Source organism: Micromonospora halotolerans (assembly GCF_032108445.1).
GTDB classification, from domain to species: Bacteria; Actinomycetota; Actinomycetes; order Mycobacteriales; family Micromonosporaceae; genus Micromonospora; species Micromonospora halotolerans.
Window position 1 is genome coordinate 5,149,580 of record NZ_CP134876.1, and the last position, 111,141, is coordinate 5,260,720.

108 protein-coding genes and 1 riboswitch (2 of these 109 only partly in view) are annotated in these 111,141 nt (G+C 75.3%); of the genes, 68 read left to right on the plus strand and 40 right to left on the minus strand.

From position 1 onward, the window contains the following. The 3 genes in view from paaK to RMN56_RS24290 are tightly spaced (at most 47 nt apart) and all read left to right on the plus strand, a layout consistent with a single transcriptional unit that may run on beyond the window. Positions 1-1,113, plus strand: the 3' portion of a protein-coding gene (gene paaK / locus RMN56_RS24280) for a phenylacetate--CoA ligase PaaK (RefSeq protein WP_313719849.1). 195 nt of this gene lie to the left of the window's left edge; only the last 1,113 of its 1,308 coding nucleotides appear in the window; its start codon lies off the left edge, out of view; it ends in the stop codon at positions 1,111-1,113. A 37-nt stretch (positions 1,114-1,150) separates the two neighbouring features. Beyond that, positions 1,151-1,522: a hydroxyphenylacetyl-CoA thioesterase PaaI gene (paaI, locus tag RMN56_RS24285; protein ID WP_313724849.1), complete on the plus strand. Its 372-nt coding sequence runs from the start codon at positions 1,151-1,153 to the stop codon at positions 1,520-1,522. Positions 1,523-1,569: 47 nt separating this feature from the next. After that, positions 1,570-2,136: a dienelactone hydrolase family protein gene (locus tag RMN56_RS24290; protein ID WP_313719850.1), complete on the plus strand. Its 567-nt coding sequence runs from the start codon at positions 1,570-1,572 to the stop codon at positions 2,134-2,136. An 84-nt stretch (positions 2,137-2,220) separates the two neighbouring features. Here RMN56_RS24290 and RMN56_RS24295 read toward each other — a convergent pair whose 3' ends face one another. Then, positions 2,221-4,656 (minus strand): adenylate/guanylate cyclase domain-containing protein, encoded by a 2,436-nt coding sequence (locus tag RMN56_RS24295; protein ID WP_313719851.1) that lies wholly within the window; start codon positions 4,654-4,656, stop codon positions 2,221-2,223. 189 nt (positions 4,657-4,845) lie between these two features. On the opposite strand from RMN56_RS24295, the gene RMN56_RS24300 reads away from it, so the two are divergent. The 3 genes from RMN56_RS24300 to RMN56_RS24310 all read left to right on the plus strand — a co-directional run bounded on the left by RMN56_RS24300 (position 4,846) and on the right by RMN56_RS24310 (position 9,491). Next, positions 4,846-7,788, plus strand: a complete 2,943-nt coding sequence (locus tag RMN56_RS24300) for an ATP-binding protein (RefSeq protein WP_313719852.1) — start codon at positions 4,846-4,848, stop codon at positions 7,786-7,788. 111 nt (positions 7,789-7,899) lie between these two features. Beyond that, on the plus strand, positions 7,900-8,670 hold the full coding sequence (locus tag RMN56_RS24305; protein WP_313719853.1) for a DUF5995 family protein: 771 nt from the start codon (positions 7,900-7,902) through the stop codon (positions 8,668-8,670). An 80-nt stretch (positions 8,671-8,750) separates the two neighbouring features. Next, positions 8,751-9,491 (plus strand): phosphotransferase enzyme family protein, encoded by a 741-nt coding sequence (locus RMN56_RS24310; protein WP_313719855.1) that lies wholly within the window; start codon positions 8,751-8,753, stop codon positions 9,489-9,491. Between the two features lie 4 nt (positions 9,492-9,495). Here the strand turns inward: RMN56_RS24310 and RMN56_RS24315 are convergent, their stop codons facing one another. Further along, complete coding sequence (locus RMN56_RS24315; RefSeq protein WP_313719856.1) at positions 9,496-10,044, minus strand: CGNR zinc finger domain-containing protein; 549 nt, start codon at positions 10,042-10,044, stop codon at positions 9,496-9,498. Positions 10,045-10,167: 123 nt separating this feature from the next. Here RMN56_RS24315 and RMN56_RS24320 point away from each other — a divergent pair, with 123 nt between their 5' ends. From RMN56_RS24320 to RMN56_RS24330, 3 genes are all read left to right on the plus strand, one after another. Beyond that, on the plus strand, positions 10,168-11,028 hold the full coding sequence (locus RMN56_RS24320) for an alpha/beta hydrolase family protein (RefSeq protein ID WP_313719857.1): 861 nt from the start codon (positions 10,168-10,170) through the stop codon (positions 11,026-11,028). Between the two features lie 134 nt (positions 11,029-11,162). Next, the gene (locus RMN56_RS24325; protein ID WP_313719859.1) at positions 11,163-11,564 is read left to right on the plus strand and encodes a hypothetical protein; all 402 of its coding nucleotides are present in this window, start codon (positions 11,163-11,165) and stop codon (positions 11,562-11,564) included. An 83-nt stretch (positions 11,565-11,647) separates the two neighbouring features. Beyond that, positions 11,648-13,753 carry an APC family permease gene (locus tag RMN56_RS24330; RefSeq protein ID WP_313719861.1) on the plus strand — a complete coding sequence of 702 codons (2,106 nt, stop codon included), beginning with the start codon at positions 11,648-11,650 and terminating at the stop codon, positions 13,751-13,753. Positions 13,754-13,865: 112 nt separating this feature from the next. Here the strand turns inward: RMN56_RS24330 and RMN56_RS24335 are convergent, their stop codons facing one another. From RMN56_RS24335 to RMN56_RS24360, 6 genes are all read right to left on the minus strand, one after another. Beyond that, positions 13,866-14,825 (minus strand): TIGR03557 family F420-dependent LLM class oxidoreductase, encoded by a 960-nt coding sequence (locus RMN56_RS24335; protein WP_313719862.1) that lies wholly within the window; start codon positions 14,823-14,825, stop codon positions 13,866-13,868. A 188-nt stretch (positions 14,826-15,013) separates the two neighbouring features. Further along, positions 15,014-15,220: a hypothetical protein gene (locus RMN56_RS24340; RefSeq protein WP_013286658.1), complete on the minus strand. Its 207-nt coding sequence runs from the start codon at positions 15,218-15,220 to the stop codon at positions 15,014-15,016. Between the two features lie 119 nt (positions 15,221-15,339). Next, entirely contained in the window at positions 15,340-16,542 is a 1,203-nt protein-coding gene (locus RMN56_RS24345) for a low temperature requirement protein A (RefSeq protein WP_313719863.1), read from the minus strand. Between the two features lie 162 nt (positions 16,543-16,704). Then, positions 16,705-17,616 (minus strand): helix-hairpin-helix domain-containing protein, encoded by a 912-nt coding sequence (locus RMN56_RS24350; protein WP_313719864.1) that lies wholly within the window; start codon positions 17,614-17,616, stop codon positions 16,705-16,707. Between the two features lie 225 nt (positions 17,617-17,841). Continuing rightward, complete coding sequence (locus tag RMN56_RS24355; RefSeq protein ID WP_313719866.1) at positions 17,842-18,189, minus strand: TcmI family type II polyketide cyclase; 348 nt, start codon at positions 18,187-18,189, stop codon at positions 17,842-17,844. A gap of 139 nt (positions 18,190-18,328) precedes the next feature. Beyond that, a complete protein-coding gene (locus RMN56_RS24360) occupies positions 18,329-19,156 on the minus strand; it encodes an AfsR/SARP family transcriptional regulator (protein WP_376787225.1) in 828 nt (275 codons plus the stop codon). A 433-nt stretch (positions 19,157-19,589) separates the two neighbouring features. On the opposite strand from RMN56_RS24360, the gene RMN56_RS24365 reads away from it, so the two are divergent. The 8 genes from RMN56_RS24365 to RMN56_RS24400 are packed head-to-tail and all read left to right on the plus strand — an operon-like array spanning position 19,590 to position 27,277. Next, entirely contained in the window at positions 19,590-19,952 is a 363-nt protein-coding gene (locus RMN56_RS24365) for a TcmI family type II polyketide cyclase (protein ID WP_313719868.1), read from the plus strand. Next, on the plus strand, positions 19,949-21,676 hold the full coding sequence (locus RMN56_RS24370; RefSeq protein WP_313719869.1) for an acetyl-CoA carboxylase carboxyltransferase subunit alpha: 1,728 nt from the start codon (positions 19,949-19,951) through the stop codon (positions 21,674-21,676). Before RMN56_RS24365 ends, RMN56_RS24370 begins: the two co-directional genes overlap by 4 nt. Continuing rightward, the gene (gene accB, locus RMN56_RS24375) at positions 21,673-22,149 is read left to right on the plus strand and encodes an acetyl-CoA carboxylase biotin carboxyl carrier protein (protein WP_313719870.1); all 477 of its coding nucleotides are present in this window, start codon (positions 21,673-21,675) and stop codon (positions 22,147-22,149) included. Before RMN56_RS24370 ends, accB begins: the two co-directional genes overlap by 4 nt. Continuing rightward, positions 22,149-23,654 carry an acetyl-CoA carboxylase biotin carboxylase subunit gene (locus tag RMN56_RS24380; protein WP_313719871.1) on the plus strand — a complete coding sequence of 502 codons (1,506 nt, stop codon included), beginning with the start codon at positions 22,149-22,151 and terminating at the stop codon, positions 23,652-23,654. Before accB ends, RMN56_RS24380 begins: the two co-directional genes overlap by 1 nt. Beyond that, on the plus strand, positions 23,651-24,358 hold the full coding sequence (locus RMN56_RS24385) for an SRPBCC family protein (RefSeq protein ID WP_313719872.1): 708 nt from the start codon (positions 23,651-23,653) through the stop codon (positions 24,356-24,358). The genes RMN56_RS24380 and RMN56_RS24385 overlap by 4 nt, the downstream gene beginning before the upstream one ends. Further along, positions 24,355-24,765, plus strand: coding sequence for a cupin domain-containing protein (locus tag RMN56_RS24390; RefSeq protein ID WP_313719873.1), 411 nt, complete (start codon positions 24,355-24,357; stop codon positions 24,763-24,765). Before RMN56_RS24385 ends, RMN56_RS24390 begins: the two co-directional genes overlap by 4 nt. Continuing rightward, positions 24,762-26,030: a beta-ketoacyl-[acyl-carrier-protein] synthase family protein gene (locus RMN56_RS24395; protein ID WP_313719874.1), complete on the plus strand. Its 1,269-nt coding sequence runs from the start codon at positions 24,762-24,764 to the stop codon at positions 26,028-26,030. The genes RMN56_RS24390 and RMN56_RS24395 overlap by 4 nt, the downstream gene beginning before the upstream one ends. After that, positions 26,027-27,277 carry a beta-ketoacyl synthase N-terminal-like domain-containing protein gene (locus tag RMN56_RS24400; protein WP_313719875.1) on the plus strand — a complete coding sequence of 417 codons (1,251 nt, stop codon included), beginning with the start codon at positions 26,027-26,029 and terminating at the stop codon, positions 27,275-27,277. The genes RMN56_RS24395 and RMN56_RS24400 overlap by 4 nt, the downstream gene beginning before the upstream one ends. Positions 27,278-27,289: 12 nt before the next feature. On the opposite strand, the gene RMN56_RS24405 is transcribed toward RMN56_RS24400, so the two are convergent. Next, positions 27,290-27,727: a GNAT family N-acetyltransferase gene (locus tag RMN56_RS24405; RefSeq protein ID WP_313719876.1), complete on the minus strand. Its 438-nt coding sequence runs from the start codon at positions 27,725-27,727 to the stop codon at positions 27,290-27,292. A 274-nt stretch (positions 27,728-28,001) separates the two neighbouring features. Here RMN56_RS24405 and RMN56_RS24410 point away from each other — a divergent pair, with 274 nt between their 5' ends. Further along, entirely contained in the window at positions 28,002-29,384 is a 1,383-nt protein-coding gene (locus RMN56_RS24410) for a class I adenylate-forming enzyme family protein (RefSeq protein ID WP_313719877.1), read from the plus strand. A gap of 8 nt (positions 29,385-29,392) precedes the next feature. Here the strand turns inward: RMN56_RS24410 and RMN56_RS24415 are convergent, their stop codons facing one another. Further along, a complete protein-coding gene (locus RMN56_RS24415; protein WP_313719878.1) occupies positions 29,393-30,001 on the minus strand; it encodes a 4'-phosphopantetheinyl transferase family protein in 609 nt (202 codons plus the stop codon). Positions 30,002-30,018: 17 nt separating this feature from the next. Between RMN56_RS24415 and RMN56_RS24420 the strand changes: the two genes are divergently transcribed. The 11 genes from RMN56_RS24420 (at position 30,019) to RMN56_RS24470 (ending at position 40,391) form a co-directional block, all read left to right on the plus strand. After that, positions 30,019-30,282, plus strand: a complete 264-nt coding sequence (locus RMN56_RS24420) for an acyl carrier protein (RefSeq protein ID WP_313719879.1) — start codon at positions 30,019-30,021, stop codon at positions 30,280-30,282. Continuing rightward, positions 30,282-30,527 (plus strand): acyl carrier protein, encoded by a 246-nt coding sequence (locus RMN56_RS24425; protein ID WP_313719880.1) that lies wholly within the window; start codon positions 30,282-30,284, stop codon positions 30,525-30,527. The genes RMN56_RS24420 and RMN56_RS24425 overlap by 1 nt, the downstream gene beginning before the upstream one ends. Beyond that, the gene (locus RMN56_RS24430; protein WP_313719881.1) at positions 30,520-31,653 is read left to right on the plus strand and encodes a beta-ketoacyl-[acyl-carrier-protein] synthase family protein; all 1,134 of its coding nucleotides are present in this window, start codon (positions 30,520-30,522) and stop codon (positions 31,651-31,653) included. The genes RMN56_RS24425 and RMN56_RS24430 overlap by 8 nt, the downstream gene beginning before the upstream one ends. Then, entirely contained in the window at positions 31,650-32,153 is a 504-nt protein-coding gene (locus RMN56_RS24435) for a beta-ketoacyl synthase chain length factor (RefSeq protein ID WP_313719882.1), read from the plus strand. Before RMN56_RS24430 ends, RMN56_RS24435 begins: the two co-directional genes overlap by 4 nt. Further along, a complete protein-coding gene (locus RMN56_RS24440) occupies positions 32,150-33,766 on the plus strand; it encodes a class I adenylate-forming enzyme family protein (protein ID WP_313719883.1) in 1,617 nt (538 codons plus the stop codon). Before RMN56_RS24435 ends, RMN56_RS24440 begins: the two co-directional genes overlap by 4 nt. Beyond that, positions 33,763-34,986: a beta-ketoacyl-[acyl-carrier-protein] synthase family protein gene (locus tag RMN56_RS24445; protein WP_313719884.1), complete on the plus strand. Its 1,224-nt coding sequence runs from the start codon at positions 33,763-33,765 to the stop codon at positions 34,984-34,986. Before RMN56_RS24440 ends, RMN56_RS24445 begins: the two co-directional genes overlap by 4 nt. 65 nt (positions 34,987-35,051) lie before the next feature. Continuing rightward, the gene (gene hppD, locus RMN56_RS24450) at positions 35,052-36,158 is read left to right on the plus strand and encodes a 4-hydroxyphenylpyruvate dioxygenase (protein WP_313719885.1); all 1,107 of its coding nucleotides are present in this window, start codon (positions 35,052-35,054) and stop codon (positions 36,156-36,158) included. Beyond that, the gene (locus RMN56_RS24455) at positions 36,155-37,099 is read left to right on the plus strand and encodes a phytanoyl-CoA dioxygenase family protein (RefSeq protein WP_313719887.1); all 945 of its coding nucleotides are present in this window, start codon (positions 36,155-36,157) and stop codon (positions 37,097-37,099) included. Before hppD ends, RMN56_RS24455 begins: the two co-directional genes overlap by 4 nt. After that, positions 37,096-38,067, plus strand: coding sequence for a thiamine pyrophosphate-dependent dehydrogenase E1 component subunit alpha (locus tag RMN56_RS24460; protein ID WP_313719889.1), 972 nt, complete (start codon positions 37,096-37,098; stop codon positions 38,065-38,067). The genes RMN56_RS24455 and RMN56_RS24460 overlap by 4 nt, the downstream gene beginning before the upstream one ends. Further along, positions 38,067-39,032 carry an alpha-ketoacid dehydrogenase subunit beta gene (locus tag RMN56_RS24465; RefSeq protein WP_313719890.1) on the plus strand — a complete coding sequence of 322 codons (966 nt, stop codon included), beginning with the start codon at positions 38,067-38,069 and terminating at the stop codon, positions 39,030-39,032. Before RMN56_RS24460 ends, RMN56_RS24465 begins: the two co-directional genes overlap by 1 nt. 3 nt (positions 39,033-39,035) lie before the next feature. Further along, complete coding sequence (locus RMN56_RS24470; RefSeq protein WP_313719891.1) at positions 39,036-40,391, plus strand: hypothetical protein; 1,356 nt, start codon at positions 39,036-39,038, stop codon at positions 40,389-40,391. Between the two features lie 88 nt (positions 40,392-40,479). Here RMN56_RS24470 and RMN56_RS24475 read toward each other — a convergent pair whose 3' ends face one another. Next, positions 40,480-41,313, minus strand: a complete 834-nt coding sequence (locus RMN56_RS24475) for an alpha/beta fold hydrolase (RefSeq protein WP_313719892.1) — start codon at positions 41,311-41,313, stop codon at positions 40,480-40,482. A gap of 58 nt (positions 41,314-41,371) precedes the next feature. On the opposite strand from RMN56_RS24475, the gene RMN56_RS24480 reads away from it, so the two are divergent. After that, a complete protein-coding gene (locus RMN56_RS24480) occupies positions 41,372-42,064 on the plus strand; it encodes a TetR/AcrR family transcriptional regulator C-terminal domain-containing protein (RefSeq protein ID WP_313719893.1) in 693 nt (230 codons plus the stop codon). Positions 42,065-42,176: 112 nt separating this feature from the next. On the opposite strand, the gene RMN56_RS24485 is transcribed toward RMN56_RS24480, so the two are convergent. Further along, complete coding sequence (locus RMN56_RS24485) at positions 42,177-42,860, minus strand: SGNH/GDSL hydrolase family protein (protein ID WP_313719894.1); 684 nt, start codon at positions 42,858-42,860, stop codon at positions 42,177-42,179. Between the two features lie 75 nt (positions 42,861-42,935). Here RMN56_RS24485 and RMN56_RS24490 point away from each other — a divergent pair, with 75 nt between their 5' ends. Then, positions 42,936-43,436 (plus strand): SLOG cluster 4 domain-containing protein, encoded by a 501-nt coding sequence (locus RMN56_RS24490; RefSeq protein ID WP_313719895.1) that lies wholly within the window; start codon positions 42,936-42,938, stop codon positions 43,434-43,436. Positions 43,437-44,463: 1,027 nt separating this feature from the next. Here RMN56_RS24490 and RMN56_RS24495 read toward each other — a convergent pair. The 4 genes from RMN56_RS24495 to RMN56_RS24510 all read right to left on the minus strand — a co-directional run bounded on the left by RMN56_RS24495 (position 44,464) and on the right by RMN56_RS24510 (position 48,427). Beyond that, positions 44,464-45,096, minus strand: coding sequence for an HAD family hydrolase (locus RMN56_RS24495; RefSeq protein WP_313719896.1), 633 nt, complete (start codon positions 45,094-45,096; stop codon positions 44,464-44,466). Further along, complete coding sequence (locus RMN56_RS24500; RefSeq protein WP_262285716.1) at positions 45,093-45,485, minus strand: MmcQ/YjbR family DNA-binding protein; 393 nt, start codon at positions 45,483-45,485, stop codon at positions 45,093-45,095. Before RMN56_RS24500 ends, RMN56_RS24495 begins: the two co-directional genes overlap by 4 nt. Before the next feature lie 153 nt (positions 45,486-45,638). Then, the gene (locus tag RMN56_RS24505) at positions 45,639-46,862 is read right to left on the minus strand and encodes an MFS transporter (protein ID WP_313719897.1); all 1,224 of its coding nucleotides are present in this window, start codon (positions 46,860-46,862) and stop codon (positions 45,639-45,641) included. Next, entirely contained in the window at positions 46,859-48,427 is a 1,569-nt protein-coding gene (locus RMN56_RS24510; RefSeq protein ID WP_313719898.1) for a class I adenylate-forming enzyme family protein, read from the minus strand. The genes RMN56_RS24505 and RMN56_RS24510 overlap by 4 nt, the downstream gene beginning before the upstream one ends. Before the next feature lie 357 nt (positions 48,428-48,784). On the opposite strand from RMN56_RS24510, the gene RMN56_RS24515 reads away from it, so the two are divergent. From RMN56_RS24515 to RMN56_RS24545, 7 genes are all read left to right on the plus strand, one after another. Next, a complete protein-coding gene (locus RMN56_RS24515) occupies positions 48,785-50,068 on the plus strand; it encodes an SGNH/GDSL hydrolase family protein (protein WP_313724850.1) in 1,284 nt (427 codons plus the stop codon). A 62-nt stretch (positions 50,069-50,130) separates the two neighbouring features. Next, entirely contained in the window at positions 50,131-51,354 is a 1,224-nt protein-coding gene (locus RMN56_RS24520; protein WP_313719899.1) for a cytochrome P450, read from the plus strand. Beyond that, complete coding sequence (gene lipP1, locus RMN56_RS24525) at positions 51,351-52,331, plus strand: LipP1 family hormone-sensitive lipase (protein WP_313719900.1); 981 nt, start codon at positions 51,351-51,353, stop codon at positions 52,329-52,331. Before RMN56_RS24520 ends, lipP1 begins: the two co-directional genes overlap by 4 nt. A gap of 112 nt (positions 52,332-52,443) precedes the next feature. Further along, the gene (locus RMN56_RS24530) at positions 52,444-53,568 is read left to right on the plus strand and encodes an alpha-hydroxy acid oxidase (protein ID WP_313724851.1); all 1,125 of its coding nucleotides are present in this window, start codon (positions 52,444-52,446) and stop codon (positions 53,566-53,568) included. Position 53,569: 1 nt separating this feature from the next. Then, positions 53,570-54,883 (plus strand): aminotransferase-like domain-containing protein, encoded by a 1,314-nt coding sequence (locus tag RMN56_RS24535; protein WP_313719901.1) that lies wholly within the window; start codon positions 53,570-53,572, stop codon positions 54,881-54,883. A 69-nt stretch (positions 54,884-54,952) separates the two neighbouring features. Next, positions 54,953-55,204 (plus strand): hypothetical protein, encoded by a 252-nt coding sequence (locus tag RMN56_RS24540; RefSeq protein WP_091258764.1) that lies wholly within the window; start codon positions 54,953-54,955, stop codon positions 55,202-55,204. Positions 55,205-55,245: 41 nt separating this feature from the next. Beyond that, positions 55,246-56,901: a ribulokinase gene (locus RMN56_RS24545; protein WP_313719903.1), complete on the plus strand. Its 1,656-nt coding sequence runs from the start codon at positions 55,246-55,248 to the stop codon at positions 56,899-56,901. 234 nt (positions 56,902-57,135) lie between these two features. On the opposite strand, the gene RMN56_RS24550 is transcribed toward RMN56_RS24545, so the two are convergent. Further along, on the minus strand, positions 57,136-58,572 hold the full coding sequence (locus tag RMN56_RS24550; RefSeq protein WP_313719905.1) for a glycine hydroxymethyltransferase: 1,437 nt from the start codon (positions 58,570-58,572) through the stop codon (positions 57,136-57,138). Positions 58,573-58,590: 18 nt separating this feature from the next. Continuing rightward, positions 58,591-58,680: riboswitch (ZMP/ZTP riboswitch) on the minus strand. A 135-nt stretch (positions 58,681-58,815) separates the two neighbouring features. Here RMN56_RS24550 and RMN56_RS24555 point away from each other — a divergent pair. Continuing rightward, complete coding sequence (locus tag RMN56_RS24555; protein ID WP_313719906.1) at positions 58,816-59,622, plus strand: SDR family NAD(P)-dependent oxidoreductase; 807 nt, start codon at positions 58,816-58,818, stop codon at positions 59,620-59,622. A 60-nt stretch (positions 59,623-59,682) separates the two neighbouring features. On the opposite strand, the gene RMN56_RS24560 is transcribed toward RMN56_RS24555, so the two are convergent. The 4 genes from RMN56_RS24560 to RMN56_RS24575 all read right to left on the minus strand — a co-directional run bounded on the left by RMN56_RS24560 (position 59,683) and on the right by RMN56_RS24575 (position 63,506). After that, entirely contained in the window at positions 59,683-60,183 is a 501-nt protein-coding gene (locus tag RMN56_RS24560) for a hemerythrin domain-containing protein (protein ID WP_313719907.1), read from the minus strand. 109 nt (positions 60,184-60,292) lie between these two features. Further along, positions 60,293-61,780: a S8 family peptidase gene (locus tag RMN56_RS24565; protein WP_313719908.1), complete on the minus strand. Its 1,488-nt coding sequence runs from the start codon at positions 61,778-61,780 to the stop codon at positions 60,293-60,295. Between the two features lie 147 nt (positions 61,781-61,927). Next, on the minus strand, positions 61,928-62,791 hold the full coding sequence (locus RMN56_RS24570) for an NAD(P)H-hydrate dehydratase (protein WP_313719909.1): 864 nt from the start codon (positions 62,789-62,791) through the stop codon (positions 61,928-61,930). Beyond that, complete coding sequence (locus RMN56_RS24575; protein WP_313719910.1) at positions 62,775-63,506, minus strand: histidine phosphatase family protein; 732 nt, start codon at positions 63,504-63,506, stop codon at positions 62,775-62,777. Before RMN56_RS24575 ends, RMN56_RS24570 begins: the two co-directional genes overlap by 17 nt. 152 nt (positions 63,507-63,658) lie before the next feature. Between RMN56_RS24575 and RMN56_RS24580 the strand changes: the two genes are divergently transcribed. The 3 genes from RMN56_RS24580 to RMN56_RS24590 all read left to right on the plus strand — a co-directional run bounded on the left by RMN56_RS24580 (position 63,659) and on the right by RMN56_RS24590 (position 65,387). Then, positions 63,659-63,889 carry a hypothetical protein gene (locus tag RMN56_RS24580; RefSeq protein WP_313724852.1) on the plus strand — a complete coding sequence of 77 codons (231 nt, stop codon included), beginning with the start codon at positions 63,659-63,661 and terminating at the stop codon, positions 63,887-63,889. Between the two features lie 149 nt (positions 63,890-64,038). Further along, a complete protein-coding gene (locus RMN56_RS24585) occupies positions 64,039-64,368 on the plus strand; it encodes a hypothetical protein (RefSeq protein ID WP_313719911.1) in 330 nt (109 codons plus the stop codon). A 44-nt stretch (positions 64,369-64,412) separates the two neighbouring features. Next, positions 64,413-65,387, plus strand: coding sequence for a DNA polymerase domain-containing protein (locus RMN56_RS24590; RefSeq protein ID WP_313719912.1), 975 nt, complete (start codon positions 64,413-64,415; stop codon positions 65,385-65,387). Between the two features lie 3 nt (positions 65,388-65,390). Here the strand turns inward: RMN56_RS24590 and RMN56_RS24595 are convergent, their stop codons facing one another. Continuing rightward, positions 65,391-65,897: an Lrp/AsnC family transcriptional regulator gene (locus RMN56_RS24595; RefSeq protein WP_262286519.1), complete on the minus strand. Its 507-nt coding sequence runs from the start codon at positions 65,895-65,897 to the stop codon at positions 65,391-65,393. A 72-nt stretch (positions 65,898-65,969) separates the two neighbouring features. Here RMN56_RS24595 and pdhA point away from each other — a divergent pair, with 72 nt between their 5' ends. From pdhA to RMN56_RS24620, 5 genes are all read left to right on the plus strand, one after another. Next, entirely contained in the window at positions 65,970-67,175 is a 1,206-nt protein-coding gene (gene pdhA / locus RMN56_RS24600) for a pyruvate dehydrogenase (acetyl-transferring) E1 component subunit alpha (RefSeq protein WP_313724853.1), read from the plus strand. Beyond that, entirely contained in the window at positions 67,175-68,179 is a 1,005-nt protein-coding gene (locus RMN56_RS24605; RefSeq protein ID WP_313719913.1) for an alpha-ketoacid dehydrogenase subunit beta, read from the plus strand. Before pdhA ends, RMN56_RS24605 begins: the two co-directional genes overlap by 1 nt. Before the next feature lie 110 nt (positions 68,180-68,289). Continuing rightward, positions 68,290-69,630: a dihydrolipoamide acetyltransferase family protein gene (locus RMN56_RS24610; protein ID WP_313724854.1), complete on the plus strand. Its 1,341-nt coding sequence runs from the start codon at positions 68,290-68,292 to the stop codon at positions 69,628-69,630. 95 nt (positions 69,631-69,725) lie between these two features. After that, complete coding sequence (locus RMN56_RS24615; RefSeq protein WP_313719914.1) at positions 69,726-71,405, plus strand: right-handed parallel beta-helix repeat-containing protein; 1,680 nt, start codon at positions 69,726-69,728, stop codon at positions 71,403-71,405. A gap of 196 nt (positions 71,406-71,601) precedes the next feature. After that, positions 71,602-72,879 carry a L,D-transpeptidase gene (locus RMN56_RS24620; protein ID WP_313719915.1) on the plus strand — a complete coding sequence of 426 codons (1,278 nt, stop codon included), beginning with the start codon at positions 71,602-71,604 and terminating at the stop codon, positions 72,877-72,879. 146 nt (positions 72,880-73,025) lie between these two features. Here the strand turns inward: RMN56_RS24620 and RMN56_RS24625 are convergent, their stop codons facing one another. After that, positions 73,026-74,045 (minus strand): SMP-30/gluconolactonase/LRE family protein, encoded by a 1,020-nt coding sequence (locus RMN56_RS24625; RefSeq protein ID WP_313719916.1) that lies wholly within the window; start codon positions 74,043-74,045, stop codon positions 73,026-73,028. A gap of 180 nt (positions 74,046-74,225) precedes the next feature. On the opposite strand from RMN56_RS24625, the gene RMN56_RS24630 reads away from it, so the two are divergent. Beyond that, on the plus strand, positions 74,226-74,591 hold the full coding sequence (locus RMN56_RS24630; protein ID WP_313719917.1) for an STAS domain-containing protein: 366 nt from the start codon (positions 74,226-74,228) through the stop codon (positions 74,589-74,591). A 61-nt stretch (positions 74,592-74,652) separates the two neighbouring features. Here RMN56_RS24630 and RMN56_RS24635 read toward each other — a convergent pair whose 3' ends face one another. Beyond that, a complete protein-coding gene (locus RMN56_RS24635) occupies positions 74,653-75,021 on the minus strand; it encodes an FKBP-type peptidyl-prolyl cis-trans isomerase (RefSeq protein WP_313719918.1) in 369 nt (122 codons plus the stop codon). A gap of 175 nt (positions 75,022-75,196) precedes the next feature. Then, positions 75,197-75,772, minus strand: coding sequence for a DoxX family membrane protein (locus RMN56_RS24640; protein WP_313719919.1), 576 nt, complete (start codon positions 75,770-75,772; stop codon positions 75,197-75,199). A 142-nt stretch (positions 75,773-75,914) separates the two neighbouring features. Between RMN56_RS24640 and RMN56_RS24645 the strand changes: the two genes are divergently transcribed. Beyond that, positions 75,915-76,055, plus strand: coding sequence for a hypothetical protein (locus RMN56_RS24645; protein ID WP_313719920.1), 141 nt, complete (start codon positions 75,915-75,917; stop codon positions 76,053-76,055). Positions 76,056-76,067: 12 nt separating this feature from the next. On the opposite strand, the gene RMN56_RS24650 is transcribed toward RMN56_RS24645, so the two are convergent. From RMN56_RS24650 to RMN56_RS24675, 6 genes are all read right to left on the minus strand, one after another. Then, positions 76,068-76,784, minus strand: a complete 717-nt coding sequence (locus RMN56_RS24650) for a helical backbone metal receptor (protein ID WP_313719921.1) — start codon at positions 76,782-76,784, stop codon at positions 76,068-76,070. A gap of 82 nt (positions 76,785-76,866) precedes the next feature. Next, positions 76,867-77,418 carry a hypothetical protein gene (locus RMN56_RS24655; RefSeq protein WP_313719922.1) on the minus strand — a complete coding sequence of 184 codons (552 nt, stop codon included), beginning with the start codon at positions 77,416-77,418 and terminating at the stop codon, positions 76,867-76,869. After that, positions 77,415-77,933, minus strand: a complete 519-nt coding sequence (locus RMN56_RS24660; RefSeq protein WP_313719923.1) for a hypothetical protein — start codon at positions 77,931-77,933, stop codon at positions 77,415-77,417. The genes RMN56_RS24655 and RMN56_RS24660 overlap by 4 nt, the downstream gene beginning before the upstream one ends. Positions 77,934-77,961: 28 nt before the next feature. After that, positions 77,962-78,354, minus strand: coding sequence for an Asp23/Gls24 family envelope stress response protein (locus RMN56_RS24665; RefSeq protein WP_313719924.1), 393 nt, complete (start codon positions 78,352-78,354; stop codon positions 77,962-77,964). 11 nt (positions 78,355-78,365) lie between these two features. Continuing rightward, positions 78,366-78,554, minus strand: coding sequence for a hypothetical protein (locus RMN56_RS24670; protein WP_313719925.1), 189 nt, complete (start codon positions 78,552-78,554; stop codon positions 78,366-78,368). 155 nt (positions 78,555-78,709) lie between these two features. After that, entirely contained in the window at positions 78,710-79,291 is a 582-nt protein-coding gene (locus RMN56_RS24675) for a GNAT family N-acetyltransferase (RefSeq protein WP_313719926.1), read from the minus strand. Positions 79,292-79,414: 123 nt separating this feature from the next. On the opposite strand from RMN56_RS24675, the gene RMN56_RS24680 reads away from it, so the two are divergent. Together RMN56_RS24680 and RMN56_RS24685 are read left to right on the plus strand one after the other, a co-directional pair. Next, positions 79,415-80,281 carry a hypothetical protein gene (locus RMN56_RS24680; RefSeq protein ID WP_313719927.1) on the plus strand — a complete coding sequence of 289 codons (867 nt, stop codon included), beginning with the start codon at positions 79,415-79,417 and terminating at the stop codon, positions 80,279-80,281. A 267-nt stretch (positions 80,282-80,548) separates the two neighbouring features. Continuing rightward, entirely contained in the window at positions 80,549-81,889 is a 1,341-nt protein-coding gene (locus RMN56_RS24685) for a hypothetical protein (RefSeq protein WP_313719928.1), read from the plus strand. A 57-nt stretch (positions 81,890-81,946) separates the two neighbouring features. On the opposite strand, the gene RMN56_RS24690 is transcribed toward RMN56_RS24685, so the two are convergent. Further along, on the minus strand, positions 81,947-82,777 hold the full coding sequence (locus RMN56_RS24690; protein ID WP_313719929.1) for a hypothetical protein: 831 nt from the start codon (positions 82,775-82,777) through the stop codon (positions 81,947-81,949). Positions 82,778-82,951: 174 nt separating this feature from the next. Then, positions 82,952-83,299: a histone-like nucleoid-structuring protein Lsr2 gene (locus RMN56_RS24695; RefSeq protein WP_262286501.1), complete on the minus strand. Its 348-nt coding sequence runs from the start codon at positions 83,297-83,299 to the stop codon at positions 82,952-82,954. Positions 83,300-83,544: 245 nt separating this feature from the next. Between RMN56_RS24695 and lon the strand changes: the two genes are divergently transcribed. Continuing rightward, on the plus strand, positions 83,545-85,881 hold the full coding sequence (lon, locus tag RMN56_RS24700) for an endopeptidase La (RefSeq protein WP_313719930.1): 2,337 nt from the start codon (positions 83,545-83,547) through the stop codon (positions 85,879-85,881). 91 nt (positions 85,882-85,972) lie between these two features. Here lon and RMN56_RS24705 read toward each other — a convergent pair whose 3' ends face one another. Beyond that, entirely contained in the window at positions 85,973-87,745 is a 1,773-nt protein-coding gene (locus RMN56_RS24705) for a DEAD/DEAH box helicase (RefSeq protein WP_313719931.1), read from the minus strand. Between the two features lie 106 nt (positions 87,746-87,851). Beyond that, positions 87,852-88,679 carry a hypothetical protein gene (locus RMN56_RS24710; protein WP_313719932.1) on the minus strand — a complete coding sequence of 276 codons (828 nt, stop codon included), beginning with the start codon at positions 88,677-88,679 and terminating at the stop codon, positions 87,852-87,854. A gap of 133 nt (positions 88,680-88,812) precedes the next feature. Between RMN56_RS24710 and RMN56_RS24715 the strand changes: the two genes are divergently transcribed. Together RMN56_RS24715 and RMN56_RS24720 are read left to right on the plus strand one after the other, a co-directional pair. Then, the gene (locus RMN56_RS24715) at positions 88,813-89,955 is read left to right on the plus strand and encodes a sensor histidine kinase (protein ID WP_313719933.1); all 1,143 of its coding nucleotides are present in this window, start codon (positions 88,813-88,815) and stop codon (positions 89,953-89,955) included. Continuing rightward, on the plus strand, positions 89,952-90,557 hold the full coding sequence (locus tag RMN56_RS24720; protein WP_313719934.1) for a response regulator: 606 nt from the start codon (positions 89,952-89,954) through the stop codon (positions 90,555-90,557). The genes RMN56_RS24715 and RMN56_RS24720 overlap by 4 nt, the downstream gene beginning before the upstream one ends. A 69-nt stretch (positions 90,558-90,626) precedes the next feature. Here RMN56_RS24720 and RMN56_RS24725 read toward each other — a convergent pair whose 3' ends face one another. After that, positions 90,627-91,367 (minus strand): ArsR/SmtB family transcription factor, encoded by a 741-nt coding sequence (locus RMN56_RS24725; RefSeq protein ID WP_313719935.1) that lies wholly within the window; start codon positions 91,365-91,367, stop codon positions 90,627-90,629. 133 nt (positions 91,368-91,500) lie between these two features. Here RMN56_RS24725 and RMN56_RS24730 point away from each other — a divergent pair, with 133 nt between their 5' ends. Continuing rightward, complete coding sequence (locus RMN56_RS24730) at positions 91,501-93,720, plus strand: family 43 glycosylhydrolase (protein WP_313719936.1); 2,220 nt, start codon at positions 91,501-91,503, stop codon at positions 93,718-93,720. A gap of 70 nt (positions 93,721-93,790) precedes the next feature. Here the strand turns inward: RMN56_RS24730 and RMN56_RS24735 are convergent, their stop codons facing one another. Beyond that, entirely contained in the window at positions 93,791-94,324 is a 534-nt protein-coding gene (locus RMN56_RS24735; RefSeq protein ID WP_313719937.1) for a 2'-5' RNA ligase family protein, read from the minus strand. 123 nt (positions 94,325-94,447) lie between these two features. Between RMN56_RS24735 and RMN56_RS24740 the strand changes: the two genes are divergently transcribed. From RMN56_RS24740 to RMN56_RS24755, 4 genes are all read left to right on the plus strand, one after another. Continuing rightward, on the plus strand, positions 94,448-95,470 hold the full coding sequence (locus RMN56_RS24740) for a cytochrome P450 (protein ID WP_313719938.1): 1,023 nt from the start codon (positions 94,448-94,450) through the stop codon (positions 95,468-95,470). Further along, the gene (locus RMN56_RS24745) at positions 95,467-96,258 is read left to right on the plus strand and encodes an isocitrate lyase/PEP mutase family protein (RefSeq protein WP_313719939.1); all 792 of its coding nucleotides are present in this window, start codon (positions 95,467-95,469) and stop codon (positions 96,256-96,258) included. The genes RMN56_RS24740 and RMN56_RS24745 overlap by 4 nt, the downstream gene beginning before the upstream one ends. Positions 96,259-96,365: 107 nt before the next feature. Beyond that, positions 96,366-97,334: a hypothetical protein gene (locus RMN56_RS24750; protein WP_313719940.1), complete on the plus strand. Its 969-nt coding sequence runs from the start codon at positions 96,366-96,368 to the stop codon at positions 97,332-97,334. Between the two features lie 4 nt (positions 97,335-97,338). Beyond that, positions 97,339-98,952: an asparagine synthetase B family protein gene (locus RMN56_RS24755; RefSeq protein WP_313719941.1), complete on the plus strand. Its 1,614-nt coding sequence runs from the start codon at positions 97,339-97,341 to the stop codon at positions 98,950-98,952. Here the strand turns inward: RMN56_RS24755 and RMN56_RS24760 are convergent. Beyond that, entirely contained in the window at positions 98,935-99,315 is a 381-nt protein-coding gene (locus RMN56_RS24760; protein ID WP_313719942.1) for a nuclear transport factor 2 family protein, read from the minus strand. The genes RMN56_RS24755 and RMN56_RS24760 overlap by 18 nt on opposite strands. Before the next feature lie 68 nt (positions 99,316-99,383). Then, entirely contained in the window at positions 99,384-100,352 is a 969-nt protein-coding gene (locus tag RMN56_RS24765) for an NADP-dependent oxidoreductase (RefSeq protein WP_313719943.1), read from the minus strand. A gap of 94 nt (positions 100,353-100,446) precedes the next feature. Between RMN56_RS24765 and RMN56_RS24770 the strand changes: the two genes are divergently transcribed. The 4 genes from RMN56_RS24770 (at position 100,447) to RMN56_RS24785 (ending at position 103,638) form a co-directional block, all read left to right on the plus strand. Continuing rightward, positions 100,447-101,046 (plus strand): TetR/AcrR family transcriptional regulator, encoded by a 600-nt coding sequence (locus RMN56_RS24770; protein ID WP_313719944.1) that lies wholly within the window; start codon positions 100,447-100,449, stop codon positions 101,044-101,046. Positions 101,047-101,151: 105 nt separating this feature from the next. Next, positions 101,152-101,625, plus strand: a complete 474-nt coding sequence (locus RMN56_RS24775) for a DUF1203 domain-containing protein (RefSeq protein ID WP_313719945.1) — start codon at positions 101,152-101,154, stop codon at positions 101,623-101,625. Positions 101,626-101,664: 39 nt separating this feature from the next. Next, positions 101,665-102,600 (plus strand): PfkB family carbohydrate kinase, encoded by a 936-nt coding sequence (locus tag RMN56_RS24780; protein ID WP_313719946.1) that lies wholly within the window; start codon positions 101,665-101,667, stop codon positions 102,598-102,600. 45 nt (positions 102,601-102,645) lie between these two features. Next, positions 102,646-103,638, plus strand: coding sequence for a linear amide C-N hydrolase (locus RMN56_RS24785; RefSeq protein WP_313719947.1), 993 nt, complete (start codon positions 102,646-102,648; stop codon positions 103,636-103,638). Positions 103,639-103,679: 41 nt separating this feature from the next. On the opposite strand, the gene RMN56_RS24790 is transcribed toward RMN56_RS24785, so the two are convergent. Beyond that, the gene (locus tag RMN56_RS24790) at positions 103,680-105,131 is read right to left on the minus strand and encodes an LVIVD repeat-containing protein (protein ID WP_313719948.1); all 1,452 of its coding nucleotides are present in this window, start codon (positions 105,129-105,131) and stop codon (positions 103,680-103,682) included. Between the two features lie 138 nt (positions 105,132-105,269). On the opposite strand from RMN56_RS24790, the gene RMN56_RS24795 reads away from it, so the two are divergent. From RMN56_RS24795 to RMN56_RS24815, 5 genes are all read left to right on the plus strand, one after another. Beyond that, positions 105,270-105,968: a DUF305 domain-containing protein gene (locus RMN56_RS24795; protein WP_313719949.1), complete on the plus strand. Its 699-nt coding sequence runs from the start codon at positions 105,270-105,272 to the stop codon at positions 105,966-105,968. Positions 105,969-106,377: 409 nt separating this feature from the next. Further along, positions 106,378-107,613, plus strand: a complete 1,236-nt coding sequence (locus RMN56_RS24800) for a sensor histidine kinase (protein ID WP_313719951.1) — start codon at positions 106,378-106,380, stop codon at positions 107,611-107,613. Then, positions 107,610-108,275: a response regulator gene (locus RMN56_RS24805; RefSeq protein WP_151460504.1), complete on the plus strand. Its 666-nt coding sequence runs from the start codon at positions 107,610-107,612 to the stop codon at positions 108,273-108,275. Before RMN56_RS24800 ends, RMN56_RS24805 begins: the two co-directional genes overlap by 4 nt. Positions 108,276-108,424: 149 nt before the next feature. Next, positions 108,425-109,189: an ABC transporter ATP-binding protein gene (locus RMN56_RS24810; protein ID WP_313719953.1), complete on the plus strand. Its 765-nt coding sequence runs from the start codon at positions 108,425-108,427 to the stop codon at positions 109,187-109,189. Positions 109,190-109,194: 5 nt separating this feature from the next. Further along, positions 109,195-111,141 carry the 5' portion of an ABC transporter permease gene (locus RMN56_RS24815; RefSeq protein WP_313719954.1) on the plus strand. It continues 534 nt past the right edge of the window, so the window shows 1,947 of its 2,481 coding nt (coding positions 1-1,947); the start codon lies at positions 109,195-109,197; its stop codon lies off the right edge, out of view.

Here is a 111,141-nt window from a genome sequence, read left to right on the forward strand (position 1 = left end):
CGCTTCCCGTTCACCGGCAAGGCCGAGCTGCGGGAGAACTACCCGTTCGGCATGTTCGCGGTGCCCCGGGAGCGGGTCGCCCGGCTGCACGCCTCCTCCGGCACCACCGGGCGGCCCACCGTCGTCGGCTACACCCGCGCCGACCTCGACACCTGGGCGAAGCTGATGGCCCGCTCGATCCGGGCCTCCGGCGGCCGCCCCGGCGACCGGGTGCACGTGGCGTACGGCTACGGGCTGTTCACCGGCGGGCTCGGCGCGCACTACGGCGCCGAGGAGCTGGGCTGCACCGTCATCCCGGTCTCCGGCGGCATGACCGAGCGGCAGGTCATGCTGATCCGCGACTTCGAGCCCGAGGTCATCATGGTCACGCCCAGCTACATGCTGGCCATCGTCGACGAGATGGAGCGCCAGGGCCTCGACCCGAGGTCCACCTCGCTCCAGGTCGGCATCTTCGGGGCCGAGCCGTGGACCGAGGACATGCGCCGGGAGATGGAGCAGCGCCTCGACATGCACGCCGTCGACATCTACGGCCTCTCCGAGGTGATGGGCCCCGGGGTGGCGGTCGAGTGCGTGGAGACCAAGGACGGCCTGCACCTGTGGGAGGACCACTTCTACCCGGAGATCATCGACCCGGTCACCGGCGAGGTGCTGCCCGACGGCGAGCGGGGCGAGCTGGTGCTCACCTCCCTCACCAAGGAGGCCATGCCGGTCGTTCGCTACCGCACCCGCGACCTCACCCGGCTGCTGCCCGGCACGGCGCGCAGCATGCGCCGGATCGAGAAGATCACCGGCCGGACCGACGACATGATGATCGTGCGCGGGGTCAACGTCTTCCCGACCCAGATCGAGGAGCTGATCCTGCGTACACCCGCGCTGTCGCCGCACTTCCAGTGCGTGCTGGACCGGCAGGGCCGGATGGACACCCTCACCGTGAAGGTGGAGCGGCGGGCCGGGGTGGCCGCCGACGAGGCCGAGCGGGCCGGCGCCGCCCTGGTCGAGCAGGTCAAGAACACCATCGGGGTGAGCGTGGCGGTCCAGGTCATCGAACCCGACGGGGTGGAGCGCTCGATGGGCAAGATGCGCCGGATCGTCGACCAGCGGCGGGGCAACTGACGTGGCGGGCGAGGACGGCCGCACCGCGGCCCACGACATGTTCGACGCCGACGTGGCGTCCAAGGGCCTCGGCATCGAGCTGGTGTCGGCCGGCGACGGCGCGGCCGTGGCCCGGATGCGGGTCACCCCGGCCATGCTGAACGGCCACGCCATCGGCCACGGCGGCTTTGTCTTCCTGCTCGCCGACACCGCGTTCGCGCTGGCCTGCAACAGCCACGGCCCGGCGACCGTGGCCGCCGGCGGCGAGATCAGCTTCCTCCGCCCGGTCCGCGAGGGCGACCTGCTGGAGGCCCGGGCCACCGAGCGGGTCCGCTACGGCCGCAGCGGCCTCTACGACGTCACGGTGTGGCGGGACGGCGAGGTCGTCGCCGAGTTCCGTGGCCGCAGCCGCACCATCGCCCGCGACTGACCGGCGTGCCGGCCCGTCCGCCCGCAGCGCTGCGGCAGGATGGGCCGATGGCACACATCCTGCTCCTGCACTCGGTCTACGGGCTGCGCCCCGCCGTGCTGGCCGCCGCCGACCGGCTCCGCGCCGCCGGGCACGAGGTGAGCACCCCCGACCTGTACGAGGTGCCGGCCGCCGACACCGTCGACGCCGGCTTCGCGCTGTTGGAGAAGATCGGCCGGGACGTGGTCCTCGACCGGGCCCGCGCGGCGGCGGCCGGACTGCCCGCCGACACGGTGCTGGCCGGCTTTTCCATGGGCGCGGGCGTCGCCGGGGCGCTGCTCGCCGAGCGGCCGGAGGCCGCCGCGCTGCTCCTGCTGCACGGCACCGGCGGCGATCCCGCCTCGGTACGCCCCGGCCTGCCGGTGCAGCTGCACCTCGCCGACCCCGACGACTACGAGACGCAGGACGAGGTGGACGACTGGCAGCGGGCGATGACCGCGGCCGGCGCCGAGCTGACCGTGTACCGCTACCCGGGCCCCGGGCACCTCTACACCGATCCCGGCACGCCCGATCACGACGCGCCGGCCGCCGCCCTCACCTGGGACCGCGTCCTGGCGTTCCTCGCCGACCGCTGACCTGCCGGAGCGGCTCCGTCCGGCCGCCCCGGGACGACGTCCGGGTCGGAGTGGCCCCGTGCCCGCTCCGGCCCGGACGTCGTCTCACGCGGCGAGCCCCCGCACGCCGCCGGCCAAGGTCAGCCCGGCCCGGGCGGACGCCCCCACCGGCCGCTCCCCGCCGGCCCGGCGCGGACGTGGCGGCCCGACGGCTGGCGGTCGCCCGCCCACCGCCCCTACCCGGCCCGCCGACTCGCGCGACGGGCCGCCGGGTAACGGGTCCCGGAGCCCCGGGAACACCCCGAGCCGCGCCCGCACCGCCCGGCCCGGCCGGTTGCCGCCGGCCCGGACCGCCGGGAGGGCGCCCCGGGCAGAGGACTCGGCGGTGGCGCCCCCCGACACCCCCGCCGGCCGGCCCGCCGCGGCGTCGGCCGGTCCGACGTGGACGGCGACCGTCCGCCGGCTGCCCGTCCGCCGGCTGCCCGTCCGCCGGCTGGCCGGCGCGCCGGTTCCCGCCGCCGCGCCGCCCCCCGACGCCGCGGCGGCCCTCGCCGCCGCACCCGGCGTCGGGCCGCCCACCGCGACCGTGCCGGGCGTCAGGCCGCCCCCCGCGGCCGTGCCGGGCGTCGGGCCGCCCCCCGCGGCCACACCCGGCGTCGGGCCGTCCGCCGTCACACCCGGCGTCCGGCCGCCCGCACCGGGGACCGGCGCCGGTCGGGCCCCTCCACCCGACCGGTGCCCCACCCCGGCGGGGCACGTGGCCCGGCCGGTGGTGACCCCGCCGGCGGCCGGGCGGGTCGCCCCGACCGGCTCGGCGTCCCGCAGCCGGCGGGCGAACTCCGCCCGCACGGCACGGGGCAGCCGGTGCGCGGCCACCCGGGCCACGGCCGGCTCGGCGACCGCGTACCCGCCGGTGGTGGCCCGGCGCAGCAGGCCCGCGTCGACCAGCGCGCGCAGCACCGGCTCGGCGCGCCCGGCCGGCCAGCCGAGCATCCGCGCCAGCGTGGCGGCCGGGACGTCCACATCCCGCGCGGCGACCGCCATCAACACGGCCCGCCGCTCCCCGTCCAGCCGGTCCAGCCGGGCGTCGACCAGCCGGCGGACCGGCTCGGGCACCCCGGCCGGCTCGGCGTCGGCGCCGAGCATGGCGGCGTACGCCGCCGCGGCGCCCGGGTTGCCGCCGATCAGCGGGAGCAGCTCCGCGGCCGGCGCCGTGGGCCGGCCGGCCCGGTCGAGCAGGTGCCGCAGCAGCCGTCCGGTGTCGACGGTGCCCAGCGCGGGCAGCGGCACCCGGCGCCGTCGGCCGGCCGCACCGGGCAGCAGGTCGGCCCAGCGCGGACCGTGCGTGGCCACCACGGCGAGCGGCAGGCTCCGCTCGGTGGCCGCGGCGAACACCCGGTGCAGGAACCGGTTCAGCGCCGGCGCGGCCCGGTCCAGGTCGTCCACCGCCACCACCACCGGCTGGCCGGTGGCCAGGTCCAGCAGGAGCTCCCGGCACACCTCGGCGCCGCCCGCGGCGGCTGCCGGGTCGGCCGGCGCGGCCAGGAACTCGGCCAGCGCGTGCGCCGCCGCGCCGCGCCGGGCCGCCGGCAGCCCGTCCAGGGTGGCGCCCAGCCGCCGGCGTACGGTCTCCGGCGACTGGCCGTCGCGCAGCCCGGTGAGGCCGCGGACCAGGTCCGCCAGCGGCGCCAGTTCGCCGTCCGGGAACGGCGGGCAGCGCGCGACGCACCACCGCACCGGAGTACCGTCCACCGTCGACACCGCGCGGACCAGCTCGTGCAGCAGTCGGCTGCGCCCGCTGCCGGCCGGGCCGACCAGCGAGATCCAGCGTGGACGGCGCTCCCGCACGGCCCGCGCGATCTCGTCGCCGGCCGTGGCCAGCTCGCGGCGGCGGCCGACCAGCGGGCCGTGGTGCCGGTCCGGCCGGCGCCGGGCCACCCCGGTCACCCGCCAGACGTCCAGCGGCGCCGCCCGGCCGGCCACCGCCAGGGCGGTGAGCGGGCGCTGCTCGACCAGGCCCGCGACGGCCCGCCGGGTGGCCGCGCAGAGCACCACCCCGCCGGGCGGGGCGTGCTCCTGCAGGCGGGCCGCCGTGGTGATCACCGCGCCGCTGGCCGCGCCGTGCCCGCCGTCCCGGGTGGCGGCCAGGTCGACCAGCACCTCGCCGGTGGCCACGCCGACCCGGACCCGCAGCCGGGTGCCGGCCGGCAGCCGCCGGTCCAGCGCGTCCTGGATCTCCAGCCCGGCGCGTACCGCCCGGTAGGCGTCGAAGCCGTCGGAGCCGTGGGCCCCGAACAGCGCCATCACCGCGTCGCCGACGTACTTCTCCACCACGCCGTGCCATCGGTGGAGCACCGCGGCCACCGTGCCGAAGTAGGCCTGCTGCAGCGCCCGCACGTCCTCCGGGTCGAGCCGCTCGACGAGGCCGGTCGACCCGACGATGTCGGCGAAGAGGACGGTGACCGTGCGCCGTTCCTCCGGCACGGGCCAGCGGGCCCCGGTGACCGCTTCCCGACTCCCCACGGGCGTGGTGATCAGCATCGCACCCACCCTTTCCCCGGTCCGGTGCCTGACGACCACCGGAGACTTTCACCACCGGGTCCTCGGGGGATCGGTAGGACGACGTATGTCGACCACCCGCAACCATTAGTCGTAATGTCGACGCGAGGAGTACCACAAGGGCGCTGAGCCCGTAGAACGGTGCGGGAACCTGTGACTAGGCTGCGGGGCATGGCCAGCGATGTGGACACTGCGCCGCTCGTCGGCCGTGCCGACACGGTGGGGGCGCTGCGGTCGGCCCTGCTCGACGACGTCGCCCCCGGTCAGACCGCGGCCGTGTTCCTCACCGGCGAGAGCGGGGTGGGCAAGACCCGGCTGCTCACCGAGGTCGGCGAGCGACTGCGGGACGCGGGCGCGCTGGTCCTCACGGGCGTCTGCCTCGACATCGGCGACGCCTCGCCGCTGCACCCGCTGCGCCAGGCGCTGCGCCGCCTCGACGCCGACCTGACCGAGGCCCGCACCTCGTCGGCGGTCCGCGGCCTGCTCCAGGTCTTCGACGAGGAGACCCCGGGCCCGGACGGCGCGGGCGCGCTGCTGGAGCGGGTGTCGCGCGGCCTGCACCTGGTCGCCGGCGGGCGGCCGCTGGTGCTCGTCCTCGACGACCTCCAGTGGGTCGACCGCAGCACCCGCCAGCTCCTGCTGTACCTGCTCGCCGGCCTCGGCGACCTCCAGCTGTCGGTGCTCGCCGCGATCCGGGCCGAGTCGTTGCAGGGCGCGCACCCGCTGCGCCGGGTGCTCACCGAGCTGCGCCGGCTGCGCTCGGTCCGGGTGGTCGACCTGGCGCCGCTGGACCGGGCCGACACCGACGAGCTGGCCGCCGCGATCGTGGGCACGCCGCTGGCCCCCGAGGCCGCCGACCAGATGTGGCAGCGCAGCGGCGGCAATCCGTTCGTGGTGGAGGAGCTGGCCCGGGACCTGCGTGACGGCCACGACGGCCTCTCCGACACGCTGCGCGAGGTCTTCCTGGCCCGCGTCGACGCGCTGCCGCAGCCCGCGCACGCCGTGGTGCACGCGGTCGCCGCCGGGGTCGAACCGGTCGAGCACTGGCTGCTGGCCCAGGTCGTCCGGCTGCCCGAGGACCAGCTGATCGAGGCGGTCCGGGAGGCCGTGGCGCACCGGCTGCTGGTCGGCGCCGACGACGGCTACCGGCTGCGGCACCGCCTGGTCGCCGAGGTGCTGGCGCACGAGCTGCTCCCCGCCGAGCGGGCCGCGCTGCACCGCCGCTACGCCGAGACGTTGACCTCGGCCACCGCCGAGCTGCACCAGGCCCGGCTGGCCCACCACTGGCGGCTGGCCGGCGAGCCGGCCCGGGCCCTGCCGGCCGCGATGGCCGCCGCCCGGGAGGCCGAGCGGCTGCACGGCTACGCCGAGGCGCACCGCCACTGGTCGGCCGCCCTGAGCCTGGCCACGACCCCGCCCGCCGTGCTGCCCGACGGCGGCCGGCCCGAGCCGGTCGAGGTCGACCGGGCCGAGCTGCTGACCCACGCCGCCGAGGCCGCCCACCACTGCGGTGAGCACGCCCGCGCGCTGGCCCTGCTGGAGGAGCTGGCCGCCGACCCGGCCGGCCCGCCCACCTGCGCCCTGCACATCCGGCGGGCCCGCTACCTGGCCGCCGCCGGCCGGTCCGCGCCGGCCGAGGCCGAGTACCGGCGGGTGCTCGCCGCGGACGACTGCACGCCCCGGGAGCGGGCCACGGCCGCCGCCCACCTGGCCGAGCTGCTGCTGCACCTGGGCCGCTACGCGGAGGCCGGCGACCAGGCCCGCGAGGCGCTGCGGCTCGCCGCCGACGTCGAGGGCACCGCCTCGGAGGTCGTGCTGGCCAGCGCCGCGCTCGGGTTCAGCGAGGCCTACCTGGAGGACCCGGACGCCGGGCTCGCCGTCATGCGGGAGGCGCTGGACACCGCCGAGCGCTCCGGCCGGCCGGAGGACGTGGCCTGCGCGTACCTGCACCTGGCCGAGCTGCTCACCGGGCCGCTGAACATCCTCGAGGAGGGCGTGGTGGTGGCCCGCCGGGGCGCCGAGCGGGTCGCCGAGCTGGGGCTCGGCCGCACCTGGGAGACCCGGCTGCTGGCCATCGCCACCAACGGGCTGTTCCGGGTGGGGCAGTGGGCCGAGGCCGAGAAGGTGGTGGCGGCCGCGCTGCGGCACCGCCCGTCCGGCGCCGACGCGGTCGAGCTGCTGCTGGCCCGGTGCCGGCTCTCCGTCGGCTACGGCGACGTCGAGGCCTCCGACCGTGACCTGGAGGCGGTCGCCACCGTGCTGGCCGGCGGCGGGGCCCGGCACGTGCTGCCGATGCTCATCCTGCGGGCCGGGCTGGCCATGTGGCAGGGCCGGCACGACCTGGCCCGGCAGGCGGTCCAGCGGGGCCTGACCGAGAGCCGGTCCGACGACGTCATCGTGCTGGCCACGCTGGCCTGGCACGGGCTGCGCGCGGAGGCGGAGGCGTCGGCCAGCCGGACCGTCGAGGTGGACCCGAACGCGGTCCGCCGGCTGCGCGGGGTGGTCGACCGGGTGGCCGCCAAGAGCGGGAAGGCGGGCGCCCCGGTGCGCTACGTCGCCGACGCGTTCCTGGCCCTCTGCGCCGCGGAGCTGAGCCGGCTGGACGACGGCCGGGGCGACCCCGAGCTGTGGGCGCGCGCGGCCACCGAGTGGGACCGGCGCAACCACCCCTACCCGGCGGCCTACTCGCGGCTGCGGCAGGCCGAGGCGCTGCTGGCCCGGCGCAGCCGGGTGGCCACCGCCGGCAAGCTGCTGCGGCAGGCCCACCGGACGGCCCAGTCGCTCGGCGCCGTGCCGCTGAGCGAGGAGATCCGCACGCTGGCCGGGCGGGCCCGGGTGGCCCTGGACGACGGCGCCCCCGCCGCGCGTCCGGCGCCCCGGCCCCGGGCCGCCGAACCGGCCGCGCCCACGGTGGACGAGCTGGTGGTGCTCACCGCCCGGGAACGGGAGGTGCTCGCGGCGGTCGCCGAGGGGCTGACCAACCGGGAGATCGGCCAGCGGCTGTTCATCAGCGAGCGGACCATCGGCGTGCACGTGTCGCACATCTTCGACAAGCTCCAGGTCCGCACCCGGGTGCAGGCCAGCGCGATCTTCCTGCGCAACCGGGCCGAGTAGCCGCGCGTCGGCAATACGTCGTTCTACTGATCCGGCCGGCGTACGCCGGCTGGAAGGCTGTCCAGCGTCACCGGGTGGCGTCGTGGGGGCGCCGACCACTGTGGAGGAGAGATGACCGAACCGGTCTGGGGTCCCGTGCACCAGGACATCGTCGGGCTGCTCGCCGACCACCCCGCCGATGTGCCGGCGGTCGTCGACCACCTCACCAAGCTCCAGGACCTGCTGGTCCGGCTGCCTCCGCTGGAGGAGAGCTGCCCGCTGGCCGATTTCAACAAGCTCTACCTGGTCATCACCTCCACGGTCCTCGACGGCCTGTACGACGACCGTTTCACCGACCCGGCCTTCCTGGCCCGGCTCGACGTGGAGTTCGCGGCCCGCTACTTCGACGCGCTGCGGTTCTGGACGGACTCCCACCCGAGCACGCCGAAGGCCTGGTCGTGCCTGTTCCGCCGGATGCGCGGCCCGGACGCGCGGCCGCTGCCGTCGGCCGCCGCCGGGGTGAACGCCCACATCAACTACGACCTGCCGTTCGCGCTGGTGACCACTTTCGACAGCCTGGAGTCCGAGCCGGTCGACGGCAGCGACCAGCACCACGACTACCTGGAGATCAACAAGATCTTCGCCGAGCGGATCCCGGAGCTGCGCCGCGGCTACCTGGACCACTGGCAGCTGATGATCGACATGGTGAACGGCGACATCGACGACTGGTACCAGGGCGAGCTGGTCGAGTACACCCGGAACGTGGCCTGGCGCAACGCGCAGAAGATCTGGCGCTGCCGGCACGACCCGGAGGCCCGCGAGTGTGAGCGGATGCGGCTGGACGACAACGCCGCACTGCTCGGCCGGCTGCTGCTGTCGCCCCTCGGGGCGTTCCTGCAGTAGCCGGGACGGGGGGTCCCCGCGTCCCGCCGCCGGTCGGGCGCGGGACGCGGGGACGCCGTCGGTGGTGCGAGGATGGGCCGGTGGAAGAGGCGCTCCCCGGCAACGTGACCGCGGGGGTGGTCCGGGTCGGCGACACCGTCCGGCGCCCGGCCGGCCCGTGGACCGCGAGCGTCGACGCCCTGCTCGGCCACCTGCACGCGGTGGGCTTCGGCGGCGCGCCCCGGCCGCTCGGCCGGGACGACCGGGGCCGGCAGGTGCTGGAGTACGTCCCGGGGGAGCCGGGCGACCCGGCCGGGACGTACTCCCTCGACGAGCTGGCCTCGATCGGCGCGTTCCTGGCCGATCTGCACGACGCGACGGCGTCCTTCACGCCCCCGCCCGGCGCGAGCTGGCAGACGGCGATCGCCCCCGACGGCGCGGAGCTGGTCTGCCACCACGACGTGGCGCCGTGGAACCTGGTCCGCTCGGCCCGGGGGTGGGTCCTCATCGACTGGGACGGTGCCGGCCCGGGCACCCGGCTCTGGGAGCTGGCGTACGCGGGGCAGAGCATGGCGGGGATGCGCCCGGACCGGGCGCCGGACGAGTCCGCGGCCCGGCTGCGCGCCCTGGTCGACGGCTACGGGTTGCCGGCGGCGGAGCGGCCGGCGCTGGCCGCGCTGCTCGGCCGCCGGGCCCGGGCCATGGTCGACCTGCTGGCGGCGGGCGCCCGTGACGGGGTGCAGCCCTGGGCGCGGATCCACGCCGAGGACGGGGCGTACTGGCGGGCCACGGCGGCGCTGCTGGACGCCGGGGTGGACCGCTGGACGGCCGCCCTGGCGTGACCGGTCAGCCGCGCCGGGTCCGCCCCCGGTACGCGGCCGCGGCGGCCCGGTTGTTGCACAGCTCGCAGCAGTAGCGCTGCCGGCCGGCGCGGGTCCGGTCCAGGTACGGCGCGTCGCATCCGTCGGCCGCGCAGACGCCGAACCGCTCCGCCCCGCCGGTCGCCGCGGCCCGGGCCAGCGCCCCGGTGACGAGGGCGGCGAACGGTCCGGCCGGGCCGGGCCGGGGCAGCGGGGTGAGCCGCAGCGTGCCGTCGGGCCCGGGCTCGACCACGGTGCCGGCGCTCACCTCGGCGAGCACCTCGTTGAGCGTGGCCACCCGGGCGGCCGGGTCGGGCGCGGCGAAGACCGCGTGGAGCCGGTCGCGCAGGTCGCGCAGCCGGGGCAGGTCGGCCTCGGTGAGCGGTGCGGTGACCTCGGCGAGGCCGACGTCCCGGGCGGCGGCGCGCAGCCGCGCCACCGAGAGCTGGTCGACCGGGTCCTGGAGCACCCAGTAGCTGTGCAGCAGCGTGATGGCCAGGCGCAGCGCGGGCTCCAGGGGTGGCACCGCGCTCATCCGCGTCCCCTCCCTCGTCGGGTTGCCGACACGTCCGCCGTCCTCCCGCACTTGACCGATCGCCGTCCGCCATCCTAGCGTCGTCAGCTGTAAAATGAGTTTAAAAACTTATGGAGGTGGCACATGCGACGTCTGCCCGCCCTCGTGTCCGTGGCCGCGCTGCTGGTCACCGGCGCGCTCGCCGGCGGCGGCAACGCCCAGGCGGAGGCGCCCGCCGAACCGGCGGCCGCGGGCCACGCGGCGCCCACGGTGATCCGCGACATCGAGATCCCGGTCGCCGGGCAGCCGGCCGTCCGGGCCTGGCTGGTCCGGCCGCAGCGCGCCGGGGGCGGGCTGGCCGGGGTGCTGGACCTGCACTGGTTCGAGCCCGGCCGGGCCAACCAGGACCGCAGCGAGTTCCTGGCCGAGGCGACCGCCCTGGCCGGACGCGGCGTGGTGTCGGTCCTGCCGCAGCTCACCTTCCCGTGGGCGGGCGACCCGGTCGGCGACGGCCGGGACCGGGGCGCCGTCACGGCTCAGCTCGACGGGGTGCGGGCGGCGTACCGGCGGCTGCTCGCCGAGCCGGGGGTGGACCGGACCCGCACCGCCGTGGTCGGCCACGACTACGGCGCCATGTACGCCGCCGACCTGGCCGCCCGCGAGCCGGGGCTGCGCACCGCCGTGCTGCTCGCGCCTGACGCGACCTGGGCCAACTGGTTCGACAGCTACTGGCTCCACCTGCCGGCGGGGGAGAAGGAGGCGTACCGGGCGGTCTTCGCCGGCCTGGACCCGGTGGACCTCGTGGTGCGGCTGGGCGCCGGGGCGTACCTCCAGTTCGCCGGCGCGGACCGGTTCGTCGGCGCGGAGACCCGCGCCGCCTTCGCCGCCGCGGCGCCGCGGGCCACGGTGTCGCTCTACCCGGAGGAGGAGCACGACCTGGGCGCCGCGCGCACCCGGGACGACCGGGTCGCCTGGCTGGCCGGCCGGCTCGGGCTGCCCGGCTGACCCGAGGGACCCACCGGACCGGGCGGCGTCGGGGGGGCGTCGCCCGGTCCCGGCCGGGTGGGGGAGCGGCCGGGCCGACCCGGGCCGAGGGCGGGAGCGGGTGTCGGTCCGGCCCGACCGGGTACCCGGCGGCCATGCCGCACACCGGTTCGGTCCGCCGCTTCGCCTTCCGGTTCGACCCGGCGTTCCGGTTGCCGCTGGCCCTGCTCGGGGTGCGGCCGGAGACCGCCCGGGTCGAGCTCGGCCCGGACGAGATGACCGTGCGGTTCGGTCCCTGGCGGCTGCGCACCGCCCGCGGCAACGTGAGCGGGGTCGAGCTGGGCGGCCCGTACCGCTGGTGGCGGGTGGTCGGACCGCACCTGTCCCTGGCCGACGGCGGGGTCACCTTCGGCACCGGCGTGGCCTCCGGGGTCTGCCTCCGCCTCGCCACGCCGGTGCCGGCGCTCGTCCCCGGCCCGTGGCCGCGCCACCCGGCCGTCACGGTGACGGTGACCGACCCGGAAGCGCTGCGCGACGCCCTGGCCACCCCACCCTGATCATCTTTCTCCCGCTTGCCCGGTTCCGCCGGGCCGCGCCCCGCGTACCGCCTACCGTCGGTGCAGGGCCTGAAGGGGAGCACATGGCGGAGGCACGGGACGGGGCACAGCCCCGGCGGACGCGGGGGCGCCGCCACCACGCGCAGTCGACCCCCGCGGACCGGGCGCTGCGCGACGCTCGCGACCCGGACCGCGGCGACCGCGCCCGGCGGGGTCCGGCGACGCTGCCCGAGCGCGTGGAGAGCCCGGTGCGGCGGGCCCAACCGACCGGCGGGTTCCCCCGCTGGCTGTTCCAGCACCGGGTGCAGCCGGAGGGCCCGGAGACCCGCGAGCACCAGTCGAAGGGCCATCCCTGGTGGCGGGTGATGTGCCTGACCGGCGTGGACTACTTCTCCACCCTCTCCTACCTGCCCGGCATCGCCGCGGTGGCGGCCGGCGCGCTGAGCCCGCTCGCGACCCTGCTGATCGTCGCGCTGACGCTGTTCGGGATGCTGCCGATGTACCGGCGGGTGGCCCGGGAGAGCCCGCACGGGCAGGGCTCGGTGGCCATGCTGGAACGGCTGCTGCCGTTCTGGCGGGGCAAGATCTTCGTGCTGGTGCTGCTCGGCTTCGTGGCCACCTCGTGGATCATCACGATCACGCTCTCCGCCGCCGACGCCACCGTGCACCTGCTGGAGAACCCGGTCCTGCCCGAGTCGTTCCCGCACGGCACCACGGCCGCCGTGGTGGTGACCGTGGTGCTGCTGCTCATCCTCGGCGGGGTGTTCCTGCTGGGGTTCAGCGAGGCGGTGCAGGTCGCCATCCCGCTGGTGGCGGTCTTCCTCGGGCTGAACGCGGTGATCGTGGTCGCCGGCCTGGCCGAGGTCGCCGCCGAACCGGAAGCGCTGGCCGGCTGGACCGACCGGCTGACCCGGGTCGGCGGCGGGGGCGACGTGCTGGCCACCAGCGTGCTCGCGTTCCCGCTGCTGGTGCTGGGCCTCTCCGGCTTCGAGACCGGAGTGAGCATGATGCCGCTGATCAAGAGCGACGGCGTCGACGCCGAGCACCGGTTGGCGGCGCGGATCCGCAACACCCGCAAGCTGCTCACCACCGCCGCGCTGATCATGTCGGTCTACCTCATCGCCACCACCTTCGTCACCACCGTGCTCATCCCGGCGCACGAGTTCGCGCCCGGCGGGGCGGCCAGCGGCCGGGCCCTGGCCTTCCTGGCCCACGAGCACCTGGGCGAGGCGTTCGGCACGGTCTACGACATCAGCAGCATCCTCATCCTCTGGTTCGCCGGCGCCTCGGCGATGGCCGGCCTGATCAACATCGTGCCCCGCTACCTGCCCTCGTACGGCATGGCGCCCGAGTGGGGGCGGGCGGTCCGGCCGGTGGTGCTGGTCTACACGGCGATCAGCATCGCCATCACGGTCGCCTTCCGCGCCGACGTCAACGCCCAGGCCGGCGCGTACGCCACCGGGATCCTGGCCATGATGGTCTCCGGTGCGATCGCGGTGACCATCTCCGCCTACCGGTCGCGGCACCCGTTCGCCGGGATCGGCTTCACGGTGCTCACCCTGGTGCTGCTCTACGCGCTGGTCGAGAACGTCATCGAGAAGCCGGACGGCATCACCATCTCCGGCCTGTTCATCGCCGGCATCGTCGCCGTCTCGCTGATCTCCCGGGTGTCCCGGACCACCGAACTGCGCGCCGAGCGGATCGAGTTCGATGAGGCGGCACGGCGGTTCGTCGCCGACTCGATCGCCCACGACGGCCGGCTGCACCTGATCGCCAACAAGCGGCAGAGCGGCTCGCTGAAGGAGTACCGGCTCAAGGAGCGCGCGCAGCGCGGCATGAACCCGGTGCCCGGCGCCGCCGACGTGCTCTTCCTGGAGATCGACGTCAGCGACCCCTCGCGGTTCAGCGAGGTGCTGCGGGTGCACGGGGTGGAGGTCGGCGGATACCGGATCCTGCGGGCCAACAGCCCCGCCGCGCCCAACGCCATCGCGGCCATCCTGCTGGCCCTGCGGGACGCCACGGGGGTCCGCCCGCACTGCCACTTCGAGTGGTCCGAGGGCAACCCGATCGCGCACCTGCTGCGCTACCTGATCCTCGGCCGTGGCGACACCCCGCCGGTGGTCCGGGAGATCATCCGCAAGACCGAGCCGGACCCCACCCGCCGGCCCGGCATCCACGTGGGCGGCTGAGCACCGCCTCCGGCCGCCGGCCGCGTCCCGGTCCCACGGCCCGAGCGGTACGCCGGCCGCCACCCGCAGCGGGCGGCGCCCGGCTGCCGGCGCCCCGCCCGCGGCGCGCCGGTCAGGCGAGCGCGCGCACCCGGGCGAGGAAGTCCCCGGCGCAGAAGTCGAGGAAGCCGTCCGGGTCCGGGCCTGCGTTCTGCAGCACGATGTGGTCGAACCCGGCGTCGACGTAGGCCTTCACCTTCGCCAGGTGCGGCTCCGGGTCCGGCCCGACCGAGAACTGCTGCCGGATGTGCTGGTCCTCCACCCAGATCGTCGCCGCGTCGAAGTTCACCGGGTTGGGCAGCTCGCTCATCACCTTCCACCCGGTGACCGCCCAGCGGCTGGTCTCCTTCGCCGCGCGCACCGCCTGCTCCTCGTCGGAGGCCCAGGCCATCGGCACCTCCGCGTAGTGCGGCCCCCGCCCACCGGCCTCCTGGTAGCGCTCCACGATCGACGGCTTCGGCTCGGTGGCGAACAGCCCGTCGCCCAGCTCGGCGGCCATCGCCGCGGAGGACCGACCGCTGGCCGCCACGGCGATCACCGGGGGCGTCGAGGGGAGGTCCCACACCCGGGCGTCCTCCAGTTGGAGGTGCCGGCCCTCGTACGACTGGTAGCCGCCCTGCCAGAGCAGGCGGATGATCTCCAGGGCCTCGCGCAGCCGCTCGTGCCGGCCGCGGACGCTGGGGAAGCCCCGCCCGACCACGTGCTCGTTGAGCCGTTCGCCCGCGCCCACACCCAGGGTGAACCGCCCGCCGGAGATCAGCGCCATGGTGGCCGCGGCCTGGGCGATGATCGCCGGGTGGTACCGCACCGAGGGGCAGGTGACCCCGGTGGCCAGCCCGAGCGTGCTGGTCTTCGCGGCGATGGCGCCGAGCGCGCTCCAGGTGAAGCAGGAGTGCCCCTGTATTTCCAGCCAGGGGTGGTAGTGGTCGCTCATCTCGACGAAGTCGAAGCCGGCCTGTTCCGCGCGGACCGCCTGCCGAATGAGTTCCTGCGGGCCGAAGGCCTCCGAGGCCAGCTTGTAGCCGATCTGCATCGCCCTGGTCTCCCGTCCTCCGCGCGGCTGGACCGCTGCCGTTCCCGCCCCGGACCCCGACAAACACCGCCGGAACGAAGGACCCAGCCTCCTAGGACGCCGTAGCGGTGGTGACTCTGCGCGCGCCGGGCACGAAAGGGCCCGCGCCTCGGGGGAGCGGGCGCGGGCCGGGTGTGCCGGGGTGGGGCCTACTTGGACGGCTCGGGCAGCTTGCAGTCCACCTTGGGGTTCGCGCCGATGTAGTTCAGCGGGCCGGCCACGATCGTGACGAGGATGGTGCCGGCCTCGGCGCAGTTGGTCTCGTCGTTGCCGTAGTAACCGCGCTGTCCGGCGGCGATGGCGCCGATGATGAGCCAGATGACGACCAGGACGCCGACTATCGAGGTGCCGCGCATGGGTTGCCTCCACTGGGGTTGTGGTGGATTCGAGGTGGAGGCCATGTACCCAGAGCGGGGGAACGGTCAAACGGCGCCGCGGTTGCGGCGCGGCCGATTCCGACCATCGCGGCGTCGGATCAGTGCGGCGGGGCGGGGCTCTCCGGGGGTCGCCCCCGGCTGCGCAGGTGGTCGGCGACGGCCACCCCGGCCAGCACCAGCATCGCGCCCAGGGCGGCGTAGATGGGGGCGAGGTGGAGAAGGAAGGGCGCGAGCGTCAGCAGCGCCAGGACGCCGCCCGGTCGGGAGACCGACACCCGGCTGAACACCTCGTACTCGAAGGCGGCGCGACCGGTCAGGAACAGCGCCGGCCCACCCAGGATGATCGCCAGCCAGGCCGGCGGGGTGTGCCCGGTCGGTTCGAGCAGCACCAGGTCGAACCCCGCGGCGCTGGTCACGACGCCCGCCACCATCAGCAGGTGGGTGTACGGGGCGGAGTTCAGGAACTTGCTCGGCTGTCTGGACATGGCGATGGCGTGCGGCAGCAGCTCGCCGGACTTGTGCACGTAGATCCGCCAGAGCAGCAGGGTGGTGGCGAACGCGATGGCGAAGGCCCCGATGTTCTCCGCCTCGGAGTGGTGCAGGCTGAAGACGGTGCCGGTGACCAGGATGGCGTCGCCCAGCGCGATGATGAAGAACTGCTGGTAACGCTCGGAGAGGTGCTCGGCGGTCACGTTGCGCTGGGCGTCCGGCACCACGCCCAGCCCCGGCACCGGGTACGCGAGCCGGAAGCCGAGATAGTCGATACCCAGGGCCACCAGCCAGAGCGTCTCGCGGGCGTGGCCGCTCGCCGTCGCGCCGACGAGCCAGGGGATCGCGGAGACCGCGAACCAGATGAAGATCCGGGCGGCCCGGCGCTGGGTCTGCCGGTGGCGCCGGACGGCCGGCATGAGGAACAGCCCGCGTCCGAGATGGATCGCCACGTACGTGCCGGCGAAGACCAGCCCCCGGCCGCTGAAGGCCTCCGGGATGGCGGTGGTCATCAGCAGCGCCCCGAACATCACCGCGACGATCAGCAGCTTGATCTCGGGACGTTGCGGGTCGTACATGTCGGTGACGAGGGTGGTGATCGCCCACGTCCACCACATCGCCATCAGCATGATCAGCGACTGGACGGCCCGCTCCCAGTCGATGCCGGTGATCAGCCCGCGCGAGATGAGGGAGAGCGCGACCACGTACACGAGGTCGAAGAAGAGTTCCAGCAGGGTCACCCGGCGTGGCGCCTCGGGGTCCCGGACCGGTGGCCGCCGCTCGGCGGGCTGCTCCGGCGTGGGGGTGGGCACGAGCTGCTCCTGCGGTGGCGGGATCGGCGCGGCGGGCCGTCCGGCCCTGCACCCGACCGTAGCGACGCCCGCGTGGGCCCGTGCCGGCTTCCGGCATTTCGCGCCCGTCCGGGGCGCGGCGCCGGTGGTGACCCTCTGTCACCACCGGCGCCGCGCGTCGGATCAGCCCTCGCCGGCGCCGGCCGGCAGCACCCGCTCGGCCTCGGCGCGGGCGCCGGCCAGCACCTTCGCCTGCTGCGACCAGGTCGCCAGGCCCGGCGCGGCGCGCAGGCCGGCGGCCTTGACGGTCTCCCGCAGCGTCGCCTCGTCCAGTTCGCTGAGCTGCTGGTAGGTGCGGATGCCGGCGGCCTGGAGGGCGGCGGCCAGCTTCGGCCCGATGCCCTGGATCCGCCGGAAGTCGTCGGCGGCGTCCACCTGGGCCGGAGCGGCGTCCTCGACCGCGGCGCGCGGCGCGGGCACCGTCACGGGCGCGGCCGGCTCCGTGGCGGCGACCGGCTCGTCGGCCACCGGTTCGGCGGCGACCGGCTCGGCCGGCTCGGCCACCGGGTCGGCGGCCGGCACCGGCTCGGTCGCGGCGGCCGGCTCGTCGGCCACGGCCACCGGCTCCGGCGCGCTGCGGGCCGGCTCGGCCTCCTCGTCGGCGGCGCGCGGCTCGGGCACCGCCACCGGCTGCGCCTCCTCGGCCACCGGCTGCGCCTCCTCGGCCACCGGCTCGGCCGCCACCGTGCGGGCCGGCGCCTCGCCGGAGATCGCCGGCTCGGTGACCGTCGCCGGCTCGGTGGACGGCAGGGGGGCGGCCTCGGCGGCCAGCCTGGCGGCGGCCGGGGCGGCGTCCTGGTCGGCCGGGGCCGGCGCCTCGGTCACCGCGGCGGGCGCCGGCACCTCGTCGACCACGGCCTCCGGCCGCTCCCGGTCGACCGTGGCGGTCACCTCCGGCGCCGGGGCGGCGCCACCCTCCACCGTGGGCGCGCCGGTGCCGGCCGCGTTCCGTCGGCCGCTCACCACCCACCCGATGACCAGGCCCACCAGCAGGGCCAGGATCAGCACCAGCCACTGCCCGAAGCTCGACGGCATGCCAACCTCCTCCTATGTACGTGAACGACAATCGCGAGAAAACCCGGGGCAGCTTCGCACACGTACGCGCGGGACGACAGGGAGGTCGGCGGCAGTCGCCGCCGGTGGGACGGGACGTGCCGGCCGGTGGCCGCGGGATGACCGAGCGTGTGCTACGCGGAAGGGGCGCCCCGGACCCTGGTGCCGTTCGAGGGTCCGGGACGCCCCGGTCTTCCCGCCGGGGGCTCAGCAGGCCTGGCGGGGCACCGGCAGGTCGGCCGCGTCCCAGCTGTAGAAGCAGCCGGCCACGGCGTCGCGGGGGGAACGCCAGGTCGGCAGGTACGGCGAGGTGTGCGCCGACAGCCGCTCGTTGACCTGCTGGTAGAACGGGTTTTCGCGCACCTCGGCGGCCAGGTCCGGGTCGACGTCCACCGTCTCCATGAGGTGCACGCACAGGTCGTGCAGGTAGTACAGCGAGCGGTGCCGTATCCCGGTGAGGCGGGGCAGGTCGGTGGCGTCGGACTCGGCGAAGATCTGGGCCACCCGCCCCTGCGCGCCCGGCACGATCCGGCTGACGACCAACAGTCGACTCATCGGGACCCCTCTCGCCACTGGCGGTGCCGACTCCGGTCCAGGGCGCCGGCCACCGTGGGCACACCCTGCCGGGCCCGCTGTCACCTGGCCGTCACGGCCCGGACGGTGACATTGATGACGGCGGTGACGCCGGCGGCGGTCAGCGGGGGTGTGGTGTGGTGGGTGCGGTCGAACCGCGCGGCGCCGAGCCGGTCGACCGGCCGGGGGCGTTGGTCCGGTCGGCGCGCCGCTGGGGTGCCTCCCGCCGGCTGGCCCGCCGGATCGGGGCGAGGGTGTCGTCGAGCAGCGCGCACATGGCCGGGGACGGTTCCAGGCGCAACTCGCGCAGCAGCAGGTCGCGGTAGACGTAGAAGGCGTGCACCGCTTCGAACGCGTTGCCCTCGGCGAGGTGGATGCGGACCACCAGGCGGTGCGGGGTCTCCCGCAGCGGCTCGGCGGCCATCGCCTCGAGCGCCGCCTCCAGGGCCTCGCCGTGCCGCCCGGCGGCGAGGTGGTTGCCGGCGAGCTCCTCCAGCATGTGCAGCCGGAGTTGCCGCAGCCGTTCCCGTTCCAGCAGCACCCAGTCGTCGTACCAGCCGGGGAGGAGGTCGTGCCGGCCGTTGCCGGCGGCGCCGCGCGGAACCCGGCCGTCGCGTACCTGGTCGGCGGACGCCACCAGCTCGTCGACGTCGAGGTGGACGGCGGGGTCGAGGCGGACGGTGTCGCCGTCGGTGCGCAGCGGGCAGCAGGGGTCCTGGCGGAGCCGCCACAGCGCGGTGCGCAGGGAGGAGAGCGCCCGGTCCTCCGAGGTCTCCGGCCAGAGCAGCCCGGCGAGGTGGCTTCGGGTGGCGGCCGGGCGCAGCCCGATGAGGGCGATGACCCGTTGCAGGCCCCGGGGGACCACCACCGGTACGCCGTCGTGGAGCAGGCGGAACCCGCCGAGCAGGTGCAGCGACACCTGTGGGGCGGGGTTCCCCGCCGTCGGCATTCTCGATCCACCGGACACGGGCGCACCCCCAGCACGTGGAACCCTCGTCCCGACCGTCCTCTGTCGCCTGGCTCGGCTGCCCGCGACGCCGGTGTCGGAACGGCTCCGCCGTGGCGGAGAAAGCCCGCTGTGACCGGGCTGACCGGTACGGAGGATATCAACACTTGTTACTCTGAGTCAACGAGGGGACGGTTCGCTGACCGTCCGTAATGGTCACACGAACGGCCTGTGAACTGCGAAGAAGTGTCGCTATTCATTCGCGTAATTTGATCTTCCCATAGCTCGCACACAGTTTGCGTCAACGCAGCGTCACCAACTTCCCAGGCCGATGGTGGCCGGTTGACGCCCCGTTGACGGTGCCGGCGGCACGGTGTCGCCAGTTGTGCGCCGAGATCGCTCGCCCCACACCGGTACGCATCCAGGGAGGCCGCGGATGGACCGCTCGCTCATCGTCGCCAAGGTGGTGCCGACCGCCGAGGATCGGGTCGCCGAGATCTTCGCCGCGTCCGACGCGACCGAGCTGCCGGGCCTGGTCGGCGTCCGGCACCGCTCCCTCTACCGGCTGCACGACCTCTACGTCCATCTCCTGGAGACGGAGGCGCCGACCGAGGGGGCGGTGGAGGAGGCGCGCGGCCATCCCGAGTTCGTCCGGATCAGCGAACGGTTGCGCCCGTACATCTCGCCCTACCTGCCGACCTGGCAGTCGCCGCGCGACGCCATGGCGCACTGTTTCTACCGGTACGACGCCCCCGGGCGGCAGTCCCACCGTCACGACGCCCCCGGGCGGCGGCCGTGACCACCACCGCACCCCGGGACGAGCAGCTCTGGGCCCGCTGCGACGACTGCGCCTCGCTGCTCTACCGCAAGCGGCTGCGACGCAACCTCGACGTCTGCCCGGAGTGCGGGTCGCATGCCCGGCTCGACGCCCCGGACCGGGTGGCGCAGCTGGTCGACCCGGACTCGTTCACCCCGCTGGCGGACCGGGCGGTGCGGGTCGACCCGATCGGGTTCGTGGACGCGCTGCCCTATCCGCACCGGCTCGGCGCGGCCCGCGCCGGGTCCGGCCTGGACGAGGCCGTGCTCTGCGGGACCGCGCGGGTCGGCGGCCACCCGGTCGCCCTCGCGGTGATGGACTTCCGCTTCCTCGGCGGCAGCCTCGGCTGCGCGGTCGGCGAGCTGATCACCCGCACCGCCGAGCGGGCGCTGGCCGACGCCACGCCGCTGGTGCTGGTCACGGCCTCCGGCGGGGCGCGGATGCAGGAGGGCGCGCTGTCGCTCATGCAGATGGCCACGGTCAGCCAGGCCATCGCCGGGCTGCGCGAGGCGGGGCTGCTCACCGTCAGCGTCGTCACCGACCCCACCTACGGCGGGGTGGCGGCCTCCTTCGCCACCAACACCGACGTGGTGCTCGCCGAGAGCGGCGCCCGGCTGGGCTTCGCCGGCCCCCGGGTGATCCGCCAGGTCACCGGCGCCACCCTGCCCGAGGGCTTCCAGACGGCCGAGTTCCTGCTCCGGCACGGCCAGGTCGACCTGGTGGTGCCCCGGCACGCGCTGCGCGGCCGGTTGACGGCGCTGCTCGCCGCCGCCGAGGCCGGCCGGCGGGTGCCCGTACCCCGGCAGGAACCGGCGCCGCGACCGGCCGTCACGGTCGGCGCGCCGAGACCGGCCCGGGACGCCTGGGAGACGGTACGCACGGCCCGGCACCCCGGCCGGCCCACCACCCTGGACTACCTGGAGACCGCCTTCGACGGCTTCGTGGAGCTGCACGGCGACCGGCTCGGCGCGGACTGTCCGGCGATCGTCGGCGGGGTGGCCCGGCTGGACGGCCGGCCGGTGATGGTGATCGGCCACCAGAAGGGGCACACCACCGCGGAGCTGGTGGCCCGCAACTTCGGCATGGCCAGCCCGGCCGGGCACCGCAAGGCGCTGCGGCTCATGCGCCTCGCGGCCCGGCTTCACCTGCCGGTGGTGACCCTTGTGGACACCCCGGGCGCCGACCCGGGCGTGGACGCCGAGCAGCAGGGCCAGGCCGCCGCGATCGCGGAGAACATCCTCGCGCTGAGCGTCCTGCCCACGCCGGTCGTCGCGGTGGTCACCGGCGAGGGCGGCAGCGGCGGCGCGCTCGCCCTCGCGGTCGCCGACCGGGTGCTGATGCTGGAGCACGCCGTCTACTCGGTGATCAGCCCGGAGGGCTGCGCCGCGATCCTCTGGTCGGACAGCTCGGCCGCCCCGCAGGCCGCCCGGGCGCTCCGGCTCACCGCCACCGACCTGTCCCGGCTCGGGGTGGTCGACGAGGTGGTGCCCGAGCCGCGGCCCGCCGCCCACGGAGATCCGGCCGGCGCCGCCGAGCTGCTGGGCCGGGCCGTGGCGGCGAACCTCGCCCCGCTGCTCGCCGTGCCGCCGGCCACCCTGGTCCGCCGCCGCCGGCAGCGGTTCCGCCGCTTCGGCGCGGCCCGGTCGACCGGCGTCAACCCGCCGGTCGAGGCAATCGATCGGACGCGAACGGAGGTGGCTCAGTGAGCGGGGACGGCGGAGCCGAGGAGGTGCTGGACGGGTTGAGCCGGCACGCCCGCAAGCTGGTCGCCGAGCTGGCCGGCCCGGTGCGCCGGGTACGGCTGCGCAGCGGCGAGACCGTGCTGGAGGTCGAGTGGCACCACCCGGTCCCGCCGGCCCCGGCGCCGCGTGCCGAGGCCGACCCGGTCACCGCACCGCGGGTCGAGCCGGTCCCCGTCGCGGACCGGCCGGCGGTGCGGTCGCCCGTGGTGGGCACCTTCTACCGCTCCCCTGAGCCCGGCGCCGCCCCGTTCGTGGTGGTCGGCGACGTGGTCCGCCCCGGCCAGGTGGTCGGCATCGTGGAGGCGATGAAACTCATGAACGAGGTGGCCGCGGGCCAGGCCGGGCGGGTGGTCGAGGTGCTGGTGGAGGACGGCAAGCCCGTCGAGTACGACCAGCCGCTGATCGCCCTGGAACCGCTCACCGGACGGGACGCCTGATGTTCGAGAAGGTGCTGATCGCCAACCGGGGCGAGATCGCGTTGCGGGTGCTGCGCGCCTGCCGGGAGCTGGGCGTGCGGACCGTGGTGGTGCACTCCAGCGCCGACGCCGACTCGCTGCCGGTGCGGCTGGCCGACGAGACCGTCCAGATCGGACCGGCGTCCAGCCGGCAGAGCTACCTGAACGCCGCCGCGATCGTCGAGGCGGCCCGGCAGACCGGCGCGCAGGCCGTGCACCCCGGCTACGGCTTCCTCTCCGAGGACGCCGACTTCGCCGAGATCTGCGCGGAGAACGGGCTCATCTTCGTGGGCCCGCCGCCGCAGGTGATGGCGGCCCTGGCGGACAAGTCCACGGCGCGGGCGCTGATGCGCCGGGCCGGCCTGCCGCTGCCGCCGGGCAGCGTGCGGACCCTGCCGACAGCCGCCGAGGCGCTCGACGTGGCCGCCGAGGTCGGCTACCCGGTGATCGTCAAGGCGGCCGCCGGCGGGGGCGGGCGCGGAATGACCGTGGTCCGCTCGGCCGCCGAGCTGCCCCGTGCGTACGCCCGCACCCGCGCTGCCGCCCAGGTCGCCTTCGGCGACGACCGGGTGTACGTCGAGCGGTACCTGGCCGACGCCCGGCACGTCGAGGTGCAGGTGCTCTGCGACGGCCACGGCAACGGCATCCACCTGGGCACCCGGGACTGCTCGGTGCAGCGCCGGCACCAGAAGCTCATCGAGGAGGCGCCCGCCCCGGCGCTGCGACCGGCCACCCTGGACACCCTCGCGGAGACCGCGCTGCGCGGCGCCCTGTCGGTCGGCTTCACCGGCGCCGGCACCGTCGAGTTCCTGGTGGACGAGGCCGAGCGCTGCCACTTCCTGGAGATCAACTGCCGGATCCAGGTGGAGCACCCGGTGACCGAACTGGTCACCGGCATCGACCTGGTCCACGAGCAGCTGCACGTGGCCGCCGGCACGCCGCTGCGCTGGCGGCAGGAGGACGTCGGGCTGCGCGGGGTGGCCGTCGAGTGCCGGGTCAACGTGGAGGACCCGGACCGCGACTTCGCCCCCGCCCCCGGCCGGTTGGAGCGGTTCCGGCCGCCCGGCGGCCCGTTCACCCGGGTGGACACCCACGGCCACGTCGGCTACCTGGTCAGCCCGCACTACGACTCGCTGCTGGCCAAGGTGGCGGTCTGGGCGCCGGACCGGGACGGCGCGCTGGACCGGCTCGACCGGGCGCTCGGCGAGTTCGAGGTGGCCGGCCCGGGCGTGCGCACCACCATCCCGTTCGCCCGGCGGGTGCTGCGCGACGCCGCCTTCCGGGCCGGACGGCACACCACCGCCCTGGTCGACCGCCTGCTCCACCCGCCCGCAGCCGACGCCGTACCGGTCGCCGAGGTGGCCCCGCCCGCCGAACCGGCCGTGCCCACCCCCGTGCCCGACATCCGCGCTGACACCGACCCCGCCGGCCGTACGCCCGTCACCGCCGCGCCCGCCGCCGGCCCGAACGCCTGGAGGAACCCATGACCGTCGCTCCCGACCGACCGCTCACCAACGAGATCACCGACATCCTGGTGACCCATTGCGGCCTGGACGCCGACGCGGCCGCCCGCACCCCGGCCGCCAGCCTGGAGGAGCTGGGCATGGACTCGCTGGCGCTGCTCGAACTCTCCGCGGTCGTGGCCGACCGGTGGCGGGTGAAGATCCCGGAGCAGGCCGGGCAGCTCAGCATCGCCGGCGTCGCCGACCTGGTGGCCCGGAAGGCGGATCCTCCGGGGCACACCGAGAACGCGGTCGACATCGCCGCCCCGCTGCCGCTGGTCTGGGAGATCACCAACGACGTGGCCCGGTGGACCGAGCTGTTCACCGAGTACGCGGCGGCCGAGATCCTGCACCGGGAGGGCGACACGGTCCGGTTCCGGCTCACCATGCACCCGGACGAGAACGGCACGTCGTGGAGCTGGGTCAGCGAACGCACCGCCGACCCGGGCACCCGCGAGGTGCGCGCCCGGCGGGTGGAGACCGGCCCGTTCGAGTACATGCGCATCTACTGGCGCTACGACGAGATCCCCGGCGGCACCCGGATGACCTGGGTGCAGGACTTCGCCATGAAGCCCACGGCGCCGGTCGACAACGCCGGCATGACCGAGCGGATCAACACCAACAGCAAGGTCCAGCTCGCCGTCATCAAGGAGAAGATCGAGCGGGCGCACGCGGGAGGCGCGCGATGACCGACACGTCCACGGCCCGGGTCTCCGTCCACGACGTGACCGCCGACCGGCGGCGCGGCGGCGAGCTGCGGGTGCTGCTCGGCCCGAAGACCGTCGGCAGCACCTCCGGCTTCATGGGGGTGGCCACCCTCGCGCCGGGGGAGCGGATCGCCGAGCACTACCACCCCTACAGCGAGGAGTTCCTCTACGTCTCCCGCGGCGCCATCACCGTCGACCTGGACGACCGGCCGGTGCCCCTCGCCGCCGGGGAGGCGCTGTTCGTGCGCCGGGACGTGCGGCACCGGCTGCGCAACACCGGCGACGAGCCGGCCGAGGTGGTCTTCCACCTCGGGCCGCTCGCCCCCCGCCCGGAACTCGGCCACGTCGACACCGAGAGCGCTGCCCCACCGCCACGGGAGCCGTCGTGACCGGCCGGCGGACCGTGGTCACCGGCGTCGGCGTCGTCGCACCCGGCGGCGCCACCCGGGACCGGTTCTGGAAGACCATCACCGAGGGGCGCACCGCCACCCGGCGGATCAGCTTCTTCGACCCGTCGCCGTTCCGCTCGCAGATCGCCGCCGAGTGCGACTTCGACCCGGACGCCGCCGGCATCACCCTCGCCGAGCGGCAGCGCGCCGACCGGTACGTGCAGTTCGCCCTGGCCTGCTCCGCCGAGGCGCTCGCCGACAGCGGCCTCGCCCTCAGCGACGCCGACCGGGAGCGGGCCGGCGTGGTGCTCGGCACCGCCGTCGGGGGCACCATGGCGCTGGAGAAGGAGTACGTGCGGGTCAGCGACTCGGGCCGGAACTGGCTGGTCGACCACACCCTCGGCGGGCCGTACCTGTACCAGGCGCTCATCCCGAGCAGCCTGGCCGCCGACGTGGCCTGCCGGCACGGCCTGCACGGCCCGGCGCAGGTGGTCTCCACCGGCTGCACGTCCGGCATCGACGCCATCGGGTACGCCCACCAGCTCGTCGCCGACGGCGAGGCGGACATCGTGCTGGCCGGGGCCGCCGACTCGCCGATCTCCCCGGTCACCGTCGCCTCGTTCGACGCCATCGGCGCCACCAGCCCGGACAACGACGACCCGGAGCACGCCTCCCGGCCGTTCGACGCCGACCGGCACGGCTTCGTCCTGGCCGAGGGCGCGGCCGTGCTGGTGCTGGAGGAGGCCGAGCACGCCCGGCGGCGGGGCGCGCACGTCTACTGCGAGGTGGCCGGCTACGCCAGCCGCAGCAACGGTTTCCACATGACCGGGCTGCGCCCCGACGGGGCGGAGATGGCCGTGGCGATCAGCGACGCGCTGCGCCAGGCCCGGCTCGCCCCGTCGGCCGTGTCGTACGTCAGCGCGCACGGCTCCGGCACCCGGCAGAACGACCGGCACGAGACGGCCGCGTTCAAGCGGGCGCTGGGCGCGGCGGCGTACCGGGTGCCGATCAGCTCGATCAAGTCGATGGTCGGGCACTCGCTCGGCGCGATCGGCTCCATCGAGATGGCCGCGTGCGCCCTGGCCATCGAGTACGGCGTGGTGCCGCCGACCGCCAACTGGGCCACCCGGGACCCGGAGTGCGACCTGGACTACGTGCCCAACGAGGCCCGGGAGGTGCCGGTGGACGTGGCGCTGTCGGTGGGTAGCGGCTTCGGCGGCTTCCAGTCCGCGATGATCTTCCGCCGGCTGGCGGTCCACCCGTGACCGCCCGGGCCGTGGTGACCGGGATCGGGGTGGTCGCCCCGACCGGTGTCGGCGCCGACGCGCACTGGGACTCGGTGCTCGCGGGCACCCGCCGCACCGGGCCGATCACCCTGTTCGACCCGGCCGGCTATCCGACCCGGGTGGCCGGGGAGGTGCCCGACTTCGACGCGGCCGGTTTCAGCGACACCCGGCAGCGGGTGCAGACCGACCGGTGGACGCACCTCGGCTTCGCCGCCACCCGGCTGGCGCTGACCGACGCCGGCCTGCCCGACGAGGCGCCCGACCCGTACCAGTGGGCGGTCACCCTGGCCAGCTCCTCCGGCGGCAACCTGTTCGGGCAGCGGGAGCTGCAACGGCTCTGGGGCGGGCCGAGCCGGACCGTCGGGGCGTACCAGTCGATCGCCTGGTTCTACGCGGCCAGCGTGGGGCAGCTCTCCATCCGGCACCAGCTCAAGGGGCCCTGCGGGGTGACCGTCTCCGAGTCGGCCGGCGGGCTGGACAGCCTCGCCCACGCGGTGCGGACCATCCGGCGCGGCACCCCGCTGGTGGTGGCCGGGGCGACCGAGTGCCCGCTCAGCCCGTACGCGCTGGCCTGCCAGCTCCGCTCCGGGCTGCTCAGCGACGTGGCCGACCCGGAGCGGGCGTACCGGCCGTTCGACACCGGCGCGGCCGGGTACGTGCCCGCCGAGGGCGGGGCCGTCTTCGTGGTGGAGGAGCTGGGGCACGCCCTCGCGCGGGGCGCCCGGATCTACGGGGAGATCACCGGCTGGGCGGCCACCCACGACGCGGCACCGACCGACCGGGAGGCCGGCCCGGACCCGACCCACTACGCCCGGGCGCTGCGGCTGGCCCTGGACCGGGCCGCGGTCCGCCCGCACGACGTGGACGTCATCTGGCCGGACGCGCTCGGGGTGCCCGCGTACGACCGGGCCGAGGCGGCCGCCCTGCGCGCGGTCTTCGGCGCGACGACCCCGCCGGTGACCACGCAGAAGCCGCTGACCGGCCGGGCCCACCAGGGCGGTTCGGCGCTGGACGCGGCCACCGCGCTGCTCGCCTTCCACCACGGCCTGCTGCCCGCCTCGGCCGGGCCGGAGCAGCCGGCGCCGGGCTGCGAGCTGACCTTCCTGCGTCGGCCGCGCCCGCCGCGCAGCCGCATCGCCCTGGTCGGGGCGCGCGGCTTCGACGGCTTCAACAGCGCGGTGGTCCTCCGCGGCGCCGCGCCCCCGCCGGCGGGGGACGAGAGGTGACGGTGCGCCGCGTCAGGACGGTCGAGCCAGGTACGCCGTCTTGACGTCGCCCGAGAACCCGCAGGCCCGGTAGAAGGCGTGGGTCGCGGGCCGGCGCGAGCCGGTCATCAGCATCGCCTTGTAACAACCCGCGTCCCACGCGGCCTGGAGGGTGCCGGCCATGATCTGCTTGCCCAGGCCGGTGCCGCGCCGCGATTCCTCGACCACGACGTTCTCGATGACGGCGTAGGGCGATGCCGATCGGGAGATGTTGGGAATCACGTTGAGGTACGTGGTGGCGACGACGAGCCCGTCCAGTTCGAGGACGAACAGGTGCAGCGCCGGATTGCTCAGGATCTGCGCGAAGGCCCGTTCGTCGGATCCGTCGGTCAACCGCGGATCGTCGGGCTGCAATTGCCGGTAGAGGCGGATGATCTGCGCGAAGTCGTCGGGTCGGGCCGCACGGAACATGCCCCGAGCGTAGAGACCCGTCGGACCGCACCGCACCTGCGCCCAGCACAGCGTCGGGCGGCCGGCGGGATACCGAGCCGGCGTGGCACCGATCCTGCCTGTCCGATCGAGCCTGAGCAATCCGTCCAGCCGCCCGTATTGATCTAGCCATTTGCATGTAGCAATGGATCCGACGGCTGTCGTACTGTTCCGTCAGCACCCCGGAGAACGCACGTGTTGGGCGTATTTCGCCCACTTCGAGGCTGGGCGGTGGGCGGTCGTGACAGCACATCCTATGGCGGAACATCCTGTGTCGACAGACGCGAGTTGGGTGGACGACATTCTGTTCACCGGGCGTCCCACCGACATGTGTCTCCGCCTGCCCGAGCCGGTCGACAAGGCCACCCTGCGCCGCCTCGTCGGCGAGGCGCAGACCCGGCTGGCCGACGCCGGCCTGCGCCCCGGCGGCGCCGCCGCGCTGCGGCTGCCCCCGTCGCTGGCGTACGTGGTGCACCTGCTGGCCACCTGGCGCACCGGCGCCCAGGCGATCCTGCTCGACCACCGGCTCACCGACCACGAGGTCGAGAAGGCCCTGCGCCGGCTCACCCCGCAGGTGGTGGTCGCGCCGGTGCGCACCGGCGGCGGGGCGCTGCGGATCTTCGTCGACGTCACCGCGGGCGTCGCGGCCTACTCGGACCGCCCGGCCGGCAGCCCGCACGCGGTGATCCAGCTCAGCTCCGGCTCCACCGGACCGTCCAAGGTGATCGGGCGCACCGCCGGGGACCTGGTCGGCGAGGTGCACCGCTACACCCGGATCGACGGGGTGGCGCTGCCCGGCGAGCGGATCGTCCTGCTGCCCTCCATGGTGCACGTGCTCGGCCTGGTCGGCGGCCTGCTCTACGGGCTGCACGCCGGCGTCGAGCTGTGCCCGCCGGAGCGGCTCAGCGGCGACGCGATCCTCGCCGCCGTCGCCGCCCAGGACAGCCCGGCCACCGTGCTCGGCGTGCCGTTCCACATCGGCCTGCTGGCCTCCACCGTGCCGGCCGGGCCGCTGCCGCAGCTCCGGCGGATGACCACCGGCGGCGAGCTGGTCCCGGCCGCCGTGGCCCGCGCCTTCACCGACCGCTACGGCGTCCCGCTGGGCAACATGTACGGGATGACCGAGGTCGGCGTCATCGGCACCGACCTGCACGGGGCGCACCGCCCGGCCATCGCCCCCGCCCCCGGCATCCGGGTCCGCGAGTCCGGCGGTGAGCTGTGGGTGAGCTGCCCGGCCAACCCGTACGTCGGGCTCGCCGACCCGACCCGCTGGGCCGACGGCTGGCTGCACACCCGCGACGCCGGCGTGGTCGACCCGGGCACCGGGCTGGTCACCATCAAGGGCCGCCTCGACTCGCAGGTGTCGGTGGGCGGCATGAAGGTCGACCTCACCGAGGTGGAGGCCACCGTCGCCGAGCTGCCCGGGGTGACCGCCGCCGTGGTGGTCTGGGACGACGGCGTCACCGCGTACGTGCAGACCGACGGCTCGCTCTCCGAGGACACCCTGGACAAGCTGCTCGCCGAGCGCCTGGCCGGCTACAAGCGCCCCCGCACCCTGCACCTGCTCGACCAGCTGCCCCGCACCACCACCGGCAAGCTGGTCCGCTCCGCGCCGGCGCTCCGGGACGCCGCGTCATGACCGGCCCGCTACGCGAGGGCGACCTCGACCGGCCCGGCCGCCCCGGCGACCGCGACGGCAAGCACCAGGCCGGCCCCGCCGGTCGGATGGCCGACCCGCACCCCGGGACAGCCGGGGACCGGGCGCAGCAGCCCGCCGCCGCCGTCCGGCGCGGGCATCCGGCGGCGCAGCCCGCCGTCGCGCAGCCCGGTGCCGAGCGCCTTGCCGACCGCCTCCTTGGCCGTCCACAGGCGCAGGAAGTCCAGCTCCCGGCCGGCCTCGGCCCGGGCGGCCAGCCAGGCCGCCTCGTCCGGGTCGTACCAGCGCCGGGCCAGCGGCGTGGCGGGCAGCGGCCGGTGCCGCTCGACGTCCACCCCGACCGGCCCGCCGGTCCGGGCGGCCACCACGACCACCCCGCCGGCGTGGCTGACGCTGACCGGCAGCGTCCGCCCGCCGGCCGCGTACACCTCCGGGCGCCCGCCGGGCGCCCGTCCCACCCCGATCTCCGCCTCGGGCCGGCCGAGCAACGCGCCACCCGCGCGCCTCAGCAGCCGCCGCGCCAGCTCCCGCTGGTCGCCGGCGGTCCGGCCGGTCCACACGTACACGGTGTCCCGACCGGGCACCGGTAGCTGGTTCACGGAAAGAGGTTAACGCCATGCGAGACGAGGTCCGCGCCTTCGTCATCGAGCAGCTCGCCGACATGAACTACGACGTCGAGGACATCGACGACGACACCACCCTCGGCCCCTCCGGCGTCGACCTCGAGTCGCTGGCCCTGGCCGACCTCGCGGTCCGGGTCGAGGACCGGTACGGCCTGAAGTTCGCCGACGACGAGTCGGAGAAGCTGGCCCTCATGACGGTCGGCGAGTTCACCACGATGGTCGCCGCCCGGGCGGCCGCGAACAGCGACAAGTCCTGATGACCGGTCGGCCCGACCTGGGGCGAGCTGACCTGGTGAGCATGCTCGCCGAACTGACCGCGAAACCCGTCGACCAGGTGCCCGACCGGGTCGGCTCGATGGAGCTGGCGTGGCTCGTACACCTCGTCGAGCAACGCTACGACCGCCGGCTGGAGCTGACCGACGACCAGCTCGCCGGCATCCGCACCGTCGACGACGCGCTGGCGGTGTTCCAGACCTCGCTGACCGTTCCCGCAGATGGCTGAGCGGGAGCCTGTACGGATCACCGGCGTCCACGCGCTCAGCGCCCTCGGCAGGGGCGCCGACGCGCTGCTCGCCGGGGTGCTCGCCGGCGCCCCGGCGTTCACACCGGTGCGCCGCTTCGACACCACCGGCCGCCGGGTCACCGTGGCGGCCACCCTGCCCGAGGTCGGCACCCTCGCCGACGAGCTGGCCGACGCGGTCGACCGCGTGTGCCGGGCGGCCGGCCTGGACCGCACGCAGCGGGCCGGCGCCGCGCTGTTCCTGGCCGCGCACGGCGGCCCGCACTCGCTGCCGCCGCCGGGCGGCGGGGACGCCGGGCCGCCGGTGCCGGCGCTCGCCGGCCACCTGGCCCGCCGCTGCGGCCTCGGCGAACGTGCCCGCGTCTACACCACCGCCTGCGTGTCGGCGAGCACCGCGGTCGCCGACGCCGCGACCCTGATCGGCCGGGGCGACCTGGACCGGGTCGTGGTCGCCGCCGGCTACCTGGTCGAGCCGGATCAGTACGCCCTCTTCGACGCCGGCCGGGCGCTCGCCGCCGACGGGGTGGTCCGACCGTTCAGCGCCGGCCGGCAGGGGCTGCTGCTCGGCGACGGGGTGGTGGCCGTGGTGCTGGAGTCGGCCCGCGCCGCCGCCGGACGGGGCGCCCCGACGCTGGGGACCGTGGCCGGCTGGGGGCGGGCCGGCGACGCGTACCACCCGTGCCAGCCGGACCCGCGGGGGCACGGCCTGGCCCGGGCGGTCGAGGCGGCGCTGCGCCGGGCCGGGCTGCCCGGCACGGCGGTGGGTTACGTCAACGCCAACGCCACCGGCACCCCGTACAGCGACGCGTCGGAGGCGGCGGCGCTGGGCCGGGTGTTCGGCGCGGCGGCCGGGCGGATCCCGGTCAGCTCCACGAAGGCGGTGCACGGGCACGCGCTGGAGGCGTCCGGCCTGCTCGAACTGGTGGTCACCGTGCTCGCGCTCGGGCACGGCAAGCTGCCGGTCAACGCCGGCTGGCTCGGCCCCGACGAGAGCTGCCCGCTGGACGTCGTCACCGACGCGCCGCGCCCGGCGGCCACCGCCCACGCGCTGACCCTCAACGCCGCGTTCGGCGGCGCGAACACGGCCCTGCTGGTCGGTGCGCCGTGACCGCCGCCGTGCTGGCGCAGGCGCGCTGGCCGGAGACCGGGGACGGGCCACCGCCGGCCGTGCCGGGCTTCGTGCACTCGGCGTTCGCGCCGCTGGTGGTGGCGGTGGCCGACCGCTGCCTGCGCGCCCGGTACGGGGCGGGGCCGCTGCCCGCCGGCAACCGCACGGCGGTGGTGCTGGTCAGCGCGAGCGGCGACCGGGCCAGCGCCGCGCACGTCCGGGCCACGGTCGCGGCCGGCGGCCGGGTGGGCCCGTTGTTCTTCTTCCAGTCGGTGCCGAACAGCGTGGCCGGGCACGTCGCGGCGCGGTGGGGGCTGGACGGGCCGGTGGTGTGCCTGAGCCCGGCGGGGGACCCCCGGGCCGAGGGCGCCGCCGAGGCGGACCTGCTGCTGTACGACGGCGACGCCGCGCAGGCGTTGCTGGTCCTGATCGAACAGGCACCGGACGGTACGCCGGGCGAGGCGACCGCGGTGCTGCTGGGGGAGGGAACACATCAATGAGGACGAGGGGACTGCGCGGCGCGCTGGCCGCCGACACCGAGCTGGGCGCGGGGAACGTGCTCGCCCGGGTGCTCGCCCACGGCGCCGACCGGGACGGCCCCGGGCTCACCTTCGACACCGCGGTCGACGGCCACCCGGCCGAGACCCCGCTGACCCTGGGCCGGCTCGACGAGCTGGTCGCCGCCCGCGCCGCCTGGCTGCACGAGCGCGGGATCAAGCCGCGCGACCCGGTCGCCGTCTGGGCCGGTTCCGCCGCCGACATGGTGCTGTCGTTCCTGGCGCTGGCCCGGCTCGGCGCGATCCCCGCGCTGATGAACGGCCGGCTGCGCCCGGAGATCGCCGCCGAGTACGTCCGCCGGCTGCGCGCCGTCGGGGTGCTCGCCGACGCCGCGCACGCCGCCGCCCTGCGGGGGCACGACCCGGGCGCGCTCCTGCTCGGCGAGCCCGCCGAGGCGGGCGGCGGCGACCCGGCCGCGGCCCCGCCGCACTACCGGCACCACGACGACGACCCGGTCGTCATCACCCACACCTCCGGCACCACCGGGGTGCCGAAGGCGGTGCTGCACTCGCACGCCAGCCTCTTCGCCGCCACCCGGCACCTGCTCGCCATGCCGCAGGCGCAGGGCACCACCCGGATCCTCAACGCGCTGCCCGCCCCGCACACCGCGACGGTGCTGATGGTGAACCAGGCGCTGGGCAACCGGGCCGAGATGTACCTCCTCTCCGAGCAGGGTGGCGAGCGGGTGCTCGACGCGATCCAGCGCTGGCGGCCGGACGGCGTGTTCGGGTTCTCCGTCACCTGGGCCGAGCTGGCCCGCTTCGACCTGTCCGCGTACGACCTGGAGTCGGTGCGGCTGTGGTTCAACACCGGCGACTGCTCGCACGAACCGCACGTGCGCCGGCTGGTCAGGGTGGGCTCGCGGGACGTGATGACCCGCGACGGGGTGACCCGGGTGCCCGGCTCGGTCTTCATCGACGGGCTCGGCTCCAGCGAGATGGGCCACTCGATGTTCCACGTCACGCACACCGTCGACACCGACCGGTACGGCCGGTGCGTCGGACGGCCGTACCGGTTCACCAGGGTGGCCGTGCTCGACGAGGCGGGCAACGAGCTGCCGCCCGGGCAGGTCGGCTGGCTGGGCATCGACTCGCCGTCGCTGTTCCGCGGCTACTGGAACGACTCGGTCACCACCTACCGGTCCCGGCTGCGCGGCTGGTACCTCACCGGCGACCTGGTCCGCGCCGACGCCGACGGCCGCTACTACCACCTCGACCGGGCGGTTGACTCCGTCGAGACGGGCGACGGGAAGCGCTTCTTCACCGCGCTGTCCGAGGAGCGGATCCTCGCCGCCTGCGCCGACGTCACCGACTGCACCGTGGTGCTCCTCGAGGAGGGCGGGGACGTCGTCACGGACGTGCTGCTGGAGCTGGCCGCCGGGGCGGACCCGGCGGCGGACCGCACCGCGCGCATCCGGGCCGCGATCGGGCCGGACCTGGCCGCCACGCTGCGCCGGGTGGTGCCGGTGCGCGCCGACGACATCCCGGTCACCGTGACCGGCAAGGTCCGCAAGGTGGCGCTGCGCGAGCGCTATCTCGCCGAGGCCGCGTCATGAGCGCCGTCGTCACCGGCATGGGGCTGTTCACCCCGGCCGGCCGGGGCGTCGAGGAGACGTTCACGGCGCTCACCACCGGACGGTCCGGGCTGTGCCGGCCGCCCGAGGGGCACCCGGCGCGGGACAGCCTCGAGGTGGCCGGGATCCTGCCGGACATCGACCCGCGCAGCGTCGCCTCGGGCCCGGAGACCAAGGTGCTCGACCGGGTCGTGCTGCTCGCCCTGATCACCGCCGCCGAGGCGCTCGCCGACGCCGGCATCGAGGTGGGGCGCGACGTCGACCCGGAGCGGATCGGGGTGATCGTCGGCGGGGTCGGCGGGATGTCCACGCTGGAGAGCCAGGTCCTGGCCCGCGCGGCGCGGGGCCGGACGGCTGTCAGCCCGTACCTGCTCACCGGGATCCTGCCGAACATGCCGTCGGCCCGGATCGCCATCGCCCACGGCATCCGGGGCTACAGCTCCGCGGTGGGCACGGCCTGCGCCTCCGGCGCCCAGGCGGTGGCCGACGGGGTACGCCTCATCCGGGCCGGCGAGGCCGACGTGGTGGTCTGCGGGGCGAGCGAGGCGCCGCTGTTCCCGACCTTCGCCGACACCTTCGGCAACGCCCGCGCCCTGGCCCGGGGCTGGGACGACCCCACCGAGGCCAGCCGCCCGTTCGACAAGCGGCGCAACGGGTTCGTGCTGGCCGAGGGGGCGGCGCTGCTGGTGCTGGAACGCGCCGAGCACGCCGCCGCGCGGGGGGTCACCGGCTACGCCGAGGTCGCCGGCTACGGGGTGAACACCGACGCCCACCACCCGACCGCGCCCCGGCCGGACGGCGCGGGGGCGGCCGCGTGCATGCGCCGGGCGCTGGCCGGTGGGGGCGTGACGCCGGCCGACGTCGGCTACGTCAACGCGCACGGCACCGGCACCAGGCTCGGCGACATCGCCGAGACCACCGCTCTCGCCGCGGTGTTCGGCGCCGGCGGGGTGCCGGTCAGCTCCACCAAGGCGCTGACCGGGCACCTGCTCGGCGCCTCCGGCGTGCTGGAGGCGGCGGCCACCGCCCTCGCCCTCGGGCGCGGGCTGCTCCCGCCCACCTACCACCTCGACGACCCGGACCCGGACTGCGAGGCGGACCACGTCCGCGCCGCGCCCCGGGAGACCCGGGCCGAGCACGCGCTGACCAACTCGTTCGGGTTCGGCGGCCAGAACGTCAGCCTGCTGCTGCGCCGCAACTGATCGGACGCCATCCCGGGTGGACGCCCGGGTCGCAGTCACGGGGGGAACAGGGGGAAAGGCTACCTATGGACATCAATGGCATAGACCACGTCGAGCTGTACGTCGGAGACGCCCGCCAGGCCGCCTTCTACTTCGACACGGCCGTCGGCTTCCGGCTGCGGGGCCAGGGCGGCCCGGAGACCGGGCTGGCCGGGCAGCGCTCGCTGCTGCTCGCACAGGCCGACATCCGGATGGTGCTCACCAGCGGGCTGACCGCCGAGCACCCGGCGTCGGCCTACGTGCACCGGCACGGCGACGGCATCGCCGTGGTGGCCCTGGAGGTCGACGACGCCGCCGGTGCGTACGCGGAGCTGGTGGCCCGGGGCGCGACCGCGGTGACCGCGCCGCGCACCTTCACGGGCGCGGACGCCGAGGTGGTGACCGCCGAGGTGGGCGGCTTCGGTGACGTGCTGCACCGCCTGGTCGAGCGGCGCGGCGACCGGACGCGGTTCCTGCCCGGGGCGATCGAGGAGCTGCCCGGCGGCGGCGACACCCCGCTGCTCGCCGAGATCGACCACCTGGCGGTCTGTGTGCCGCCGGGGCAGCTCGACGAGACGATCGGGCACTACGAGAAGGTCTTCGGTTTCGCGCAGATCTTCGAGGAGCACATCGAGGTCGCCGGGCAGGCCATGAACTCGAAGGTGGTGCAGAGCCCGTCCGGACGGGTCACCCTCGTGCTGCTGGAGCCGGACACCGGCCGGCGGCCCGGGCAGATCGAGGACTTCCTGCGCTGGCACGCCGGCGCCGGGGTGCAGCACCTCGGGCTGCGCACCGACGACATCGTCACGGCGGTCGGCGCCCTCGCCGGCCGCGGGGTGCGCTTCGCCGGCACCCCGGACGCCTACTACGACGACCTGGAACGGCGGGTCGGCAAGGTGGACGCGCCGCTGGACCGGCTGCGCGACCTGAGCATCCTGGTGGACTCCGACCACGACGGCCAGCTGCTGCAGATCTTCACCGAGTCGATGCACGTGCGCCGCACCCTCTTCCTCGAACTCATCGAGCGGCGCGGGGCGCGCACCTTCGGCAGCGGCAACATCAAGGCGCTGTACGAGGCCAAGGAACGTGAACTCGCCGCGGCGGGGGCGACCCCCGCCGTCGCGGCCGGGACGGCAGGAGGGGTTCGGGCATGACCACGACACATCCGGCACTGACCGCCGAGGAGGAGGCGCTGCTGCCGTCCGAAGAGGATGTGCGGCACTACGCCGAGCACGGCTGGTACCTGAGCGGGAAGCTGCTCACCGACGAGGAGGTGGACACGCTCGTCGCCGCGACCGACCGCTACTACGCCGGGGAGCGGGACCGGCGGCTGCCCGTCCGCCCGCCGAAGCTGGCCTACTGGGAACCCGCCAAGGGCGATGTGCAGCGGCACAACGACTACGTGCACCACGAGCACGACGCCATCGGCCGGATCCTGCGCAAGCCGCTCATCGGCGCGGTCGCCGCCCGGCTCGCGCGGGCCGACGAGATCCGGATCTTCCAGTCCACCCTCATCTACAAGCCGCCGATCTCCGGTGAGCCGTCCAACATCGTGCCCTGGCACTTCGACAAGCACTACTGGGCGTCGTCCTCCTCGGAGAACATGCTCACGGCGTTCATCCCGTTCCACGACTGCGGCGAGGAGATGGGCACCATCACCATCGTCGACGGGTCGCACCGCTGGCGGGAGATCGGCGCCGACGACACCGTGGTGCGGCACTTCGCCGACCGGGACCGCGACCAGTTGGAGGCGATGCTGGCCGAGAACGCCGCGTACAACGGCGCGGAGATCCGCAAGGTCCCCATGGTGATCCCGAAGGGACACATGAGCTTCCACCACTGCCGCGTCTACCACGGCAGCGGGGCCAACGTCAGCGGCCGTCCCCGCCAGGCCATCTCGCTGCACCTGCAGGACGGCGCCAACGCCTGGCGGGAGTATCCGCTCTCCGACGGCACGCTCGCCGCGTACAACCACGACGTGCTGGTCCGCCGCACCCCGGAGGGCCGGCCGGACTACACGGATCCCGCATTCTGCCCGGTCATCTGGCGCGACCGCGACGTCCCGACCACGACCACGGAGGGGCGTCCGGCGTGACCGGCCCCGACCCCGTCGGCCTCTACCGGACGGTCCGGCTGATCCGCCGCTTCGAGGAGCGGGCCATCGAGCTGGTCGACGCCGGGGAGATCGTCGGCGGCATCCACCCGTACCTCGGGCAGGAGGGCGTCGCCGCCGGGGTCTGCGCGGCGCTGCGCGTCGCGGACCTGGTGACCGGCACCCACCGCGGGCACGGGCACGTCCTGGCCAAGGGGGCCGACCCGGCCCGGATGCTCGCCGAGCTGTGCGGCCGGGTCACCGGGCTGAACCGGGGCCGGGGCGGGTCGATGCACGCCGCCGACTTCGGCGTCGGGGTGCTCGGCGCCAACGCCATCGTCGGGGCCGCGGGCGCGATCCTCACCGGAGCGGTGTGGGCGCGCCGGCGGCGCGGCGACGACGTGGTCGGGGCGACCTTCTTCGGCGACGGCGCGGTCAACGAGGGGATGCTCCTCGAAGCGTTCAACCTGGCCGCGCTCTGGCGGGTGCCGGTGCTGTTCGTCTGCGAGAACAACGGCTACGCCACCACCATGCCGGTCGAGGGCGCGGTCGCCGGCACCATCGCCGGCCGCGCCGCGGCCTTCGGCATGCCGGCGGCCACCGTCGACGGCCAGGACCCCGAGAAGGTACGCGAGGTCAGCGCCGCCGCCGTCGCGCGGATGTGCGCCGGCGGCGGCCCCGAGCTGGTCGAGGCCCGCACCTACCGCTTCGACGCCCACCACACCTTCGAACACCGGGTACGCCTCGACTACCGCCCGCCCGAGGAGGTCGCCGCCGCACGCCGCCGGGACCCCGTGCTCATCCAGGGCGACCGGCTGCCCGCCGCGGTCCGGGCGGCGATCGACGCCGAGGTCGAGGCCACCCTCGCCGCGGCGGTGGACTTCGCGCTGGCCGGCCCGGCGCCCGACCCCGCCACCGCCCTCGACCACCTGTACGCCAGCGGGCTCACCGCCCGGACCGGCGGCGGCTGATGCCCCGGCTCTCCTACCGCCGGGCGCTCACCCGGGCGCTCGCCGACGAGATGACCCGCGACGAGTCGGTCTTCCTGCTCGGCGAGGACATCCGGGTGGCCGCCGCCGGCGTCACCACCGGCCTGCTGAAGAGGTTCGGGCCGGACCGGGTGCTCGACACGCCCCTGTCCGAGCAGGCGTTCACCAGCTTCGCCACCGGCGCCGCGCTGGCCGGGGCGCGCCCGGTGATCGAGTTCCAGATCCCGTCGCTGCTCTTCCTCGTCTTCGAGCAGATCGTCAACCACGCCCACAAATTCCCGCTGATGACCGGCGGCCAGTGCGCGGTGCCGGTCACCTACCTGGTGCCCGGCTCCGGCTCCCGCACCGGCTGGGCCGGGCAGCACTCCGACCACCCGTACAGCCTCTTCGCCCACGTCGGGGTGACCACCGTGGTGCCGGCCACCCCGGCCGACGCGTACGGGCTGCTGGTCTCGGCGATCCGCTGCGACGACCCGGTGGTGGTGTTCGCCCCCGCCGGGGCCCTCGACGTGCGGGCCGACGTCACCGACTTCGCCCCGGTGCCGCTGGGCCGGGGCGTGGTGCGCCGCCCGGGCACCGACGTCACGGTGGTCGCCGTCGGGCACCTGGTGCACGACGCCCTCGCCGTCGCCGACGAACTGGCCGGCCAGGTCTCGGTGGAGGTCTTCGACCCGCGCACGCTGTACCCGTTCGACTGGGACGGGCTGCTCGACTCGGTGTCCCGCACCGGGCGCCTCGTGGTGGTGGACGACTCCAACCGGTCCTGCGGCATCGCCGGGGAGATCATCGCCACCGTCGTCGAGCGGGTCCCGCTCGCCGCGCCGCCCCACCGGGTCACCCGGCCGGACGGAGCCGTGCTGCCCTTCGCACCCGCCCTCGACCGGGCCGTGCAACCCGGCCGCGACCAGCTCACCGCCGCCATCCAACTGACGTGTAAGGACGGATGAACGATGGACCCGAACTATCCGTGGCCGCCCGCCGGGCAGGCGTGGACCGACCTGCCCGAGCCGACCCGTACGGCGATGGTCGCGGCCGGCGCCGGCGCCTGGGAGAAGATCTTCCACGGCCGGGCCACGTACAACAAGCAGTGGCGGCTCGCCCGGCCACCGGTGCTCACGGCCGACGCGTTCCGGGAGCTCAACGAGGTGTGCGACCGGATCGTCCAGCTCATCCTGGAGGCCTGCCGGCGCCGGGCCCGCACCGCCGGTGAACTGCGCCGGCTGCTCGACGTGCCGGTGGGGGAGACCCGGCTGCTGGACGAGGACGAGCCGCTGCACGAGGGGCTGCTCGCCGCGTACCGGCCCGACGTGCTGTTCTCCGGCGGTGTGCCGTGCATCGTGGAGTACAACATCGACAGCAGCCTCGGCGGCGGCTTCGACGCCGACACGGTGATCTACCGGTACGCCGAGCTCTACCGCGAGCACGGCCTGCTCGACGGGCTCGCGGTCCGGCCCGCGCCGTCCCTGCTCGACCAGCGGTTCGTGGCCATCCGGGACACCCTCGGCCTGCCCGACGGCGCCCGCGTGGCGCTGCTCATGGACTTCGACGCCGAGTACCCGGGCCTCGACGACCCCGACACCTTCATCCGGATCCTCTCGCCGCTCGCCGACCAGGCCGCGCGCTTCGGCATCGACCTGGTCATCGCCCCGGTCCGCACGGCCGCCCTGGACGAGCACCGGCGGCTCGTGGTCGGCGGCGCCCCGGTGGACGCGCTGTTCCGGCTCTTCGTGCCCAACCGGGTCACCCCCAGCGCGGGCCTCGACGCGGTGGCCGGCGCCCTCGCGGCCGGCACCCTGCCGATGTTCGTCAGCAGTGCCGCCTGGCTGCTCAGCAACAAGCTCAACTACGCGTGGCTGTGGGCCGACCTGGACCTGCTGGCCGAGGCCGACCAGGCGCTGATCCGCCGGTACGTCCCGCACACCGTGGCGCTCACCGCCGACCAGCTCGACCGGGCGCTGGCCGAGCAGGCCGACCTGGTCGCCAAGCCGGCCGGCGGCTCGGCCGGTCACGGGGTGCTGATCGGCCGGACGATGACCCCGGTGGCGTGGGAGGACGGGGTCCGGGCCGCGATCGACGCGGGCGGCAACATCCTCCAGCGCTACCACGAGGCCGACCGGGTGGCCATGGACTTCGTGCAGATCGAGACCGGGGAGACGGTGACCGCCGAGGTCCCCTACAGCCTCGCCCCGTACCTGTTCGGTCGGACCGGCTCCGGTGCCCTGGCACGGGTCGGCTACCCGGGCTGCGAGGAGGTCCTCAACCTGGCCCGAGGCGTCCTCATGACCGGCATCCTCCTGACCGACTGACCAACCCCGCGGCCACCCCCCGGCCGCCACCGCGTTGATCAAGAAGTTTGCGTCTCGCCGAGCCGGATTCCTGACGCAAACCTCTTGATCAACGCCGGGTGGCGGGTGCCGTGGGGGTGGTGAAGAAGGCGGCGATGGGGTCGACGAGCTTTGGGGGTGCGGCGGCGATGCCGTTGTGGGCGCTGCCCGGGACGCGCAGGGTCCGGGCCCGGGGGAGGGCGGCGGCCACCAGGTCGTTGATCTCGGTGAAGTAGGGAGCGGCCCGGGCGCCGCTGACCAGCAGCACCTCGGCGGTGATCCGCCCGTACTCCTCGGCCGGCCCCTCGTGGGCCTGGACCTGCCGCGATTCGGCCAGCGTCATCCCCACCAGGCTGCCCATCGTCCGACCCACCTCGGTGCGCAGGAACGCACGGCAGATCGCGGTACGCACGGCGAGGGGCAGCCGCGACGCGGGTGACTGCGGGTTGACTCCGGCTCCCACGATCGCCAGCGCCCGCGCCGGGTTGCCGGCCCGGATCGCCTCCTCGGCCGGGTCGAGGAACGCGGTGGGCAGGCCGTGCCCGGCCAGGCACAGCGGCAGGTCGTAGAGGGCGATCTGGTCCAGCGGCAGCCGGAGCGCGGCCCGCAGGACGACGAACGCGCCGTAGCTGTGCCCGATGGCCCGGCGGGCGCCGGTGTGCGCGAGCACCGCGCCGAGGTCGTCGATCTCCTGCTCCGCCGTGTACGGCTCGCGCCGCGCCGCCGCGTCCGCCCGGCCCCGCCGGTTGTACAGGTGGACGGTGAACCGGTCGGCGAGCCGCGCGGCCAGCCGCCGGTATTCGTGGACGGTGACCCCGCCCCCGTGCACCAGCACGAGATCCGGTCCGGTGCCCCTCGAGTGCAGGACGATCCCCGCGCCGTCCGGTGCCGTGATCCGCTGCATGACTGCTCCCTCCGACCCCGCAAAACCGCGAACGCCGTTTGCAGTTTACAGTGGTGTGGTGAGCGGTGCACCACGGAATGCGGCCGACGGCGACTCCACCGGACGGTCGATCTGGACCAGACCGCAACGCGGCGCCCGCGGCCCCGCCCCGACGCACAGCCGGGACGAGATCGTCGCCGCCGCCGTCGCGCTGGCCGACGCCGACGGGCTGGCCGCCGTGTCGATGCGCGCGGTCGCCGGGGCGCTGGGAATGGCCGCCGGCTCGCTCTACCGGCACCTGTCCTCCCGGGACGACCTGCTGGACCTCATGGTCGACCGGTGCGCGGGCGAGCTGCGGCCGTACCCGGCCGACGACGACGGGACCTGGCAGGACCGGTTCCTCCGGCTGGCCCGCCGCCAGCTCGCCCTGTACCGCCGCCACCCGTGGCTGCCCGACGCCGTCGCCCGGCCCACCGTCCCGGGGCCGAACACCCTGGCCCACTTCGACGCCTGCCTGCGCCTGCTGCAACCGGTCCGGGCAGGGGTCGCCGCGAAGTTCGAGGCCATCGCCATGGTCACCGGCGTGGTCTCGCTCTTCGCCCGCAGCGCGGCCGCCGCCGGCACGGTCACCTTCGACCACGTCGACCTGGCCGCGTACCCGCATCTGGCCGCCGCGTTCGCGGAACCCCCGTCCCCTCCGCCCGACCGGGACCTCTTCGAGCGCACCCTGCGCAGCCTGCTGGCCGGCCTGCTGACCCCCGACCCCACCTGACCCCGCCGGCCTCCCGGCCTCTGGCCGCGTTGATCAAGAAGTTTGCGTCATCCGGAGCCCGGTTCCCGACGCAAACCTCTTGATCGACGCCGGCGGGGGAGGGCGGCGTGGTTCAGGAGACGGTGGGCAGGTGGGTGCCGAGGACGCGGAGGGTTTCCGCGGTGGCGACGGCGTCGCTGCGGGCGCTGCCGTGCCGGCCGTCGCTGCTGTACAGCGACGGATCCGCGACGAGCGGATGGTCGGTCAGGTGCACGTGCAGGGTGCCGAGCCGTTCCGCCAGCCGTCCGGTGTGGGAGGAGAGCCGACGCATCCGCTCACGGAGGCCGGCTCGCAGCGGGTCGGGCACCGCCGGGCTGTGCGACACGTCGAACATGCCGACCGTGATGACGTCCGCCCCGGCGCCCTGGAGCGCGGTGACCATCGCGGTCAGCTCCGCGTCGACCGCCTCCGGGTCGTACGCGGGCCGGAACGCGTCGTTGCCCCCGCACACCACCAGCGCCAGGTCCGGCGCGAACGCCAGCGCCGGCGCCAACTGGGTGGCCCGCACCTCGTGCGCCCGCAGCCCGCGCCGCCCCAGGTTCCGGTACGCCAGCTCGGGCGCGGCCGCGCGCAGCTCCGCGCCGATCCGGTCGGCCCACTGGAGGTCCGGGTAGCCGTCGACCGGCTCGCACATCCCCTCGGCCACGCTGTCGCCCAGCACCACGAACCGCCGCCACGGGTGCCCCCGCAGCAGCTCGGCGGCCTCACCCGGGCGCAGGCACCACGGATCCGTCGCTTCGGCCACCGTCGATCCCATCCCCGCACGCTAACCCAGCCGTACCAGATCCGTCGATCATGAGGCCGGTGCCCGCGGACCGGCAACAATGGCGGGATGCAGGTGGCGGTGTGCGGGCCGGCGGAGGCGACGCCGGAGGAACGGGCGCAGGCCCGGCGGGTGGGGGAGCTGCTCGCCGAGCGCGGCGTCACCGTGCTCTGCGGCGGGGGCGGCGGGGTGATGGCCGCGGTCGCCGCCGGCGTCCGGGACCGCGCCGGCCTGGTCATCGGGGTACGCCCCGACGACGGCACCGCTCCCGCCCCCGCCGAGCTGTCCGCCTCGGTGGTCACCAACATGGGCCAGGCCCGCAACGCCATCCTCGTGTGGAGCGCGGACGCGGTGATCGCCGTCGGCGGCTCCTGGGGGACGCTCAGCGAGGTGGCGCTGGCCCTGCGGCGGGGCGGCATCCCGGTGGTGGTGCTCGGTGGCTGGCGCGTCGTGGACGCCCGCGGTGTCCCGGTCCCCGGCCCGGCCCACGCGGCCACACCCGAGGACGCCGTGCGCCGGGCCCTCGGGAACCGGCCGGAACCGGCCCCTCTGGGCCCGACCGCGACCTGACCGCCGCCGCGGTCGGCAGCAGGGTGCGGATCCGCACGAGCAGCAGCAGGTTCACGAGCACCAGCGGGAAGCCCGCGAACTCGTGGTCGAGCAGCCAGAAGACCTGCACGACCAGCAGTTGCAGGACCAGCGCCGCGGCCGCCAGCCGCAGCCCGCCCTGCCGCCGCCCGGCCCGCCAGCGGGCCACCCCGAGGGCGGTGAGCAGCGCCGACGCGCTGGCCGCCGCCGCGTGGACCTGGTGCGCGACGGTCGGCTCCCGGGACAGCAGCACGAGCGGCCGACCCAGGGCGAACACCACGAGCAGCGCCGTCGCCGTGAGGAGGGCCGCCGGGGACGGCCGGGCCACACCGGTGGTCAGCCGTTCCAGCGGCAGCCCGGCGAACCTCCGCGCCGGTACGACCGGCGGGGCCTGCTCGCCGGCCGGCGACGCGGTGACCCCGTCCCTCTCGCCGGCCCGCGACCCGGCGACCCGGTCGGCCCGGTCGTGCAGCCGGTTGACCCGGCGTTCCTCGTCGGTGAGCGGGCGGCGGTGCACGCCGAGGCGGACCACCAGCCAGACCAGGACGACGGTGCCGTGGATGATCGCGGCGACCGGCTCGTAGAAGTAGTTGTTGTCCGCCGTGACGAACTTGCCGACCTCGTCGATGAAGAGCCCGAACCCGACCCCGCCGACCACGGCGGCGAGCCGCGCGATCCCGGGACCGAGGAAGAGCAGGGACAGCAGGTGGCCGGTCAGCATGCCCAGCCCGCCCCAGAGGACGTGTGCCACGTGCAGACCGCCCGTGCCGACCCGGGGATAGTCTGCCGCCGCCAGGACGGCGCGGGTCACCCCGATGCAGAGCACCGCGCTGAGCAGGAAGAGTTCGACGCGTTCCGTGCCGGCCACGGAACGGATCAGGACCGGTCGCCGGACCGGCGCGTGCGGAATGCCCACCCCGCCATGCTCGGCGAGGGCCCGGCCGGCGACATCCGGTGAACTCCCGGGCCGGCCCCCGAGGCGTGACCCCGACGGGTGCCGGGCGTCCGGTCAGCCGAGCAGCGCCAGCAGCTCCCCGGGTCGGGCCGCGCGGACATCGGCCGCCTCCGCCGGGTCGTACTGGTGGCCCCAGGCCGCGGCGACCGCCACGGCACCGCTGTCCCGGGCGGCCCGCAGGTCCAACGGCGAGTCACCCACGTACGCGGCGCGGGCCGGGTCCACGCCCAGTCGCCGGCAGGCCAGCTCGACGCCGTCGGGCGCCGGCTTGGGGCGGGCCACCTGGTCGCCGCCGAGGACCACCCGGAAACGGCCGAGCAGGCCGACCCGGTCGAGCAGGATCCGGGCCGCCCGGTGGCTTGCGCCGGTGAACAAGCCCACCGGCACCCGGGCGGCGACCTCGGCGAGCACCTCCGCCACCCCGGGGTAGACGGTGACCCGCTCGGCGAGCGCGGCCAGCTGGGTGTGGTAGGCCGCCAGGTCCGCGTCGGTGGCCGGCCGCCCCAGCAGGTGGGTCAGCAGGTCGGCCGGCGAGCCGAGCGAGTAGCCCGCGATGACGTCGGCGTCGCTGTGCTCCGGCCCGCCGCCGGCCCGCACCGCCGCGCGGTAGGCCGCGGGCACCACCTCGTGCGACTCGATCAGCGTGCCGTCCATGTCGAAGACGATGCCGGCCACCGGCACGGTCATGCGGTCTCCGCCCGGTGGGCGGCGGCCAGCCGCTTCGGGGCGCGCGCGTGCCACGCCTCGGTGACCAGCTCGGTCAGCTCGTCGACCCCGATCCGGTCGAGCCGGACCAGCACGGCCGGGTAGCCCTCGAAGTGCGGCGTGGTGAAGTAGACCTCGGGGTCGTCGGCGAGCAGCGCCTCCTTGGCGCCCAGGTCGGGCACCCGGGCGCCCAGGATCGGGCCGTCGGGCGCGGCGTCGCCGAGCGCGTCGAGGTCGGCGCGGCGCAGTGGCCGCTCCCAGACGAAGAGCTTGTCGCGCACCCGCCAGGCCGGCAGGTCATCGTGCGAACCGCGCTCGGTGGTCTCCGGCAGGGCGAGCGCGATCCGCCGGACGTCGTCCCAGGTGGCCATGGGCCGACCCTACGCCGGCCCGCCGACACCGGTGCCCGCCCCGATCCCGGCGGGCCGGCCGCGCCGAAGTCGTCCGGCGCGGTCGTCACGTCCCCCCGCGCGGGATGACGTCGGCCGCGACGGCCGGCACGGGCCGGAGCAGGACGTAGCGGGTCAGGCCGGCGTGGAGGCCACCGGTTCCGCGGTCGGCCGATCGGCGGGCGGGCGAGCGACCAGCAGCGGCGCCACCGTGAGCACGAGGCAGGCCACCGCCATCACGAGCAGCGCCGGGGTCAGCCCGAGCACCGCCACCGACCAGCCGCCGAGCAGCGCCCCGACGGGCAGGCCCAGGAAGGCCACCGAGCCGGAGATGCCCAGCACCCGGGTCTGCAAGGACTCCGGCACCCGCTCGTAGAGGGCCGCGCCGAGCAGCGGGTTGACGGCCGCGATGGCGATGCCGGACACGAACGTCACGACGAGCACGACCACGAGGTCGTCGCTGAGCGCCAGGGCGAGCAGCCGGGGCGCGCCGCTGAGCGCCAGCCCGAGCGCGAACGTCGTCCCCCGGGGCAGCCGGGTGCCGGCCACGGTGAAGAGCAGGTTGCCCAGCAGCGCTCCGGCGGAGAACACCCCCAGCAGCAGGCCGAACCCGGCCGGGTCGCCGAGCACCCGGTCCACCCAGAGCGGGATCCACACGGCGACGCTGGCGTTGGCGAACATGTTCGACGCGGAGACCACGATCAGCATGGTCAGCAGCGTGCGGTCGGTGCGCAGGTAGGCGAAGCCGCCGCGCAGCGCCCGCAGGTAGCTCTCCCGGGGCGCCGGCTGGGCCGGCGCGGGCGGCCGGACCAGCAGGCCGATCACCAGCGCGCACGCCGCGAACGTGGCCGCGTCGATCCAGATCGCCCGGGTTATTCCCACCCAGTCGATGAGCAGCCCGCCGAGCACGGCGCCGAACAGCGTCATGCCCCGGGCCAGCCCGTCGTAGGCGGAGGTGAGCCGGATGAGCGGCACCCCGGCCCGCTCGGCGGCCGGCTTGAACAGCACGTGCTTGACCCGGTCGCCGATGCCGCGCAGCCCGCCCGCCACCGCGACCAGCACCAGCAGCGTGCCGAATCCCAGCCAGGGCGCCAGAGCCACGACCGCCATGGCGGCCGCGCTGGCCGCGTCCACGGCGACCGAGGTACGGCGTACGCCGAAGCGGTCCGCCCACGGGGTGGCCAGCGCGCTGGAGAGCATGTACGGCAGGGTCTCCGCCGCCGCGACCAGGCCCATCCGGGTCGGGCTGCCGGTGGTCTCCAGCACCAGCCAGGGGATCGCCACCACCGAGATCCGGGTGCCCAGGTTGGACAGCAGGTCGGCGCCGACCAGCGTGCAGAGCTCCCGGCGCGGGGTCACGCCGGGCTGCCGATGGCCGTGCCCAGCGACTCGGCGTCGGCCGGGTGGGCGGCGGCGTACCGGGCGCGCAGGGCGCGTTTGTCGACCTTGGCGGAGCGGTTCAGCGGCAGCGCGTCCAGGAACTCCACGGCGCCGGGCGCCCAGGTCTCGCTCAGCTCGCCGGTGACCAGCGCGATCAACTCCTCCCCGGTCACCGTGGCCCCCGGCGTGCGCACCACGTACGCGTGCGGCAGCTCCCCGGCGACCGGGTCGGGCACGCCGATCACCGCGGCGGCGCGTACCTCGGGGTGGGCGGCGAGCACGTCCTCGATCGGGCGGGAGTAGATCGGCCAGCTGCGCTGCCGGGTGAGGATCCGGTCCTGCAGCCGGTCGACCAGGTAGAGGTAGCCGTCGGCGTCGAGGTGGCCGATGTCGCGGGTGCGCACCCAGCCGTCGACGATCGTCTCGGCGGTCAGCTCCGGCTGCCCGTGGTAGCCGGCGAAGCTCAGTCTGGTGCGCGCCCACACCTCGCCGTCCACACCGGCCGGCAGCACCCGGCCGTCGGCGTCGCGGATCTCCACGGCCACGTCCCCGTACGGGCGGCCGCACGAGCGCAGCCGCTCCGGGTGCTCGGGGTCCTCGGTGAGCCCGGGCAGGGCGCAGATCACCACGGCCTCGCTGAGCCCGTACACGATGCGCAGGCACGGGCCGAAGCGGGCGATCGCCTGGCGCAGCCGGGCGGGCGCGGCGGGCCCGGCGCCCACGTTGAACATGAACATGGCCGAGAAGTCGGCGCCGTCGAGGGCCGGGTGGTCGAGCACCTCGTAGAGCATCGGCGGGGTGACGAACGTGGAGGTCAGCTTCTCGGCGTCCACGGTCCGGATGAACGCGGCCGGGTCCCACTGCTCGCGCAGGAACAGCACCCCGCCGGTGAACAGGTTGATCAGGGTGGTGATCTGGCCGCTGGCGAGCCACATGGGGGAGTGGGACAGGTGCCGCAGCAGCGGGAAGCCGGCCGCCCGGATGTCGGCGGCCAGGGCGAGGATCTGGCGGTAGAAGCTCTCCCGGTGGTGCACCAGCTTCGGGGTGCCCGTGGTGCCGCTGGTCTGCAGGAACGACTCCGGGGCGGGCGGCGCGGCGGGCAGGTCGGCCGGTTCACCGGCGGCGGTGAGGTCCGGGCCCGCGCCGCCGGGCCCGAGGCAGAGCACCGGTACGCCGGCCAGTCCGGTCGCGAGCTGCGCGCCGAGCGGGTCGCGCGGGTCGTGCACGAACGCGTCGGGCCGGGCCAGCGTCACGAACTCGTCGATCTCCCGCCGGGAGGTGACCGGGGCGACCCACATGCTCCGGCAGCCCAGCAGGTGCAGCGCGAGCTGGAGCAGCGGCCCCTCCAGGGTGTTGCCGAGCATCACGAGCACCGCGTCTCCGGGGCGTACGCCGTGCCGCAGCAGCGCGCCGGCCAGGCGGCGCACCTCGGCGCCGACCTCGGGGTAGGTGAGCCGGCGGCCCCCGCCGACGAGCGCCTCCCGGTCGCCGAACCCGGCGAACAGGTCCAGCGCCTCGTGCACGTAGTTCGGCCGGTCGGTCATCGGGCGGCCCCCATCGTGGTCCGGGGACGGTCGGCGGTGGCACCGGTGCGCGGTGCCACGACGACCGCCGTGGCGGCGTCCCGGCAGGTCGGAGCCGGGCGCGACGGCAGGTGCCAGGGTCGGCGACCGCACCGCCGCCAGTGCCGAGCCTAGGCAGCCCGGGTCCGGAGAGGACAGCGCCCGAACGGCGTTCGCCGGCACCCCGAAGACATTTGATCATGTCGATCAGGTCGATTGACGCTCGTCACCGCCGACGGTTAGTTTCCGGTCCATCGCCCGGCGGCGGCGCCGATCGCGCCGCGGCCCGGGGCTGCCAACGATGGAGGATCAATGCCGACCCCGAAGAGATGGCACGTCATAGCTTCCGCCGCAACGCTGCTGATCGCCGGCACCCCCGCGGTCACCGCGAGCGCCGGCCCCGCCGACCCGGACAGCGCCCGGCACGGGCGCGCCGAGTGGGCCGGCACCTGGGCCGCCGCGGTGACCCGCGGGAACACCGTCGGCCTGACCAACACCGGCCTGAACAACCAGAGCATCCGGATGCCGGTGCAGACCACGGTCGGCGGCGACCGCCTCCGGGTCCGGCTGACCAACCTCTACGGCGAGCAGGCCGTCATGGTCGGCCACGCCACCGTGGCCCGCCCCAACACCGCCACGCCCGACGACCTGTCCGACATCGACCCGGCCAGCGTCCGCGAGCTGTCCTTCCAGGGTGCCTCCTCGGCCACCATCAACAAGGGTGCCGAGCTGCTCAGCGACCCGCTGTCCTACCGGGTGGCGGAGCAGGAGGACCTGGTCGTCACCCTGTACTTCCCGGTGCTCACCGGGCCGGTCACCTTCCACGGGCAGTCCCGGGTCACCAACTTCATCGGCGCCACCGACCTCACCACCGCGGCCGGCGGCGCCGGCTTCACCACCCGGCCCAACTGCTGCTGGATGTTCCTCTCCGGCATCGACGTGGAACGCCGGCTCAGCCCGGGCTCGGTGGTCGTCCTCGGTGACTCGATCGGCGACGGCAACGGCAGCACCGTCAACGCCGACCGGCGCTGGCCGGACCTGCTGGCCAAGCGGCTCATCGATGCCCGCCCCGACGTGCGGACCCCGGGCGTGCTCAACCTGAGCCTCTCCGGCAACCGGCTCAACCACGAGGGCACCGAGCCCGGCGCGGGTGACTTCCCCGGCTACTACGAGCTGGGTCCGAACGCCCTGGCCCGGCTCAACGAGGACGTCTTCCCGCAGACCGGGGTGCGGACCGTCGTCACCCACCTGGGCATCAACGACATCTGGATGAACGGCGACAGCGCGGAGGCCATCATCGCCTCGCTGCGTCAGCTCAACCGGCAGGTCCAGGAGCGCGGGCTGACCAGCCTGGTCGGCACGATCACCCCGTACGAGGGCAACGGCGGCCCGGGGGTGTGGACCGCGGAGAAGGAGGCCACCCGGCAGGCGGTCAACACCTGGCTGCGCGGCGCCGGCGGCGCGGAGTTCGACGGGGTGATCGACTTCGACGCCGTGCTGCGCGACCCGACGCACCCGAGCCGGCTGCTGCCGGCGTACGACGCCGGGGACCACATCCACCCGAACGAAGCCGGCGCGCAGGCGATGGCCGACGCCGTGCCCCTGCGACTGCTGGGACTGTGACACCGGTGGGGGCGGCGTCGGCACCAGCGCCGCCCCCAACCGTCTTTCCTGGGGAGGAAACTGTGGACGTCGACGCGATCCTGACCGGCCTGTACAGCGAGGAGGGCCGGCAGGACCCGTACCCGTGGTACGCGGCCCTGCACGAGCACGGGCCGATCGCCGCGGTTCCGAAACGGGCCGAGCACAGCACGATCACCGCCGTGTCCGGCGGCTACGACCTGGTCGACCGGGTGCTGCGGGACCCGGGCTGGTACAAGGGCGCCCCGCCCGGCTGGCAGGACCAGGAGATCCTGCGCACCTTCCTCACCTCGATGATGTTCGTGAACCCGCCGGACCACACCCGGATGCGGGCGGTCTTCGCCAGGACGTTCACACCGCGCCGGCTCGGCGCGCTGGAACCGGTGATCGTCCGGATCGTCGAGGAGCGGCTGGACCGGATGGCCGAGGCCGGCGCGGACGGCGCCGAGGTGGATTTCGTGGCCGACTTCGCGTACCCGGTCCCGGCGCTCGTGATGGCCGAGTTCATCGGCCTGCCCGAGGCGGACCTGGCCTGGTACCGGCAGCGGGTCGACTGGATCGACGAGTACATGGACGTGGCCGGCAAGACGCCGGAGCGGCTCGCCCGGGCCAACCAGGCCGCCGACGAGCTGCGCGGCTACTACCGCGAGCTGCTGGCCCACCGGCGGAAGCAGCCGGGCGAGGATTTGATCAGTGGGCTGGTCGAGGTGCTGGACGCGGGCGGCGTCGAGCTGACCGAGGAGGAGTTGATCAGCAACCTCATCGTGCTGTTCAACGCCAGCTTCGTCACCACCGTCTACATGTTCAGCAACGGCCTGCCGTTGCTGCTGGCCCACCCGGACGTGGTGGCCGCGCTGCCCGGGGACGACGCGCTGGCCCGCGGCTGCGTGGACGAGGTCCTGCGGATGGAGAGTCCCGTGCACTTCCTGGCCCGCGCCGCGCCGCACGACACCGAGCTGGGCGGCGTGCCGGTCGCGCGGGACGAGAACGTGCTGCTGCTCATCGCCGCGGCCAACCGCGACCCGGCCCGCTTCCCCGACCCGGACCGCTTCGACCCGCACCGCGCGGGCCCGCCGTCGCTCGCCTTCGGCGTCGGGCTGCACTTCTGCCTCGGCTCGGCGGTGTCCAGGCTGGAGGGCCGGCTCGCGCTGCCCCGGCTGTTCGCCCGCTTCCCCGAGCTGGCGGTCACCCAGCCCTACACCTACAGCGGCAGCCTCTTCCTGCGCGGCATCGACAAGCTCTTCGTCACCACCGGGGAGGCCCGATGACGCTTCACCCGCAGGTGGTCGCGTGGCGGGCCGCGCGCGCGGCCGCGGGCACCGCGCCGCTCTACACCCAGACCCTGGCGCAGGCCCGCGCCGCCGACCTCGCCGCGATCCGCGCCGGCGCCGGCGCGGTCGAGCCCGTGCACGAGGTACGCGACACGCAGGTCCCCGGCCCGGGCGGGCCGCTGCCGGTGCGCATACACCGGCCGGCCGGCGACGGCCCGCTGCCCACGCTCGTCTGGTTCTTCGGCGGGGGCTGGACGCTGGGCAGCGTGGACACCGCCGACGGGATCTGCCGCCGGCTGGTCAACCTCACCGGCTGCCAGACCGTGACCGTCGGCTACCGGCTGGCCCCCGAACACCGCTTCCCGGCCGCCGTGGACGACTGCCACGCGGCGGTCCGCCGGCTGGCCGCGCACGCCGACGAGTTCCGCGTCGACCCGGACCGGCTGGCCGTCGGCGGGGACAGCGCGGGCGGCAACCTGGCCGCCGCGGTCACCCTGCTGGCCCGCGCCGACGGCGGCCCCCGCCTCACCGCCCAGGTGCTGGTCTACCCGAACACCGACCAGCAGCCCCGCCGCGCGCCCACCGGCGCGGAGGACCCGCTGCTGTTCAACCGGCACTCCGTCGAGTGGTACCGCGGGCACTACCTGGCCGACCCCGGCGACGCGGCCCACCCGCTCGCCTCGCCGCTGCTCGCCGAGGACCTCGCCGGCCTGCCCCCGGCGCTGGTCATCACCGCCGAGCACGACCCGCTGCGCGACGAGGGCGAGCGGTACGCCGACCGGCTCGCCGAGGCCGGCGTGCCCACCGAGGCGACCCGGTACGACGGCATGGTGCACGGCTTCTTCGCCATGCCGGGGGTGTTCGACGCCGGGCGGCAGGCGCAGGAGCAGGCGGCGGCCTTCCTGCGGGCCCGGTTCGGGCTCGACCGGGCCGCCTCGGCCGCCGGCACGGGGAGTGGGGCCGACCGTGGCTGACCCGACGACGGCGGCCGCCCTGCGTCCGGCGGTGCCGGGCCGGCGACCGGGCGACCCGGCGGATGCCACGACGACCGGCGTCCCGCCGTACGCGGCCGCCGTCGAGCCGGCCGTGGCGGGCCGCCGGCGACGGGACGCCCCCGCCGAACCCGCGTTCGCGCCGCCGGCCAGCCTGGCCGACTTCGCCGAGCTGGCCCGGGCCGCGCTGCCCGCCGACGTGTGGGACTTCGTGGCCGGCGGCAGCGGCACCGAGACCACCCTGGCCGCGAACCGGGCCGCGCTGGACCGGGTGGCGGTGCTGCCCCGGATGCTGGCCGGGGTGGACGTCCCGACCACCGAGGCGCCGCTGCCCGGCGGCCGGTACGCCCTGCCGGTGGCCGTCGCGCCCATGGCGTACCAGAAACTGCTGCACCCCGACGGCGAGGTGGGGCTCGCCGCGGCGGCCCGCGCGGCGGGCGTGCCCTACGTGGCGAGCACCCTGGCCAGCACGCCGATCGAGGAGGTCGCCGCGGTCGGCGGCACGGTCTGGTTCCAGCTCTACTGGCTGCGCGACCGCGCCATGGTCGCCGACCTGCTGGACCGGGCGCTGGCCGCCGGCTGCGGGGGGCTGATGGTCACCGTCGACGTGCCGGTGCTCGGCCGGCGGCTGCGCGACGTGCGCAACGGCTTCGCCCTGCCGCCGCACGTCACGGCGGCGAACCTGCCCGGCGGCCGGGACGACCTGGCCCACCAGGGCACCCCCGGCGTGTCCGCCGTGGCCGTGCACACCGGCGCGGTCTTCGCCCCCGCGCTGAACTGGGCCGACCTGGCGTGGCTGCGGGAGCGTACCCCGGTGCCGTTGCTCGTGAAGGGCATCCTGGACCCGCGCGACGCGGCCCGCGCCGCGGAGCTCGGCGTCGACGCGGTGGTGGTCTCCAACCACGGCGGCCGGCAGCTCGACGGCGCACCGGGCAGCGCGGCCGTGCTGCCCGAGGTGGTCGCCGCGGTGGGGGAGGGCTGCGCGGTGCTGCTGGACAGCGGCGTGCGCGGCGGCACGGACGTGCTGCGCGCCCTCGCCCTCGGCGCGGCCGGCGTGCTGGTCGGGCGGCCGATGCTCTGGGCCCTCGCGGCCGGCGGGCGGGCCGGCGCGGAGGCGGCCCTGGCGCTGCTCGCCGCCGAGCTGCGCGACGCGTTGATCCTCAGTGGCTGCGCCGACCCGGCCGCCGCCCGCCAGCTGCGCACCCTGATCGGAGGTTGACGTGGAGCCGGTGGACCTGACCGTCGCGGCCCTGCACCCGAGCGTGGACGACCCCGCGTTGAACTCGATGAACTTCCTCAACGAGGTGGCGCAGCACTACCCGGACGCCGTGTCGCTCGCGGCCGGCCGGCCGTACGAGGAGTTCTTCGACTCCGCGGTGCTGCACGAGCACCTGGACGCCTTCCGCCGGCACCTCGCCGACGACCTGGGCCTGAGCCGCGCGCAGGTCGACCGGACGCTGCTCCAGTACGGGCGGACCAAGGGCATCGTGCACCACCTCGTCGCGCGCAACCTGGCCGTCGACGAGGGGCTCACCGTCGACCCGGAGGCGATCGTGGTGACGGTCGGCTGCCAGGAGGCGATGTTCCTGGTGCTGCGCGCGCTGCGGGCCGGGCCGCGGGACGTGCTGCTCGCGGTCGCCCCCACGTACGTCGGGCTGACCGGCGCGGCCCGCCTGGTCGACCTGCCGGTGCGCCCGGTCGCCGGCGGCCCGGACGGCATCGACCTGGCGGACCTGCGCGCCCAGGTGCACCGCGCCCGCGCCGAGGGGTTGCGCCCGCGCGCCTGCTACGTGATGCCCGACTTCGCCAACCCCTCCGGCGTGAGCATGGACCTGGCGCAGCGGCGGCGGCTGCTCGACCTGGCCGCCGAGGAGGAACTGCTGCTGATCGAGGACAACCCGTACGGCCTGTTCCCGGCGGCCGGCGCCGAACGGCTGCCCACCCTCAAGGCGCTGGACACCCGCCGCCGGGTGGTCTACCTCGGCTCGTTCGCCAAGACCGTGCTGCCCGGGGCGCGGGTCGGCTACGTCGTCGCCGACCAGCGGGTGGCCGGCTCCGACGGCACGGTCGGCCCGCTCGCCGACCAGCTCGCCAAGATCAAGAGCATGGTCACCGTGAACACCTCCCCGGTCAGCCAGGCGGTGATCGGCGGCGCGCTGCTGGCCCACGACTGCTCGCTGGTGGCGGCCACCGCCCGCGAGCGCGCCGCGTACGCCCGCAACCTGCGGCACCTCGCCGACGGGCTGGCCCGGCGCTTCCCGGCCGGCGGGCCGGTGCGCTGGAACGTCCCGGCCGGCGGCTTCTTCGTCGTGGTCACCGTGCCGTTCGGCGTGGACGACGCGCTGCTGCACCGCTCGGCCCGCGGCTACGGCGTGCTCTGGACCCCCATGGCGCACTTCTACGACGTCGGCGCCCCGGTCAACGCCTTGCGGTTGTCGGTCAGCGCGGTCACCCCGGAGCAGATCGACACGGGCCTGGACCGGCTGGCCGCGCTGATCACCGACGAGCTGTCCGCGGTGGGCGCTCCGGCCTGACACCGCGCTGTCGTCGTTCCGCCACCACCCGTGCTCCCGGGCGGCGCCGCCACCGTTGATAATGGACGGATGGTTGCCTGGGAGTACGCGTTGCTGGTCCGCCGCTATCAGGGGCAGGGCCGCAATTTCCACGTCACGTTCGTCTGGTACGGCCCGGACGGGTCCCGCAACGACGTGACAGCGTACGGCGACACCGCGATCGCCCACCTCAACCGCGTCGGCCGGGAGGGCTGGGAGCTGGTCTCCGCCGCCGAGGACGTGAACAACGTGCAGGGCAGCACCGAGGTGCACCGCTACCACCTCAAGCGCCCGCTGCGCTGACCCGCTAGCGTGATCCTCCCAGTTCGGGGGAGGAGCAGCGGGTGGGCCGGTACGTCGTCGGGGTGGACCTCGGCACGCTCTCCGGGCGCGCCGTGGTGGTCGACGTGACCGACGGCGCCGAGCGGGGCAGCGCCGTGCACGCGTACCGGCACGGGGTGATCACCGAGCGGCTGCCCGGCGGGCCGGCGCTGCCGCCCGGCTGGGCGCTGCAGGACCCGGCCGACCACGTCGAGGTGCTGCGCACCGCCGTGCCCGCCGCCGTCCGCGCCGCCGGGATCGACCCGGCCGAGGTGATCGGCCTCGGCCTCGACGCCACCTCCTGCACGGTGCTGCCGACCCGCGCCGACGGCACCCCGCTGGCCGAGCTGCCCGAGTTCCGGGACCGGCCGCACGCCTGGCCGAAGCTCTGGAAGCACCACTCGGCGCAGCGGCAGGCCCACCGGATCAACGCGCTGGCCGCCGACCGTGGCGAGCCCTGGCTGGCCCGCTACGGTGGCCGGGTCTCCGCCGAGTGGCAGCTCGCCAAGGCCCTCGAAGTGCTGGAGGAGGACCCGGAGGTCTTCCGCCGCGCCGACCGCTGGGTCGAGACCGCCGACTGGCTGGTCCGGCGGCTCTGCGGCCGTCCCACGCGCAACGCCTCGGCCGCCGGCTTCAAGGGCCTCCGCCAGGACGGCCACTACCCGGCCCCCGACTTCCTCGCCGCGCTGCACCCGGACCTGCCGGACCTGCTCGCGAAGATCGACGACGGGCCGTTGCTGCCGCCGGCCGCCCGGGCCGGCGCGCTCACCGCCGAGGCGGCCGGCTGGACCGGCCTGCCCGCCGGCGTCGCGGTGGCCGCCGGGGCGATCGACGCCCACGTCACCGCGGCGGCGGCCCGGTCCGTCGCGCCCGGGCGGATGCTCGCCGTCCTGGGCACCTCCACCTGCCTGATCATGAACGCGGAGACCTGCCACGAGGTGCCCGGCGTCTGCGGCGTCGTCGAGGACGGCGTCACCGCCGGCCGGTGGGGCTACGAGGCCGGCCAGAGCGGGGTCGGCGACATCTTCGCCTGGTACGTCGACCGCGCCCTGCCCGCCTCGTACGCCGAGGAGGCCGCCCGGCGCGGGGTGTCCGTGCACGAGCTGCTGGACTCGCTCGCCGCCGACCAGCCGGTGGGCGGGCACGGGCTGCTCGCCCTGGACTGGCACAGCGGCAACCGGTCGGTGCTCATGGACCACGAACTGAGCGGCGTGCTGGTCGGGCTCACCCTGGCCACCCGGCCGGAGGAGATCTGGCGGGCCCTGCTGGAGGCCACCGCGTTCGGCGCCCGCACCGTGATCGAGGCCTTCGAGGCCGCCGGCGTACCCGTCGACGAGCTGACCGCCGCCGGCGGGCTCACCGCCAACCGGCTGCTCCTGCGCATCTACGCCGACGTGCTGCGCCGCCCGCTGCACGTGGTGGACGCCGCGCACCCGGCGGCGCTGGGCGCGGCCATCCACGCGGCGGTGGCCGCCGGGGCGTACCCGGACGTGGAGAGCGCGTCGGCGGTGATGGGCGCGGCGCGCCGCGAGACCTGGCACCCGGACCCGACCCGTGCCGACGCCTACGACGAGCTGTACGCCGAGTACCGCGCCCTGCACGACCACTTCGGCCGAGGCGGCACCAACGTCCTCCACCGCCTGCACACCCTCCGCCACCGCACCCACCCCACCCCCTGACCCCCCGGCGCGCGGCGCCCCGCGCTCACCCGCGTTGATCAAGAGGTTTGCGTCCGGGAACGCGCGTGCCCAAGACGCAAACCTCTTGATCAACTCGCCGGAGGCGGGAAGCGCTGCGGGCTGTCGCAGGTTGATCCACCCAGCTCGGCGAGGTGGCGGCTAAGGGGGCCCACCGACGCCGACGCCCCGCTCGGCTGGGGGGCCGGGCGGGGCGTTCGGGGAGTGGGCGGTTCGTCAGCCGAGGTCGACGGCGGGGTAGAGGGGGAAGCTGGTGAGCAGGTCGCTGGCCTGCTTGCTCACCGTTTCCGCCAGGGCCGGGTCGAGGACGTACTTGGCCTTCGACGGGGTGCCGTCCGCGTTCGCGCCCGGCGTGGTCTGGCTGAGCACGGTGTGGATCAGCTCGGCCGTGGTGTCCATCTCGGTGCCGCCGAGGCCGCGGGTGGTCAGCGCCGGGGTGCCGATCCGGATGCCGGAGGTGTACCAGGCGCCGTTCGGGTCCTGCGGGACGGCGTTGCGGTTGGTCACGATGCCGGAGTCGAGCAGCGCCTGCTCGGCCTGCCGCCCGGTGAGCCCGTAGCCGGAGACGTCGATGAGCACCAGGTGGTTGTCGGTGCCGCCGGTGACCAGCTTCGCGCCCCGGCGCAGCAGCCCCTCGGCGAGCGCCTGGGCGTTGTCGACGATCCGCTGTGCGTAGCCGGCGAAGTCGGGGCGGCGGGCCTCGGCGAGGGCGACGGCCTTGGCGGCCATCACGTGCGGCAGCGGGCCGCCGAGCACCATGGGGCAGCCCCGGTCCACCTGGTCGGCCAGCTCCGGGCCGCAGAGCACCATGCCGCCGCGCGGGCCGCGCAGCGACTTGTGGGTGGTGGTCGTGACGATGTGCGCGTGCGGCACCGGGTCGAAGTCGCCCGTGAAGACCTTGCCGGCGACGAGGCCCGCGAAGTGCGCCATGTCGACCATGAAGGTGGCGCCCACCGAGTCGGCGATCTCCCGCATGATCCGGAAGTTGACCTTCCGGGGGTACGCCGAGTAGCCGGCCACCAGGATCAGCGGCTTGAACTCGCGGGCCGCCTCGGCGACCTTGTCGTAGTCGATCAGGCCGGTGGCCGGGTCGGTGCCGTAGCTGCGCTGGTCGAACATCTTGCCGGAGATGTTCGGCCGGAAGCCGTGGGTGAGGTGCCCGCCGGCGTCCAGCGACATGCCCAGCATCCGCTGGTTGCCCAGCTCCCGGCGCAGCGCGAACCAGTCCGCCTCGGTGAGGTCGTTGACCTGGCGCACCTGGGCCTTCTTGAGCGCCGGGGACTCGACCCGGTCGGCCAGGATCGCCCAGAAGGCGACCAGGTTGGCGTCGATGCCGGAGTGCGGCTGCACGTACGCGTGGGCCGCCCCGAACAGCTCCTTGGCGTGCTCCGCGGCGAGCGCCTCGACGGTGTCGACGTTCTGGCAGCCGGCGTAGAAGCGGCGGCCGATGGTGCCCTCCGCGTACTTGTCGCTGAACCAGTTGCCCATGGCCAGCAGGGTGGCCGGGGAGGCGTAGTTCTCGCTGGCAATGAGCTTGAGCGACTCGCGCTGGTCGGCCAGTTCGGCCCCGATGGCGTCCGCCACCCGCGGCTCGACGGCGCGGATCACCTCCAGCGCGCTGCGGAAGGCGGTGGACTCGGCGTTCAGCGACATGCGACCTCCAGGTGACGTGCGGAAGGCCCAGGCGCTCGGCGTGCGTCCTTATGACGGGACCGCTTCCCGATGGTTCTCCATCCCCACGCGCCAGTCACGGCCCGCGCCGATCCTACCGGGTACGCCGGAGTCGGGCGGGCGCACCTCCGCCGCGTGCCGTCGGGTTGGGCGGCCCGGGGCTGGGCAAACCCCCGGGGGAGGGGCCAGGCCACGCGGCCCGCGTCCAGGGAGGGAGACCCGAGGATGAGCACACCGACCACCGACCGTCCGCTCGCCGTGGTGACCGGCGCGTCCAGCGGCATCGGGTACGAGTTGGCCGCCCAGTTCACCGAGCACGGCTACGACGTGGTGGTGGCGGCCGAGGACCCGGGGATCGCCACGGCGGCGCGGAACCTGCGCCGTGACAGCGGCCCGGAGGCGTACCCCGTGCAGGTGGACCTCGCCACGCCCGACGGGGTGGAGCAGTTGGCGCGGGCCGTGACGGAGCTGGGCCGTCCGGTGGACGCCCTGGCGCTGAACGCCGGCCGGGGCGCCGGCGGGAGCTTCGTGGGCGGCACCGACCTGAGCGACGAGCTGAACATCGTCGACCTGAACGTGCGGTCGACCGTGCACCTGGCCAAGCGGCTGCTGCCGGGCATGGTGGAGCGGGGCCGGGGGCGGGTGCTGTTCACCTCGTCGATCGCCTCGACCATGCCGGGGCCGTTCCAGTTGGTCTACAACGCCTCGAAGTCGTTCGTGCAGTCCTTCGCCGAAGGGCTGCGCAACGAGCTGAAGGACACCGGTGTCACGGTCACCTCGCTGATGCCCGGACCGACCGACACCGAGTTCTTCGAGCGGGCCCACATGGAGGACACCGGGGTGGGTCAGGGGAAGAAGGACGACCCGCGCGCGGTGGCCGAGGACGCCTTCGAGGCCCTCATGAAGGGGGAGCACAAGGTGGCGGCCGGCTCGTTCGTCAACAAGCTGCAGACCGCCGCCGGCAAGATCGTGCCGGACCGGCTGAAGGCGGAGCAGCACCGGAAGATGGCCGAGCCCGGCTCGGGCAACTGACGCGCGTATGCGGCGGCGGGACCCGGCCTCGGCCGGGTCCCGCCGTCCGGTGGTGCCGGGTCAGGCGACGACGGCGTCCAGCGACTTCTTCAGCGCCTTCGGGGCGGTCGGCGTCTTCGGGGCCTTCGGGCGCAGGTCGATCATGCGCTGGCCGATCTCCTGGAGCTGGTTACGGCCGAGCGCCTCGCGGACCTTCGGGAACCACTCCTGCTCCTCCTCCTCGACGTGGTGCAGCACGTTCTCGATGAGCACCGTCGTCTTGGCGTTGTAACGCTCGTCCTCGGCGTCCATGGTGAACAGCTCGAAGCAGAGCACGTCGGCGACGTGGTGCTCCTCGTACGACTCCAGGATGTCGTCCTCGACGTCCGGCACGAGCTTGCGGACCTCCGGGTACATCACCTCGTTCTCCAGGTAGGTGTGCACCGTCAACGCCTCGAGGATCTGCTTCACCAGCTTCTGCCGCTCGCTCGCCGGGCCCTCCTCGGCGTCCTGGAAGGCCTTGAACAGGCGGCGCATCTCCTTGTGGTCCTCCTTGAGCAGGACGATCGCGTCGGTGGACACCGGGGTACCTCCTAAGGTCGGTTGATGTCGCCCCGGTACCCCCGTCCCGACCAGGACAAACGAGTGGGGCCCGGCGACTCGTCGCCGGGCCCCACCGTTGGTGCTGCCGCTACTTGACCACGTTGTACGCGTCGACCATGCCGGCGCCGTAGAACGAGTTGCGCGCGCCGCCGGAGCAGGTCGCGTCGTAGAGGTCCGGGTCCGTCGGCGAGATCAACGGCACCGGGTTGTAGACGCCCGCCGGGCAGGACTGCGCCACCGACGTGCGCTCCAGGAACGACGCCAGCTGGCCCGGGGTCATCCCCGGGTGCGCCGACAGGGCCAGCGCCGCGACGCCGGTGGCGTGCGGGCCGGACATCGAGGTGCCCTGCTTGTACCCCCACCCGTTGGTGCGGGTGGCGGTGTTGAAGGTGGTCGACAGGATGGCGTCGGTGGTGGTCGAGCGCACACCCTGGGTCCGGTACCGGGTGTCGCCACCCGGCGCCGTCACGTCCACCACACCCTGGCCGTACGAGGAGTAGTAGCTCTTCTCGCCGGTCGGGCCGACGGCGGAGACGGTCACCACGCCCGGCGCCTCGGCCGGCAGGTCGAGGCAGGCGTTGGTGAGGTTCTCACGGTTCTCCGGCGTCCCGTTGTTCGGGCTGGCGGTGTCGGTGATCTTGTGGGCCAGGTCGTAGTTGGAGTTGCCCGCGGACGCCACGGTGAGCACGCCCTTGGACTGCGAGTAGCGGATCGCCCGCTGCACGGCCTGCCACACCGGCCGCTGGCGCGCGTCGTTGCGGCAGTTCAGCTCCCACGGGTCGATGAAGTAGCTGTTGTTGGTCAGCTGCATCCCGTGGTCGGCGGCCCAGAGGAACCCGCAGACCGCGGCCTCCGGGTAGATGAACCCGTCGTCGTTGACCACCTTGACGGCGGCGACCTTGACGCCCGGCGCGATGCCGGTGACGCCGACGCCGTTGACGGCGGCGGCGATGGTGCCGGCCACGTGGGTGCCGTGGTCGCTGGTGGTCGGGTTCCACGCCGACTCGGTGGTGTTGGTGACACCGCCGATGCAGGACGTGCTCTTGTCCTTGGCGATCTGGGTCGCCAGGTCCGGGTGGCTGCTGGAGATGCCGCTGTCCAGCACGCCGACGACGACGTTCGGGCTGCCGTTGTTCACCGCGTGGGCCTGCGGCACGTGGATCATGTCCATGTCCCACTGCTGGCCGTAGAGCGGCTCGGTGGTCGGGTTGTCGGTGGCGGCGGCGACGTCGGCCGCGGAGACCTCCACGGTCTCGCCCTCGTCGAGGGCGGTGCCCAGGCCGGCGGTGGACGCGACCGACTCGACGCCCGCCCCCGCCACCTGGGTGGCGAAGTCCGGGTTGGTCGAGCGGACGACGAGCACGCCGATCTGGTCGTAGGAGGCCACGACGGTGCCCTTGGCGGCCGCCACGCGGGCGGCGGCCTTGCTGGTGTTGGCGCCCTGCGGGGCGAGGACCAGGTACGAGGTGTCCGGTCCGGCGGCGGCCGCCGGTGCCAGCCCACCGCTGAGGGCGAGGCCGACGCCGAGCGTCGCGGCGGACGCGGCGGCCAGTGTCTTGCGACGGAGGTTCTTCACACAGACTCCCAGGGGGCCGATCTGGTCGGTTCCCACTCCCTGGCGGGAAGCGGGCCGGCGGAAGACGAGCAGGTTGCTTGCCTTCGGTCAACCAGCGTAGGGAGCCAGTGTGGTGTTACACACACCCGAACGGATGAACAACAACCGTCAGACGGTGGCCACCGTGTAGGGGATCTCGTCGAGCAGTTCGCGCGCCAGGAAGCCGATCCGGCCGTACCGGGGGACCAGGCGCTGCCCGCTCACCGCGTGGGCGAACGCGGCCCAGCAGGCGGCCTGCGCCGGCTCGGCGCCCCGGGAGAGCAGCCCGGCGAGCAGCCCGGCCCGGACGTCCCCGCTGCCCGACGTGCCCAGGCCCGCGTCGCCGCTCTCCTCCCGCCAGGCCCGCCCGTCGGGAGTCGCGATGTGACCGTAGAGGGACACCACGGCGTCGTACCGGCGGGCCAGGTGCACGGCCTCGGCGTCCAGGTCGTCGCCGGGCTCCCGGTCGAGCAGGTGCCGGGCCTCGGTGAGGTTGGGCGTGAGCACCACCTTGCGTCCCGAGCCGACCAGCAGGTCCGGCTCGTGGCTGAGCGCGCCGAGGGCGTACGCGTCGAGCACCAGCGCGGTCTCCGGGCCCGCCGCGTCGAGGACGACGTGCAGCAGCGCCCGGGTGGCGTCGATGTCCTTGAGGCCGGGCCCGACCGCCACCACGTCCGCCTCGGCGATCAGGCCGTCGAGCAGGTCACCCGGGTCGCCCCGGACCGCGCCGTCGGCGGTCTCCGGCAGGCCGACCACCAGCGCCTCGGGCACCTGGATGCTGAGCGCGGCGGCGGTGGACTCGGCGGCGGCCAGTTGCAGCACGCCGGCACCGGCGCGCAGTGCGGCCACCCCGGCGAGCAGCACCGCGCCCGGGGTGAACCGGGACCCGCCGACGACCAGCACGGTGCCCCGGGCCTCCTTGCCGCCGGTCGGCACCGGCAGCGCCCAGTCCCGCAGCAGCGCGGGGGTGATGACCTCAGACCGGCTCGGCATGGACCTCGTCCTCCCTGGTCGGGCGCGCCCCCTGCCGGTGCAGGTGGGAGACGTCGTTGAACACGTCCGGGGTCAGCCGGCCGGCGGCGTCGGCCGACCAGCCGGTGACCGAACAGTTGGCGATGACGTGCCCCCGGGTCAGCGCCATGAGCTCGACCTCGGTGAGCCCCTCCACGAGGTACCGCAGCAGGAAGACCAGCGCGTCGTGGCCGAACAGCAGCACCCGGCCGCCGGCGTGGTCCCGGCGCAGGTCGCCGAGGAGCGCGCGCAGCCGTAGCGCCACGTCGGTCCAGGACTCCCCGCCGGGCGGGCGGTAGTAGAACTTGCCGAGCCGGTCCCGGCGCGCCGCCTCGTCGGGGTGCCGCCGGCGGACGCCGTGCCCGGTCAACCCGTCGAGGATGCCCAGCTCGCGGTCGCGCAGCCGCTCGTCGCGGCTCGCCGGCACGCCGGTGCCGGCGAGGGCCAGCTCGGCGGTCCGCACCGCCCGGAGGTACGGCGACACCACCGCCACGTCCGGCCGCCGCGCCTCGGGCAGCCCGGCGAGCCACCGCCCGGTCGCCCGGGCCTGCTCCTCGCCGGTGGGCGACAGCGGCACGTCCGCGTCCCGGTGGGTCAGGTCGATCAGCTCGGTGCCCGCGGCCTCGGCGGCCGTGGCCGCGACGTTCGCGGTGCTCTCGCCGTGCCGGACGATCCAGAGGGCTGCCAGTTCCGCCATGCGGCCTCCGGTACCCGGGTGCTCCGGCGGGTAACCGTGCCGGCCGGTGGCAGCCGGCACGCCCGCGGGGCGTGAACGGCGGCCGGGCGGGTAAGCGCGGTCGGCCCCGTACGCGGGCGAGGCCGACCCAGGGGAGGTGTGTCGTGGCGACGATGGTGCGAGAGCCGACGAGCCCGGTGAAGGACAAGAACTACGACCTGATCCACGCGGTGCAGATGTCACTTCAGCACGTCTGGCAGATGGAGACGTACATCGCCGACGCGGAGGACCGGGGCGACACCGAGCTCGCCACCTGGTTCCGCAAGATCCAGGAGAACAACCGCAAGGCCGGCGACCAGGGCAAGAAGATGCTCGCCGACCGGCTTCAGAAGGAGAACGGCTGACCGTACGCGCCGGTGGCCGGGTGGGTGCGCCCGCCCGGCCACGACCGTGTCCCCGGACCCGCCACGCCGCGGGGCGGCGCCGGGTGGCATCGACCGGGCAGAATGTCGTCCGACGCACCGGGGCGGGCCCGGTCGCGGGGAGGCGACGCATGGGGACGGTCATCAGGGGTCTGCGGGAAGCGCTGGTGCTCTTCCTGATCGCGGCGGTGACGATCGCGATCGCGGTGGGGATCTGGGTCGGGGTCAGCGGCGGCGACTTCGTCCACCGGCTGGGCGTGGCGTTCATGCTGGTCGGCGCGGTGATCGGGATGACCGGTGACCTGACGCTGAGCCGGATCGGCATGCTGCCGGCCCGGTCCACCTTCGGTCTGGCCCCGGAGCGGGAGGACGGCGGCGGGGGCCGGGTGCTCACCGGCGTCGGCATCTTCCTCTTCGTCTCGGTGCCGCTGATCATCGTCGGGGCCCTGCTCATCACGTGACGAGATCCCCGCGCCGCGACCGTCCGCGTCGTACGGTGTGAGGCGTGGCGACCACGGCGGCCGAGGAGATCCGGGTGGGGGAGCGGCTGGTCCGCGTCTCCAGCCCCGACAAGCCCTACTTCCCCGAGCGCGGCCTGACCAAGCTGGACGTGGTGCGCTACTTCCTGGCCGTCGGCGACGGCATCCTGCGCGCGCTGCGCGACCGACCGACCATGCTGGAGCGCTGGCCGCGTGGCGTGTTCGAGGGCGCGAAGATCGCCACCCGGCAGACCAACAAGGGCGACGCGTTCTACCAGAAGCGGTTGCCGGCCGGAGCGCCCGACTGGGTGCGCACCGCGCACATCACGTTCCCGAGCGGCCGGACCGCCGACGAGGTGGCCCCCAGCGAACTGGCCGTGGTGATCTGGGCGGCCAACCTGGGCACCCTGCGGTTCCACCCCTGGCCGGTGTCGGCCGGCGACGTGGAGCGTCCCGACCAGCTCCGCATCGACCTGGACCCGATGCCCGGGGTGGACTTCGCCCAGGTGGTCCCGGTCGCCCACGAGGTGCGCGCGTTCCTCGACGAGCTGGGCCTGGTGGGCTACCCGAAGACCACCGGCGGCCGGGGCATCCACGTCTACCTGTCGATCGAGCCGCGGTGGAGCTTCGGCGAGTGCCGGCGCGCGGTGCTGGCGCTGGGCCGGGAGATGGAGCGCCGGCTGCCCGACCTGGTCACCACCACCTGGTGGCGGGAGCAGCGGGACCGGCCGGTCTTCGTCGACTACAACCAGATGGCGCGCGACCACACCGTGACCTCGGCGTACTCGATCCGGCCCACCCCGCGGGCGCTGGTCTCGGCGCCGCTGGACTGGGCGGAGCTGGACGACGCCCGGCCGGAGGACTTCGACGTGGTCAGCCTGCCGGCCCGGTTCGCCGAGCGGGGCGACCCGCACGCCGGCCTGGACGAGCGCCGGTTCTCCCTGGAGCCGCTGCTGGAGCTGGCCGACCGGGAGGGCCTGGAGGCCCCGCCGGAGCGGTAGGCGTCACTGCCACGGGCTCAGCGTCCCGTCGAACTCCTCGAACACCAGCCAGGTGCGGGTCGACAGCACCCCGGCGATGCTCTGCACCCGGTCCAGCACCACGTCCCGCAGGGTGGCGTTGTCCGGCGCCCGCACCAGGGCCAGCACGTCGTGCTCGCCGCTGAGCAGCGCCGCGTGCTCGATGTAGCGCACCCGGGCCAGCTCGGCGGACACCTCGCGCCAGGTGTTCTGCTCGATGGTCAGCGCGATGTACGCCGAGGTGCCCAGCCCGGCCGGCTCGGGCGCCACCTGGGCCCGGAACCCGGTGACCACCCCGTCCCGCAGCAGCCGCTCCACCCGCGCGTACGCGTTGGTGCGCGAGACGTGCACCCGTTCGGCCAGCGTACGGATGGAGAGCCGGGCGTCCTCGGTCAGTTCGCGCAGGATCCGCCGGTCGACCTCGTCGAGTGGCCCGGCCGAACGTCCCGTTCCGCCCGCCGTGCCCGCTGTGCTTCCGGTCTCCTGGCTCATGGGGGCCGCCTTCCGGTGCCGTTCGTCCCGCGTTCACGCCGGATGTTGAGTCAATCATCCGACAGCGGAAGCATAGGGCCACCACACGTCCAGGAGGTCCCCGCCGTGACGACCACACCCCAGGCGGTCCGCAGGGCATCCCCGCGCACCCGCCGGCCGGCCATCCCGGCCGCTCCCGACCCCTCCGACGGCCTGCTGCCCAAGAGCGAGCCGGTCCGGCTGCTGAACCCGGACGGCACCCCGTTGCCGGCCCGGGACGACTACCCGGAGCCGCCGGTCGAGGCGCTGCGCGAGATGTACCGCCGCATGGTCGTCGGCCGTCGCTTCGACGTGCAGGCCACCGCGCTGACCAAGCAGGGCCGGCTCGCCGTCTACCCGTCCTCGCGCGGGCAGGAGGCCTGCCAGGTCGGCGGGGTGCTGGCGCTGCGCGACAGCGACTGGGTCTTCCCCACCTACCGGGAGTCCATGGCGCTGACCGCCCGCGGCATCGACCCGGTCGAGGTGCTCACCCTTCTTCGCGGCGACTGGCACTGCGGGTACGACCCGACGGCCGTGCACACCGCGCCGCAGTGCACCCCGCTCGCCACCCAGTGCGTGCACGCCGCCGGGCTGGCCTACGGCGAGTCCTACCAGGGGCGGGACACCGTGGCGCTGGCCTTCATCGGCGACGGCGCCACCAGCGAGGGCGACTTCCACGAGGGGGTCAACTTCGCTGCCGTGTTCAAGGCCCCGGTCGTCTACTTCGTGCAGAACAACAAGTACGCGATCAGCGTGCCGCTGTCCCGGCAGACCGCCGCGCCGAGCCTGGCCTACAAGGGCGTCGGCTACGGGGTGCCCAGCGAGCAGGTCGACGGCAACGACCCGGTGGCCGTGCTCGCGGTGCTCAACCGCGCCGTCGCGCACGCCCGCGCCGGCAAGGGCCCGTACCTGGTCGAGGCCCACACCTACCGGATGGAGCCGCACACCAACGCCGACGACCAGACCCGCTACCGGGACGCCGAGGAGGTCGAGGCGTGGCGCGACCGCGACCCGATCGCCCGGCTGGAGGCGTACCTGCGGAACCGGGGCGTGCTGGACGACACCGCGGTCGCGTCGATCGCCGAGGAGGCCGAGGCGTACGCCGCCGCGCTGCGCGACCGGATGAACGCCCAGCCCGAGGTGGACCCGCTCAGCCTCTTCGACCACGTCTACGCGGAGCCGACCCCGCAACTGGTCGAGCAGCGTGACCAGGTCCGTGCCGAGCTGGCCGCGACCCGCGCCGAGGAGGGGGACGCCTGATGGCCACCATGACCATGGCGAAGGCGCTCAACGCCGCGCTCGCCGACGCGATGCTGGACGACGAGCGGGTGGTTGTCTTCGGTGAGGACGTCGGGCAGCTCGGCGGGGTTTTCCGGATCACCGACGGCCTCCAGGCCCGGTTCGGCGACAAGCGCTGCTTCGACACCCCTCTCGCCGAGGCCGGCATCGTCGGTTTCGCCGTCGGCCTGGCCATGTCCGGGCTGCGCCCGGTGGTCGAGATGCAGTTCGACGCGTTCGCGTACCCGGCGTTCGAGCAGATCGCCTCGCACGTGGCGAAGCTGCGCAACCGCACCCGGGGCGCGCTCAGCGTGCCGATCGTCATCCGGGTGCCCTACGCCGGCGGCATCGGCGGCGTGGAGCACCACTGCGACTCGTCCGAGGCGTACTACGCGCACACGCCGGGCCTGAAGGTCGTCACCCCGGCCACCGTCGAGGACGCGTACTCGCTGCTGCGCGAGGCGATCGACGACCCGGACCCGGTCGTGTTCATGGAGCCGAAGAAGCTCTACTTCTCCAGCGCCGAGGCGGAGCTGCCGGCCCGGACCGCGCCGTTCGGGACGGCCGTCGTGCGCCGTGCCGGCACCGACGCCACCCTGGTCGCGTACGGGCCGGCGGTGCCGGTCGCGCTGGAGGCCGCCGAGGCCGCCCGCGAGGAGGGCTGGGACCTGGAGGTGGTCGACGTACGCACCATCGTGCCGTTCGACGACGCCACCGTGACCGCCTCGGTGCGGAAGACCGGCCGCTGCGTGGTGATCCAGGAGGCGCAGGGCTTCGCCGGGGTGGGCGCGGAGATCGCCGCCCGGGTCCAGGAGCGCTGCTTCCACGCCCTGCACGCCCCGGTGCTGCGGGTGTCCGGGCTGGACATCCCCTACCCGGCGCCGATGCTGGAGCACACCCACCTGCCCTCGGTCGACCGGGTGCTGGACGCCGTGGCCCGGCTCCAGTGGGACGACCAGCCGGACGAGCGGTGGGTGGCGGCATGACCGAACGCACCGAGCGAAGCGAGGGCCGTGAGGGCATGCCCGGCCGGCACGGCATGAGCGAACGCGCCGAGCGAAGCGAGGGCCGTGAGGGCATGCCCGACCGGCACGGCATGACCACCGCGACCGGGACCCGGGACTTCCTCCTGCCCGACCTGGGCGAGGGCCTGAGCGAGGCGGAGATCGTCGAGTGGCGGGTCGCCGTCGGCGACGTGGTCACCGTGGACCAGACCGTCGTGGAGGTGGAGACGGCCAAGGCCGTGGTGGACGTCCCCTGCCCGTACGCCGGCCGGGTCGTGGCCCTGCACGGCGCGGCGGGTGAGGTCCGCCCGGTGGGCCAGCCGCTCATCACGATCGCCCCGCTCGACGGCGACGGCGGCGACGACCCGCACGCCACCTACCGCGAGGAGGAGCGGGCCGGCTCCGGCAACGTCCTGATCGGGTACGGCACCGGCCACGGCGGCTCCGGCCGGCGGCGCCGCCGCCCCCGGCTGGCCCTGGCCCCCGAGCCCGACGCCGCGCCGGCCGCCCCCGCCCCGGCGGCCGCCGCCGCGGACCGCACCGCACCGCTGGTCATCTCGCCGATCGTCCGGCGGCTGGCCCGGGAACGCGGCCTCGACCTGGCGGCCCTGCACGGCACCGGGCCGGGCGGGGTGATCCGCCGCGCCGACGTCGAGGCGGCGTCCACCGCGTCGGCCGCGCAGCTCGCCGCCGTGCCGGACGCCCCGGCCGCGCACGTCGGGCTGGCCCCGGCCGGCGACGGCGACGTGGTCATCCCGCTCACCGGCATCCGCAAGGTCATCGCGGACAAGCTCTCCCGCAGCCGACGGGAGATCCCCGAGGTGACCATCTGGGTGGACGTGGACGCCACCGGGCTGCTGGCGACCCGGGCCGCGATCAACGCCGCCACCCCGGAGGCGCCGGTCAGCATCCTGGCCCTGCTGGCCCGGATCTGCCTGAGCGGCCTGCGGAAGTACCCGCAGCTCAACGCCCACGTCGACACCGAGGGGCAGCGGATCGTCCAGTCGGCCGGGGTGCACCTGGGCATCGCCGCGCAGACCGACCGGGGCCTCGTCGTCCCGGTGCTGCGCGACGCCCAGCGGCTGACCACCCGGGAGCTGGCCGCGGCCCTCGCCGAGACCACGGCGGCCGCCCGGGCCGGCACCCTGCCCCCGGCCCGGCTCACCGGCGGCACGTTCACGCTGAACAACTACGGGGTGTTCGGCGTGGACGGGTCCACCCCGATCATCAACCACCCGGAGGCGGCGCTGCTCGGCGTCGGCCGGATCGTCGACAAGCCGTGGGTGGTCGACGGGCAGCTCGCCGTGCGCAAGGTGACCCAGCTCAGCCTCACCTTCGACCACCGGGTCTGCGACGGCGGGGTGGCCGGCGGCTTCCTGCGGCACGTCGCGGACTGCGTGGAACAGCCTGCCCTGCTGGTGGCGAACGTCTGAGCCCCGGCCCCGGCCACCCTCGGGGCCGGGGCCGCACCCCTGTTTCTCCGCGGAAGGACCGGGAAGACGAGCGCGGTCGCCGACGGGAGGGACGGATGACCTATCCGCACATGCCCTCGGCCGGTGGGGTGCGCTCGCATCCGGTCGCCGGCGCGCCACTGATGTGCGACGCGCGGGAGCACGGGCTGACCGGGGACGGGACGACCAACGACCAACCGGCCTTCGCCGCGCTGGTGGACCTGCTGGGTGACGCGTACGCCGCCGACGGGCGGGCCCGGGTGATCTACTGCCCGCCCGGGGTGTACTCGATGCGGGACGCCGGCACGGTCTGGCGGACCGGCGTCTCGCTGGTCGGCGCGGGCCCCGGCGCCACCCGGTTCGTGCTCGGCAACCCGGGCGACCGGGCCGACCCGACCCCGCTGGCGTTCCACACCGCCGAGCTGCACGGCGCGAGCCGAGAGCGGCACCTGGCCTACTGCACCTTCGCCGACTTCGAGATCGACGGGTCCGGGGTGGCGATGGCCGAGTACAACCCGCTCGCCAAAGGGTTGGGCCTCCAGTACGTGGTCCGGGGCATGTTCCGCAACCTCTACATCCACCACACCGCGGCGACCGGCCTGGGCTGCGACTTCCTCCAGGACTGCCTGATCGACGGGGTGCTGGTGGCCGGCTGCGGGCGGATGGACAACGGCACCGAGATGGGCGGCGCGGGGATCGGGATCGGGATCGGCGGCTGGGGCAGCGTCGAGCGGGTCAACGTGGTGAACTGCTCGGCGGTCGGCAACGCCACCAGCGGGATCTTCTTCGAGCTGCAGTTCGAGGGCGGGCTGCGCCCGCGCGGCATCCGGGTGGTCGGCTGCCATGCCGAGGGCAACCGCTTCGGCGTCGCCGACTGGGGCGCCAACGGCCTCGTCGTGTCGGCGTGCACGCTGGTCGGCAACCTCGACGCCGGCTTCCAGGTCTCGGCCAAGGGCACCACCGGCACGGCGGGTCGCGGTGGCCTCCTCACCGACTGCGTGATCGACGCGAACCTGCGCGACGGGATCAGCATCGGCAACACCCCCGGGCCGTACACCGTGCGGGGCAACCGGATCAGCGGTAACGGCCGGTACGGCTACCACCAGCGCAGCCTGGGCGCCGCGGGACAGGAGTGCGCCCGGGAGATCGTCATCGAGAGCAACGACTTCTACGGCAACAGCCTGGACGCCGTCCGCTTCGACCGGCCGGTCCGGGACGCGTTCGTCGTCGACAACCGGATCCGGGCGAACGGCCGCCAGTGCGGGCCCGAAGAGCGGAGCGGCGGCGACACGGTCCGGTACAGCGAGAAGTCGGTCGTCGACCGCCGGGCGAGCTGGCGGGACGACGCGCACCGGGGCAAGACCATCCGGGTGGGCGAGCGGGTCGCGGTGGTCGCCGCGAACGACGAGAACGAGCTGCACCTGGCCCCGGTCCGGCCGGGCGCCTTCACGGGCTGGAGCGGCGACACCCCGAAGCCCGGCAGCAGTTACGAGATACCTGGGCCGCCGGCGACCCGGGCCGGCATCACCGTCAACGCGACCATGGACGCGGCCACCATCCGCGGCAACCGGGTCTGGGACAGCCACGAGCCGACCACCCAGACACACGGACTCTGGGTCACCGCGGAGGGCGGCTGCGTCGGCTGCCGGGTCGAGGACAACGACCTGGCCGGCAACGCGGAGGCGGCCGTCCGGCTGGACACGCCGCCCGTGGGCGGACGTTGGGAACGCAACCACGGGGACGACGACCGGGGGTGAACCGGTCGTCGCGGTTCGTCCGTCGCAACCGGCCACGGCCGTGACGCACCGCCCGTCCATGTCGCCCATTCCCATTTCCGTACGCCCGCGCCGAAATCGAAGTCAGCCGCCGCTGGCAATTCCGCCGAATATGCCACGCCGTCCCGAGGGCCGTACAGAATGTGAACCAAGGGGGACTGGAAATGGGGTGCGGAATATGGACGTGAGGCGGCGATTGACGCTATTGGCGGTGACCATCGCAGCCACACCGTTGGTGGTCGGCGGGTGCACCGCCGGCCAGCGGGAGGCAGTCAAGCCCGGTCACGGCAAGGCGGCGGCCCCGCCGTCGGTGACCCTCACCCCGGTGGACCGGACGAAGGGTGTGCCGGTCAGCGCCGAGGTGGGAGCGACGGTCAGCGGCGGGAAGGTGACCGCCGTGAAGCTCACCGACGACAAGGGCCGGCCGGTGCCGGCGCAGCCGCGCGAGGACGGGTCGGGCTGGGTGCCGGACCGGCCGCTGGAGAATTCGCGGACGTACACCGCGGAGGTGACCGCGACCGGCGATTCCGGGCGGACCACCACGCAGAAGACGACGTTCACCACGATGGCGAAATCCACCAAACCGACCGTCACGAGCGAGCTCTATTTCACCAGTAAGCAGACGTACGGGACGGCGATGCCGGTGGTCGTCGCATTCGATCCGCCAATTCCGAAAGAGGCCAGAGCGGACGTGCAGCGCCGGTTGTTCGTGAAGACCGACCCGCCGCAGCCGGGCACCTGGTCCTGGATGGCGGACGGCAAGCAGGTCGAATACCGGGCGCCCGACTTCTGGAAGTCCGGCACGAAGATCAGCGTCCGGAGCGCCCTGGAGGGGCTGCCGATCGGCAAGGACGCCATCGGCGACGCCGACCACAGCGCGACCTCCACGATCGGCCGGCAGGTCTCGCTCGAGATCGACAACGCCACCAAGCAGATGTCCGTCTTCCGGGAGGGCAAGCTGCTCCGCAAGGTTCCGGTGAGCCTCGGCAAGTCGAGCACGCCCACCTCCAGCGGCAAGATGGTGATCATGGAGAAGTTCGACCGGACCACCTTCGACACCCGGGGTTCGGCCGATCCGTACGTGGTCGACGTGGACGACGCCCAGCGGCTCACCTGGGGTGGCGAGTTCATCCACTCCGCCCCGTGGTCGGAGGGGGAGCAGGGCTTCACCAACACCTCACACGGCTGCACCAACGTCTCCGCGGCCGCCGCGGACTGGCTGATGGGCATCACCCAGGTCGGCGACCTGGTGACCGTCAAGGGCACCGAGGTGAAGCTCGACCAGGGCAACGGCTTCACGGCCTGGAACGTCGGCTGGGACGAGTTCGTCAAGGGCAGCGCGCTGCCCGTACCGGCCGGGCTGAAGCCCACGCACAGCGCCACGCCGCACCCGGGCGCGGTGGCCGGCGGGTCGTCGCCCGCCCCCGCCCCGTCCAAGAGCAACAGCGGCGGCTGACCACCGGGGAGGAACGGCCGGGCCGGCCCGCAAACTGCGCGGGCCGGCCCCGCGCCGTTCCATTCAGGCCGAACCGACCAGCGCGGGCCGGCCCCGCGCCGTTCCATTCAGGCCGAACCGACCAGCGCGGGCCGGCCCCGCGCCGTTCAGTCCAGGTCGACCCGGGCCACGCCCGTCGCGGTCAGGCTGCCCAGCCAGAGGTGCCGCCCGTGCTGCCGCACGCCGGTGACCATCGGGTACGCCCCACTCGGACCGTGCAGGGTGCGCAGCACCCGACCGGCCCCGTCCACCAGGGCGACCAGCCCGTAGCGGCGGGGCTGCGGCTGCACCGCACCCGGCAGCAGGGCCACGAGCTGGCGGACCCGGGGATGGGGCAGCAGCTTCTCCATGATCGGCAGCCGCGGGCTGGGCAGCGCGATCCAGTAGGTCCCGTCGCCCACGGCGGAGACGTTGTCCGGATAGGCCGGCAGGTCGGCCAGCACGGTGGCCCGGCCGTCCGGCAGGTCCACCCGGAGCAGCCGGTGGGTGGCCGTCTCGACCAGCATCAGCGCGGACTCGTCCGGGGTGAGCGCCACCCCGTTGGGGAAGTAGAGCCCGCCCGCCACCACCTCGGTGCGCCCGGTGCGCCGGTCGTACGCCAGCACGCGGCCGTTGGGCCGGTGCTCCAGCAGGTCCCGCTTCCAGTGCGAGAGCGGGAACCGGTCCGACGAGTCGGTGAAGTAGATCGTGCCGTCCCGGGACACGGCGGCGTTGTCGGCCAGGTGCACCGGTGGCGCCGCGCCGGTCAGCTCGTGCACCGCGCCGTCGGGCGTGACCCGCAGCAGCCCCCGGTAGGCGTCGCAGACCACCAGCCCGCCGTCGACCGGGTCCAGCTCGATGCCGAGCGGCCGGCCGCCGGTCTCGGCGAGCAGCGTGGGGCGGGTGCCGGCCGAAGCGTCCGCCGGCCACCACCAGAGCCGGCCGTCCTCGTCGCCGCTGACCACCCGGCCCTCCGGGTCGATCAGCACGTCCTCCGGGCCGTGCGCGCCGTCGGGCAGCGGCAGCAGGTCGGCCCGGTCGAGCCGCACGTCGGTGGGAGCCCACGGCCCGTCCAGCGGCGGTGGCACGGTGGCCGGCTCACGGACCGGTCGGATCAGCAGGGGCACGCGCGGGCGGGGGACGGCCATCCGGCCATTCTCCCCCGCCGATGCCCCGGCCGGGAGCCCCCGGCGGCGTGTCCGCGGCGCGGTCGCGGCCCCGAGCCTGCGGGATGACCCCGAGGCCGCTCAGGGTCCCACCCGGGACCTACCCGGAACCCCGCCCGCGGGCGGCCGGAACTGTCGGTGGTGGGGGATAGGTTCGGGGACATGCGAGAGGGCGGCGACCGGTTCCATGTGGCGACGAGCGTCAGCGACCACGTGGTGGACCTGCGGGCGGTCGGCGAGATCGACATCGCCACCGTGGCGGCGTTCCGGGCCGCGCTCTGGGCCGCGCCGGCCCGGCCGGTGCTGCGGCTCGACCTCTCCGGTGTGCGGCTGCTCTCCGCCGCCGGGGTGCGCGCGCTGGTCGCCGCCCACCTGCGGGTCCGCGCCCGCGGTGGCGAGCTGGTGCTGGTCGACCCCGACCCGGTGGTCACCCGGGTGTTGCGGGCCACCGGCCTGCACCGGGTGCTGCCGATCCGCGAGTCGGCCCGCGAGTCGGCTCACGAGCTGGTCGGCTGCGCCGCCGCCTGACCGGCCGGACGTCCCAGGGCCGCCGGCGGCACGCCGACGGCCCCGACGAACGGTCCGCGGGTCAGCTGACGCCGACGAGGTCCACCACGAAGACCAGCGTCTCGTTCGGCTTGATCACGCCACCGGCGCCCCGGGCGCCGTAGCCCAGGTGCGGCGGGATGGTCAGCCGGCGTCGGCCACCGACCTTCATGCCGACCACGCCCTGGTCCCAGCCGGCGATGACCTGGCCGCCGCCGAGCGGGAACTCGAACGTGTCACCCCGGTTGTACGACGCGTCGAACTCGCGGCCGGTCGAGTGGGCCACGCCCACGTAGTGCACGCTGGCCAGCTGGCCGGGGCGGGCCTCCGGGCCGTCGCCGACCGTGATGTCCTCGATGACGAGATCGGCGGGCGGCGCGCCCTCGATCGGGCCAACCTCGGGCTTCTCCATGAGCGGGTCTCCTCGGTGCTGACAAGTGCGGTCCCCGTCGATCCTGCCGGATCGCGGCCGGCCGATACGCGTCGGTCCCCGCCGCGGCGTGGCGGCGGGGACCGGTGGGCGGCACGAGAGTGGCGGGCGCCGCCTCTCGGTGACGCCCGCCCGGTGGGTACGGCCCGCGGTGACCTCACCTCAGCCAGGGCAGCCGCGCGACGGCGGGAAGCTTCGCCCAGGCCCGACCGAGGCCGAGGGTGTCACCGGCGTTGACCAGGGCCAGGCCGGCCAGCAGACCCGCGTAGATGAGGTGGTCGTCCATGAAGGGGTTGTTCTCGGGGGGCAGCACGGCCGTCCACATCATCACCAGCAGGAGCCCGCCGGCGACCGCGGCGACCCGGGTGCCGATGCCGAGCAGCAGGGCCACGCCGATGCCGAGCAGGCCGAGCATGAACAGCCAGTCCGCCCACGCCGCGCCGGCGATCTCCTGGTAGAACCCCTTGAACGGGCCGGCCGCGCCGAAGGTCAGGAACCCCTTGGTCGGGCTGCCGCCGTTGATCCAGGCGGCCTTCGCCGCGGTCTCGTGGCCGAGGCCGAACATCTTGTCGAGGAAGGCCCAGAGGAACGTCCAGCCCAGGGCGATCCTGAGTCCGGCGAAGACGTACCGGGTGGCCTTCCGGCGGGTGGTCTCGGCGTCCCGGGTGGTCTCGGCCGCCGGGGCGATGGTGTTGGCGGTGGTCCGCTCGATCGTCGCGGTCATGGTCTCCACGTCCCTTCCTGTGCCTCGCACCGCGCTTTCCGGTGGCACCTTCATTCCACCGCTCCGGCCGGTCGACCAGCAGGGCCGACCGGCGCCCTCCGGACCGGGACCTTGGTCCCCTCTCGACCCGGTCCGGTCGGCCCGCCGTGGCGTGCCGGGCGCCTCTGACCGGGGCGGCCGGCTCGCCGGGCAGGTCGGCGGCGTGGTCGCGGTGCGCAACGCCATCGGGTACGACGTGGACGACACCACGCTCAGGGAGTTGGACCCGGTGCACGCCACCCCGGTCGCCTGACCGACGGCGGCCTCAGGTGGCCGCGGCGAGCTGGGCGGCGAGCAGTGCGGGCGCCTCGGCGAGCGAGGGCCCGTACCAGGTGAGGTGCCGGCCGGAGACCAGCGCGGCCGGCACGCCGGGGAACGCCTCCGGCCCGTCGTCGGCGGTGAACCGGTAGGGCTCGTCCGGCAGCACCACGAGCTCCGGTTCCCGCCCGCGCAGCTCGTCGAGGCCGGGCCGGGGGTAGCGCTCCGGGTGGTCGGCGTACCGGTTGGTGACGCCGAGCCGGCGCAGCACGTCACCGGCGAACGTGTCCCGGCCCAGGACCACCCAGGGGCGCCGCCACACGGGCACCACCGCCGCCCGCGGCGTGGCCGGCGCGGGCGGCGTGACCCACGCCCGGCGCGCGTCCCGGAGCCAGTCCGGCTCGCCGGGCACGCCGAGCGCGGCGACCAGCTCGCCGAGCTGGCTCAGCGCCTCCGGCACGGTACGGGGAAAGGTGACCCGCACGGGCACGCCGGCCGCCCGCAGCGCGTCCGCGTCGGCGAGGCGGTTCTCCTCCTCGTTGAGCAGCACCAGGTCGGGCTCCAGCGCGCGCACCCGGTCCAGGTCCGGATACTTGCTCCCGCCCACCCGCGCGACGTCCAGCCCGGCCGGGTGGGTGCACCAGTCGGTGGCGCCCACCAGCACCTCGGGGCGGGTCAGCGCCACCGCCTCGGTCAACGACGGCACCAGCGACACCACCCGCACGACGGCTCCCTTCCTCGCCCCGGCCCATCGTCGCCTATCGACGGTCGTGGGTGCGGGGGCCGGGACCGGTCGGGGCGGCCGCTCAGCGGGCCGTCTCGTCCACCAGCGCCGTCACGTCCAGGTGGGCGGGGCGGCAGCCGACCGTGGCGGCGAACCGGCGTACCGCCGCGTCGACGTGCGCGCGGGCCGCGCCGATCCCGGCGGACGGGGCCAGGCGCAGCTCGACCCACACGTCCGGGCCGGTGACCGGGCCGGTGAGCACCACCCGGGCGCGGCGGACTCCGGGCGCCCGCAGCAGATCCCGTTCCAGCGCGCCGGTCAGCACACCGCTCGCCACGCGGGTGCGGTCGGCGCCGTCGCCGCGGTGCGCCAGCGTGCCGCCGAGGCGGTCCGGCACCCGCAGCCCGGCGGCGAGCAGCCGCTGCCCGAGCAGGGCGAGCAACAACCCGCCAACGGCCACCGCGAGGGCGCTCCACGGCGCGCCGGCCCGCCACCAGCTCACCGGCCCGGCCCCGACCAGTGGCACGCCGCCGCCCGGCAGCCGGCCCGCCCCGACCGCCGACGCCGTGCCGCCCGCCGCCACGAGCAGCAGGGCGAGCACCGTCCACAGCAGCCGGTGGGCGGCGTTGCTCACGGCGCCCGCCGGGCGGGGACGAGCCGGACCTCGATCGGGTCGCGGCGGGGCGCGGTCAGCCGGTCCAGCTCCCGGCGCAACGCGAACTCGACGTCGGCGCGGGCGGCCGGGTCGCCGGTGGCGGTCACCCGGGGGCGCCAGGCGTCGCCGCGCCGGCGGACGCGGACCCGGGCCCGGCGGACGCTCGGCACCGACCGGACCGCCCGTGCGAGCCGCCGCTCCACCGAGCGGCGGTGCAGGTGCCAGCCGTCGCCGTCGGTGAGCCGCAGCCGGGCTGGCCGCCAGCGGCGCAGCTCGGCGCCGAGCACCAGCAGGCCGAGCAGGGTGACGGCGGCGGCGACCCCGCGTACCGGCGGGTCCTCCCAGCGGACCGTGGTCAGCGTGGCCGACCACCCGGACGGCAGGGGACCGGCGCGGCCCAGCGCGGCGAGCAGCCCCGCGACGGCCGCCAGCACGCCGCCGGCCAGCAGGGCCACGGCGAGCAGCAGGGTGGCGACCCGGTTCACCGTGCGCACGGCCCGCTCCGCCTGCCGGTGTTGGCGCTCACGTCGCCTCCCGCGCGTCCGCGCCGGGACCGGCCGCCCGCCGCCGGTCGCGGTCGTCCCGTTCGGCGCCGGGGCTCGCCGGCTCGCCGGGCAGGCGCAGGTCGACCACCGTGACGGTGACCGCTTCGACGGTCAGCCCGGTGTGCGCCTCGATCCGGGCGGCCACCCGGCGGCGGACCACCTCGGCCACCGCGCTCAGCGGCGCGCCGTGCGCCATCACCACGTCCAGGTCGACCCGGACGGCGGCGCCGTCGGCGCGCACCGTGGCCACCGGATCGGTGACGGCGTGGATGCCCCGGGCCGCCTCCTCGGCGAGCCCGGCGGTCCGGTCCTCCGGCCAGGTGACCGGCGCGGGTGGGGCGGCGGCGCGCCGGGGCAGGGTGCCGGTCATCCCGGTCCGCCTCAACGGCGCCGGTCGGCGGTCGCCCGGTCGGCGAGCCCGGGCAGACTGACGTGCCCGTCGCGCGCCCGGACCAGCAGCCACCCGACCAGGCCGGCCACGGTGGCGGCGGCCGCCGCCCCGGCGCCGCCCAGCGCCCAGACCGCGACCACCAGGAAGCCGGCCAGGAAACCGAACTGCCCGCGCGTCATGCCCCACCCCCGCTCGCCCGCGATCGACCGGACCGGCGGGGCGTACCCGTTTCGGGGCGGGACAGTCCTCCGGCCGTGGCGCTCGGCCGGCCGCGGCGCTGAGGGGACCAGCTGGAACTCCTTGTCGGCCAGGCGGACCGCCCGGTCGACCGGGCTCAGCACGACCGGCGGACCGTCCCCGGCCTCAAGGCCCACTCCGCGCGGGTCAGCGCGTACTCCACCTCACCGTGTTCGGAGCCGGGGATCGCCTCCGGCCAGTCCTGGTGGAACGTCCGTCGGTACGCCAGCCCGGCCTTCTCCAGCACCCGGCGGGACCCGGTGTTGACCGCCATGGTGGTCGCCACCACCCGCTCCACGCCGAGCGCCGTGAAGCCGTGCCCGACCAGTGACCGCGCGCCCTCGGTGGCGTATCCGGCGCCCCAGGCGGCCCGGCGCAGCCGGTAGCCCAGCTCCACCTCGCGGGGGTCGCCGTCGCGCAGCGGGCGGAACTCGAACCAGCCGACGAACTCCCCGTCAGTCCGCCGTTCCGCCGCCCACCAGCCCAGCCCGGGCGGCCGGCGGTACGCGGCCAGCATGGTGGGCAGCACCCGGTCGCGGATCTCGCCGGCCGGGGTGGGCCGGCCGCCGGTCAGGTAGCGCATCACCGCCGGGTCGCCGTCCAGCCCGGTCAGGAGCGGGGCGTCGTCCGCGGTGAACTCGCGCAGCACCAGCCGTCCGGTGGTCAGGAAGATCGTCACACGCGCGATTCCACCGGTCCCGGCCGGACCGGGCAACCGGATTCCGCCGCACCGCGGAGGCGACCGCCATGATCGAAGCCCTAGACTCGGGCGTCGACACCAGCGACGGATGGATCTGGCGAGATGACGAGCACCGGCAGCGTGGCCACCTCCTGGCTGCGTCCGATCCCGCCCGGGGTCGCGCCGCAGCTCACCCGCGCCGGCCACCTGGGCTATGCCGCCCGGCGGCTCGGTGAGCTGGTGCAGGGCCGGCCGCCGGGCGTCACCGGGCACCAGTGGAGCACCGCCGGGCGGGAGGGCCTCGACCAGGTGGTCTGCGCCGCCGACACCGGCCTGCCGCTGTTCGCCGTGCAGTTCGCCCCGCCCGCGCCCGCCGGGTCGCCGGCCCGCCGGGCCGAACGGATGACCAGCGCGGTCTGCGCCGCCGTCGGGCTGCCGCTGCTGCGGGTCGAGTCGCCGACGCTGCGCGCCGCCGACCACGCCCGCCGCCTCGTCGAGTACGTCATCGACGCGCGCGGCTACGCCGCCGGCACCGGTCCGGACACCGGCGACGCCGTCGGGTTCCGGGACATCGTCGGCCGCCTCCCGGACGGCCGGCGCGGACCGGTCAACGACCTCGGGGCGCTGACCCGGGCGGCCGCCGTCGAGGCGTACGTGGAGCGCCGGCTCGCCGACCCGATCGTCCGCGGGCTGCACGTGCGGTGGGCGGACGGCCCGGCCGAGGGCTGGAGCTGGGTCGAGGTGTGGCCCGGCCGGTGCCTGGTCGAGCGGGTGCACCTGGTGGCCCAGCGCTTCTCCTGCGGCGTGGACCCGGGCCGGCTCGCCGAGGACCTGGCCGCCGTGGCGATCGGGGAGCGGCTGCGCGACCTCGACGCCGCGGAACCGTCCCTGGTGGACCGGGACGAGGTACGCGCGCGGATCCGGCGGCTGGCGGCACGGCGCGACGAGTTCGAGGGCGGCTTCGCCTTCGACCATCTCTGCGCCGACTGACCCGGCGTCGCGGGGCCGCGTCCGGCCGCCCCGGAAATCTCCGCGAATTCTCCCGATCCCCGGTTGAACCTTCGCCGTGCCGGCTCCGTACCTAAGCGGGAATGGACGCAGATCTTCCCCGCCGCGCCGGACGGCGCGGGGACGGTGCGGAAAGGGCATCGTCGGTCATCGACGTGCGGCCGGAACGTCGCAGTGATCCTCACCCCGAAATCCATCGGTCCGCCGGGGTCACCAGTCAACTACCGGATCGAGAAGGAGAGCAATTCGATGCGCAGGTCCACACGGGCGCGCCGGTCATCCGGTAACGCGCGGAGCAAGCGTCTGCTGGCCGTGGTCGGCACGCTCGCGGTCTTCGGCGGAATCGTCGCCGTCACCCAGATCTCGTCCGCCCAGGACCGGCGGACCACCGTCCGCGCCGCCTCGGCGTCCTGTGTGGCCCCGAGCCCGGGCGCCACCGCGCCGGACGGCCGCGGCAGCACCACCCGGACCTGGCAGAACGGCCGCTGGGTGCGCAACCACTGGGGTGACGGGCAGATGTCGGCCGCCGAGTGCCAGCAGACCAGGGGTGGCGGCGCGGGCGCCGGGACCCCGACCGTGGCCTGCCCCGACGTGCGGAGCAAGCTGCCGCAGGTGCCCGAGCAGGCGCGCGGCGAGGTCGACCGCAACCTCGCCCTGCTGAACGACCAGATCGCCGAGGCCAACCGGCGGCTGGCGGCCGACGGGCGCAACGGCGGCGACTTCATCAACAACGCCATCCTGCGGCCGCTCGCCGAGAAGCGGACCGCGACGTTGAACCGGATCGCGACGGCCATCGGCCGGGTCGCCCAGCGCCCGCAGGGCCTGGACCAGTTGGCCCGGTGCGCCATCGCCGACAACGCCCAGAACGGCGGCCAGAACGGCGGCGGCAACAACGGCGGTGGCAACAACGGCGGGCAGACCGGCGCGCCGACGAGCACGCCGACCGGCGGCAACAACGGTGGCCAGAACGGTGGCCAGAACGGCGGCCAGAACGGCGGTAACAATGGTGGCAACAACGGGGGCCAGAACGGCGGGAACAACGGCCTGGGCGTGCTCGCCAAGGACTGCACCAACAGCCAGCTCCAGGCGCACGACGGTTTCCAGAACGGCAACCGGTGCGTGAGCACGGCGTTCGGCGAGGTCGGCTCCGCCGCCAACAACCCGTCGCTGCTCATCACGCAGTTCCCGAACCGGGTCCAGCGCAACCAGCCGTTCACCCTCCGGGTCAGCACCCGGAACCTGGTGCGCGACCGCTTCCTCGCCGCCGGCCAGGGTGGCTACTACGTGGAGAGCTCGCTGCTCAACGACGAGGGCCTGGTGCGCGGCCACTTCCACACCGCCTGCCGGATGCTGCAGACCACCCAGGCGGCTCCGGCGAATCCGCAGGACGTTCCGGCGTTCTTCGTGGCGACCGAGGACGGCGGCGGCGGCAACCAGGCCGACCAGGTGACCATCCAGGTTCCCGGCCTGCCCCAGTCGGGCCTGGCGCAGTGCGCGGTCTGGGCCGGTGACGGCTCGCACCGCATCCCGATGATGGAGCGGGCCAACCAGACCCCCGCCTTCGACGCGGTGCGGATCCGGGTCAACTGAGCATCGACGGCCGGAGCCGCCCGGGGGTCCGCCCCGGGCGGTTCCGCCGTTGCCCGGTCACCGCTCGCCGCTCGCGGACTGCGTCAGGTGGGTGCAGTGCACGACGGTGGCGTCGTCCGGGACCGGCGCGGCGGGGTCTGTGGAGCCGGCCTCGGCCTGCCGGACGCGGCGCAGGACGGCCGGCGGCCCGCCGTCGGCAAGCAGCTCCAGCACACCGGGCCAGTCGGTCAGGTCGTACGGGCTGACGACGCGGCTGGCGCCGTTGCTGAGCAGCGCGACGGCGTCCAGGTCGCCCAGGGGCCGGCTGCCGGTGACCGCCTCCTCCGCCGCGTGCGGATCGTCCTTGGCGATCCAGTAGCCGCCCGGCTGGTTCCGGCGGGCGCGCAGCGCCTCGGCGCAGGAGGCGCGGACGCGGTCGTACTCCGGCGTGCCCACCGGAACGCCCGCCAGCGGTGTGGAGCAGGCGCGCCGGGCCGCGACCTCCCGCTCGTCCGTGACGACCTGCGGGCCCCCGATGCGGTCGAGGACGAGGACGGAATCGGCGAGCAGGAGGTGGTCCAGGCGGCCCCGGTGGGCGCGGACGATCGCCACCGTCGCCTGGGGGCTGGCGGGGTGCGTGATGTCGCAGGTGCCCCGGTGCCCGGCGGCGATCTCGTCGATCGCACCGGCGAGGATCGTCGGGAGGTCCCGCCCGTCGCCGCGCGACAGCCGGCCGAGCAGCGCGCCGCCGAGACGGTGGGTGTACCAGGCGACGCCGTGGGAGCAGATCGATTCCGTGCCCGGGATGCCGGCGCCGTCGAGCAGGACCACGGCGCCGGGAACGGCGCCGGCGAAGTCCTCGTTCGGCCGGCCGGCCGTGCCGGCGCTGGTCGCCATGCTGACGTGCACCGATGGGCTCCCGGGTCGGGGAGCGCGGGCCCTCGGGGAGGGCCGACGCCGGGACGAAGTGGCCTGCCGGGACACCCCGCCCGGCTGAAAAATGTTAACGCCGGGAAAAGCCGACCGGGGTCACGCCGATTTCTCAGCGTGACCCCGGGATGCCCGACGGTGAACCGGGAGGGTTCAGCGGTTCTTGTAGGCCTCCACCACCGAGACGGGGATGCGGCCCCGCTCGGAAATCTCGTAGCCGTTCTTGACGGCCCATTCCCGGATGGCGCGGTTCTGCTCGCGGTCCATTCCCGAGGTGCTCGGGCGGGCGCCTCCACGGGCGGGGCGACCGGCCTCGACGGGGCCGCGACCGATCCGTCGGCCAGCGCTGATGTACGGGTCCAACGCCTTGCGCAGGACGCCGGCGTTCTCGTCGGAGACGTCGATCGTGTACGCCACACCGTCCAGGCTGAACTCGACGGTCCGATCGGCCTTTCCGCCGTCGAGGTCGTCGGTCAGAACGGTGATTACTTTCCTTGCCATCGCCATTACTCCCTGTGTCGGGCGGGGTGTGGCTATGAGTTTGACGTATCTCGCGGCAATTTCGCAACAATACCCGCCCTTCGCCATTCGGCGGGTCGGGTTATCCGCGCGGGGTCAAATGCGTTCCCGTGCGCCGCGGCGGGTTCGCATGGCTGCCGGAGTGGTGTGGGTCACAAGCCGGAACAAGGGAGACGGTTTGTTACTTGAGCCTGACACGCTCAACTCAACGCGATAGCAGGTGTTCGATGGCAACTCTTCCGGTACTTCCACTGACCGACGCCGTCCTGCTGCCCGGCATGGTCATCCCGGTGACCCTTGACCCGACCACCCAGGCTGCCGTCGACGCGGCCCGTGCCAGCGGCGACAAGCGGCTGCTCGCCGTGCCCCGCCTCGACGGCGAGTACGGCTCGGTCGGCGTGATCGCCACCATCGAGAAGGTGGGTCGGCTGCCCAGCGGCGAGCCGGCCGCCGTGGTCCGCGGCCTCGCCCGGGCGCGGATCGGCTCCGGCGTGCCCGGACCGGGCGCCGCCCTCTGGGTCGAGGCGACCACCCTCGACGAACCCGCCCCGGCCGGTCGCGCCCGGGAACTCGCCCGCGAGTACCGCGCCCTGATGACCTCGGTCCTCCAGGAGCGCGGCGCCTGGCAGGTCATCGACGCCATGGAGCGGATGACCGACCTCTCCGAGCTGGCCGACGCGGCCGGCTACGCGCCCTGGCTGACCCTGGCGCAGAAGACCGAGCTGCTCGCCGCCCCGGACGTCACCGCCCGGCTGGAGCTGCTGGTCGGCTGGGTGAAGGACCACCTGGCCGAGCAGGAGGTCACCGAGCGGATCAACAGCGACGTCCGCGAGGGACTGGAGAAGTCGCAGCGCGAGTTCCTGCTGCGCCAGCAGCTCGCCGCGATCCGCAAGGAACTCGGCGAGGACGAGCCGGACGGCTCCGCCGACTACCGCTCCCGGGTGGAGGCGGCCGACCTGCCCGACAAGGTCCGCGAGGCGGCCCTGCGCGAGGTCGGCAAGCTGGAGCGGGCCAGTGACGCCTCGCCGGAGGCGGGCTGGATCCGCACCTGGCTGGACACCGTCCTGGAGATGCCGTGGAACACGCGTACCCAGGACAACACCGACCTGGCCGCGGCGCGTGCGGTGCTCGACGCCGACCACGCCGGCCTGGCCGACGTGAAGGACCGCATCCTGGAATACCTGGCGGTGCGTAACCGGCGCGCCGAGCGCAACCTCGGCGTGGTCGGCGGCCGCGGCTCCGGCGCGGTCCTCGCCCTGGCCGGCCCGCCCGGCGTCGGCAAGACCAGCCTCGGTGAGTCCGTGGCGCGGGCGCTCGGCCGCAACTTCGTCCGCGTCTCCCTCGGCGGCGTCCGCGACGAGGCGGAGATCCGTGGCCACCGGCGCACCTACGTGGGCGCGCTGCCCGGCCGGATCGTCCGCGCGCTGCGCGAGGCCGGCTCGATGAACCCGGTGGTGCTCCTCGACGAGGTCGACAAGCTGGCCGTCGGCTACGCCGGCGACCCGGCCGCGGCCCTGCTGGAGGTGCTCGACCCGGCGCAGAACCACACCTTCCGGGACCACTACCTGGAGGTCGACCTCGACCTGTCCGACGTGCTCTTCCTGGCCACCGCCAACGTGGTGGACAGCATCCCCGGCCCGCTGCTGGACCGGATGGAGCTGGTCACCCTGGACGGCTACACCGAGGACGAGAAGGTGGCCATCGCCCGGGACCACCTGCTGCCCCGGCAGCGGGAGCGGGCCGGGCTGACCGCCGAGGAGGTCACCGTCACCGACGGCGCGCTGGCGCTGATCGCGGGGGAGTACACCCGCGAGGCCGGCGTCCGGCAGCTCGAACGGGCCCTGGCGAAGATCCTGCGCAAGGTCACCGTGGCGCTGTCGGCCGACCCGGCGCCGGTCCGCGTCGACACCGACAACCTCGCCCGCTACCTGGGCCGGCCGAAGTTCACCCCGGAGTCGGCGGAGCGTACGGCGGTGCCGGGCGTGGCCACCGGCCTGGCGGTCACGGGCGCCGGCGGCGACGTGCTGTTCATCGAGGCGACCAGCATGGAGGGCGAGCCGGGGCTGACCCTCACCGGCCAGCTCGGCGACGTCATGAAGGAGTCGGCGCACATCGCGCTGTCCTACCTGCGCTCCAACGGGCGACGCCTCGGCATCGACCCGAACGCCCTCGCCGGGCGGCGGATCCACGTGCACTTCCCGGCGGGCGCGGTGCCGAAGGACGGCCCGAGTGCCGGCATCACCATGGTCACGGCGCTGGCCTCGCTGGTCACGGGCCGGCCGGTCCGCCCCGAGTTCGGGATGACCGGCGAGGTGACCCTCTCCGGCCGGGTGCTGCCCATCGGCGGCGTGAAGCAGAAGCTGCTCGCCGCCCACCGGGCCGGCCTGACCGAGGTGATCATCCCGAAGCGCAACGAGCCGGACCTGGACGACCTGCCCGCCGAGGTCCGCGAGGCGCTGACCGTCCACACCCTCGCCGACGTGGCCGACGTGCTCGCCCTGGCGTTGCGCCCGGCCGACGTCGACGCGGAGACCCTGGGCGGCCAGCCGCTCGCCGCGGCCTGACGTGAAAGGAGGGGCCCCCTGTTAACGCTTCGCGCATAGCAGGGGGCCCCTCTTAACAAGCGGGTGTTAAGAAGGGGCCCCTCCTTACCGGTCAGCGGCGGTCGCGGCGCTCCCGGCGGTCGCCGTCGAAGCGCCGGTCGCCGCCGCCGCCGTCGCCGTCCCGGTCGCGGTCCCGCCGCACGGTGGCCTTGCGGCCCTTGATGGTGCTGCCGCGCAGCCCCTGGATCACCTCGTCGGCGACCCCGTGCGGGACCTCGACCAGGGAGAACCGGTCGGCGATCTCGATCGAGCCGATGTCCCGGCCGCTGATCCCGGTCTCGCCGGTGATCGCCCCGACCAGGTCCTGCGGGCGTACCCCGGCGCGCCGGCCCAGGCCGATGAAGACCTGGGTGGTGCCGCCCGAGCGGGGGCGCCCGCCGCCACCGCGCCGGTCCCGGCCGTCGTACCCGGGCCGGGGCTCCCGCTGGGGGCGGACCGCGACCTGCGGGATCTCCTCCTCCTCGTCGGCCGTGCCGGGCAGGGTGGCCTCGTGGGCCAGCCGCACCGCGGACAGCGCGACCTCCATGAGGTCGAACTCGTCGGTCAGCGACTCGACGATCGCCCGGAACGGCTCCAGGTCGTCCTCCAGCAGCGACTCCCGCAGCGCCGCCTGGGTCAGCTCCAGCCGCCGGGTGCGCAGGTCGGCCACCGTGGGGATCTTGTCGACCGCGATCCGCTGACCGGTGACCCGCTCGATGGTCTTGAGCATCCGGTGCTCGCGCGGCTCGGCCAGGGTGATGGCCACGCCCTCCCGGCCGGCCCGGCCCACCCGGCCGATCCGGTGCACGTACGACTCCGGCGCCGACGGGACGTCGTAGTTGACCACGTGGGTGAGCTGCTCCACGTCCAGCCCGCGCGCCGCCACGTCGGTGGCGACCAGCAGGTCGGCGGTGCCCGACCGCAGCCGGCCCATCACCCGGTCGCGCTGCTCCTGGCTCATCCCGCCGTGCAGCGCCTCGGCCCGGTAGCCGCGGCCGTTCATCGTCTCGGTGAGCCGGTCCACCTCCTCCCGGCTGCGGCAGAACACGATGGCCGCGGTGGGCGACTCCACGTCCAGCACCCGGCCCAGGGCCGCCGGCTTGTGCGCCCGCGCGACGATGTACGCGCTCTGTCGCACCCGCGGCGCCTCACCGGCGACCGTCCGCTCGCGCTCGATCTGGATGCGCACCGGGTCGGTCAGGTGCTGGCGGGCCAGCCCGTCGATCCGGGCCGGCATGGTGGCGGAGAAGAGCACGGTCTGCCGGCCGGCCGGGGCGTGCTCCAGGATCGCCTCGATGTCCTCGGCGAAGCCCATGTCGAGCATCTCGTCGGCCTCGTCCAGCACGACCGTGGCCAGCGCACCCAGCCGCAGGGTGCCCCGGGCGATGTGGTCCAGCGCCCGGCCCGGCGTCGCCACCACGACGTCCACGCCGGCGTCGAGGGCGCGCAGCTGGCGGCCGATCGGCTGGCCGCCGTAGATCGGCAGCACCCGCGCGCCCAGGTCCTTGCCGTAGCGGTGGAAGGCCTCGGAGACCTGCACGGCCAGCTCCCGGGTCGGCACCAGCACCAGGGACACCGGGTCCCCGCCGGGACGGTCGTCGGGCATGCGCTGCAGCAGCGGCAGGGCGAACGCGGCGGTCTTGCCGGTGCCGGTCGCGGCCTGCCCCAGCAGGTCCTGGCCGGCGAGCAGCGGCGGGATCGCCTCCCGCTGGATGGGGGTCGGCTCCTCGTAGCCGAGGACGGCGAGCGCGTTCAGCAGCTCGGTGCGCAGCCCGAGGTCCGCGAAGGCGGCGGCCTCGTCCTCGGCGGGTTGGGCGGGATCGGTCGGGGTTGGTGCGGAACTCATGGGGCAAGCCTTTCATCACCCCCGCCCGGCCGTCGCGGCGACCGCCGCAAACCGTCGCCCCCGCCACGTCGAGGATGATCCGGCCGGGCCCCGTGCCCCGGCCGGCTCACCCGGACAGGACGGCCAGCAGGGTGGTCGCCCCCACGGCGACGTCCAGCACGGCGCACCATTCCGCGTACCCCCGGGGCACCACGCGGCCGGTGCGGTGGTGCGCCACGTCCCAGGCGGCGTGCCCGAGCCAGCCGAGGCCGACCAGCACGCCGGCCGGGCCGTCCGGCCCGAGCAGGGCGCCCACGGCCAGGCCGCCCCAGCCGGCCAGCCCGGCGAGCTGCCACGCCAGGTTCCGGCGGTCGCCCCACTGCCGCCGCCAGGTGCCGACGAGCAGGTAGCCGGCCGGCAGCACCAGCAGCGTCCACGGGGAGAACACGGTCGGCGCCACCCAGAGGTCCACCGTCATGAGCAGGGCCAACCCGGTCGGCCACCGGCGCGCCACCGCCGCGACCACCGGATGGCGGCGGGCCGGCGCCGGGTGCGCGTGCCGGTGCCGCAGCGCCACCAGCGCCATCGCCGGCAGCATCAGCAGATGGCCGCCGAGCATCAGCGCGTCGTCCCCGACCATCCCGGCCCACCACGGTGGGAGCAGCAGCAGGAACGGGACGTACATGACGGCCACCATCTCGGCCGTGGCGGCCCACCCGTGGCCGCGGTGCCACATCCACGCGGCCATGCCCAGCCCCATGTCCGTCGCCATCACCAGCGCGCCGACATCCGCCCGGGCCAGCGCGTCCGCGCCACCCAGCCACCCGGCGCCGGCCCGCCACAGCGGGCCGAGCAGGAGCATGCCGACCACCATCGCCACGACCATCCCGGCCAGGTGTCCGGCCAGCCGTCGGGCGTCCGCCCGCAGGGGTACGCGTACCGTCGTCTCCGTCATGCCCCGAGCCTGCCGGCGCCCCGCGCGCGGAACCATGGGCGTCCGTCACCGGAAAACCGTGCGGCCCGCACGGGTGCGGCGTGACATTCCGCAGGGGTGGACCGGGCGGCCGGCGGCCCTAGGATCGGCGGACATGACGGTCGAACCGGCGGACCGCCGCCTGCGGCGGGCCCGGCAGCTCACCCTGCTGTCGCTGGCGACGAACGTCGGGACCACCCTGCTGCTGCCCTGCGTCGGGCTCAGCCGGGAGCCGGAGCCGCGACGGGTGGCGCTCGGCGTGCTCGGGCTCGCCGGCTTCGCCGCCGCCCAGGCGGCGGTGCTGCACGGGGCGGTCACTCCCTGGCTCGACGGGCGCGCCCGCCGCCGCCGGCACGCCGCGCTGGCGGTGGCCGCCCTGCTCAGCCTGCCGCTGGTCGGCCCGGTCGCGGCCGGCGCCTGGCCCACCTGGGCGTGGCTGGGCGCGTCCCTGGTCGGCATGTCCCCGCTGCTGTTCCGGCCGCTGCGCGCCCTGCTGGCCGCGGCGGGGGTGCTCGGCGCCTCGGCGGCCGTGACGCTGGCGACCGGCGGGCCGCTGCCCACCGCCCTCCTCGTGACCGGTGGCGTCGGCGCCGGCGTCGCCGCGGTCACCTGGCTCCAGGTCTGGTTCTGGGACCTGGTCGTCGAGGCCCGGCAGGGGCAGGCCGCCCGGGCCCGGCTCGCCGCCGCCGAGGAGCGGCTGCGGTTCGCCCGCGACGTGCACGACCTGCTCGGCCACGACCTCACCGTGATCGCGCTCAAGGCCGAGCTGGCCGAGCGGCTCGCACCCCTCGACGCCGCCCGGGCCGGCCGGGAGGCCGCCGAGGTGCGCCGGCTCGCCGGGTCCGCCCTGAGCCGGGTACGCGAGGCCGTGCACGGCTACCGCGCCGTCGACCTGGCCGAGCAGCTGGCCGCGGTGGGGGAGGTGCTGCGCTCCAGCGGGGTGCGCTGCACCCTGGTGCCGCTGGCCGGCGAGTTGCCCGCGCCGGTCGCCGCCGACCTGGCCGCCGTGCTGCGGGAGGCCGGGACGAACGTGCTGCGGCACAGCCGGGCCGACTGGTGCCGGATCGAACTCACCCGAGAGGACGGCCTCGTGACGATGACCGTACGCAACGACGGCGCCGCGAGCCCCGGCCCGGACGCGCTCAGCGGCGGGCTGCGCGGGCTGGCCGACCGGCTCGCCCCGGCCGGCGGCACCGTCCGGGCGTACGCCGAGGACGGGGTCTTCCACCTGGTGGCGACCGTGCCGGTGCCGTCATGATCCGGGTGCTGCTGGCCGACGACGAGGAGTTGATCCGCCTCGCCCTCGCGGCCCTGCTCGACCTGGAGCCCGACCTGGAGGTGGTGGCGCACGCCGCCGACGGGCGGGCCGCCCTGGCCGCCGCGCTGGCCCACCGGCCCGACGTCGCCGTGCTGGACCTGGAGATGCCGCCGCCCGGCGGGGTCCAGGTCGCCGCCGAGCTGGCCCGCGTGCTGCCCGGCTGCGCCACGGTGATCCTCACCGGGCACGGCCGGCCCGCCCACCTCCGGCCGGCACTGGCGGCGGGCGCCCGCGGGTTCCTCGCGAAGGGCGCGCCCGGGGGTGCCCTGGCCGACGTGATCCGCCGGGTGCACGCCGGCGCCCGGTACGTCGATCCGGCCCTCGCCGCCGACGCGCTGACCCTGCCGGAATGCCCGCTCACCCCGCGGGAGCTGGAGACGCTGCGCCTGGCCGAGCTGGGCACCCCGGTGGCGGTGATCGCCCGGCGGACCCACCTGGCGGCCGGGACGGTCCGCAACCACCTCTCCGCGTGCGTGCAGAAGCTCGGCGCCGCCGACCGGGCCGAGGCGGTCCGGCGGGCCCGCGAGGCGGGCTGGCTCTGACCCGGCCCGGCGGCCACCTGGAGCGTCGCACCGTCCGGAGCGCGGCGACCGACGCAGCGCCGGCGGGGGTCAGGCGCGGGCGGGGCCGGTGTCGCGCGAGGGCGGGGCGAGTGCGGCCGGGTCGAGCGCGAGGGCGGCGGCCAGGGCGGGGCGGCCGGCCGGGGTGAGGCGCAGCGCCCGGCCGGCGCCCCGTGTCGTCCAGCCGACGTCGAGGAAGTGCCGGCACAGCGCGGCGCCGAGCGCGCCGGCCAGGTGGGGGCGGCGCTCGGTCCAGTCGAGGCAGTCCCGGACCAGTGGCCGCCGGCCGGCCCTCAGCGGCTCGACGGGCACGCCGAGGTCGGCCAGCCAGCCCATCCCGGCCGGGGTGAGCGCCAGGCCGCCGGCGCGGTCGAGCACGCCCCGGGCCAGCAGGGCGTCGTGCACCAGCACGCCGAGCCGGCCGGCCAGGTGGTCGTAGCAGGTCCGGGCGTACGCGAGGGATGCCTGGGCCGACGCGGCGCGCAGCGTGCGGGGCGGCGCCGCCGGGGCGGGCGCCCGGCCGGCCAGGTCCTCGATGAGCTGGGCCACCGACGGGTCGGCGAGGCGGACGTAGCGGTGCCGGCCCTGCCGCTCCTCGACCAGCAGCCCGCCGCGGACCAGCCGGGTCAGGTGGTCGCTCGTGGTGGACGGGGCCACGCCGGCGGACCGGGCCAGTTCGCCCGCCGTCCAGGCCCGCCCGTCGAGCAGGGCGAGGCAGAAGCTGGCCCGGGTCGGGTCGGCGAGCAGCGTGGCGAGCCCGGCGAGTGCGTGGCCCTCGGTGCGGGTGGTCATGCGGGCAATGTTGGCACGGGAACGGTTCGGTCCTCACCGACGTGTGCGCGCGTCGCCCTTTACATCGTTGTCTCCAACGTTGTAGAAAGCGGGGGCACCGCAGTGACCTCCGTCTACCTCTGAGGCAGGCCTGATGGGACATCTCCACCGCGGCGGCGTGCTCGCCGCCGCACTCACGCTGCTGCTGGCCACGTCCACGGCGGCGGCGGGCGCGCCCGCCGCCGGGGCCGACCGCTACCGGAACCCGGTCTCGGCCGGCTTCGCCGACACCTTCGCCGACCCGGCCGTCGTCCGTGGCGACGACGGCCTCTGGTACGCCTTCGGCACCTCCGACCCGCTGCGCGAGGGCGAACGCCAGGCGCACCGGGTGCCGATCGCCCGCTCTGCCGACCTGGTCGACTGGACCTTCGTGGGCGACGCCTTCGCCCCGGACCAGCGGCCGCCCTTCGCCGAACCCGGTGCCGCGTTCTGGGCGCCCGACGTGCGCCGGGTCGCCGACCGCTGGGTCATGTACGTGACCGTCACCGACACCACCGTCTCCGGCGACACCTTCGACACCGCGATCGGGGCGGCCACCGCGCCCACCCCGGCCGGACCGTGGACGTTCTCCGACACGCCCGTGGTCGCCCCCCGACCCGGCGGGGGCGGCGGCTACCTCTGGACCATCGACCCCAGCCAGTTCACCGATACCGACGGCCGGTCGTACCTCTACTTCGGCAGCTACTACGGCGGCATCTCGGTCACCGAGCTGTCACCGGACGGGTTGCACGCGGTCGGCGCGCCGAGCCTGGTCGCCGTCGACAACAAGTTCGAGGGCGGCTACGTGCTGCGTCACGACGGCTGGTACTGGCTGTTCGCCTCCACGGCGAACTGCTGCGCCGGCCCGGCCACCGGCTACTCCGTCCAGGTCGGCCGGGCGCGTGACCCGCGCGGGCCGTTCGTGGACCGGGACGGCCAGCGGCTGGACGCCTCCCGGGCCGGCGGCACGCCGGTGCTCACCCAGAACGGCAACCGGTGGATCGGCACCGGCCACAACGCGGTGGTCACCGACCTGTCCGGGCAGGACTGGATCGCCTACCACGCCATCGACCGGGCCGACCCGTACCTGGACGAGCCGTTCGGGATCAACGAGCGGCCGATGCTGCTGGACCGCCTCGACTGGGTGGACGGCTGGCCGACCGTCAACGCCGGCGCCGGCCCCTCCGACAGGGCCCGGCCCGCGCCGGTCACCACCGGCCGGATCGACGCCCGCTTCGACACCGCCGACCTCGCTGGCTGGCGGGCCGGCGGGGGCCACTGGCGGGTGAGCGGCGGCGTGCTCTCCGGCACCGGCACGCTGACCGCCCGGGCCGGAATCGGCGGCGACGTCCGCGCCGAAGCCGACCTGCGGCCGGCCGGCGCGGGAACGGCCGGGCTGCGGCTCGGCCGGGTCGAGGTCACCGTCGGCGGCGGCCGGCTGACCGCCCGGGAGAGCGGCGGCGCGACGGCGAGCGTGCCGCTGCCCGCCAGGCTCGACCGCACCGGCCGGTACAACCTGGCCGTCGAGGTACGCGACCACCAGCTCGTCGCCGAGCTGAGCCCGGCCCGCCTCGGCGACCAGCTCGCCGTGGTGGCGCTGACGCTCACCCGGCCGGCGGCCGGCCCGCTCGCGCTGCGCGCCGACGGCGGCCCGGCCGAGTTCGACAACGTCAGCGCGGCCGCGCTGTACCGCCCGGTCCGGCACCCGGTCGCCCCGCCCCGCGTGGGCCCGGTGCCGTCCCGGTACTCCGACGAGTTCTCCGACGGGCTCGACCCGGCCTGGCAGTGGATCCGGCCCAACCCGGCCGCCACGGTGAGCGGCGGCGCCCTGCGCTGGCCGGTCGAGTCGACCGACCTGGTGGGCACCGGCAACACGGCCGGGGTGCTGCTGCGCGACGCGCCCGCGGGCGACTACGTCGCGGAGACGAAGGTGACCCTCGACCTGGGCGAGGACGTGGTCCGCAACTACCAGCAGGCCGGTCTCGTGGCGTACGTGGACGACGACCGGTTCGCCCGGCTCGCCCAGGTGGCCATCTGGAACACCCGCCAGGTCGAGTACGGCTACGAGCTGCCCTTCGCCGGCCAGCCGGTGTACGGCGGCAGCATCGTCGGCACCCCGGCCACCACGACCTGGCTGCGACTGGCCCACCACGTCGACCGGGCCACCGGGGAGCACGAGTTCCGGGCCGGCTCCAGCCGGGACGGCACGCACTGGACGTGGGGCGCGGTCTGGACCTTCCCGGCCGACACCACGCCCCGGATCGGTCTGGTCGCGCACGGCGGCGCCACCCCGGCGGTGACCGCGGAGTTCGACTACCTGCGGTTCCACCGCTGACCGGTGCGACCGGGGCCGTCCGCACGACGGGCGGCCCCGGTCGGGCCGGGCCGCGTGCGGGTGGACCCGGTCAGGGGCCGGGGTGCGGGCAGGCCGGGGTCAGCTCGTGGACCGTCCGGGTGTCGCTGTCGTAGCTGCGGGCCGCCACGAACTCCCCGCCCGGCCGCTCCGGGCCGGTGACCGCCCGGGCCCGGCGGCGGTCGGCGTCGCGGAACCGCAGGGCCAGGCTCAGGTGCGGCACCCAGCGCCCGGGCAGGTGCCAGGGCTGCGGCCCGGGCGCCCCGGCGAGCACGTCCCAGACCGCGCCGTGCAGGGCGGTCAGCTGCGGTGTGGGGCGGAGCAGCCAGACCAGCGGGGCGCTGCCGTCGAGGACCGCCACCCGGTCCAGCCGGACCGGCAGCGGCAGCGCCGCGTCGCAGAGGTCGGCGAGGCGCTGCTCCGCGCCGGGCGGGAACTCGTCGACCGAGGCGAGGGTCAGGTGCGGCCGGTTCGTCGGGTGCGGGTGGCGGGCCAGGCTCGGCAGGCCGGCGGCGGCTAGCCGATCCCAGGCCTCCCGTACCGCCTCCTCCAGCTCCGCCGAGCAGAGCAGTTCGACCGTACGCACGCCGTCGAGGCTAGTCGCCGGCGATGCGCGGCGGCGTCCCCTGGGAGATGCCCGCCCCGGGCGCGCGGGCGGCGGCACGACAGTTCGGCCGGCGCCGAAGGGAGCCGGCCCTACCGTCGAGCGATGAGTTGGCCCATGATCCCGCCCGCCCCGGACACGCCCGTCTGCGAACCGCCGGTACCCGCCGACGACGGCTGGGTGGTGACCCGGCACGCCGATGTCGTCGCCGTGCTGACCGATCCCCGGTGCGTGGTGCCGGTCGCGTCCGGCGGGCCGCCCGGCACCCTGGCCTGGCTGCGCGCGACGGTCAGCCGGTTCAGCGCCCCGGACCGGCATCCCGGCCGGCGCGCGCTCGGAGTGGCCGCGCTCCGCGACCTCGACCCGGACGAGCTGCGCGCCGCCGCCGCCCGGCTGGCCGGCGAGACGCTGGACCGGCTCCCCGGTGCCGGGCCGGCGGGCCGGGTGGAGGTGATGGGCCGGCTGGCGCGGCGCGTACCCCTGGAGGTGCTGGCCGCGCGGCTCGGCCTGGCCGACCCGGCGGCGGCCGCGCCGGCGGTGACCGCGGTGGCCGCCGCCTACCATCCCGGCGCCGAGCGGGCGGCGGTGGCCCGCGCCGACCGGGCGGTGGCCGCACTGCTGGCCCTGTCGCCGCCGGCTCCGGCCGAGGCCGCCGCGAACCGGATCGGGCTGCTGGTGCAGGCCGCCGACGCCACCGCCGGGCTGATCGGCGCCGCCGTCCGGCACGGGCTGGGCGCACCGGCCCCGCTCGACACCGCCGACCTGCTGGCCGAGGTGCTGCGCCTGGACCCGCCGGTGCGCGCCACCCGCCGCGTCGCGACCGGCGCGCTGCGCCTCGGCGGCCGGGAGATCGGCCCGGACGCGGCGCTGCTGCTCCGCTTCGACGCGGCCAACCGGGACCCGGCCGTCCACCCGGACCCGGACCGGTTCCGCCCCGGCCGCCCCGGCCGGGTGCTGACCTTCGGCGCCGGCCCCCGGGGCTGCCCGGGCGAATGGCACGCCCTCGCCCTCGCCGCCGGCGTGGTCGACGTGCTGCGCGACCGGTGCCGGCCCGCCGGGACGCCGGCCCGCTACGCCCCGCACCCCACCCTGCGTGTCCCGACCGACCTCGAGGTGATGTTCCGATGAACATGAATGACCGCGCCGCCGCCTTCCGCGCCCTGCACCGGCCGGGCCGGCCCCTGCTGCTGCCCAACGCCTGGGACCACGCCTCCGCCGCGGCGCTCGCCGCACGGGGCCACCCGGCCGTGGGCACCACCAGCCTCGGGGTGGCCGCGGCGGCGGGCAAGCCGGACGGGACGGGGGCCACCCGCGACGACACCCTCGACCTGGCCCGCCGCCTTCGCGACCTGCCGGTGCTGCTCACCGTCGACATCGAGGACGGCTTCAGCGCCGACCCGGCGGCCGTGGCCGGGTTCGTCGGCGAGCTGGCCGCGCTCGGCGTGGTGGGGGTGAACCTGGAGGACGGCCGGCCGGACGGCAGCCTCGCGCCGGTGGATCTCGCCGCCGCGCGGATCGCCGCGGTGAAGGCCGCCGTGCCGGGGATGTTCGTCAACGCCCGCACCGACGCCTGGTGGCTGGGCGTGCCCGACGCGCGGCCGGCGGCGCTGGAGCGGGCGGCGGCGTACCGGGCGGCGGGCGCCGACGGGCTGTTCGCCCCGGGCGCGCCGGACGACACGGTCGGGTCGCTGGTGGCCGAGGTGGGGCTGCCGCTCAACGTGTTGCACCGGACGGGCGGCCCGGACCTGGCCACGCTGGGCCGGCTCGGGGTGGCGCGGGTGAGCACCGGCTCGCTGCTGTTCCGCGCCGCCCTCGGCGCGGCGCTGCACCTGGCGGACGCGGTCGGCGCCGGTCGGGACGCGGGCCTGCCGTCCGCACCGGATTACGGCTGGGTCCAGGGACTCTCGGCGGGATGAGCACCTTAGGGGGGAGATAGGAGGATTGTTCGGGGAGCTGCCGATCCTGGTGATTACGGTGTTTTCAGGTTCGACTACGCCGTGTCCTGCCCGGAGAGGGGCCGACCATGCGAGTGCCCAGCCGAAGCCCCGGCCACCAGCCCGGGTCCGCCGTAGCGTCCGCCGCTCCCGCCCGCCGGCTGCCCCCGGCCGTCGGCCCGCGCACCGGGCCGGGGCAGCAGCCGGACCTGGCCGCGTACCGGGCCGCGGTGGCGGAACTCCTCGTCGAGGTGGGCGCCCTGGCGGACGCGCCGTCGACCACCGCCCGCCAGGTGCTGCTCGACCAGCGGCTGCGGGAGCCGGCCATCGCCGCCGTCCTCGACGCCACCCCGCAGGGCTTCGTCGGCGCCCGGGAGACGCTGCTGCTGGAGATGGCCCGCTACCAGCCGAACACCCGCAGCTCGGCGCACGACCTCACCGCGCTGGTCCGGATCTACCTGCTCTCCCGGATCGACGTCATGTGGTGGCGGGACAGCGGGACCTTCCTCACCGACGGCCAGGTCGACACCAGCACAGACCTGGTCGACCTGGAGTGGCTGCGCCGGCGGGGGCTGCTCGCCTTCCGCTACCACGAGCAGCCCGGCACCGTCCTCGGCCGGGGGCTGCGGGCGGTCCAGCGGCGGCTGCGCCCCGACGCCACCCCGCGTACCGCCGGGTTGCGGTTCCGCCGGGCGCGGCGCGAGATGATCGCGCTGCTCAACGACGTGGGCCGGGAGTTCACCGCGACGGCCCGGCCCGGCACCCCGGCGCTCTGGGTGACCAGCCTCGCGCGCAGCGCCGAGCACCAGTACCGGCTGCGCCGGCTCGGCTACGCCGCCATGGTGCCCAGCGGGCACTGCCTCGGCTGGGCGGCTGACGTGGAGCTGGAGTGGTACGGGCGGTTCGGCGCCCGCGACCTCCTCGCCGAGCTGCTCCTGGCCCGGCAGGAGGCCGGCGAGATCAACGTGGTCGACGAGGGCCAGGCCTGGCACCTCTGCCTCGCGCCCGCCGCCCGCCGCCGGTTCCGGCGCGCCTACGAGGCCGAGATGGGGATCTGAGCGGATGTGCGGGATCGCGCTGAGCATCGGCACCGAGGCCGATCCGGCCCTCTTCCGGCGGATGCTGGCGGTCCTCGCCCCGCGCGGCGAGGTGACCGAGACGCGGCAGGAACACGGCCTGCTCGCGGGCGTACGCCGGTTGCGGGTGGTGGACCGCGAGCGGTCGGTGCAGCCCTGGGTCTCGCCCGACGAGCGGCACGTCCTCTGCTACAACGGCGAGGTCTTCAACCACCACGAGCTGCGGGCGGAGCTGACCCGGCTCGGGCACGACTTCCGCACCGCCGGCGACACCGAGGTGGTGCTCACCGCCTTCCGGCAGTGGGGCGAGGAGGCGGTGCGCCGGCTGCGCGGCGAGTACGCCTTCGCCGTGGTGGAGCGGGCCACCGGCCGGGCCTACCTGGCCCGGGACCCGCTCGGGGTGAAGCCGCTCTACTGGTCGCGCGGCCCCGGCTGCCTGCACCTCGCCTCCGAGGTGAAGGCGCTGGTCGGGCACGGCGCGCCGATCAGCGAGGTGCCGCCCGGGCACCACGGCTGGGCCGAGCCCGACGGAATGGTCCGGTTGCGCCCGTACGTCGACCTGCTCACGCTCGGCGCCGGGCTGCCGATGATCGACGACCCGGACGAGGCCGCCCTGCTCGTCCGGGTCGCGCTCACCGACAGCATGCGGGTACGGCTGGACACCGACCTCACCGTCGGGGTGGTGCTCTCCGGCGGCCTGGACAGCTCGCTGGCCCTGCTGCACGCCACCCAGCTCCACCCGGACTGCGTGGCGGTGACGGTCGGCGCCCCGGACAGCCCCGACGTGGCGTACGCCCGGCGGCTCGCCGCCGACCTGGGCGTGCCGCACGAGGTGGTCGAGTTGCGCCCGCGCGACATCCGGCTGGCCGACGTGCGCGAGGCGATCCGGATCTCCGAGCTGACCGAGTACGGCGACATCATCAACGCCGTGGTCTCGATGCCGATCTTCCGGCGGCTGCGGGAACTGGGCGTCAAGGTGGTCCTCACCGGCGACGGCTCGGACGAGGTGTTCGGCGGCTACCCCATGTACCACCGGGTGGGCCCGGAGCGGTCCCGCCGGCTCTTCCTCCACAGGATCCGCAACCTGTGCCGGACCGAGCTGCAGCGGGTGGACCGGGCCAGCATGGGCCACGGCGTGGAGGCCCGGGTGCCGTTCCTCGACCTCAGCGTGGTCGAGCTGGCCATGCGGCTGCCGCTGGACCTCAAGCTGCGCGACGGGCAGGAGAAGTGGATCGTCCGCCGGGCCTTCGCCGACCTGCTGCCCGACTACGTCCGGCGGCGGCCGAAGAACCCCATGTCGTACTCCTCCGGGCTGCACGAGCGGGCCCGGCTCTACAAGCCGCTCTTCGCCCGGCTGCACCGCTCCTTCGGCTACCAGCTGCTCGAACCCGTCCGGCGCGACTTCGACAGCGTGCTCAGCCGATGCGGCAACGACCTGGACCGGGCCCTCGCCGACGGGCTGGCCCGCCCCGACTACACCGTGCTGGAGCACGCCCGGGACCTGGTCGGCGCGGCGAAGTGGAACGCCGTACCGGTGGTCCGGCGCCTGGTCGGGCCGCGCACCAGGGCCCTGTCCCAGGCGTCAGGTGAGGCCGAGTAGGGCCGCCCGGTCGAGCGAACTGAACTGGATGCCGGCGAGGCGCCAGCCGTCGGTCAGTTCGACCCAGGTCTGGCTCACTCGGACTGTCAACGTCATCACGTCGTGGCGCCAGGTCGCCCGGGCGTTCTGAACGCACCGCACGATCGCGGCGCGGTCGTAGCGGCGCACGTCGACTTCGGTTGTGGTCAGGGACAGGTAGGCGAAGTCGGCGTGCCGGTCGATCCACTGCCGTTTGTCCAGCAGGTAGCCCTGCTCGCCGATGGACATGAAGTCCTCCGCCAGCAGGGCGTTCAAACGGTCGGTGTCGGCGTGCAACTCAGCCTCGTCGAATGCCCGCTGGAGTTCGCGGATGTCAGCTGTCACGTGAGGGTCCTGTCGCGCGTGGTGTCGTCGGACGGTCGGACTGCCGGGAAGCGTCGATGGCAGGGGCGTCACATCGTGACGACCAGCTTGCCGGTCGTGTGCCGGCGGACGAAGTCGACGCATGCCTGCGCCCCCTGGTCGAGGGTGTAGCGGCCGCCGATGGTGGCCGCCAGTCCGCCGCGGACTGCCAGTTCCGCGACGTCGCGCATCCCGCCGAGGGTGCCGTCCATGTCCAGCACGAATTGCAGGCTGACGTCGTCGCGGCCGATCCACTCCGGTTGCGGTACCGGATAGGTGATCGTGAGGAGGCGTCCACCCGGGCGGACGGCGCCGGCGATTCCGGTCAGGTGGTCGCTGGGTACGGTCAGGTTGAACGCGACATCGACGTCCGAGGGGTACCCGGATTCCGCATATCCGATGATCTCGTCAGCGCCGAGAGCTCGCAGGATGTCCGCGTCAGCGGCGGTTGCCGTGGCGACGACCCGGGCCTGCGCGGCGACGAGCAGCGGGATCACCGCGGTTCCGACGCCGCCTGTCGCGCCGACGACCAGGACGGTGTCGCCGGGTCGTACCTCGGCGGTGGCCATCAGTGCGCGTGCGGTCAGGCCGATGGTGGGCAGGGCGGCCGCCTGCTCGATGTCGAGGCCGGCCGGCCGATGTGCCAGGAACGGGGTGTCGGCCTCGAAGACCGCGTACTCGGCCAGCGAGCCTGTGCTCAGCGACGGCCGGGTCGCGCCGGCCATCGCGCGCAGTGCCCGAGGCACCGCCTGGCCGAAGACCTCGTCGCCGACCTGGTAGGCCGTCACGCCGGCGCCGACCTCACTGACCGTGCCGGCGAAGTCGTTGCCGGGCACGTGCGGAAACTCCAGCGGCACGGCATCGCGGAAATCACCGCTCGGCAGCCGGACGTCCGCCGGATTGATCGAGGCGGCGGCGATCCGGACCTGGATCTGCCCCGGCCCAGGTCGCGGCGTCGGCACCTCCGCCACCGTGTACTTCTCGGGGGGCCCGTAGCCGGTCACGACAACTGCCTTCATGCACGTCCTCCATTAAGCGGACCAGGCGGTCAGGTTATCGGTCATGAACGTAGCAATAAGCGGACCGGGCGGTCAACTTGCTAGGGTGGGGGACGTGACCTCGACCCGCCCGTTGCGTGCCGACGCCGCCCGCAACCGGCGGCTGCTGCTGGCAGCGGCTGCCGACGAGTTCGCCGAGCGTGGTCTGGATGCCTCGGTCGCCGACATCGCCCGCCGGGCAGGTGTCGGCAAGGGCACCGTGTTCCGTCACTTCGCCACGAAGGACGACCTGCTCGCCGCGATCGTCCTCGACCGGATTGACGCGCTCAACGCCGTCGGCGAGCAGCTTCTCGACGCGGCGGACCCGGGCCTCGCTCTGCTGGAGTTCCTCACCGTCGCCGCGGACCAGCAACAGCAACGCGACCTGTCGTTCCTGCAAGAGGCCGGCGAGCTGAACGCGGACGTGATCCGGGCCCGCGAGCGGATGTTCCGCACCGTGCACAAGCTTGTCGATCGGGCTCGTCAGCACGGCGCGGTCCGAGGCGATGTCACGGGCGCGGACGTCATCCTGCTGATGTGCGCGCCCAACTACGTGACCAGCTACGTGCCGGACGCCCCACCTGAGCTGTGGCGCCGATACCTCTCCATCATCTTCGACGGCCTACGCCCGCAGGGCGCTCACCCGCTGCCCCACCCGCCGCCGGCGGCGCCCTGACCCGTATCGATGAACGCCGCGACGGCAACCGGCCCGGCCGCGGCCCCGGCACGCGAGGTCCGATCGCCGCCAGCCACCGGTCGCGTCCCGCGCCAGGCTGGACGCATGACGAGGACGCGCACCAGGTACGTGATCCAACCCGTGGCCGCCGAGGTGCTGGCCGAGGTGCGGCGGACCGGCCGCGACGCCTCCGGCCAGCCGCCCGAGCGGTGCTGCGCCGAGGGCGGCGAGCCGCTGCGCTGCTGCCTCCGCGACGCCGCGCCTGGCGAGGCGCTGCTGCTCTTCGGGTACGCCCCGCCGCTGCCGCCCGGCCCGTACCGCGAGGTGGGGCCGATCTTCACGCACGCCGCCGACTGCCCCGGCCCGGCGGACGTGACGGCGTACCCGGCCGACTGGCGGGGGCGACCCCAGGTGCTGCGGGCGTACGACCGGCGGGGCCGGATCGTGGGCGGCCGGCGGCACGACGGCGACGACCCGGAGGCGGTCGTCGCCGAGCTGCTGGCCGACCCCGCGGTGGACCGCCTGCACAGCCGCAACGTGGTGTACGGCTGCTGGATGTTCACCGTGGTCCGCGGCTGAGCCGGGCGTGACCGGCCGCGGCCGGGGTATCAGCCCGGCATGGCCGGACTGGACGCGATCGTGGTGGGGCAGGTGGCGCGGGACCTCGTGCTGCGGGTGGACGAGGTGCCCGGCCCGTCCGGGACGGTCCCGGTGCGGTGCCGGCGGGAACTGCTCGGCGGAAAGGGCGCCAACCAGGCCGTCGGGCTGGCCCAGCTCGGCGTCCGGGTCGGGCTGCTCGGCGTGGTCGGCGAGGACGAGGTCGGCGACCGGCTACTGGGCCAGGCCCGCAGCGACGGCATCGACGTCGCCCCGGTGCTGCGCCGGCCGGGCACGCCGAGCGCGCTCATCGTGGACGTGGTGGACGCCCGGGGCCGCTGGCGGTACCTGGAGGACATCCCGGAGGCGACCCTGCTCACCGAGGCGGACGTGACCGGCGCGGCCGGGGTGCTGCGGGCCGCCCGCGCGGTGGTCGTCCAGCTCCAGCAGCCGCTGCCGGCGGCGCTCGCGGCGGCCCGGCACGCCCGCGCCGCCGGCCGGCTCGTGGTGCTCGACGGCGCGCCGGACGACCCGGACGGCGCGGCGGAGCTGCTGTCCCGGGCCGACGTGCTGCGGGCCGACGCGCGGGAGGCCGGCCTGCTGCTGGACGGCGACCCGCCGAAGGACGCCGAGGCGGGGCTGGGCGCCGGCCGGGACCTGGCGGCCCGGGGGCCGGCACTGGTGGCGGTCGAGGTGGCGGGGGAGGGGAACGCCTTCGTCTGGCCGGGCGGGGAGCTGTTCGTGCCGTTGAGCGAGACGCCCACGGTGGACAGCACCGGGGCCGGGGACGCGTTCGTGGCCGCCGTCACGGCCGGCCTGCTCCGCGACGACCCGTACCCCCGGATCGCCCGGTACGCGGTCGCGGCGGCCGGCGCGACCGTGGGGCACGCCGGGGGCCGGCCCGCCCTCAACCGCGACGCGATCGAGGCGCAGCTGGCCCGGATCCCCGACCGCTGACGTCCCCCATGGACAACCGTCGCCGCCTCTTCTAGCGTCGCGGGCATGCGGAGGACCCTGCTCGCCACCGGGCTCGCCCTGCTCCTCGTGACCGGCGGCTGCGCCGAGAGCCGCCGGGCCGCCGCGCCGGCCGGGGCCGGCACGCCGAGCGCCTCGCGGCAGGACGCCGGCCAGGCCGAGCGGACCCTGGCCAGCCTGCGCCGGGTGGACGACCTGCCGCTGTACGAGATGACCTACGTGGGCGACTACGACCCCACCGTCGGCGTCGCGGGCACCCCGCAGGCCACCCCGTTCGGCTGCTCCCTCTTCGCCGCGGGCGGCGACCGGAGCCGGCCGCTGTTCGCCCGCAACTTCGACTGGGACGCGAACCCGGCGCTGGTGCTGCGCACCGACCCGCCGGACGGCTACGCCTCGATCTCCCTGGTGGACATCTCCTACCTGGGGGTCACGGCCGACCCGGCCGGCGACCGCCGGTTGCTGAACGCCCCGCTGCTGCCCTTCGACGGGATGAACGAGCGGGGCCTGGCCGTCGGGCTGGCCGCCGACGACGGCGCCACTGCCGCGCCGGTGCCCGGCCGGCCCACGGTCGGCTCGGTGCGCGTCCTGCGCCTGGTGCTGGACGCCGCCGCCACGGTGGACGAGGCGATCGCCGTGTTCGGGCGCTACAACCTGGACTTCGACGGCGGCCCGCCGCTGCACTACCTGATCGCCGACGCCACCGGGGCGTCCGCCGTGATCGAGTTCGTGGACGGCGGGATGCGGGCCGAGAAGGGGCGGGGCGCTTGGCAGGCTCTGACCAACGTGCCGGCCGTCGGGGTCGCCGACCGGGACCTGCGCACCGACCACCGCTACGGAGTGCTGGCCGAGGCGCTGGACCGGGCCGGCGGCGCGGTGGACGCCCCGGCGGCGCTGCGCCTGCTCGACGCCGTGCGGCAGCCGCACACCCGCTGGTCGGTGACGTACGGGCTGCGCACCGGCGAGGTGCGGCTGGTCACCGCGGGCGGCGGCGAGCGCGGCTACCGCCTGCCGATGAGCTGAGCCGGGCCCGGCCCCGGGAGGGGCCGGGCCCGGCCGGCGGGTCACCAGCTCAGGTAACCCGTCTGGGTCTGCACGTTCAGCTCGGGCACCCGGAACAGCTGCGCCGGCCAGGTACGCGGGTCGCGCAGCTCCAGCACGTCCAGGCCCTTCTGGATGTCGCTGGAGAAGATGTGGCCGTTGTACCAGTAGGCCGACCAGGAGCCACCGGTGCGGAGCTGACCGGCGTCCAGCGGACCCCGCTCCCAGAAGGCGATCTCCTTGGGGTGCCGGGAGTCGGTGAAGTCCCAGACCGAGATGCCGCCCTGGTACCAGGCCTGGACCATGATGTCGCGGCCGGGCACCGGCACCAGCGAGCCGTTGTGGGCCACGCAGTTCTCGGTGTCGGCGTTGGCCCGCGGGATCTTGTAGTAGCTGCGGAACGCCAGCCGGCGGTTGTCGCCGCGACCGGTGATGTCGTAGATGGCGTCCGCACCGCGGTTCGGCCCGGTGACCTCGTTGCAGGTCGCGGCGCCACCGCCGCCCAGCTCGTCGGTGAACACCACCTTGGTGCCGGAGTTGTTGAACGTCGCCGAGTGCCAGAAGGCGAAGTTCTCGGTGTCGCGGACCCGCTCGATCACCCGCGGCGCCTCCCGGTCGGCGATGTCGAGCAGGATGCCGTCGCCCATGCAGGCGCCGGCCGCGATGTCCTTCGCCGGGTACGCGGTGATGTCGTGGCAACCGGTGGTGGCCGACTTCTCACCGGGGATGCCCGGGTAGCCGCCGTCCGGGAACAGGTTCGGGGTGGCCACCACGGCCGCGTCGGTCGGCGACCGCAGCGGCACCTTCACGATGGAGATCGAGTCGTGCGGCGGCTGGCAGTCCGGGAACTCGACCCGCGGGCTGTACGACGAGACGTACAGGTAGACGGTCCGCCGGTCCTTGCCCGGCACCAGCGTGTGGGTGTGCGAGCCGCAGGCGGTCTCCACCGACTTGACGTAGCGCGGGTTGCGCTTGTCGCCGATGTCGAAGATCTTGATGCCCTCCCAGGACTCCGCCTCGGAGGCGGGCTGGGCGACGCTGCTGCAGGAGTCGTCGCTGCGGGACGAGTCGGTCGACAGGAAGAGCAGGTCACCGTGGACGGAGACGTCGTTCTGGGAGCCCGGGCAGAGCACCTGGGACACGACGGTCGGCGCGCTCGGCCGGGAGACGTCGTAGACCACGAAGCCGTCGTAGTTGCCGACGAAGGCGTACCGGCCCTGGAAGGCGATGTCGGTGCCGAACGCCGCGGAGGTGTCGAACGGCGCCTGCTTCGGCAGGTTGGCGACCTGGCGCAGGTTGGGGCTGCTGGAGATCTCGTCGACCCCGGGGACGACGTTGTCCACGGTGGCCGGTGCGGCCTGCGCCCGGGGGATCTCCTGGGCGCTGCTGGGTGGGGCGGCGACGACGCCGGCGACGAGCAGGCCGGCGGCGGCGAGGCTGACGATCCGGGTTCGGGACGTGCGGATGCTGATCATCGGCGGCACCCTCCGAAAGGGGATGATGATGCGCCACACCTTACCGGCCGATGACATTCATCAATGTGACGCCGGTCACATTCAGGCAGGATTGTCTATGGATAGGATCGCTCTCACCTCGACCGGAGGGAGTGTCGTATGACCGGCCGGCAGGGACGAGTCTGGCTCGCCGTCACAGCGCTGGCGGTGCTCCTGGTCGTGGCCGGCGTGGCGCTGGCCGGGCGGGGGGACAGCCGGCCCGCGGCCGGCCCGGCCGCCGCCACCACCACGGCCACCACCACCGCTGCCCCGCCGCTCGACGCGCCGCCGGTCGTCGTGCCCGGCCGGCCGGGTGAGCCGGCGGCCACCCGCGCCGCCCAGGAGGTCCGCGACGCCGCGCCGCCGCGCTACAACGGCCTCGACGTCTGGTACGTGCGGATGATGATCCCGCACCACCAGCAGGCGGTGGAGATGGCGACCCTCGCCCCCGACCGGGCCGCCGACCCGAGGGTGCGCGCCGTCGCCGACCGCATCCGCGCCGCCCAGGGACCCGAGATCGGGGTGCTGCGCGGCTGGCTGGGCACCCGCGGGCTGCCCGCCGAGGTCCCCGGTCACGACCACGGCACGATGCGCGGGATGCAGTCCGCCGAGGCCATGCGGCAGCTCGCCGCCGCCCGGGGCGCGGACTTCGACCGCCTCTTCGTGCGGATGATGACCGCGCACCACGAGGGCGCGGTCATCATGTCCACCGACCTGCTCAAGGTCGGCGTGGACCAGACCCTCCAGGAGTTCGCCAACGCCGTCGCCGTCGAGCAGTCCGCCGAGATCACCCGCCTCCGCGAGCTGATCGGCGACTGAGCTTCCGGGCCTCGGCGACTTCCCGTTCGCCCCGAACGCCCACTCCCCAGGATCCGGCGGGTCCGCCAAGGCCGGCGATGGCCCGCGAGCCGCTACGACCTTGATGACATGGACGAGTCACTCCGGCCCGGCCCGGCCCGGCCCGGCCCGGGTGGCGGTGCGGTCACGAGTCACTGACGACATCAAGTTTGCAGGTGCCCGTTAGAAGGCCGTCCCCGATTTGGCGCGCCCTGCGCTACCAGCGCAGCCGCAGCCGCCGCCGCAGCCGCCGTGGCCGTGGTCCGCCGGGCGGCGGCAGCGGGTGCGATCGGGCAGCCGGGCGGCGCACCGGACCCGGGTACGCACAGACGGGCGGGCCTCCTCGCTCCCGCACGCCGAGCATCGACGTGCGCGTCAGCCCGTACCCTGGGTGACCGTGGAGCGCATCGTCTTCGGCCGCCCGCTGCGCAGCGTCGCGTTCGACGTCGCCGTCTCCGGGCTGGTGGCCCTCTTCGCCGTCCTGGGGATCTTCGCCGAGAACGGCGGCGTCGCGGAAACCACCGTCGGCCTGGTGATGGCGCTGGTCCTGCTGTTCCGGCGGACCCACCCGTCGGCGGTGGCGGCCGGGGTGGCCGTGCTCGCGCTGCTCCAGGTGGTCGTCGGCTGGGGTCCGCTGGCCTACGACATCGGCGTGCTCATCGCCCTCTACAGCGTGGTCAAGTACGCCGACCGGCTGCGCGACGGCGTCCTGGCCGGGATCGTCGCCGCGATCGGCGTGCTGCTCGCCGCCGCCCAGATGCCCGGCCCGGCGCCGTGGTGGGCCGGCGCGCTCTACTACGGCCTGGTCACCGGGGCGGTCTGGTTGGTCGGGCTGAACGTGCGGACCCGCCGGCTCTACGTGGTGAGCCTGGAGGAGCGGGCCACCACCCTGGAACGCGAGCGGGAGGCCGAGGCCCGGGCGGCGGTCGCCGAGGAACGCACCCGGATCGCCCGTGAGCTGCACGACGTCGTCGCGCACAGCATGGCCGTCATGATCGTGCAGGCCGACGGGGTGCGGTTCACCATCGACCGCGACCCGGACACCGCGCGGGAGGCGGCCAAGGTGGTGGCGGACACCGGGCGGCAGGCGCTGGAGGAGATGCGGCGCCTCGTCGGCGTACTCCGGGAACCGAGCCGGCCGGAGCCGGCGGCCGCGCCGGCCGCGCCCGACGCCGCCCTGGACGCCGAGCCGGCGCACCGGCGGCCGGCCCTGATCGAGCTGCCCGACCTGCTGGACCGCTTCCGCGCCGCCGGCCTGCGGATCACCGACACCGCCACCGGCACGCCCGTCGCCCTGCCGCCCGGCCTGGAACTGACCGTCTACCGGGTCGTACAGGAGAGCCTCACCAACGCGCTCAAGCACGCCGGCGTGGGCGCGGCGGTCGAGCTGCGCTACGACTGGTCCGCGGACGCCGTCGTGGTCCGGGCGGTCGACGACGGGCGCGGCCGTCCGGTGGTGCGGCCGGCGCCGTCCGGCGGGCACGGCCTGGTCGGCATGCGCGAGCGGGTCGGGGTGTACGACGGCAGCCTCGCCGCCGGCCCCACGCTGGGCGGGGGGTGGCGGGTCGAGGCGCGGCTGCCGCTACCGTCGGCGTCGGGCACCGAGGAAGGGAAGGCGGCGGCATGACCGTACGGGTGGTGATCGTCGACGACCAGGCGCTGGTGCGCGCCGGGTTCCGGATGGTGCTCGACTCCCAGCCCGACCTCGCCGTGGTGGGCGAGGCCATCGACGGCGCGGACGCCCTGCGGGTGCTGGACCGGGTCGAGGCCGACGTGGTGGTGATGGACCTGCGGATGCCGACCATGGACGGCGTGGAGGCCACGAAGCGGATCTGCGCCCGCCCGGCCGAGCGCCGCCCCCGGGTGCTGGTGCTCACCACCTTCGACACCGAGGCCGACGCGTTCGCCGCGCTGCGGGCCGGTGCCAGCGGCTTCCTGCTCAAGAACGTGCCGCCGGAGGACCTGCTCGCCGCCATCCGGGTGGTCGCCGAGGGCGACTCGGTGGTGGCCCCGTCGATCACCCGGCGGCTGCTCGACCGGTTCGCCGGGCAGCTCGGGCCGGCGCCCACCGAGGACCCGCGGCTGGCCCAGCTCACCGAGCGGGAGCGGGAGGTGCTGCTGCTCGTGGCGCAGGGTCTCTCCAACGCCGAGATCGCCGCCCGGGTGCACGTCGCGGAGGCGACCGTGAAGACCCACGTCGGCCGGATCCTCGCCAAGCTCCAGCTCCGCGACCGGGTCCAGGCCGTCGTGCTGGCGTACGAGAGCGGGCTGGTCACCCCCGGCGGCTGACCCGGCGTACGACCTGGGTCGTACGGGTCCACCCGGTCGGGGGCGACCACCGGCGTACCGAGGTCGAGCGCGCAGGTGGAGATCATCGGCGGGGTGCCGCCCCTAGCGTCGGAAGGGTCTTCAGGAACCTGCCCGACAGGAGCACCACGTTGTCCGCAACCACCACCACCGGCGTCGCCGTCACCGCCCGTGAGCTGCGCAAGGAGTACGGCGCCGGCCCGCACCGGGTCGTCGCGCTCGACGGCGTCGACCTCGATCTGGCCGCCGCCCGGTTCACCGCCGTGATGGGTCCGTCCGGCTCCGGCAAGTCCACCCTGCTGCACTGCCTCGCCGGCCTGGACCGGCCATCCGCCGGCAGCGTGCGCATCGGCGACGCCGACCTCGCCCGCCTGGACGACCGCCGGCTGACCCGGCTGCGCCGGGACCGGATCGGCTTCGTCTTCCAGAAGTTCAACCTGCTGCCCACCCTCACCGCCGAGGAGAACATCGTGCTGCCGCTGGCCATCGCCGGCCGGCGGCCCGACCCGGAGTGGCTGCGCCAGGTGGTGACCGCGGTCGGCCTCGCCGACCGTCTCCGCCACCGGCCCGCCGAGCTCTCCGGCGGCCAGCAGCAGCGGGTCGCCGTGGCCCGGGCCCTGGTCACCCGGCCGTGGGTGATCTTCGCCGACGAACCCACCGGCAACCTGGACTCGCGTTCCGGCGCGGAGGTGCTGCGGCTGCTCCGCGAGGCGGTGGACACGCTCGGCCAGACCGTGGTCATGGTGACCCACGACCCGAAGGCCGCCGCCCACGCCGACCGGGTGGTCTTCCTCGCCGACGGGCGGCTGGTCGACGAGCTGCACGCCCCGACCGCCGGTGAGGTCCTCGACGCGCTCACCCGGCTCGAGGCCGGCGCGCCGGCGGCGGGGCGGTGACCGGGATGCTGCGCCTGACCCTGCGTCAGATCCGCGCCGACGGGCTGCGCCTGCTGCTCTCCTCGCTGGCGATCGTCCTCGGCGTCGCCTTCGTGGCCGGCACCCTGATGCTCACCGACGGCATGCGCGCCGGGGCCTACGAGCGGGCCGGCGCCTTCGACCGGCACACCGATCTGGCCGCGTACGCCGGCACGACCCCGCTGCCGCCGTCCCTGGTCGACCGGGTGCGCGCGGTCGACGGGGTGGCCGCCGCCGAGGGGGAGCTGACCGGCACCGCCGGGGTGGTGGGCGCCGACGGGCGGCCGGTGCTCGGCTACGCCGTGCTCGCCGCGATCCCCACCGACCCGGCCCTCCAGTCGTACGACGTCGTGGCCGGGCGGCTGCCGCAGCGGACCGGCGAGCTGGTGCTCGACGAGGAGACCGTCGCCGACCAGCACTTCGCCCTCGGCAGCCCGGTGCGGGTCGGCGGGAACGGCGGGCCGGCCCGCCCGTACACGCTGGTCGGCACCGTCGACGTGGCCGGCAGCTCGCGCGACGTCGGCGGCCCGTTCATCGGCCTGGCCGGCCCGGACGCCCTCGCCGTGGGCGGGGAGCGTGGCTACGGCCGGATCATGGTGGCCGCGCGGCCCGGGGTGGACCGGGCGGCGCTCGCCGACCGGGTACGCGCGGCGGTCGGGCCGGCGGTCGCCGTGCGGGACCGCGCGGCGATCCTCGACGAGGCCGTCGCCGACGCGGTCCGCGACCGGCGGCAGTTCGAGCTGTTCCTGGGCACCTTCGCGGCGGTGGCGGTGGTGGTCGCCGGCTTCGTGATCGCCAACACCTTTGCCATCGTGCTCGCCCAGCGGTCCCGGCGGACCGCGCTGCTGCGGCTGGTCGGCGCCACCCGGGGGCAGGTCTACCGGGCCGCCCTCGGCGAGGCGGCGCTGACCGGGCTGCTCGCCTCGGCGGCCGGGGTGCTGGCCGGGGTGGGCCTGGCCGCGGGCCTCGGCGCGCTGCTGTCCACCCTCGACGCGCCGGTCGGCGACGTGGTCACCGTCACGGCCCGGACGGTGCTGCTCTCCCTCGGGCTCGGGACGCTGCTGACCCTGGTGGCCGCCGCCGTGCCGTCCTGGCAGGGCACCCGGGTCGCGCCGGTGGCCGCCCTGACCGACGCCGCCGTGCAGCCCGCCGGCCGGGCCGGCCGGGTCCGGCTCGTGGCCGGAGCGCTGGTCCTCGCCGCCGGGGTGGCCGCCCTGGTCGGCGCCGGAGCCCTCGGCCAGGTGCCGCTGGTCGCCGCCGGCGGGGTGCTGGCCTTCCTGGGCATCGTGCTGTTCGGCCCGGTGCTGGTGCCGGCCCTGGTCCGGCTGCTCGGCCTGCCGGCCCGCCGGCTGCTCGGCGTTCCGGCCGCGCTGGCCGTGGCGAACGCCGTGCGCAACCCGCGCCGGGTCGCGGCCACCGCCACCGCGATGGTCATCGGCATCGGTCTGGTCTCCGCGTTCGTGGTCGGCGCGGGCAGCGCGAAGGCGGGCATCGAGCGCGCCGTGGACGCGGAGATCGGGGTGGACTTCGTGGTCACCGGGATCGGCGGGGACCTGCCGGCGCCGCTGGCCGGGGAACTGGCCGCCCGGCCCGAGCTGGGCGTGGTGCACGAGCAGCGCAGCCGGGTCGTCGACGGGATCGAGGTGCGCGCCGCCCACCCGGCGCTGGTCCGGCGGACGCTGTCCGCCGTGGACGCCGGTGACCCGGCCGCCCTCGGTCCGGGCACGGTGCTGGTGCACCGGGAGCTGGCCGCGGCCCGCGGCTGGTCCGTGGGCAGCAGCGTCCCGCTCGCCGGCCGCTCGTTCCGGGTCGCCGCCGTGGTGGCCGACGACACCCCGGCCCTGGCCGGCAGCCCCGTGCCCGCCGGGCACGTGGTGGACGTCGCCGACGCCGACTTCGCCCGCCTCTTCCCGGCCGAGCGCGGCCACCTGGCC

What these genes read in the sequence shown, in the direction of transcription:
- paaI (WP_313724849.1), top strand. Translation starts at nt 1,151, where the DNA reads ATGTTCGACGCCGACGTGGCGTCCAAGGGCCTCGGCATCGAGCTGGTG.
- RMN56_RS24290 (WP_313719850.1), top strand. Translation starts at nt 1,570, where the DNA reads ATGGCACACATCCTGCTCCTGCACTCGGTCTACGGGCTGCGCCCCGCC.
- RMN56_RS24295 (WP_313719851.1), bottom strand. Translation starts at nt 4,656, where the DNA reads ATGCTGATCACCACGCCCGTGGGGAGTCGGGAAGCGGTCACCGGGGCC.
- RMN56_RS24300 (WP_313719852.1), top strand. Translation starts at nt 4,846, where the DNA reads ATGGCCAGCGATGTGGACACTGCGCCGCTCGTCGGCCGTGCCGACACG.
- RMN56_RS24305 (WP_313719853.1), top strand. Translation starts at nt 7,900, where the DNA reads ATGACCGAACCGGTCTGGGGTCCCGTGCACCAGGACATCGTCGGGCTG.
- RMN56_RS24315 (WP_313719856.1), bottom strand. Translation starts at nt 10,044, where the DNA reads ATGAGCGCGGTGCCACCCCTGGAGCCCGCGCTGCGCCTGGCCATCACG.
- RMN56_RS24320 (WP_313719857.1), top strand. Translation starts at nt 10,168, where the DNA reads ATGCGACGTCTGCCCGCCCTCGTGTCCGTGGCCGCGCTGCTGGTCACC.
- RMN56_RS24325 (WP_313719859.1), top strand. Translation starts at nt 11,163, where the DNA reads ATGCCGCACACCGGTTCGGTCCGCCGCTTCGCCTTCCGGTTCGACCCG.
- RMN56_RS24330 (WP_313719861.1), top strand. Translation starts at nt 11,648, where the DNA reads ATGGCGGAGGCACGGGACGGGGCACAGCCCCGGCGGACGCGGGGGCGC.
- RMN56_RS24335 (WP_313719862.1), bottom strand. Translation starts at nt 14,825, where the DNA reads ATGCAGATCGGCTACAAGCTGGCCTCGGAGGCCTTCGGCCCGCAGGAA.
- RMN56_RS24340 (WP_013286658.1), bottom strand. Translation starts at nt 15,220, where the DNA reads ATGCGCGGCACCTCGATAGTCGGCGTCCTGGTCGTCATCTGGCTCATC.
- RMN56_RS24350 (WP_313719864.1), bottom strand. Translation starts at nt 17,616, where the DNA reads ATGCCGTCGAGCTTCGGGCAGTGGCTGGTGCTGATCCTGGCCCTGCTG.
- RMN56_RS24355 (WP_313719866.1), bottom strand. Translation starts at nt 18,189, where the DNA reads ATGAGTCGACTGTTGGTCGTCAGCCGGATCGTGCCGGGCGCGCAGGGG.
- RMN56_RS24360 (WP_376787225.1), bottom strand. Translation starts at nt 19,156, where the DNA reads ATGCCGACGGCGGGGAACCCCGCCCCACAGGTGTCGCTGCACCTGCTC.
- RMN56_RS24365 (WP_313719868.1), top strand. Translation starts at nt 19,590, where the DNA reads ATGGACCGCTCGCTCATCGTCGCCAAGGTGGTGCCGACCGCCGAGGAT.
- RMN56_RS24380 (WP_313719871.1), top strand. Translation starts at nt 22,149, where the DNA reads ATGTTCGAGAAGGTGCTGATCGCCAACCGGGGCGAGATCGCGTTGCGG.
- RMN56_RS24385 (WP_313719872.1), top strand. Translation starts at nt 23,651, where the DNA reads ATGACCGTCGCTCCCGACCGACCGCTCACCAACGAGATCACCGACATC.
- RMN56_RS24390 (WP_313719873.1), top strand. Translation starts at nt 24,355, where the DNA reads ATGACCGACACGTCCACGGCCCGGGTCTCCGTCCACGACGTGACCGCC.
- RMN56_RS24405 (WP_313719876.1), bottom strand. Translation starts at nt 27,727, where the DNA reads ATGTTCCGTGCGGCCCGACCCGACGACTTCGCGCAGATCATCCGCCTC.
- RMN56_RS24410 (WP_313719877.1), top strand. Translation starts at nt 28,002, where the DNA reads ATGGCGGAACATCCTGTGTCGACAGACGCGAGTTGGGTGGACGACATT.
- RMN56_RS24420 (WP_313719879.1), top strand. Translation starts at nt 30,019, where the DNA reads ATGCGAGACGAGGTCCGCGCCTTCGTCATCGAGCAGCTCGCCGACATG.
- RMN56_RS24425 (WP_313719880.1), top strand. Translation starts at nt 30,282, where the DNA reads ATGACCGGTCGGCCCGACCTGGGGCGAGCTGACCTGGTGAGCATGCTC.
- RMN56_RS24430 (WP_313719881.1), top strand. Translation starts at nt 30,520, where the DNA reads ATGGCTGAGCGGGAGCCTGTACGGATCACCGGCGTCCACGCGCTCAGC.
- RMN56_RS24440 (WP_313719883.1), top strand. Translation starts at nt 32,150, where the DNA reads ATGAGGACGAGGGGACTGCGCGGCGCGCTGGCCGCCGACACCGAGCTG.
- RMN56_RS24445 (WP_313719884.1), top strand. Translation starts at nt 33,763, where the DNA reads ATGAGCGCCGTCGTCACCGGCATGGGGCTGTTCACCCCGGCCGGCCGG.
- hppD (WP_313719885.1), top strand. Translation starts at nt 35,052, where the DNA reads ATGGACATCAATGGCATAGACCACGTCGAGCTGTACGTCGGAGACGCC.
- RMN56_RS24455 (WP_313719887.1), top strand. Translation starts at nt 36,155, where the DNA reads ATGACCACGACACATCCGGCACTGACCGCCGAGGAGGAGGCGCTGCTG.
- RMN56_RS24465 (WP_313719890.1), top strand. Translation starts at nt 38,067, where the DNA reads ATGCCCCGGCTCTCCTACCGCCGGGCGCTCACCCGGGCGCTCGCCGAC.
- RMN56_RS24470 (WP_313719891.1), top strand. Translation starts at nt 39,036, where the DNA reads ATGGACCCGAACTATCCGTGGCCGCCCGCCGGGCAGGCGTGGACCGAC.
- RMN56_RS24475 (WP_313719892.1), bottom strand. Translation starts at nt 41,313, where the DNA reads ATGCAGCGGATCACGGCACCGGACGGCGCGGGGATCGTCCTGCACTCG.
- RMN56_RS24485 (WP_313719894.1), bottom strand. Translation starts at nt 42,860, where the DNA reads ATGGGATCGACGGTGGCCGAAGCGACGGATCCGTGGTGCCTGCGCCCG.
- RMN56_RS24490 (WP_313719895.1), top strand. Translation starts at nt 42,936, where the DNA reads ATGCAGGTGGCGGTGTGCGGGCCGGCGGAGGCGACGCCGGAGGAACGG.
- RMN56_RS24495 (WP_313719896.1), bottom strand. Translation starts at nt 45,096, where the DNA reads ATGACCGTGCCGGTGGCCGGCATCGTCTTCGACATGGACGGCACGCTG.
- RMN56_RS24500 (WP_262285716.1), bottom strand. Translation starts at nt 45,485, where the DNA reads ATGGCCACCTGGGACGACGTCCGGCGGATCGCGCTCGCCCTGCCGGAG.
- RMN56_RS24510 (WP_313719898.1), bottom strand. Translation starts at nt 48,427, where the DNA reads ATGACCGACCGGCCGAACTACGTGCACGAGGCGCTGGACCTGTTCGCC.
- lipP1 (WP_313719900.1), top strand. Translation starts at nt 51,351, where the DNA reads ATGACGCTTCACCCGCAGGTGGTCGCGTGGCGGGCCGCGCGCGCGGCC.
- RMN56_RS24540 (WP_091258764.1), top strand. Translation starts at nt 54,953, where the DNA reads ATGGTTGCCTGGGAGTACGCGTTGCTGGTCCGCCGCTATCAGGGGCAG.
- RMN56_RS24550 (WP_313719905.1), bottom strand. Translation starts at nt 58,572, where the DNA reads ATGTCGCTGAACGCCGAGTCCACCGCCTTCCGCAGCGCGCTGGAGGTG.
- RMN56_RS24555 (WP_313719906.1), top strand. Translation starts at nt 58,816, where the DNA reads ATGAGCACACCGACCACCGACCGTCCGCTCGCCGTGGTGACCGGCGCG.
- RMN56_RS24570 (WP_313719909.1), bottom strand. Translation starts at nt 62,791, where the DNA reads ATGCCGAGCCGGTCTGAGGTCATCACCCCCGCGCTGCTGCGGGACTGG.
- RMN56_RS24575 (WP_313719910.1), bottom strand. Translation starts at nt 63,506, where the DNA reads ATGGCGGAACTGGCAGCCCTCTGGATCGTCCGGCACGGCGAGAGCACC.
- RMN56_RS24580 (WP_313724852.1), top strand. Translation starts at nt 63,659, where the DNA reads ATGGTGCGAGAGCCGACGAGCCCGGTGAAGGACAAGAACTACGACCTG.
- RMN56_RS24585 (WP_313719911.1), top strand. Translation starts at nt 64,039, where the DNA reads ATGGGGACGGTCATCAGGGGTCTGCGGGAAGCGCTGGTGCTCTTCCTG.
- RMN56_RS24595 (WP_262286519.1), bottom strand. Translation starts at nt 65,897, where the DNA reads ATGAGCCAGGAGACCGGAAGCACAGCGGGCACGGCGGGCGGAACGGGA.
- RMN56_RS24605 (WP_313719913.1), top strand. Translation starts at nt 67,175, where the DNA reads ATGGCCACCATGACCATGGCGAAGGCGCTCAACGCCGCGCTCGCCGAC.
- RMN56_RS24610 (WP_313724854.1), top strand. Translation starts at nt 68,290, where the DNA reads ATGACCACCGCGACCGGGACCCGGGACTTCCTCCTGCCCGACCTGGGC.
- RMN56_RS24615 (WP_313719914.1), top strand. Translation starts at nt 69,726, where the DNA reads ATGACCTATCCGCACATGCCCTCGGCCGGTGGGGTGCGCTCGCATCCG.
- RMN56_RS24620 (WP_313719915.1), top strand. Translation starts at nt 71,602, where the DNA reads ATGGACGTGAGGCGGCGATTGACGCTATTGGCGGTGACCATCGCAGCC.
- RMN56_RS24625 (WP_313719916.1), bottom strand. Translation starts at nt 74,045, where the DNA reads ATGGCCGTCCCCCGCCCGCGCGTGCCCCTGCTGATCCGACCGGTCCGT.
- RMN56_RS24630 (WP_313719917.1), top strand. Translation starts at nt 74,226, where the DNA reads ATGCGAGAGGGCGGCGACCGGTTCCATGTGGCGACGAGCGTCAGCGAC.
- RMN56_RS24635 (WP_313719918.1), bottom strand. Translation starts at nt 75,021, where the DNA reads ATGGAGAAGCCCGAGGTTGGCCCGATCGAGGGCGCGCCGCCCGCCGAT.
- RMN56_RS24665 (WP_313719924.1), bottom strand. Translation starts at nt 78,354, where the DNA reads ATGACCGGCACCCTGCCCCGGCGCGCCGCCGCCCCACCCGCGCCGGTC.
- RMN56_RS24670 (WP_313719925.1), bottom strand. Translation starts at nt 78,554, where the DNA reads ATGACGCGCGGGCAGTTCGGTTTCCTGGCCGGCTTCCTGGTGGTCGCG.
- RMN56_RS24680 (WP_313719927.1), top strand. Translation starts at nt 79,415, where the DNA reads ATGACGAGCACCGGCAGCGTGGCCACCTCCTGGCTGCGTCCGATCCCG.
- RMN56_RS24685 (WP_313719928.1), top strand. Translation starts at nt 80,549, where the DNA reads ATGCGCAGGTCCACACGGGCGCGCCGGTCATCCGGTAACGCGCGGAGC.
- RMN56_RS24695 (WP_262286501.1), bottom strand. Translation starts at nt 83,299, where the DNA reads ATGGCAAGGAAAGTAATCACCGTTCTGACCGACGACCTCGACGGCGGA.
- lon (WP_313719930.1), top strand. Translation starts at nt 83,545, where the DNA reads ATGGCAACTCTTCCGGTACTTCCACTGACCGACGCCGTCCTGCTGCCC.
- RMN56_RS24705 (WP_313719931.1), bottom strand. Translation starts at nt 87,745, where the DNA reads ATGAGTTCCGCACCAACCCCGACCGATCCCGCCCAACCCGCCGAGGAC.
- RMN56_RS24710 (WP_313719932.1), bottom strand. Translation starts at nt 88,679, where the DNA reads ATGACGGAGACGACGGTACGCGTACCCCTGCGGGCGGACGCCCGACGG.
- RMN56_RS24715 (WP_313719933.1), top strand. Translation starts at nt 88,813, where the DNA reads ATGACGGTCGAACCGGCGGACCGCCGCCTGCGGCGGGCCCGGCAGCTC.
- RMN56_RS24720 (WP_313719934.1), top strand. Translation starts at nt 89,952, where the DNA reads ATGATCCGGGTGCTGCTGGCCGACGACGAGGAGTTGATCCGCCTCGCC.
- RMN56_RS24725 (WP_313719935.1), bottom strand. Translation starts at nt 91,367, where the DNA reads ATGACCACCCGCACCGAGGGCCACGCACTCGCCGGGCTCGCCACGCTG.
- RMN56_RS24730 (WP_313719936.1), top strand. Translation starts at nt 91,501, where the DNA reads ATGGGACATCTCCACCGCGGCGGCGTGCTCGCCGCCGCACTCACGCTG.
- RMN56_RS24740 (WP_313719938.1), top strand. Translation starts at nt 94,448, where the DNA reads ATGAGTTGGCCCATGATCCCGCCCGCCCCGGACACGCCCGTCTGCGAA.
- RMN56_RS24745 (WP_313719939.1), top strand. Translation starts at nt 95,467, where the DNA reads ATGAACATGAATGACCGCGCCGCCGCCTTCCGCGCCCTGCACCGGCCG.
- RMN56_RS24750 (WP_313719940.1), top strand. Translation starts at nt 96,366, where the DNA reads ATGCGAGTGCCCAGCCGAAGCCCCGGCCACCAGCCCGGGTCCGCCGTA.
- RMN56_RS24755 (WP_313719941.1), top strand. Translation starts at nt 97,339, where the DNA reads ATGTGCGGGATCGCGCTGAGCATCGGCACCGAGGCCGATCCGGCCCTC.
- RMN56_RS24765 (WP_313719943.1), bottom strand. Translation starts at nt 100,352, where the DNA reads ATGAAGGCAGTTGTCGTGACCGGCTACGGGCCCCCCGAGAAGTACACG.
- RMN56_RS24775 (WP_313719945.1), top strand. Translation starts at nt 101,152, where the DNA reads ATGACGAGGACGCGCACCAGGTACGTGATCCAACCCGTGGCCGCCGAG.
- RMN56_RS24780 (WP_313719946.1), top strand. Translation starts at nt 101,665, where the DNA reads ATGGCCGGACTGGACGCGATCGTGGTGGGGCAGGTGGCGCGGGACCTC.
- RMN56_RS24785 (WP_313719947.1), top strand. Translation starts at nt 102,646, where the DNA reads ATGCGGAGGACCCTGCTCGCCACCGGGCTCGCCCTGCTCCTCGTGACC.
- RMN56_RS24790 (WP_313719948.1), bottom strand. Translation starts at nt 105,131, where the DNA reads ATGATCAGCATCCGCACGTCCCGAACCCGGATCGTCAGCCTCGCCGCC.
- RMN56_RS24795 (WP_313719949.1), top strand. Translation starts at nt 105,270, where the DNA reads ATGACCGGCCGGCAGGGACGAGTCTGGCTCGCCGTCACAGCGCTGGCG.
- RMN56_RS24805 (WP_151460504.1), top strand. Translation starts at nt 107,610, where the DNA reads ATGACCGTACGGGTGGTGATCGTCGACGACCAGGCGCTGGTGCGCGCC.